Source organism: Pseudomonas sp. HPB0071, assembly GCF_000478505.2.
GTDB lineage: Bacteria > Pseudomonadota > Gammaproteobacteria > Pseudomonadales > Pseudomonadaceae > Chryseomonas > Chryseomonas luteola.
In genome coordinates, this window is sequence record NZ_KI517367.1 from 4,069,676 (window position 1) to 4,185,018 (window position 115,343).

General features: G+C 55.5%; 82 protein-coding genes and 2 pseudogenes (2 of these 84 running past the window's edge). 42 read left to right on the plus strand and 42 right to left on the minus strand.

Features of this window, described 5'->3' with window-relative positions; genetic code table 11:
• The 6 genes in view from HMPREF1487_RS18900 to HMPREF1487_RS18925 are tightly spaced (at most 53 nt apart) and all read right to left on the minus strand, a layout consistent with a single transcriptional unit that may run on beyond the window.
• Positions 1-579: the 5' portion of a hydroxymethylglutaryl-CoA lyase gene (locus HMPREF1487_RS18900; protein ID WP_037030240.1), read on the minus strand. It extends 315 nt beyond the left edge of the window; only the first 579 of its 894 coding nucleotides appear in the window; the start codon lies at positions 577-579; its stop codon lies beyond the left edge, outside the window.
• Positions 566-2,476 (minus strand): acetyl/propionyl/methylcrotonyl-CoA carboxylase subunit alpha, encoded by a 1,911-nt coding sequence (locus tag HMPREF1487_RS18905; RefSeq protein WP_010798309.1) that lies wholly within the window; start codon positions 2,474-2,476, stop codon positions 566-568. Before HMPREF1487_RS18905 ends, HMPREF1487_RS18900 begins: the two co-directional genes overlap by 14 nt.
• Positions 2,473-3,273: an enoyl-CoA hydratase-related protein gene (locus HMPREF1487_RS18910; protein ID WP_010798310.1), complete on the minus strand. Its 801-nt coding sequence runs from the start codon at positions 3,271-3,273 to the stop codon at positions 2,473-2,475. The genes HMPREF1487_RS18905 and HMPREF1487_RS18910 overlap by 4 nt, the downstream gene beginning before the upstream one ends.
• 11 nt (positions 3,274-3,284) lie before the next feature.
• Positions 3,285-4,892 (minus strand): carboxyl transferase domain-containing protein, encoded by a 1,608-nt coding sequence (locus HMPREF1487_RS18915; RefSeq protein ID WP_010798311.1) that lies wholly within the window; start codon positions 4,890-4,892, stop codon positions 3,285-3,287.
• A gap of 53 nt (positions 4,893-4,945) precedes the next feature.
• Complete coding sequence (locus HMPREF1487_RS18920) at positions 4,946-6,109, minus strand: isovaleryl-CoA dehydrogenase (protein WP_010798312.1); 1,164 nt, start codon at positions 6,107-6,109, stop codon at positions 4,946-4,948.
• Positions 6,110-6,153: 44 nt separating this feature from the next.
• Positions 6,154-6,540, minus strand: a complete 387-nt coding sequence (locus HMPREF1487_RS18925) for a MerR family transcriptional regulator (RefSeq protein ID WP_010798313.1) — start codon at positions 6,538-6,540, stop codon at positions 6,154-6,156.
• 243 nt (positions 6,541-6,783) lie between these two features.
• Between HMPREF1487_RS18925 and HMPREF1487_RS18930 the strand changes: the two genes are divergently transcribed.
• Entirely contained in the window at positions 6,784-8,466 is a 1,683-nt protein-coding gene (locus tag HMPREF1487_RS18930; protein ID WP_010798314.1) for an AMP-binding protein, read from the plus strand.
• Between the two features lie 46 nt (positions 8,467-8,512).
• Here HMPREF1487_RS18930 and HMPREF1487_RS18935 read toward each other — a convergent pair whose 3' ends face one another.
• Entirely contained in the window at positions 8,513-8,932 is a 420-nt protein-coding gene (locus HMPREF1487_RS18935) for a hypothetical protein (RefSeq protein WP_010798315.1), read from the minus strand.
• A gap of 136 nt (positions 8,933-9,068) precedes the next feature.
• Complete coding sequence (locus HMPREF1487_RS18940) at positions 9,069-12,644, minus strand: indolepyruvate ferredoxin oxidoreductase family protein (RefSeq protein ID WP_010798316.1); 3,576 nt, start codon at positions 12,642-12,644, stop codon at positions 9,069-9,071.
• A gap of 130 nt (positions 12,645-12,774) precedes the next feature.
• On the opposite strand from HMPREF1487_RS18940, the gene HMPREF1487_RS18945 reads away from it, so the two are divergent.
• The 5 genes from HMPREF1487_RS18945 (at position 12,775) to HMPREF1487_RS18965 (ending at position 17,270) form a co-directional block, all read left to right on the plus strand.
• On the plus strand, positions 12,775-13,686 hold the full coding sequence (locus HMPREF1487_RS18945) for a LysR family transcriptional regulator (RefSeq protein WP_010798317.1): 912 nt from the start codon (positions 12,775-12,777) through the stop codon (positions 13,684-13,686).
• Positions 13,687-13,768: 82 nt separating this feature from the next.
• A complete protein-coding gene (mgrA, locus tag HMPREF1487_RS18950; RefSeq protein WP_010798318.1) occupies positions 13,769-14,812 on the plus strand; it encodes an L-glyceraldehyde 3-phosphate reductase in 1,044 nt (347 codons plus the stop codon).
• 49 nt (positions 14,813-14,861) lie between these two features.
• Complete coding sequence (locus tag HMPREF1487_RS18955; protein WP_010798319.1) at positions 14,862-15,293, plus strand: thiol-disulfide oxidoreductase DCC family protein; 432 nt, start codon at positions 14,862-14,864, stop codon at positions 15,291-15,293.
• A 241-nt stretch (positions 15,294-15,534) separates the two neighbouring features.
• Positions 15,535-16,704, plus strand: coding sequence for a zinc-dependent alcohol dehydrogenase (locus HMPREF1487_RS18960; protein ID WP_010798320.1), 1,170 nt, complete (start codon positions 15,535-15,537; stop codon positions 16,702-16,704).
• A gap of 11 nt (positions 16,705-16,715) precedes the next feature.
• Positions 16,716-17,270 (plus strand): hypothetical protein, encoded by a 555-nt coding sequence (locus HMPREF1487_RS18965; protein ID WP_010798321.1) that lies wholly within the window; start codon positions 16,716-16,718, stop codon positions 17,268-17,270.
• A 47-nt stretch (positions 17,271-17,317) separates the two neighbouring features.
• Here HMPREF1487_RS18965 and HMPREF1487_RS18970 read toward each other — a convergent pair whose 3' ends face one another.
• Positions 17,318-19,498 (minus strand): putative bifunctional diguanylate cyclase/phosphodiesterase, encoded by a 2,181-nt coding sequence (locus tag HMPREF1487_RS18970; protein ID WP_010798322.1) that lies wholly within the window; start codon positions 19,496-19,498, stop codon positions 17,318-17,320.
• Between the two features lie 214 nt (positions 19,499-19,712).
• Between HMPREF1487_RS18970 and HMPREF1487_RS18975 the strand changes: the two genes are divergently transcribed.
• Together HMPREF1487_RS18975 and HMPREF1487_RS18980 are read left to right on the plus strand one after the other, a co-directional pair.
• Entirely contained in the window at positions 19,713-20,999 is a 1,287-nt protein-coding gene (locus HMPREF1487_RS18975) for a tyrosine-type recombinase/integrase (protein ID WP_010798323.1), read from the plus strand.
• Positions 21,000-21,355: 356 nt separating this feature from the next.
• Positions 21,356-21,964: a PH domain-containing protein gene (locus HMPREF1487_RS18980; RefSeq protein WP_010798324.1), complete on the plus strand. Its 609-nt coding sequence runs from the start codon at positions 21,356-21,358 to the stop codon at positions 21,962-21,964.
• Between the two features lie 73 nt (positions 21,965-22,037).
• Here HMPREF1487_RS18980 and thpR read toward each other — a convergent pair whose 3' ends face one another.
• The 7 genes from thpR to HMPREF1487_RS19015 form a co-directional block, all read right to left on the minus strand.
• Complete coding sequence (gene thpR, locus HMPREF1487_RS18985) at positions 22,038-22,553, minus strand: RNA 2',3'-cyclic phosphodiesterase (protein WP_010798325.1); 516 nt, start codon at positions 22,551-22,553, stop codon at positions 22,038-22,040.
• Between the two features lie 57 nt (positions 22,554-22,610).
• A complete protein-coding gene (locus HMPREF1487_RS18990) occupies positions 22,611-23,000 on the minus strand; it encodes a RidA family protein (protein WP_010798326.1) in 390 nt (129 codons plus the stop codon).
• Between the two features lie 9 nt (positions 23,001-23,009).
• Positions 23,010-24,470, minus strand: coding sequence for an N-acyl-D-amino-acid deacylase family protein (locus HMPREF1487_RS18995; RefSeq protein WP_010798327.1), 1,461 nt, complete (start codon positions 24,468-24,470; stop codon positions 23,010-23,012).
• A 2-nt stretch (positions 24,471-24,472) separates the two neighbouring features.
• On the minus strand, positions 24,473-25,333 hold the full coding sequence (locus tag HMPREF1487_RS19000; RefSeq protein ID WP_010798328.1) for a MurR/RpiR family transcriptional regulator: 861 nt from the start codon (positions 25,331-25,333) through the stop codon (positions 24,473-24,475).
• Positions 25,333-26,682 (minus strand): GntT/GntP/DsdX family permease, encoded by a 1,350-nt coding sequence (locus tag HMPREF1487_RS19005; protein ID WP_010798329.1) that lies wholly within the window; start codon positions 26,680-26,682, stop codon positions 25,333-25,335. The genes HMPREF1487_RS19000 and HMPREF1487_RS19005 overlap by 1 nt, the downstream gene beginning before the upstream one ends.
• 53 nt (positions 26,683-26,735) lie before the next feature.
• The gene (locus HMPREF1487_RS19010) at positions 26,736-27,887 is read right to left on the minus strand and encodes an amino acid deaminase (protein ID WP_208859637.1); all 1,152 of its coding nucleotides are present in this window, start codon (positions 27,885-27,887) and stop codon (positions 26,736-26,738) included.
• Positions 27,888-28,135: 248 nt separating this feature from the next.
• On the minus strand, positions 28,136-29,392 hold the full coding sequence (locus HMPREF1487_RS19015) for a lipase family protein (RefSeq protein ID WP_010798331.1): 1,257 nt from the start codon (positions 29,390-29,392) through the stop codon (positions 28,136-28,138).
• A gap of 224 nt (positions 29,393-29,616) precedes the next feature.
• Between HMPREF1487_RS19015 and HMPREF1487_RS27350 the strand changes: the two genes are divergently transcribed.
• The 15 genes from HMPREF1487_RS27350 (at position 29,617) to HMPREF1487_RS19085 (ending at position 45,003) form a co-directional block, all read left to right on the plus strand.
• On the plus strand, positions 29,617-29,781 hold the full coding sequence (locus HMPREF1487_RS27350; protein WP_010798332.1) for a hypothetical protein: 165 nt from the start codon (positions 29,617-29,619) through the stop codon (positions 29,779-29,781).
• A 166-nt stretch (positions 29,782-29,947) separates the two neighbouring features.
• The gene (gene tcyJ / locus HMPREF1487_RS19020) at positions 29,948-30,736 is read left to right on the plus strand and encodes a cystine ABC transporter substrate-binding protein (RefSeq protein ID WP_010798333.1); all 789 of its coding nucleotides are present in this window, start codon (positions 29,948-29,950) and stop codon (positions 30,734-30,736) included.
• Entirely contained in the window at positions 30,733-31,401 is a 669-nt protein-coding gene (tcyL, locus tag HMPREF1487_RS19025; RefSeq protein WP_010798334.1) for a cystine ABC transporter permease, read from the plus strand. Before tcyJ ends, tcyL begins: the two co-directional genes overlap by 4 nt.
• Before the next feature lie 3 nt (positions 31,402-31,404).
• Positions 31,405-32,157: an L-cystine ABC transporter ATP-binding protein TcyN gene (gene tcyN / locus HMPREF1487_RS19030; RefSeq protein ID WP_010798335.1), complete on the plus strand. Its 753-nt coding sequence runs from the start codon at positions 31,405-31,407 to the stop codon at positions 32,155-32,157.
• Between the two features lie 279 nt (positions 32,158-32,436).
• Entirely contained in the window at positions 32,437-33,636 is a 1,200-nt protein-coding gene (locus tag HMPREF1487_RS19035; protein WP_010798336.1) for an MFS transporter, read from the plus strand.
• A gap of 203 nt (positions 33,637-33,839) precedes the next feature.
• On the plus strand, positions 33,840-34,616 hold the full coding sequence (locus HMPREF1487_RS19040; protein WP_010798337.1) for a siderophore ferric iron reductase: 777 nt from the start codon (positions 33,840-33,842) through the stop codon (positions 34,614-34,616).
• On the plus strand, positions 34,597-35,367 hold the full coding sequence (locus HMPREF1487_RS19045) for an ABC transporter ATP-binding protein (RefSeq protein WP_010798338.1): 771 nt from the start codon (positions 34,597-34,599) through the stop codon (positions 35,365-35,367). The genes HMPREF1487_RS19040 and HMPREF1487_RS19045 overlap by 20 nt, the downstream gene beginning before the upstream one ends.
• Before the next feature lie 44 nt (positions 35,368-35,411).
• On the plus strand, positions 35,412-37,397 hold the full coding sequence (gene fhuB, locus HMPREF1487_RS19050; RefSeq protein ID WP_010798339.1) for a Fe(3+)-hydroxamate ABC transporter permease FhuB: 1,986 nt from the start codon (positions 35,412-35,414) through the stop codon (positions 37,395-37,397).
• Between the two features lie 59 nt (positions 37,398-37,456).
• On the plus strand, positions 37,457-38,293 hold the full coding sequence (locus tag HMPREF1487_RS19055; RefSeq protein ID WP_230382138.1) for an ABC transporter substrate-binding protein: 837 nt from the start codon (positions 37,457-37,459) through the stop codon (positions 38,291-38,293).
• Positions 38,294-38,462: 169 nt separating this feature from the next.
• A complete protein-coding gene (locus tag HMPREF1487_RS19060; protein WP_010798341.1) occupies positions 38,463-39,701 on the plus strand; it encodes an SfnB family sulfur acquisition oxidoreductase in 1,239 nt (412 codons plus the stop codon).
• A 3-nt stretch (positions 39,702-39,704) separates the two neighbouring features.
• Positions 39,705-40,907, plus strand: a complete 1,203-nt coding sequence (locus tag HMPREF1487_RS19065) for an SfnB family sulfur acquisition oxidoreductase (RefSeq protein WP_010798342.1) — start codon at positions 39,705-39,707, stop codon at positions 40,905-40,907.
• 7 nt (positions 40,908-40,914) lie between these two features.
• Complete coding sequence (locus tag HMPREF1487_RS19070) at positions 40,915-42,315, plus strand: LLM class flavin-dependent oxidoreductase (RefSeq protein ID WP_010798343.1); 1,401 nt, start codon at positions 40,915-40,917, stop codon at positions 42,313-42,315.
• Positions 42,316-42,377: 62 nt separating this feature from the next.
• A complete protein-coding gene (locus HMPREF1487_RS19075) occupies positions 42,378-43,202 on the plus strand; it encodes a MetQ/NlpA family ABC transporter substrate-binding protein (protein ID WP_010798344.1) in 825 nt (274 codons plus the stop codon).
• A gap of 3 nt (positions 43,203-43,205) precedes the next feature.
• Positions 43,206-44,366, plus strand: a complete 1,161-nt coding sequence (locus HMPREF1487_RS19080) for a methionine ABC transporter ATP-binding protein (RefSeq protein ID WP_010798345.1) — start codon at positions 43,206-43,208, stop codon at positions 44,364-44,366.
• Complete coding sequence (locus HMPREF1487_RS19085; protein ID WP_010798346.1) at positions 44,350-45,003, plus strand: methionine ABC transporter permease; 654 nt, start codon at positions 44,350-44,352, stop codon at positions 45,001-45,003. Before HMPREF1487_RS19080 ends, HMPREF1487_RS19085 begins: the two co-directional genes overlap by 17 nt.
• Before the next feature lie 56 nt (positions 45,004-45,059).
• Here HMPREF1487_RS19085 and HMPREF1487_RS26370 read toward each other — a convergent pair whose 3' ends face one another.
• From HMPREF1487_RS26370 to HMPREF1487_RS19150, 14 genes and pseudogenes are all read right to left on the minus strand, one after another.
• Positions 45,060-46,271 carry a methyl-accepting chemotaxis protein gene (locus HMPREF1487_RS26370; protein ID WP_010798347.1) on the minus strand — a complete coding sequence of 404 codons (1,212 nt, stop codon included), beginning with the start codon at positions 46,269-46,271 and terminating at the stop codon, positions 45,060-45,062.
• 9 nt (positions 46,272-46,280) lie between these two features.
• A complete protein-coding gene (locus tag HMPREF1487_RS19095) occupies positions 46,281-46,655 on the minus strand; it encodes a response regulator (protein WP_010798348.1) in 375 nt (124 codons plus the stop codon).
• 11 nt (positions 46,656-46,666) lie between these two features.
• A complete protein-coding gene (locus HMPREF1487_RS19100) occupies positions 46,667-46,903 on the minus strand; it encodes a hypothetical protein (protein ID WP_010798349.1) in 237 nt (78 codons plus the stop codon).
• Complete coding sequence (locus HMPREF1487_RS19105; RefSeq protein ID WP_010798350.1) at positions 46,900-49,317, minus strand: chemotaxis protein CheA; 2,418 nt, start codon at positions 49,315-49,317, stop codon at positions 46,900-46,902. Before HMPREF1487_RS19105 ends, HMPREF1487_RS19100 begins: the two co-directional genes overlap by 4 nt.
• Positions 49,314-49,685 (minus strand): response regulator, encoded by a 372-nt coding sequence (locus HMPREF1487_RS19110; RefSeq protein WP_010798351.1) that lies wholly within the window; start codon positions 49,683-49,685, stop codon positions 49,314-49,316. The genes HMPREF1487_RS19105 and HMPREF1487_RS19110 overlap by 4 nt, the downstream gene beginning before the upstream one ends.
• Positions 49,682-50,530 carry a CheR family methyltransferase gene (locus HMPREF1487_RS19115; protein WP_010798352.1) on the minus strand — a complete coding sequence of 283 codons (849 nt, stop codon included), beginning with the start codon at positions 50,528-50,530 and terminating at the stop codon, positions 49,682-49,684. The genes HMPREF1487_RS19110 and HMPREF1487_RS19115 overlap by 4 nt, the downstream gene beginning before the upstream one ends.
• The gene (locus HMPREF1487_RS19120; RefSeq protein WP_010798353.1) at positions 50,527-51,150 is read right to left on the minus strand and encodes a HEAT repeat domain-containing protein; all 624 of its coding nucleotides are present in this window, start codon (positions 51,148-51,150) and stop codon (positions 50,527-50,529) included. Before HMPREF1487_RS19120 ends, HMPREF1487_RS19115 begins: the two co-directional genes overlap by 4 nt.
• Complete coding sequence (cheB, locus tag HMPREF1487_RS19125; RefSeq protein ID WP_010798354.1) at positions 51,134-52,249, minus strand: chemotaxis-specific protein-glutamate methyltransferase CheB; 1,116 nt, start codon at positions 52,247-52,249, stop codon at positions 51,134-51,136. Before cheB ends, HMPREF1487_RS19120 begins: the two co-directional genes overlap by 17 nt.
• A gap of 18 nt (positions 52,250-52,267) precedes the next feature.
• On the minus strand, positions 52,268-53,812 hold the full coding sequence (locus HMPREF1487_RS19130; protein WP_010798355.1) for a chemotaxis protein CheW: 1,545 nt from the start codon (positions 53,810-53,812) through the stop codon (positions 52,268-52,270).
• 23 nt (positions 53,813-53,835) lie between these two features.
• The gene (locus HMPREF1487_RS28440; RefSeq protein ID WP_371106389.1) at positions 53,836-54,489 is read right to left on the minus strand and encodes a methyl-accepting chemotaxis protein; all 654 of its coding nucleotides are present in this window, start codon (positions 54,487-54,489) and stop codon (positions 53,836-53,838) included.
• Positions 54,490-54,936: 447 nt separating this feature from the next.
• Positions 54,937-55,875: pseudogene (locus HMPREF1487_RS28445) on the minus strand (methyl-accepting chemotaxis protein); the annotation flags it as partial.
• Positions 55,876-56,103: 228 nt separating this feature from the next.
• Positions 56,104-60,087 (minus strand): sensor domain-containing protein, encoded by a 3,984-nt coding sequence (locus tag HMPREF1487_RS26375; protein ID WP_010798357.1) that lies wholly within the window; start codon positions 60,085-60,087, stop codon positions 56,104-56,106.
• Positions 60,088-60,172: 85 nt separating this feature from the next.
• Positions 60,173-60,829, minus strand: a complete 657-nt coding sequence (locus HMPREF1487_RS19145; RefSeq protein ID WP_010798358.1) for a response regulator — start codon at positions 60,827-60,829, stop codon at positions 60,173-60,175.
• 16 nt (positions 60,830-60,845) lie between these two features.
• Positions 60,846-62,903 carry a sensor histidine kinase gene (locus HMPREF1487_RS19150; RefSeq protein ID WP_177325222.1) on the minus strand — a complete coding sequence of 686 codons (2,058 nt, stop codon included), beginning with the start codon at positions 62,901-62,903 and terminating at the stop codon, positions 60,846-60,848.
• 426 nt (positions 62,904-63,329) lie between these two features.
• Here HMPREF1487_RS19150 and HMPREF1487_RS27355 point away from each other — a divergent pair, with 426 nt between their 5' ends.
• From HMPREF1487_RS27355 to HMPREF1487_RS19205, 12 genes and pseudogenes are all read left to right on the plus strand, one after another.
• Positions 63,330-63,473, plus strand: a complete 144-nt coding sequence (locus HMPREF1487_RS27355) for a hypothetical protein (protein ID WP_010798360.1) — start codon at positions 63,330-63,332, stop codon at positions 63,471-63,473.
• A 64-nt stretch (positions 63,474-63,537) separates the two neighbouring features.
• Positions 63,538-64,659, plus strand: a complete 1,122-nt coding sequence (locus HMPREF1487_RS19155) for a mechanosensitive ion channel family protein (RefSeq protein ID WP_037030259.1) — start codon at positions 63,538-63,540, stop codon at positions 64,657-64,659.
• A gap of 347 nt (positions 64,660-65,006) precedes the next feature.
• Positions 65,007-66,581 carry a glycogen synthase GlgA gene (gene glgA, locus HMPREF1487_RS19160; RefSeq protein WP_010798363.1) on the plus strand — a complete coding sequence of 525 codons (1,575 nt, stop codon included), beginning with the start codon at positions 65,007-65,009 and terminating at the stop codon, positions 66,579-66,581.
• Positions 66,582-66,706: 125 nt separating this feature from the next.
• Positions 66,707-68,506: a malto-oligosyltrehalose trehalohydrolase gene (gene treZ / locus HMPREF1487_RS19165; protein ID WP_010798364.1), complete on the plus strand. Its 1,800-nt coding sequence runs from the start codon at positions 66,707-66,709 to the stop codon at positions 68,504-68,506.
• Positions 68,503-70,578 carry a 4-alpha-glucanotransferase gene (gene malQ / locus HMPREF1487_RS19170; protein ID WP_010798365.1) on the plus strand — a complete coding sequence of 692 codons (2,076 nt, stop codon included), beginning with the start codon at positions 68,503-68,505 and terminating at the stop codon, positions 70,576-70,578. Before treZ ends, malQ begins: the two co-directional genes overlap by 4 nt.
• On the plus strand, positions 70,575-73,379 hold the full coding sequence (treY, locus tag HMPREF1487_RS19175; protein WP_010798366.1) for a malto-oligosyltrehalose synthase: 2,805 nt from the start codon (positions 70,575-70,577) through the stop codon (positions 73,377-73,379). The genes malQ and treY overlap by 4 nt, the downstream gene beginning before the upstream one ends.
• Complete coding sequence (locus HMPREF1487_RS19180; protein WP_010798367.1) at positions 73,379-73,726, plus strand: DUF2934 domain-containing protein; 348 nt, start codon at positions 73,379-73,381, stop codon at positions 73,724-73,726. Before treY ends, HMPREF1487_RS19180 begins: the two co-directional genes overlap by 1 nt.
• 647 nt (positions 73,727-74,373) lie before the next feature.
• Positions 74,374-74,502: pseudogene (locus tag HMPREF1487_RS19185) on the plus strand (general stress protein); the annotation flags it as partial.
• 372 nt (positions 74,503-74,874) lie between these two features.
• On the plus strand, positions 74,875-77,073 hold the full coding sequence (gene glgX / locus HMPREF1487_RS19190) for a glycogen debranching protein GlgX (protein ID WP_010798370.1): 2,199 nt from the start codon (positions 74,875-74,877) through the stop codon (positions 77,071-77,073).
• A complete protein-coding gene (locus HMPREF1487_RS19195; RefSeq protein WP_010798371.1) occupies positions 77,070-77,831 on the plus strand; it encodes an endonuclease/exonuclease/phosphatase family protein in 762 nt (253 codons plus the stop codon). Before glgX ends, HMPREF1487_RS19195 begins: the two co-directional genes overlap by 4 nt.
• A complete protein-coding gene (clsB, locus tag HMPREF1487_RS19200; protein ID WP_010798372.1) occupies positions 77,828-79,072 on the plus strand; it encodes a cardiolipin synthase ClsB in 1,245 nt (414 codons plus the stop codon). Before HMPREF1487_RS19195 ends, clsB begins: the two co-directional genes overlap by 4 nt.
• A gap of 32 nt (positions 79,073-79,104) precedes the next feature.
• Complete coding sequence (locus HMPREF1487_RS19205) at positions 79,105-80,112, plus strand: lysylphosphatidylglycerol synthase transmembrane domain-containing protein (protein WP_019365608.1); 1,008 nt, start codon at positions 79,105-79,107, stop codon at positions 80,110-80,112.
• A gap of 15 nt (positions 80,113-80,127) precedes the next feature.
• On the opposite strand, the gene HMPREF1487_RS19210 is transcribed toward HMPREF1487_RS19205, so the two are convergent.
• From HMPREF1487_RS19210 to HMPREF1487_RS19230, 5 genes are all read right to left on the minus strand, one after another.
• Complete coding sequence (locus HMPREF1487_RS19210; protein ID WP_010798374.1) at positions 80,128-80,853, minus strand: polysaccharide lyase family 7 protein; 726 nt, start codon at positions 80,851-80,853, stop codon at positions 80,128-80,130.
• A gap of 199 nt (positions 80,854-81,052) precedes the next feature.
• A complete protein-coding gene (glgB, locus tag HMPREF1487_RS19215) occupies positions 81,053-83,284 on the minus strand; it encodes a 1,4-alpha-glucan branching protein GlgB (RefSeq protein ID WP_010798375.1) in 2,232 nt (743 codons plus the stop codon).
• Complete coding sequence (gene treS / locus HMPREF1487_RS19220) at positions 83,281-86,613, minus strand: maltose alpha-D-glucosyltransferase (RefSeq protein WP_010798376.1); 3,333 nt, start codon at positions 86,611-86,613, stop codon at positions 83,281-83,283. The genes glgB and treS overlap by 4 nt, the downstream gene beginning before the upstream one ends.
• Positions 86,614-86,631: 18 nt before the next feature.
• Positions 86,632-88,635, minus strand: a complete 2,004-nt coding sequence (locus tag HMPREF1487_RS19225) for an alpha-1,4-glucan--maltose-1-phosphate maltosyltransferase (protein ID WP_010798377.1) — start codon at positions 88,633-88,635, stop codon at positions 86,632-86,634.
• Positions 88,636-88,913: 278 nt separating this feature from the next.
• Positions 88,914-89,930: a zinc-dependent alcohol dehydrogenase family protein gene (locus HMPREF1487_RS19230; RefSeq protein ID WP_010798378.1), complete on the minus strand. Its 1,017-nt coding sequence runs from the start codon at positions 89,928-89,930 to the stop codon at positions 88,914-88,916.
• A 179-nt stretch (positions 89,931-90,109) separates the two neighbouring features.
• Between HMPREF1487_RS19230 and HMPREF1487_RS19235 the strand changes: the two genes are divergently transcribed.
• From HMPREF1487_RS19235 to HMPREF1487_RS19250, 4 genes are all read left to right on the plus strand, one after another.
• On the plus strand, positions 90,110-91,024 hold the full coding sequence (locus HMPREF1487_RS19235; RefSeq protein ID WP_010798379.1) for a LysR family transcriptional regulator: 915 nt from the start codon (positions 90,110-90,112) through the stop codon (positions 91,022-91,024).
• 169 nt (positions 91,025-91,193) lie between these two features.
• Positions 91,194-92,426 carry a multidrug efflux RND transporter periplasmic adaptor subunit MexE gene (mexE, locus tag HMPREF1487_RS19240; RefSeq protein ID WP_010798380.1) on the plus strand — a complete coding sequence of 411 codons (1,233 nt, stop codon included), beginning with the start codon at positions 91,194-91,196 and terminating at the stop codon, positions 92,424-92,426.
• A 94-nt stretch (positions 92,427-92,520) separates the two neighbouring features.
• The gene (locus tag HMPREF1487_RS19245) at positions 92,521-95,691 is read left to right on the plus strand and encodes an efflux RND transporter permease subunit (protein ID WP_010798381.1); all 3,171 of its coding nucleotides are present in this window, start codon (positions 92,521-92,523) and stop codon (positions 95,689-95,691) included.
• Positions 95,688-97,079: an efflux transporter outer membrane subunit gene (locus tag HMPREF1487_RS19250; RefSeq protein WP_010798382.1), complete on the plus strand. Its 1,392-nt coding sequence runs from the start codon at positions 95,688-95,690 to the stop codon at positions 97,077-97,079. Before HMPREF1487_RS19245 ends, HMPREF1487_RS19250 begins: the two co-directional genes overlap by 4 nt.
• Positions 97,080-97,153: 74 nt before the next feature.
• Here HMPREF1487_RS19250 and HMPREF1487_RS19255 read toward each other — a convergent pair whose 3' ends face one another.
• The 7 genes from HMPREF1487_RS19255 to HMPREF1487_RS19285 all read right to left on the minus strand — a co-directional run bounded on the left by HMPREF1487_RS19255 (position 97,154) and on the right by HMPREF1487_RS19285 (position 112,526).
• Complete coding sequence (locus HMPREF1487_RS19255) at positions 97,154-98,653, minus strand: efflux transporter outer membrane subunit (protein ID WP_010798383.1); 1,500 nt, start codon at positions 98,651-98,653, stop codon at positions 97,154-97,156.
• Positions 98,650-101,778, minus strand: a complete 3,129-nt coding sequence (locus HMPREF1487_RS19260; protein ID WP_010798384.1) for a multidrug efflux RND transporter permease subunit — start codon at positions 101,776-101,778, stop codon at positions 98,650-98,652. The genes HMPREF1487_RS19255 and HMPREF1487_RS19260 overlap by 4 nt, the downstream gene beginning before the upstream one ends.
• Positions 101,775-104,918, minus strand: a complete 3,144-nt coding sequence (locus tag HMPREF1487_RS19265) for an MdtB/MuxB family multidrug efflux RND transporter permease subunit (RefSeq protein WP_010798385.1) — start codon at positions 104,916-104,918, stop codon at positions 101,775-101,777. The genes HMPREF1487_RS19260 and HMPREF1487_RS19265 overlap by 4 nt, the downstream gene beginning before the upstream one ends.
• Positions 104,915-106,195, minus strand: coding sequence for an MdtA/MuxA family multidrug efflux RND transporter periplasmic adaptor subunit (locus HMPREF1487_RS19270; protein WP_010798386.1), 1,281 nt, complete (start codon positions 106,193-106,195; stop codon positions 104,915-104,917). The genes HMPREF1487_RS19265 and HMPREF1487_RS19270 overlap by 4 nt, the downstream gene beginning before the upstream one ends.
• Before the next feature lie 248 nt (positions 106,196-106,443).
• Entirely contained in the window at positions 106,444-106,944 is a 501-nt protein-coding gene (tpx, locus tag HMPREF1487_RS19275) for a thiol peroxidase (protein ID WP_010798387.1), read from the minus strand.
• Positions 106,945-107,109: 165 nt separating this feature from the next.
• The gene (locus HMPREF1487_RS19280; protein WP_010798388.1) at positions 107,110-110,793 is read right to left on the minus strand and encodes a translocation/assembly module TamB domain-containing protein; all 3,684 of its coding nucleotides are present in this window, start codon (positions 110,791-110,793) and stop codon (positions 107,110-107,112) included.
• Positions 110,793-112,526, minus strand: a complete 1,734-nt coding sequence (locus HMPREF1487_RS19285) for an autotransporter assembly complex protein TamA (RefSeq protein ID WP_037030269.1) — start codon at positions 112,524-112,526, stop codon at positions 110,793-110,795. Before HMPREF1487_RS19285 ends, HMPREF1487_RS19280 begins: the two co-directional genes overlap by 1 nt.
• Before the next feature lie 137 nt (positions 112,527-112,663).
• Here HMPREF1487_RS19285 and xthA point away from each other — a divergent pair, with 137 nt between their 5' ends.
• The 3 genes from xthA to HMPREF1487_RS19300 form a co-directional block, all read left to right on the plus strand.
• On the plus strand, positions 112,664-113,476 hold the full coding sequence (gene xthA, locus HMPREF1487_RS19290; RefSeq protein WP_037030271.1) for an exodeoxyribonuclease III: 813 nt from the start codon (positions 112,664-112,666) through the stop codon (positions 113,474-113,476).
• A 130-nt stretch (positions 113,477-113,606) separates the two neighbouring features.
• The gene (locus HMPREF1487_RS19295; RefSeq protein ID WP_010798391.1) at positions 113,607-114,983 is read left to right on the plus strand and encodes a phosphate ABC transporter substrate-binding/OmpA family protein; all 1,377 of its coding nucleotides are present in this window, start codon (positions 113,607-113,609) and stop codon (positions 114,981-114,983) included.
• 123 nt (positions 114,984-115,106) lie between these two features.
• Positions 115,107-115,343, plus strand: partial view of a TerC family protein gene (locus tag HMPREF1487_RS19300; RefSeq protein ID WP_010798392.1) — the 5' end (the start) only. It continues 798 nt past the right edge of the window; only the first 237 of its 1,035 coding nucleotides appear in the window; its start codon is at positions 115,107-115,109; its stop codon lies off the right edge, out of view.

Genomic DNA, 115,343 nt, shown 5'->3' on the forward strand with positions numbered 1-115,343 from the left:
ACCTATGAGCGTTCGTACAGCGCCCGGTGTACCAATCCCTATCGTGTCACCCAATGAAATTTCACGGCACCCCATATCAATCAGTTCACGTGCAACTGATAAGACTTGATCAGGCGTAATGTCGCCCTCATAAGGACACCCCAGTACGCAGGAAACATACCCACGGACGCTAATCCCATGCTGCCGTGCAGCCTCCATTACAGGTTTAAACCGCTGCAGGCTCTCATTGATAGAGCAGTTGATATTACGTTGAGAAAAGCTCTCGGATGCTGCTGCAAAGATGGCTATTTCTTTCACACCTACATTCAAGGCAGCTTCGAAACCCATCATGTTAGGCGTCAAAGCACTATAGGTAATACCAGCCCTTTTAGAGATCTTCAAAAATAGATCAGAACTCCCTGCCATCTGCGGCACCCACTTAGGAGAAACAAAACTACCCACTTCAATGTAATCAAGGCCAGTATCAGTCAGATCATTTACCAGCCGTACCTTGTCCTCCAGGCTAATCGGCTGTGTTTCATTCTGAAGGCCATCTCGTGGGCCTACCTCAACAAGACGAACACGCTCAGGCAGCATCATCAGCCTCCATTTCAACCAAGGTTGAACCCTCGCTGACCATGTCACCCTCATGGTAAAGGATGGCCTTGAGCATGCCTGGAGTCTGGGCCCGGATGGTATGTTCCATCTTCATGGCTTCCAGAACCACTAGAGGAGCGCCGGCTTCAACACGCTGACCTGGTTCTACCAGTATCCGCACAATGCTGCCATTCATAGGAGCGGTAAGCCCGCCTGAGTGAACCGTTTTATTGGTTGCGGCCTGTATGGGATCGAAGCGGGTAAGGGTGTGGGTTTCGCCTCGCCAATTCAGATAGAGGTTGTCGTCGCGGCGCTGCGCCTTGACCTTTCGATCTTTTCCATCCCAGACAACACGCTGTTTTTCTTCATTGCATATCAGCGTTACTGCCTGCCGATTCGGCAAGCCTGCTCGCCATCCGGGCAACGATGCCCAGGGAGCGCTGGGGTCATCAGCCATTGCTACCGGCGGCTCACTGCCTAGCCAGCCTTGAACAGCTGCTTGCCAGAAATCATTGTCATGCTCTGCAGGGGCTGGCAGTAATTCATTCCGATACCGATGAATGAAATCTGTATCCAGTTCAGCACGCGCGAAGGCGGGGTGAGCCAAAACGCGCTTGAGAAAGGCCAGGTTGGTTCGCAGCCCGCCTACCTGGGTATGCTCCAGCATGGCGAGCAGACGTTGTCTGGCTTCTTCGCGGTTCTCGCCCCAAGCGATGATCTTGGCCAGCATGGGATCGTAAAAGGGCGATACTGTATCACCCTCGGTTACACCGCTATCGATGCGGCGACCTGGACCACTGGCGGGTTCTTGATAGAGATGCAAGGTACCGGTAGCGGGCAGGAAATCATTGCCAGGATCTTCTGCATACACGCGTACCTCAATAGCATGCCCTTTAAGCGGGACCTGATCCTGAGTGATGGGCAGGGCTTCACCTCGGGCGATGCGAATCTGCCAAGCAACAAGATCCAGTCCGGTGATAGCCTCTGTCACAGGATGCTCTACCTGTAAGCGCGTGTTCATCTCCATAAAGAAGAATTCGCCACGGTCGTCCAACAGAAACTCGACGGTACCGGCACCGACATAGCCGATCGCCTGTGCAGCCCGTACGGCAGCCTCTCCCATGGCTTTACGCAATGCAGGAGAAAGTCCGGGGGCAGGGGCTTCTTCTATGACTTTCTGATGGCGACGCTGAATCGAACAGTCGCGTTCGTTCAGATACAAACAATGACCGTGCTGATCGGCAAAGACTTGTATTTCGACATGTCGAGGCTTGAGCACGTATTTTTCAACCAGCATGCGGGCGTCGCCAAAGGCAGATTGAGCTTCACGCTGCGCCGAGGCCAGGGCATCAGCCAGATCGGCCTCTCGCTCAACGATTTTCATGCCCTTGCCACCACCGCCGGCAGCCGCTTTCAGCAGAACGGGATAGCCGATCTGCTCGGCGGCCTGTCTGAATGTTTCTAGCGTCTGGTCCTCACCATGATAGCCGGGAACCAGGGGCACGCCGGCGGTTTCCATCAGGGCCTTGGCGGCAGACTTGCTACCCATCGCCTCAATTGCGGAGGCGGGAGGGCCAAGAAAGAGCAGGCCTGCTTTTTCAATAGCCTGGGCAAAGGCTGCATTTTCGGAAAGAAAGCCATACCCCGGATGGATGGCCTGGGCACCGCTGTGCTTGGCCGCTGCAATAATCTTGTTGATACACAGATAGCTTTCGCCCGGTTTACTACCACCCAGGTTAACAGCCAGGTCTGCTTCGCGAACATGGCGGGCTGTAATGTCGATCTCGCTGTGCACGGCGACCGTTCGGATGCCCAGCGATTGGGCGGTACGCATGATACGACAGGCAATCTCGCCGCGATTGGCGATCAGGAGAGTGTCGAGAGGCTTTAACATGCTCATACGGAGGACTCCTGCCAGCTAGGCATACGTTTTTCAAGGAAGGCGCCTAGTCCTTCCTGTGCTTCTGGGCTTACCCGCAGTGATGCAATGAAGTGCTGGGTATAACCTTTCAATGCATCATCCAGGTTTGCAGCCGTACCCACTTGGTGCAGCAAGCTCTTGCAGGCTTTAAGGGCTGCGGGGCTGTTGAGGAGCAGATTGTTTTTCCACTCATTGACGGCGGCTTCCAGCTGGTCAGCCGGGTAGGTTTCATCCAGTAGCCCCAAGGCTTGCGCACGACCACTGGAAAAGCGCTCGGCTGTTAAGGCATAGCGGCGCGTGGCTCGCTCGCCAATAGCCCGGACGACATAAGGGCTGATCACTGCCGGAGCCAGACCGATGCGGACTTCAGAAAGACAGAACACAGCATCCTGCGAACCGATGGCCATGTCACAACAGGCAATCAATCCAAGCGCTCCACCAAAGGCCGCTCCCTGCACGACCGCCAACGTAGGTTGGGGTAGGGCATGAAGTGTTTCCATTAAAAGACTCAGTCGTTGTGCATCGTCATGGTTTTCCTTGAGGCTCAAGGTGGCCGATGCCTGCATCCAGGCAAGGTCTGCTCCTGCGGAAAACTGCCGTCCCTGTCCACGCAGAATCAGAAACCGGATGGCCTCATTAGAACCAATTGCTTCCAACGCGTGAATGAGCTCGGCAATCACCTCGGCATTGAACGCATTGTTTTTTTCCGGGCGGTTCAGCCACAAGGTGGCAACGCCGCGGCTGTCGATGTCAAGTTGCAAGGTCTGGTAAGTCATCGCGGGATTCCTTACATGCGGAACACGCCAAAGCGGGTCGGCTCAATAGGTGCGTTTAAAGAAGCGGAGATAGCCAGAGCTAGTACTTCACGCGTCTGGGCAGGGTCGATCACGCCGTCATCCCATAAACGGGCACTGGAGTAGTAGGGGTGACCCTGACGGTCGTACTGCTCAAGGATCGGCTCTTTGATGGCCGCTTCCTCTTCCAGGCTGAGTGCTCCGCCTGTCCGCTCGGTCTGTTCCCGCTTGACCTGCACCAGTACACCGGCTGCCTGTTCACCGCCCATTACCGCGATACGGGCGTTAGGCCACATCCAGAGGAAGCGGGGGTCATAGGCTCGGCCGCACATGCCGTAATTGCCCGCGCCAAAGCTGCCGCCAATGATCACGGTAAACTTGGGGACTTGTGCGCAGGCGACAGCGGTCACAAGCTTGGCCCCATGCTTGGCAATGCCGCCTGCTTCATATTTCTGACCAACCATGAAGCCCGTGATGTTTTGAAGAAACACCAGCGGAATACCTCGCTGACAGGCCAACTCGATGAAGTGCGCACCTTTTTGCGCCGCCTCGGCAAACAGGATGCCGTTATTGGCCAGAATTGCTACGGGGTAGCCATGTAAATGCGCAAAACCGCAAACCAGAGTAGGCCCGAACAGCGCCTTGAACTCGTCGATTTCGCTACCATCAACCAGACGCGCAATCACTTCGCGAACGTCGTAGGGCTGTTTGGCATCTGCCGGGATAACGCCATAAAGCTCATCGGGTGAGTATTTAGGTGCTACAGGGGAGCGCATCTGCACCTGACCCTGTTTGCGCCAGTTCAAATGGCCAATACAGCGACGCGCCAGGGCAAGGGCATGCTCATCATTCTCGGCGTAGTAATCCGCCACGCCGGACACCTTGCAATGTACATCAGCGCCACCCAGTTCCTCAGCGGTCACCACCTCACCGGTAGCGGCTTTGACCAGGGGCGGACCGGCCAGAAAGATGGTGGCCTGGTTGCGAACCATGATGGTTTCGTCCGCCATGGCGGGCACATAGGCGCCACCGGCAGTACAAGAACCCATCACTACCGCAATCTGCGGAATGCCTTGGGCGCTCATGGTTGCCTGGTTGAAGAAAATTCGTCCAAAATGCTCGCGATCAGGAAAGACCTCATCCTGTCGGGGCAGGTTGGCACCGCCAGAATCCACAAGGTAGATGCACGGCAGTCGGTTCTCTTTGGCAATGGCCTGGGCACGCAGGTGCTTTTTGACGGTAAGGGGGTAATACGTCCCTCCCTTGACCGTCGCATCGTTGGCAATGATCATGCACTCCACACCCTCGACTCGGCCAATGCCGGCTACCACGCCAGCCGCCGGTACGCCCTCGCCATAAACCTCATGAGCGGCAAGTTGGGCAACCTCCAGGAAAGGCGAGTTGAGGTCGAGCAGGTGATCAATGCGGTCTCGTACCAGCAGTTTGCCGCGTGAGGTGTGACGCTCCTGCGCCTTGGGTCCGCCGCCTTGCTGGATGTGGGCAAGCAGCGCGTGCAGGTTCGCCACCTGTGCCTGCATGGCGTCTTGATTGCGGATAAAGTCAGGCGAGCGGGGGTCGAGCTGACTGGTTAGAACGGTCATGGCGGATCTCGCTTCAGCGTTGTTATTGGAATGTCCGCAGGATAAAAAGCGGGTTACATCGTTTCCTTGAACAACTCGCGCCCGATCAACATGCGCCGGATCTCGCTGGTCCCCGCACCGATTTCGTACAGCTTGGCATCGCGTAGAAGGCGGCCGGTTGGGAATTCGTTGATATAGCCATTGCCGCCCAGAATCTGGATGGCATCCAACGCCATCTGGGTTGCTCGCTCAGCCGTATAGAGAATGACGCCCGCGGCATCTTTGCGCGTGGTTTCTCCTCGATCACAGGCTTGGGTAACGGCATACAGGTACGCGCGGCTGGCATTGAGCTGGGTATACATGTCCGCCACCTTTCCTTGGATCAACTGGAACTCGCCAATGCTCTGGCCAAACTGTTTGCGGTCGTGAATGTAGGGGACAATGACATCCATGCAGGCCTGCATGATGCCGACAGGTCCGCCAGAGAGTACGACACGTTCGTAATCCAGCCCACTCATGAGTACCTTTACGCCGCCGTTCAGGGCGCCAAGGATGTTTTCTTCCGGCACCTCGACGCCATCGAAAAAGAGTTGGCAGGTATTGGAGCCTCGCATGCCCAGCTTGTCGAACTTGTTGCTGCGGCTGAAGCCTTTCCAGTCACGTTCAACGATGAATGCTGTGATGCCGTGTGGTCCTTTATCCAGGTCAGTCTTGGCATAGATCACATAGGTATTGGCATCTGGTCCATTGGTAATCCAGGTTTTAGTGCCGTTGAGGATGTAGCGGTCACCCTGTTTCTCTGCACGCAGTTTCATGGAAACCACGTCAGAACCGGCATTCGGCTCGCTCATGGCCAGGGCGCCGACATGCTCACCTGATACTAGCTTGGGCAGATATCTGGCTTTCTGCTCAGGCGTCCCATTACGGTGGATTTGATTGACGCACAGGTTCGAATGCGCACCATAGGAGAGGGCGATAGAGGCCGAGCCTCGGCTGATTTCTTCCATGGCCACTACATGAGCCAGATACCCCAATGTCGAGCCGCCGTACTCTTCATCCACTGTGATACCCAGGAGACCCATGTCGCCAAATTTGCGCCAAAGGTCATGGGGAAACGTGTTCTCACGGTCAACGGCTTCTGCGCGGGGTGCGATTTCCGCTCTGACAAAGCTTTGCACCTGCTCGCGCAGCATGTCGATGGTTTCGCCGAGGCCAAAGTTGAGCGAGGGGTATGTCATGGGGTCACCTGTGATTGTTTTTGTCTGGTGGAAGCAAAAGGGGATCAAGCCGTTGCGTTAGCCATCTCCAGCGCCGCACGACAGCGTTCTTCAGCCGTGTCTAGTTCGAGCTGCATCTGTTGAATATCCAGCAGCTGCTGTGCAAGCTGCTCGCGACGTTCCGCAATCTTGGTCAGCATGCTATTGAGCTGCTTCTGGTTACCTGAACTCGGGTCATACAATTCGATTAATTCCCGGCACTCCGCCAGTGAAAACCCGATTCGCTTACCCCGCAGAATCAACTTGAGCGTGACGCGATCCTTGGCCGAGTAGATGCGCTCCTGACCACGTCGCTCGGGCGTAAGCATGCCTTGCTCCTCATAGAAGCGAATGGTGCGGGTTGTAATGTCCAGCTCTCGGGCTAGATCGGAAATGCTGTAACTCGCCGTCATATGTAAACTCAACTGGATTACCTTTACGTTAACGTAAAGCTGGTCAGCGAAGCTGTCAACTCGCTTCGGTAACGTCTAGATGCAAATACCTCGCAAGCATGCCAGACACCTCTTCAGAAATTTGGCTGTGCTGGTTGGATACAACGACTTGCCATGCCTTTTACGTTAACGTAAAGATAACTAGGCTTTAGCGGTAGCCACATGAGTCAGCAGCTCCCACAACAATGACAAGAAGGGAAAGCCATGAACCAACCGAGCTATACCCAGGGCCGTCAAGACAAGCCCTTACTGGCCATGACGATTGGAGAGGCCTTTGATCTTACGGTAGCCCGTTACCCTGAGCGCGAAGCGCTAATTGTTCGTCACCAGAATGTACGGCTGACCTGGCAGGTGTTGGCCGAGGAGGTAGAGCGTTGCGCCAGGGCCTTGGTAGCATTGGGTGTAGAGCAGGGGGACCGACTGGGTATCTGGGCACCAAACTGCATGGAATGGTGCGTCACGCAGTTTGCCAGCGCTAGAATCGGGGCCATTCTGGTCAATATCAACCCGGCATATCGGGTAGGTGAGCTGGAGTATGTGCTGAAGCAATCCGGCTGCCGTTGGCTGGTGTGCGCGCATATCTTCAAGACGTGCGACTACCACGCCATGTTGAACGAGCTTCTCCCTGATATTGAAAGCCAGCCCCCAGGGCGGCTGCGCTGTGTAAACCTTCCGGGTCTGCACGGCATAATCACGCTGGGCGAAACGGCACCTGCCGGTTTCCTGCGTTGGAGTGATCTTTCCAATTTCGCCAAGCAAACGAGCACGGCTGATGTGCATGAGCGCAGCGCGCTACTTCAGTTCGATGACCCTATCAATATCCAGTACACCTCAGGCACCACAGGCTTTCCCAAGGGAGCCACTCTGAGTCATTACAACATTCTCAATAACGGCTACATGGTGGGAGAAAGCCTTGGGCTGACCGAGCGGGATCGTCTGGTCATTCCCGTACCGCTGTATCACTGCTTCGGTATGGTCATGGGTAATCTAGGTTGCCTGACCCACGGTTCCACCATGATCTATCCAGCGCCATCTTTTGAGCCGTTGGCAACATTGAGAGCTGTCTCGGAAGAGCAGGCCACCGTGCTCTATGGCGTTCCCACCATGTTTATCGCCGAACTTGATCATCCCGAACGTGTGCGTTGCGACTTGTCCTCCCTGCGCAGCGGCATCATGGCAGGATCGACATGCCCGATCGAAGTGATGCGCCGAGTCATAACCGAGATGCACATGAGCGAAGTGCAGATTGCCTATGGCATGACCGAGACCAGTCCGGTCTCTCTTCAGACTGGCCCGGACGATGAACTGGAGCGCCGCGTTACCACCGTGGGCCGCAGTCAGCCCCATTTGGAAAGCAAGATCATCGATGAGCAGGGCCGCATCGTTCCTCGTGGGCAGATAGGCGAGTTATGTACACGCGGCTACAGCGTGATGCTGGGCTATTGGGAAAACCCAAAGGCCACATCCGACGTGCTGGACGGTGCCCGCTGGATGCATACGGGCGACCTTGCCTGCATGGACGAGCAGGGCTATGTGCAGATCGTAGGCCGCAGCAAGGACATGATCATTCGGGGTGGTGAAAACGTCTATCCACGTGAAATCGAAGAGTTCCTATTCCGTCACCCGTCAGTGGCAGATGTTCAGGTGATTGGCATTCCTGACGACAAGTACGGTGAGGAGATCGTCGCCTGGGTCAAACTGCATGACGGGCACTACCCACAGGAGGAGGTGCTTCGCGAGTTCTGCAAGGCCCACATCGCACACTTCAAGGTGCCGAAACATGTTCGCTTCGTAGACGAGTTTCCCATGACCGTAACGGGCAAGATTCAGAAATTTCGCATGCGGGAAATCATGATCGAGGAGCTGACGCAGCGAAAGGCGTCGTAGTGCGTACCGCTCCCGCTGGTCATGATGTCAGCGGGAGCGGGGGGAATTATTTGTATTTGCTCTCAATCTTGCGCTTTTCCAGCGCGTACTGGGTCATGTCAATTTGACCCAGCTGAAGCTGGCTATCAAGCGTGTCCAGGTCCTTGTCACGCTCAGCATCAAGCTTAGCCTTGGTGGCCTGATAGTTGATGACCTTGGCTGCATCGTAACCGCCAACCGGGTCCCAGATGATGGAAAGAGGCCAGAGCAGAAGATTCACGACGCCAAAGCCGTATTCTCTGGTATAGAAAGAACCTCCTCCGGGAAGAAGGCCAAGGCCTGCTGCAAGACCAGGGCTCTTTTCTTGAACGACCAGACCGCGGGCTTCGTACCGGTCGAGTTCTGACTTCTGAAAACTGTTCAAGCCAGAGGCACATCCATTTAATAATACGGCCATTCCGATAGCCGCAACTGCTTTACGATACATCACTAATCCTTTCGGGCATCCTTGATTCGCACCATGCGAATTGTGATTAGGTTAACATTTTGCCGTGCCGTTGATAAAGCTACCTCCTGCATTGGGATACGAGCGGCTCATTCCTGCAACCGCTCGATTCAACACCTTACAGCTGGGTAGTACGAATGCGCTGCAGGGTCTCCTGTACCTCAGCGGCAGCGTCTACAAACGAGGCTTGTTGCCTCAAGCGGGCCAGCAGTTCGGCACGCTTGCGTTCGGTAGTAGCCAGATAACGCTCCTGCACCGGGCCGAACCCCCGAATGTCCAGCGGTAACTTGGCAAGCTCAACTGCAACGGAATAATTGTCAGGCGTCAGACGCTGCAGGATTTCATCCAGGTTGGCTTCGTATTCCCTGAGCGTCTTCAACTCTCGCTTGCGGTCTTCAGTGCGGGCAAAGGGGTCCAGCCAGGTATTGCGGATACCTTTCAGGCGCGCCAGCATGCTGAAGCCTTTCATCATCCAGGGTCCGAACTGCTGCTTCTTCGGACCCTCACCAGCCTTGGATTTATTGAAGATAGGCGGAGCCAAATGGAAGTTGAGCGTGTAGTCGCCTTCAAACATCGAAGCAATCTTGCGTTGGAAGTCGCCATCGGTGTACAGACGCGCCACCTCGTACTCATCCTTGATAGCCAGGACCTTGTAATAGGCACGGGCAACCGCCTCGCTCAATTCACCAGGCTGTCCCATCAGGACTGTGTCAGCTGCCTTGATCTTTTCAAGACGCGCAAGGTAGCGCTCAGCATAGGCGGTGTTCTGGTACGCCGTCAGATCATCCACACGCCGCAGAATCACTTCTTCAAGGGTTTTGGATAACTGGTGAGACGCGGTAACAACGGAGCCTTCCTTGACCTTCTGCTCAACCCGCGCCTGGTCAACGGCAGTTCGACGGCCCCAGATGAAGGCTTTTTTGTTCAGCTCGACGGCAGCGCCATTCATTTCGATCGCCTGGAATAGCGAGTCCTGGCTAACCGGCAGCCAACCTTTCTGATAGGCCACTCCCATCAAAAAGGTATTGGTTGCAATCGAATCCCCCATCAGCGCAGTGGCGATACGGCTGGCATTGAGGAAAAAGGCACGATCCGTTCCTACGGCTTCGGCGATCTGAGCGGCCATGTCCGTAGACTGGAATTGAGGATCAGGATGGGTGTGAACATCGCCACTGTTTGCCTGATGGGCAAAGGTGCGAACAAAGTGGCTGGTTACGCTTTCCTGGCTGTTGACGAGCGCATGGGTGACGCCCTGGCGAAGCTTATCAAGCGTCTCGGCATTGGCACTGACGATGAGATCGCCACCTAACAACAGGTTGGTTTCACCTTCGGCAATGTGGGGTGCAAAGAGCTGCTCCTGCCGCTCGGCGATACGGACATGGGTCCACACTGCGCCACCTTTCTGCGCCAACCCAGCCATGTCCAGCGTCAGCACTCCCTTGCTTTCAAGATAAGCCGCCATGCTCAGCAGGGCACCGATCGTGACGACTCCTGTACCGCCCACACCGGTTACCAGAATGCTGTAAGGCTCACTGACCGAGGCCAGTACAGGCTCAGGCAGATCCCAGCTATCGGAAGGGTCTTCCGCCAGCGCCTTGGCCTTGCGCAGCTTTCCGCCTTCCACCGTGACAAAGCTCGGGCAGAAACCTGAAAGACAGCTGAAATCCTTGTTGCAAGCGGATTGGTCGATCTCGCGCTTGCGTCCGAACTCAGTCTCGACCGAAGCCACGGACATGCAATTGGACTTGCTGCTGCAATCACCGCAGTTTTCACACACGGCCTCGTTGATCACAACGCGACGAGCGGGATCAGGATAGGCACCACGCTTGCGGCGACGCCGCTTCTCGGCGGCACAGGTTTGGTCGTAGATAATGACGGATGCGCCCGGGTGCTCTCGCAGTTCACGCTGCACAGCGTCCAGCTCGTCACGGTGTTTGACCGGTACATTCTCGGCAAGCCCTTTGACTGGCTTGTATTTGTCCGGGTCATCCGTGACGACCACGATGCGCTTGATACCTTCAGCACGTAGCTGTTGTGAAATCTGCGGCACGGTCAAGGTACCGTCTACCGGCTGACCACCTGTCATGGCCACGGCATCGTTGTAAAGAATCTTGTAGGTAATTGGTACCTTCGCGGCGACCGATGCGCGAATGGCTAGAAGCCCTGAGTGGAAATAGGTCCCATCGCCCAGGTTCGCAAACACATGCTTTGTCTGGGTAAACGGCGCCTGTCCTACCCAGGCAACACCTTCACCACCCATCTGGCTGAATGTCTGGGTATGCTCAGGGTAGATCCAGGTTGCCATGTAGTGACAACCGATCCCGGCCAGTGCGCGACTGCCTTCCGGGAGCTGAGTAGAAGTGTTGTGTGGACAGCCAGGGCAGTAATGGGGCATCCGCGCCATCTTGGTGACCAGTCCGCCTTTAGCCGCCAACTGAGCATCCAACACCGCCAGGCGCATCTGCAGCAGGCCATTGGATTGGCGTTGCAGGATGCGCTTGACCACTGCACGGGCAATCTGCGCCGGAGTCAGGTCACTGGTGGCCGGGAGCAGCCAGTCCGTATGGGGCAGGGACCATTCGCCCTTGTCGTCAAACTTGCCTACGATGCGTGGACGAACATCCTCGCGCCAGTTGTATAGCTCCTCCTTGAGTTGGTATTCGATCAACTGGCGTTTTTCTTCCACCACGATAATTTCTTCCAGCCCATCGGCAAAATGCCGGACGCCTTCGGCTTCCAGGGGCCAGACCATGCCCACCTTGTACACGCGCAAGCCGATCTGCCGGGCCATGTCTTCGTCGATACCCAGAATCTTCAGGGCTTGGCAGACTTCCAGATACGATTTGCCTGACGTGATGATACCGATGCGGGCATTGGGAGAATCATGGGTGATGCGGTCGAGCCTGTTGGCCCGCGCATAGGCGAGGGCGGCATAGAGCTTATGCTCCAGCAAGCGCTTCTCTTGCACCAGTGGCGGATCGGGCCAGCGGATGTTGAGACCATCCGCCGGGAGCTCATAGGTAGGCACCTTGGGCTGTACACGAAGCGGGTCGACATCGACCACCGCGCCACTTTCCACGGTTTCCGAAATGGCTTTCATGGCCACCCAACAGCCTGAATAGCGGGACATGGCCCAGCCATGCAAACCAAAATCGAGGTATTCCTGCACCCCGGAGGGAGACAATACCGGCATCATCACGGCCTTGAAGATGTGCTCGGTCTGATGAGGCAGGGTGGAAGAACGAGCGCCATGGTCGTCACCAGCGATAACCAGCACGCCGCCAAAGCGTGAAGAGCCTGCAGCGTTAGCGTGGCGAAAGACATCGCCACAGCGGTCAACGCCTGGGCCTTTGCCATACCACATGCCAAACACGCCGTCGTATTGCGCACCCTGGAAGAGGTTGACCTGCTGTGATCCCCAGACGGCCGTAGCGGCCAGGTCTTCGTTCAGGCCGGGCTGAAAGACAACGTGATGCTGTTTGAGATGGCTCTGAGCCTTCCATAAAGCCTGGTCCAGGCCGCCCAGTGGCGAGCCACGGTAGCCCGAGATGAACCCAGCAGTATTCAAACCTGCTGCAAGATCACGTTGCCGTTGCATCAAGGGTAGGCGAGCGAGCGCCTGGATACCGGTTAGCAGGATACGCCCGCTTTCCAACGTGTACTTTTCATCCAACGTCTTGTTGGCTGCACTCATTCGCTATTCCTCGATTTATTGTTTTTGTCATCAGGATCGGGGCGAGCGAAGCCCCATTTGCTTTTGAGTGTAGGAAGGGGTACAGGTAACGTAAAATTCTAAAAACCGCACTCAGGTATTCGAAAATCAGATGGCCAGCTCCAAAGATATTTCGATGCGTCAACTACGCTACTTTGTGGCGGCTGCCACCACGGGCCGTTTCTCCCAGGCGGCATTGGATGTCCATGTTTCCCAGTCCGCGATTACCTCAGCAGTGGCTCAACTGGAGGAAAATCTGGGGGTCAATCTGTTTGAGCGACAGCCCTACGGGGTTGCTCTGACAGCAGAAGGGCACCGGTTCCTGCAGCATGCCCGGCACATTCTCGATACGCTGAACGATGCACTCAAGGAACCCCTATTCTTGAGTCATACCCAGGAGGGAGTGGTGCGCGTAGGAGCCACCTACGCAGTGCTGGGGTATTTTCTGCCCAGCCTGCTGGCTCGCTTCAAGCGCAGCTATCCACAGGTGGATATTGATCTAGTGGACATGGATCGGCCCAGCATCGAGCAGGCTGTTCTGGAAGGGCGCCTGGATCTTGGCCTGATCATTGTGTCCAACAGCGAGGCCATTGACCGTTTCGAGCATTATGTTCTGATCCGATCACGCCGCCAGCTCTGGCTGGCCAGTCACCACCCGCTGATGACCAAACCCGACATTACCCTCAAGGATGTGGCCGAGCATGCTTACATCCTCGGGACGGTCGAAGAGGGCGAAGCCTCGACCCAGCGCTATTGGCACGCCCGCGGTCTGGAACCAAAGGTCGCGTTTCGAACGTCCTCCATGGAGTCTGTACGTGGCCTGGTTGCCCATGGATTTGGCGTGACTATCCTATCGGACATGGTGTTTCGTACCTGGTCGCTTGAAGGCAAGAAGATCGAGGTACGCCCGCTCAATGATGCCGTTCCGCCTATGGAGCTCGGGCTGATCTGGAAGCCGGATACCGAACTGCCGACAGCGGCAGAAGCCTTTCGACAATTTCTCATTCAAGCCTGCGGAATGTAGAAGCAGCTTTTGCTGAGTGGTCAAGTTGTCGTATAACCGTTGCAGACCTAAGCATAAGCACAACAGAAGAGAGGAGAGCGCCTTGAGCTATACGGCTGCCATCAATCGATACGAATCCATGCCTTACCGCCGGGTAGGCAAGAGTGGTCTGGTCCTGCCTGCACTGTCCCTGGGCTTGTGGCACAACTTCGGTGACACCACACCCATTGAAAACCAGCGGGCCCTGTTACGTACGGCATTCGACTTTGGCATCAACCATTTCGATCTGGCCAATAACTACGGTCCTCCCTACGGCAGCGCCGAAACCAACTTCGGCCGAATCCTGCGGGAAGACTTCAAGCTCTATCGGGACGAGCTGATCATTTCCAGCAAAGCCGGCTGGGATATGTGGCCAGGGCCTTATGGACAGGGCGGTGGCTCACGCAAATACGTCCTGGCAAGCCTTGATCAAAGCTTGAAGCGTATGGGGCTGGATTACGTCGACATCTTTTACTCCCACCGCTTCGATGCCGACACACCACTTGAGGAAACCGCCAGTGCATTGGCTACGGCCGTGCAGCAGGGCAAGGCCCTGTACATTGGCATATCATCCTATTCGGCTGGCAAGACACGCGAGATGGCAGCGCTGCTCAAGGAATGGAAGGTTCCTCTTCTCATCCATCAGCCTTCCTACAACCTGTTCAATCGCTGGATCGAAAAAGACCTGCTGGATGCAACTGATGAGGTCGGTGCAGGCGTCATCGCATTTACACCGTTGGCCCAAGGCTTGCTGACCGGCAAATACCTCAATGGCGTACCGGAGGATGCAAGGGTGAACCGTCCCGGTGGTGCCTCCTTGCGACCGGAGCACCTGTCCGATGACAACATCGCACGGGCGCGCGCACTGAATGAGATTGCCCAGCGTCGCGGTCAGAGTCTGGCTCAGCTTGCCCTGGCCTGGACGCTACGCGATCCGCGTGTCACCTCGGCGCTGATTGGGGCGAGTCGTCCGGAACAGTTGCAGGAAAATATCGGAGCCTTGAGCAATCTGTCCTTTAGCGCGGAGGAGCTGGCAGAAATCAATAAGTATGCAGTTGAAGGGGGAATCAATCTGTGGGAAAAACCCTCTACCGATAGCCCTATCTGATCGAGTGAAAGGGTATGGCCTCTTCAGGTCGTACCCTTTGGAGAAGTATATGCAACCCGCGTGGCCGCTCACCTTGTTTTACGATGGCGACTGTCCGCTGTGTGCCCGTGAGATTCGACATCTACGTCGACATGCTGACCCTGCACGTCTTTTATTTGCAGACGTAGCTGATCCAACCTTCGAGGCACCGGCACCTGGCATGTCATCACAGCAATTCAGGGATCTGTTGCACGCCCGATTTGCCGACGGGCAATGGGTCAAGGGGCTGGATGCAACCTATTGGAGTTGGCGAGCGGCAGGGCTTGGCCGTTGGGCAGCACCTCTTGCCTGGAAGCCGCTGCGGCCGTTGTTTGATTTGGGTTATCGCCTGTTTTTGCGCGCTCGCCCGCAACTGATCTGGATTCCTCATCCGGAAGGCTCCAGACGCTGTAAGGATGATCAATGCGCGCTTCCTGAGAAACCGAACGCTACCCGCGATTAGTAGCTCTAACGGTAACCCTATAAGGTTTCTTAAAAGGAAATGACCAGCAGGTCATCTTTATTCCTTACCGTTTGGTTTGAGGATCCGGGCAATCTTTGAACTTTTCCTATGCGTTCTGATGTCCCAATAGCATCACTGCCAAGGGAGTGGCCTTATTCATACAGCCCGCCCATGTTCCAGACAGGAGGGACCTTCACGCTGTTGGTGACGGGACTTTTCAACCAACGTTGGAAGAACGCGCATGAAAGCACTCTGTTGGCACGGGAAAAACGATATCCGCTACGACACCGTTCCGGACCCCAAGATCGAACACCCACGCGACGCTATTATCAAGACAACCAGTTGCGCCATTTGCGGCTCCGACCTTCACCTCTATGACCATTTCATTCCCGGCATGGAGTGCGGCGATGTTATGGGCCATGAGTTCATGGGAGAGGTGGTTGAGGTCGGCTCGGAAAACAAAGAGCTAAAGGTAGGCGATCGCATCGTCGTGCCATTCACCATTACCTGTGGCGAATGCGAGCAATGCAAACGCGGTAATTTTTCTGTCTGCGAGCGCTCGAACCGCCGTAAAGACCTGGGTGACAAAGTGTTTGGTCACTCCACAGCAGGCCTTTTTGGTTACTCGCACCTAACCGGCGGTTACGCAGGCGGGCAGGCCGAGTACGTACGTGTTCCGTTTGCAGATTCTACCCATGTAAAGGTTCCAAGCACGCTTACGGACGAACAGGTACTGTTCTTGGGTGATATTTTCCCCACGGGTTGGCAAGCTGCGGTGCAGTGCGACATTCAGCCTACTGATACCGTAGCGGTCTGGGGGGCGGGTCCGGTGGGTCAGTTTTGTGTGCGCAGCGCCATACTGCTGGGCGCCAAGCAGGTCGTGATGATCGATAACGTGCCTGAACGACTGCTCATGGCAGAAGCGGGCGGGGCGATAACCATCAACTTCGACAAGGAGAGCGTGGTTGAGCGTCTGAACGAGCTTACCCGCGGTAAGGGTCCTGAAAAATGCATTGATGCCGTAGGCCTTGAGTCCCATGCGACGCGGTCGCTGGATGCCGTTTATGATCGGGTCAAGCAGGCGACCATGATGGAGAGTGATCGTCCTCATGTATTACGCGAGATGATCTATGTCTGTCGCCCGGCGGGCATTTTATCTATCCCGGGCGTTTACGGCGGTCTGGTCGACAAGATTCCCATGGGGGCGCTCATGAATAAGGGGCTTACCATGCGCACCGGGCAAACGCACGTCAAACGTTGGACGGATGACCTGCTGCGCCGTATCGATGACGGACAGATCGACCCCTCATTCGTGATTACCCATACGGTAAGTCTCGACCAAGGCCCGGAAATGTATAAGACCTTCCGGGATAAACTCGACAACTGCATCAAGGTTGTTCTGAAACCTTGAGGGAGACGGCTATGACCATGCTTGAGAAATTTTCATCCCCCCAGCGATCACTAGGCGCTTCAGACAAGCTGGCCCGTGGCCTCGGCTTTTACAGCCTGGGTCTTGGTCTCCTGGAGTTGGCTGCTCCACGATTATTGACCCGCGCCCTGGGCATGGATGGGTCGGAGAATATTGTTCGTGCCTATGGGGTGCGTGAGATTGTTAGTGGTGTTGGCGCGCTGAGTGACAACCCTACACCTGCGCTCTGGAGCCGTGTAGCGGGTGATGCCCTGGATCTGGCTACACTGGCGACCGGTCTGAATGCCGATAATCCCAAGCGGGGAAACGTGAAAATCGCGATGGCTGTCGTGCTGGCTACCGCGTTGGTCGATGTCATGGCAACACGGGGCGTCACAGAGCGCCACCACCGTCCACGACACATGCCTATACGTGACTACAGCAATCGATCCGGCTTTCCAAAGTCAATAAGCGACATGCGTGGTGCCGCAAGTGACTTTGAAACACCGGCTGATATGCGAGCCGATATCGGTAACGGTTATGCACGTGCAGATACTGGCCGCGCGTAGTCAGAAACCAGCAAGACAAGGCCTGCTTGAAAGCAGGCCTTGTCATTTCAGGCGAGGTGAGACTGGGAAAATGCGTTGTTACCTATCTCATCAAGCAAGAACGCCTGAAGCTTTTCGAAGGGAAGAGGGCGACTGGGTAGAAACCCCTGGGCAAGGTCGCACTGGTTATCGATCAGAAAGGTAATCTGTTGCTGGGTTTCCACGCCTTCGGCAATGACTTTCAAATGCAATTTATGCCCCATGGCAATGATAGCTTCCGCCAGATCAAGGTCCCGCGCATTGTTGGGAATATCCTGAATGAACGAGCGGTCCACCTTGATAGCATCCAAGGGAAGCTGGCTCAGATACGCCAGTGATGAGTAACCTGTACCAAAGTCGTCAATGGACAACCGCACGCCAAGCTCACGCAACTGCCTTAGCTGCCCGATAACCTGGTCAATGTTGGCCATTAGCGCGTTTTCGGTTACTTCAAGTTCGAGAAACTGGGGCTCCAGGCGTGCCTGACTCAAGGCTCCCTGAACGTCGGATACGAGCGTTTCACGCTCCAGGCTGCGTACACAGCAGTTGACCGCGACTCCAATCTTGAAGCCTTGCCGATGCAGTTTCTTGATATCACGACAGGCTCGGCGAATCACCCAACGGTCAATATCAGCAATAAACCCGTTTGCTGTCGCAATGTCGATAAAGTTACCGGGCAGCAGCAGGCCTTGTTCGGGGTGCTGCCAGCGCACCAATGCCTCTACATGGCAAACCTTGCCGCTACTCAAGTCAAAGACGGGCTGGTAATACACGGTCAGATTATTACGACTCAATGCCTGTCGCAGTTCTTCCTCCATTTTTAGCTCAAGTGACGCTTTGCTCCTGAGCTGTTCCTGAAAGAAATACAGCATGTTGCGACCATTAGCCTTGGATTTATACAAGGCCAGATCGGCATGCTTCATGAGATCTTCACCGGTCGTTGCATCCTGTGGGAATAGGCTGGCCCCAATGGATGTGGTTATGACCATTTTTCGACCGGCCAGGATAATGGGCTCTTTCATCTTTTGCAGGATGCGGCGCCCCAACAGCTCGGCCTCATAATTCTCTTCAACGTTGGCAAGAATGCAGAATTCATCACCGCCCAGGCGTGCGATCAGGTCTCGCTCACGCAAGGCACTTTTCAGGCGCTGAGCCACAACACGCAACAGCTCATCACCGGCATCATGACCTAATGAATCATTGATCCGCTTAAAGTTATCCAGATCCAGAAACAGCAGTGCCATGGAAGTGCCTTGGGCCGCGTGTTCATCCAGCCGCATCTGGATTTCCTTGTTGAAGGAATAGCGATTGTGCAGACCTGTAAGGGCGTCGAAATGAGCGACGTTATGGAGTGAAGCCTGTGTGCTATCGAGCTCGTGGAGCAGGGCGTTGACCCGTTCAAGATCTCGACGCTGGCTTTCCAGCTTCTTTCCTGCCCATACCGCCACCAAGCTGCAGCTGATAATAATCAACGAAATAAAGGCCGTCGCTATACCTAGATAAGGTGAGTGATTGTCAACGTGCGCACCAGCGTCAAACGTCGAGCCGGCGGGGAGGGTAAAGGTAACGGCCGCCATACCACTGAAATGCATAGAGATAATACCTGCACCCAGCGCCAGACTCGCCGCCAGTTTCAACTTGAGCGGAGCAGGGTTGTTCGGCTGGCGTAGCTTCAAGATCAACATCATTGACCCGAGGCTGGCCAACATCGACACCACAATGGAAAGTGCAAATAACCAAGGGTCATAGTAGGCCGTTGCAGCAGATTGCATGGCGGCCATACCAATGTAATGCATGGCTGTAACCCCCAGGCCAATACTGATCGCCGCGCCGATATATTGCCTGACTGTAAGAGCAGGGCGACCAATCATGACCATGGCCAGCAAGGACGCCATGATAGCAATGACCAGCGAAAGGGCCGTGAGGCGATGGTCGTAATACACTGGAATCGGCATGACGAACGCCATCATGGCAAGGAAGTGCATCGACCAGATACCGCCGCCCAAACAAAAGGCACCGATCCAGCGCCACAGCATACGCGTTCGGCGATCATCCGCTACCGCAACATCAGCAAGGCTCAGCGCGGTATAACCGGCAGCAGTTGCAATCAGATAGGAAAAGGCAACCAATAGAAAAGTGTGGCTATGCTCGACAGGCGAAAGGCCGGATTGCTGAAGATCTGTGAGAAAATGAATACCTAACCAGTCCACGGCGAGCCACCTTTAAAGCTGAACGGCATTTGCCTATAAAAGTGAGATCAATCTCACACAGCTTAGTTCTTTAACGGTTCGTTGGAAGCGGCACGAGACGGCTTTCGTAAGTGCTTGTGTCTTCTATAAAATCCTATAAACAAGCCAAATTTCCGATTACGTCCATAATCGGAAATTGATATACTAAGAAACCTGCCTTTTCACTGTTATTTCGATGCTTTTCTCGTCTAAACCCCAGCCTTTATTTGACACTTATGCCAGTTTTCTTGGGCTTAACGCTACCTCTTACGAGGCAGAGCATACGTCTATCCTGAATTACCTGAAACGGTTTGAGCCCGGTATTCCGGCTAAAGACGATTATTTTCATGTGCGTGAATTTTTGCGCTCTTATGCCGGCTGGGAAACGACATTCAAAGCCTATCGCACCCAAGTTGAACGTCTCCTTCTGTGGAGCTGGATCAAGGAAGGGAGGTCTATCCTTTCGCTCCGCCGCCAGGATGCCGAGGCGTTCCTGGCATTCAGTCAGGAGCCTGACGAGGACTGGGTGGGCACCTCTGTTCGTCGCCGCTTCATTCTGAAAGATGGCAGCATGGAGCCCAATCCGTTATGGCGCCCCTTTGGGATTCAGGGTGATAAAGCCTCACGCAAGCTTGCTGTCGAAACAGGAGACGACGATGACACTACCCCAGAACGCTATGAAATGGCTCAGGGTACGCTCAAGCAAGTCTTTGCAATCTGCAGCTCATTCTATGATTACCTCAATGATCAGGACGTATTGGTGGGTAATCCCTTTCGAGCGATCAAGCAGAAGAGCCGCTTCTTTCAAAAGAAAGCCAAGGCTGTCAGCGGCAAGGTCCTTGACCGCCTTCAATGGGAGTTCGTTATTGAAACAGCGGAATGCATGGCTGCAGAGGAGCCTGAAAAGCACGAGCGTACACTCTTTATCATAGCGACCCTGTTTTCACTCTACCTGCGAATCTCCGAACTTTCCGGGCGGCCCGGCTGGTCTCCCACCATGGATGCCTTTCAGAAAGACCCTGACGGTTCCTGGTGGTACGTTGCAATTGGCAAGGGCAACAAGGAGCGTCGCATCTCGGTCAGTGATGACATGCTGGTCTATCTCAAGCGCTACCGGGCCTTCCGCAATCTGACGCCGCTGCCATACGCCGGAGATCCTGCGCCGCTACTGACTAAACACAACGGGCAAGGCGGTCTGACCGATCGGCAGATTCGCAACCTGGTACAGGAATGCTTTGACACGGCGTTGGTACGAATGAAACAGGAAGGTCGCAGCGAGGATGAAGTATCCAATCTGCGCGCAGCCAGCGCCCATTGGTTACGCCACACCAGCGCAACTTACGATGCACCCAGCAGACCACTCAAACACCTGCAGGAAGATCTTGGCCACGCCAAGGCGAGTACAACGCAAGACATTTACTACAACGCCATCAACCAGGAGCGAGCGGCGTCTGGTAAACAGCGACGTTTAAAGGATCAATAAAGAAGTGAGCTATAAAGAGCTCATTTGGAGTTTCGCAGCGTTCAAGGCGCTGCCCCATGGCTCCATATCCAGAACACATAACTTCGCATAATGTATATTATGTTAAATTATATATTAGCAAGCACTGACGCCTCTATCCCCTTCATGGGTTTTGGGTCCTAAACCTTCATCTGGCTCCGGTTAAGCCAAGACAGATTTCCTTGCCTCGTTAATGAACCTTCCTACGCCTTGTCTTTTTTTCACTGCCTGATACAACTGCCCAACTGAAATTCACTTTGCGTGTTCAGTGAAAACCTTTTCTGCGTGCGTGCAGCCTCGATGTTGCGCCTTATCCTGTCACTCAAGGAAAGCCTGGTATGTTCAAACGATTTGCAGCAGATGCTTTGGGACTAAGCGACATCGGATCGATTATCAAACCAGCAGACTTCGACAAGGTCGATGCGGACGACTATCTCTTTCACGAGGACGGTGAAAAGATTTTCTTTCTGATCAAATCGAAAAAGGATGAATACTGCTTTACCAATCTGGCGTTGATTCATGTGGACGGCGAATCTGCGGTATCGTCCAAGCGCACTATCAAACGCTACGATTACCTCAGCGAGCGTATTCAGAGCGTCATGATTGAAACGGCCGGCACAGTGGATCTAGATGTCGAGCTGAAATTCGTCATAGGCGGCAAACCCTTCAGCATCGATATCAAAAAGACCTTTCTTGAACAGGTCAAAGACATCTACAAGTCTCTGATCGGGATCAGCAAGATTCAGCACCTGGAAGAACTCAAGCGTGCCAATGCACTAAAAGTACTGGATGTGACGGCCTCCATGTACAAGATTGCTAACCCAGCATCGCCTGAACACATAACCCAGCAATACACAGGTACCTTGGACACGCTGAATACATTGATGCTGGAGACTTATATGACCCATGACTACAGCGCTGTATTCAGCAAGTATGTCCAGGCTTAAATATTCGCCAAGCAGCAATAGATAAAGTTTACATAAAAAGTAAAATGCGTAATGGGCGGCAGCTGTCACCGCCCTATTCTCCCGGACTGCCTTCAGCTACTGTCCATTCTTTTAAAGCTCTGTATTGCACGCTTCCCTGGCCGCTTTCCGATACAAACAAGGCAAAGCGCTCTACTGGCCATGCCAATGACGGTAGTCCATTTGGCCGATAGCGGCTTTTACGTGCAGCCGTCAGGTGTGGGACAAAGGGTCTGCGATCCAGCGGAACGCCCAAACTTTTCAGTCCCAGGTTTAGATCGTCAACCAGCGACACCAGCGGCACTGGCGTCTGGGATGCAATCATGCTGATAAGCCCCTGATGCCAACGCTCGACGCGATCAAGCACGACCGTACATGGCTCAAAGCGTATGTGATCGCCTAGAGCCATAAGTGCGTCTATCTGTTCCTCTGGAATTTCACCCAGAAAAGCCAGTGTCATGTGAAGATTTTCAGGAGGAACCAGGCGCCCATCTATGCCCTGCTCCTTTCGCCAGGCGACTACACGTGTAACCACAGAGGCTGGGCACGGCAACGCAAAAAACATACGCATGATGATGGAGTCCCTATAGTCAGAGCGTTCAAACACTCTGACGCGGGAGCAGAAGCCTTATTCCGGTTTTTTGTAGGCGACGCAATCCACTTCGACTTTGCAGTCAATCACCATGCTCGATACCACACAGGCGCGTGCAGGCGGATGCTCGCCAAAATATTCCTTGAAGATCCTGTTGAAAGACATGAAGTCACGAGGATCATCCAGCCATACACCGCAACGCACCACATGTTCCGGGCCGTAGCCGGCTTCCTTGAGAATGGCCATGACGTTATCCAGGCATTGGCGCGTTTGAGTGACGATGCCGCCTTCGACTACTTCTCCGTTGACCATAGGGGTCTGGCCCGAGACGTAGAGCCATCCATCAGCCTCAACAGCGCGCGCAAACGGCAGGTGCTGCCCGCCTGTCCCGCTACCACCCTCAACACCGTAACGTTTGATTGACATGTCATCCTCCTAATTAAAGTGTGTGCGCAGGTCGCCTTGCCGGGAAAGGAAGCGACCGTTTCTATGGGGAGTCAGTTGTTTATCTGAATACGACAGGATTCCATTTACCCAGACCGCATCAATCCCTTCTGCGACAACCTTGGGCGTTTTGAAATCGGCAGCGGCATGTACAGTTTTGGGATCGAACAAGACCAGATCCGCCCAATAGCCTTCCTTGATTAATCCGCGCTTGTAGAGCCCAAAACGGGCCGCTGAAAGCCCGGTCATCTTGTGTACCGCGGTATGCAGGGGAAACAGGGCCACGTCGCGACTGTAATGTCCCAGCACTCGCGGAAAGGCGCCCCACAAGCGAGGGTGCGGGAATGGGTCTTCGGGTAAGCCGTCCGACCCGATCATTGATAGCGGATGAGCCAGAATGCGCCTCACATCGTTTTCATCCATCCCGTAATACACTGCCCCGGCCGGTTGCAGGCGTTTGGCAGCATCCAGTAGCGATACGCCCCACTCCTCTGCAATGTCGTTCAGGTCGCGGCCGCTCACGTCAGGATAGGGTGTAGACCAGGTAATGGTGATGCGAAAATCAGCTGTTACCTGCTTGAGATCCAGCGTTGAGGAACTGGCCGAATAAGGATAGCAATCACACCCAACTGGATGATCCCGTGCAGCCTGCTCCAATGCCGCCAGAAGCTGTGGACTACGTCCCCAATTGCCTGCACCGGCACATTTGAGGTGCGAGACGATAACGGGCGCCTTCGCATGACGACCGATACGAAACGCTTCGTCCAAGGCCTCTAGTACAGGCTCGAATTCGCTACGCAAATGTGTAGTGTATACCGCTCCGTAGGCGTCCAGCTCTGAGGCCAGCTCCATTACTTCGTCGGTACTTGCGTCATAGGCCGAGGCATAAGCGAGCCCTGTGGAAAGCCCCAGCGCACCTTGCTCCAGACTCTCACGCAACTGAGCCCGCATGGCAGCAATTTCGCCAGGCGTTGCCGTACGATAAAGGTCCTCCATATGGTTGCTGCGCAGCGCTGTATGCCCAACGAGGGCAGCAACGTTTACCCCCGGATGCGCCTGTTCGACGGCTGACTTGTAATCGGCGAACGTCGGATAGGCAAAGGCCGCTGCTGGCCCCAACAGGTTCATGGGATCTGGCGGCTCGCCTTTCAAGCTGACGGGAGAAGCGCTGATGCCACAATTACCTACGATAACAGTCGTTACACCCTGGCTTAGCTTGGGCAGCATCTCCGGCTGACGAATCACCACGGTATCGTCATGGGTATGAACATCAATGAAGCCCGGTGCAAGCACCCTCCCCGCGGCGTCAACCTCATGGGTTGCCGTTGCCCCACTTATACATCCTATCTGTTCTATTCGGCCGTTCTGTATAGCGATATCCGCCTGATAACCCGGCGAGTTGCTGCCATCGATCACCTGTGCATTGCGGATAAGAGCATCGTAGGTTGGCATTGTCAGTCTCCCAGCGGCAATCGCTCATCGCCGCCACGGTAGTCGTCCATGGCGAGCTTGATGCGCCGCAAGCGTTCCTGATTCGCTTCAGGTGCGCTCAATGCCAGCTCAGTAGCCAGAATATCCACGGCAAGCATCATTCCGTAGCGGGCGGCGGTAGGTTTATAAATAAAGTCTGTTTCAGCCAGAAACAGCGGCAGTACGACATCAGCCAGTTGGGCAACCAGCGATGTTTCGGGTGCGATGGCCAGAATGCGAGCGCCGTACCCCTTGGCCAGCTGCAACGACTCGACAAGTTCGGGGGTTATGCCCGTCATCGAGCAGGCAATCACTACCTGATCCTGGCCCAACGTGGCAGCCGTCAGGCGCATCAGAACCGGATCGTGATAAGCCGCGATGGGGTATCCCAGCCGAACCAGCCGGTACTGCAGTTCATCCGAAAAGATCGTAGAGCAACCGCCCATACCAAAGGCGTAAACCATGCGCGCCTCGTGAACAAGTGCAACCGCCCGTGCAAAGGTTTGCTCATCGAAACGGGCCAGATGCTGGCGAAGCGTTGCTTCGATGTCACTGACGATATTGCCAAAGAATGCAGAATGCTCCGGTGCGTGTGTTCGGCCCAGAAACCGCGCTCCAACACCGCTGGCCTGAGCTAGCTGCAAGCGCAGGTCTCGTAGGTCCTTGCACCCTGCGCTGCGGGCAAAGCGGGACAAGGTCGCACTACTCACCTCAGCCCGTGTCGCCAGCTCGTCCAGGCTGGCGCTGGCGGCGAACGGTACATCCTCCAGGATCAGGCGAGCGATACGTTGTTCGCCTGCACTCATATGCTCAAGACGTGCGCGGATTTGATACAGGATATCCATTACAGTACAGCCGCCAACGCTAATGTCAGAAGAAAGGCGATGATGGAAATCAAGGTTTCCAATACGGTCCACGTCTTGAACGTCTGGGTTACCGTCATGTTGAAATACTCCTTGATCAACCAGAACCCGCCGTCATTTACATGGGAAAAGATGACCGACCCTGCCCCGGTAGCCAGAACCAGCAGTTCAGGGTGTGGATAGCCTAACCCTAACGCAACAGGCGCGACGATGCCTGAAGCCGTGGTCATGGCGACCGTGGCCGAGCCGGTGGCAATGCGCATCAGCGCAGCAAAAAGCCACCCCATCATCAGGGGTGACAGGTTGAATTCCCGGGCCAGTCCAACGATTTCGGTGGTCACACCGGCATCGATAAGGATTCGGTTTAGCCCTCCACCAGCGCCTACCAGTAATGTGATCGTTGCCGTTGGAGCCAAGCATTCATTGGTAAATTTCAGGATCGCATCGCGGTTGAAGCCTTGAGCCAGCCCTAACGTCCAAAAACTCACCAATGTGGCAACCAGCAGTGCAATCACGGAGTTGCCGATAAATTGCAGAAACTGATTGAAGACGCTGCCCGGCGTTGATATCAGGTTGGCCCAGCCACCCATCAACATCAGCACAACGGGCAGGATAATCGTACCGATCGTGACGCCAAAACCAGGCAGCTGTTTACGAGGCTCACGCTCGGTAAACTGCTCGGCCAATGGGTTTTCGGCAGGTAACTGAATCTTTGGAACGATGAACCTGGCGTAGACCGGTCCGGCAAGAATAGCCGTCGGAATACCTACAAGAACCGCATAGAAGAGCGTCTGCCCTACCGAGGCATGATAGGACTGCACGGCCAGCATGGCAGCAGGATGCGGCGGAACGAGCGCATGCACAACCGACAACCCCGCGACCATGGGCAGGCCTACCATCAGGATAGAGACACCTACACGGCGGGCCACGGTAAAGGCGATAGGAACCAGCAGCACGAAGCCCACTTCAAAAAACAGGGGCAGCCCCACGAGAAAGGCAATGCAGACCATCGCCCAATGGGCATTGCGCTCGCCGAATCTGGCTATCAGGGTACGAGCGACCTGCTCTGCGCCGCCTGACTCGGCCATCATCTTGCCGAGCATGGTGCCCAATGCCACGACCAAGGCGATATGACCAAGCGTCTTGCCGACACCGGCCTCATAAGAGGCAACAATCGTATTGGCTGGCATACCGGCGACCAGAGCCAGTCCTACCGATACCAGGGTAATCACGATAAAGGGATTCAGCCGATACCGCGCAATCAAGACAATCAACGCAATGATGGCTACTACGGCATAGATCAGAAGCCAGAACCCGGTAGAAGGCGTCATCGAGCATTCCTCGTGCCTGAATCCGTCCATGGCTGGACGGCATAACGTCATTGTTAGAAGTAGGTGGCAACAGCTCCGGTGACGCGGTATTGCTCATCTACCAGGAGGAGCTGCTTCCATTTATCGAACGTGAGACATGGATGAGAAATATCGAAACACAGCATGTCCCCTACCTGCAGATCCGCCACAGGTGGTACGTCCATAAAGGCATGCTGATCCATCATGGCGCTGATCTTCCAGGCTGCAGGCGCCTCCATTGGAGAGGCGGAATGACCGGGCCGAAAATGCAGCGAGGGAACAGGGAAACCGGCATCGAACGCCGCATCACGCTTGCCCAGTGCAATGATGGCGCGGCCCGGCTCGGGTCGTGATTGCACATAGGCCCAAAGTTGCAAGGCTGGCAGAAGGCTGCGCTGCATTTCCTGTGCAACAGGGTTATTGGCTTGAATACGTGCCTCGGCCGCTTTGTAGATACCTACGTCATGGGTGAGATAGCAGCCGGGGCGTAACACAATATCCAAGGGCAGCCCCGTCTGAGGAAGCGCAAACTCCTCGGCAACCAGATCGAACCAGGCAGACCCAGCGCCTGACAGGATAATGCGAGGCTCGGCAAACCCGCTTTCATCAGCTATGGCACGCGTCCTTGCTACGGTTTGCTTAAGAAAATCACGGATTTCGGCCTCCTCTTTCAGGACCCCCTCGTAGACCTCAATCCCTACCAGGGCCAGTGCCTGCGGCCAGCGTGAAATGGCGTCTCGCACTGCCCTTTCCTGCTCCTCATTACGCACGCCAGTACGACCGCCTGATACGCCATATTCGAGTAAAACCCGAAGGCGTTGACCTCTCTCACTGAAATAACGTCCTAGGCTTTCGACGTTTTGAGAGGAATCAACCACACAACAAAAGCTGAAACCGGGATCGGCCTCTTGCAGATCGGCAATCAGGGCCATATTGGCTTTGCCAACCAGCTGATTGGCCATTAGCACACGCCGTATCCCGTGGGTAAACGCTACGCGAACCTGTGGTGCAGTGGCGAGCGTAATACCCCAAGCCCCCGCCTCCATTTGCCGCTTGAACAATGCCGGGCTCATGGTGGTTTTACCATGCGGCGCAAGCTGTACGCCGTATCGCTCCATGAACTGCTTCATCCACTGCAGGTTATGCTCGATACGCTGCTCCCGCAGTACCGCAACAGGCAGACTCACGTCCTCCTTCAAGATATCCCACCCCGAGGCGGCAACTTCTTGGGTAGAGACAGTACCCGCTAACGAACCGAGACCCTTTCCGAGTCCATTGACTTGTTCAGATGCAGCATGGTGAGGCTTCACAGCGATTCCCCTGCCTGGTTTTTGAAAGCAACATACACCGAAGCGAGGTTTTATCAATTGATCATGAAAACTAATTTCATAAGCAGAAGACCTGATGCCGTTATTGGATAAAAACAGGTCGTAATTTAGGGAGAGGTTGTGCTTTTGGCAGGGCATGTAGAGACAATGGGCTCGTCTGTCATGACTTTGTGAGCAAAGCTCAATGCATCCTTTTGAGAGACCAGCCAAGCCCCTGAGTGGCTTTCGCCCTTATATACATGAGCCTCAACTGTCGTACCGGCATTGCAGGCCTCCTGAACCAGTAGCTGCTGCCCCTCCGGACGAACATCCCGGTCCGCATCGCCGGTTCCGACAAACAAGGGCTGGTCCAGCTTCAAGGTATTGAAGCGATATTGAGGCAAAAGAATCTTGGCCATCGTCTTCACCGCCTCGGGTTGAACCGTATTAGCCTGAGTGAGGCCCGCCTGCATGACCTCTCGTGCCAAGGTGCCCACACACAAGCGGGCGGCCTTTTCGAATAACGGCATGGCTTTTGGCGTAAACAGCGTCGAAGCATCGGTTACTGGCTGCCTCTGATGGGCAACCAGCGCTACGTAAAACATATAGGCAATGCCGGGATCCACCTGGTTAGGATCTACCCCCGAGACGGTCATCGTTCTTTCCGTCAGATACGGTATACCTGTGACTATCGTGCCCTTGATATCCAGCTCCGGCGCATACTCCTTGGCAAATCCGGCCGTCGCAAAGGCCGCTCCGCCCCCTTGGGACTGTCCTGCCACGATCACCTTGTTGGCGATGGGATATCGTCCATCCGTAACGGCGCGGATACTATCGAGCACACCGTAGGCCTCGGAGCGCTTGGTCAGGTAGGGATGCAAACCGGGCGTGCCAAGCCCCTCATAATCCGTCGCGACAATGGCGTAACCCTGCTTAAGCCAGCGATTCAAGTAATCTTTGTAAACGGTTGGTGCTTCATTCCAGGACGGCGCGCAGACATCGGCTACGCCTACTGTTCCATGAGCCCACGCCAGCAACGGCCACCCTCCCTCAGGCGGTTGCCCTTTGGGAACGAACAACTGACCAGAGACCGTAATGGGCGAGCTGTCCAGACCGCTCACTGACGTGTAAAGAATACGAAACTGCCCTTCTGCATCCTCCAACCGATTTTGTGGGGGAAGTGGCTCACTGCGCAGCAACTCACCTGCAGCGGTTGGAATAGGTTTATCCCACCGATAGAACGTTGAAACGCCACCGTCCCCCGAATCCCAGGATTCCTGAGCCTTGGCTGACTCTATTCCCATTATTAACAACTGGGCACTGACCAGCAGAGTTGCTCTGAGCAGTCCTCTACGTTCATGAACAGGTCTTGCTCTGAATGACATCGTACTGTCTCTCCGCAGAGTTTATGGGACGGCTTTTATGCAAGACAGCGACGACGGCTCATGGTTTGATCAACGCCCTTTTGACCTGCTGCGCCGTACCAGAAATAGGAGTGCGAAGACTCGCACAGTTAAAAAACCGAAGACCGTCTATCCTGTTTTTGCTTGTCGTACCGCTTCGCTTGGAATACTGTATATCCAAACAGGAAAAGGACTGAGGTTGCATTATGTCGCTTGATCAAGCGGAAATGACAGTTAAGCAAGACCTGGAATGTGCTCTGGCATCGCTGGACATGCAGCGTGACGATTTTCTCGAACTGGCGCGCGGCATCAGACAGAAAATCTCGGAAGAGACTGAGGAAGCCGTTGAGCTGGAAGCCAATCTTGGCTGATTGCTCTTGAGTTAAACGGTACTTCTCCCGCTGCGGCTGCACCTGATCAGCCGCACGCTAATCTCCTGATTAAAGCTTTTTGCTATATCTATAGCGCCGGAAGCTATTTTATTAGCCCACTTGTGTAATCTTATAGTTCTAGATCCTTACATTATGGAATAAGAACATGAGAACCGCTCTGCGTCGTTATTTCACGTTTGCAAGCCTGGCTCTGGCACTCGGTATCTCCGTTAATGCCCATGCAGAAGACCTGTTAAAGGAAGTCAAGCAGCGCGGTACGCTGGTGATTGGGCTTGAGGGTACTTACCCTCCTTTCAGTTACCAGGATGAAAACGGCAAGCTGACCGGTTTTGAAGTCGAGTTTGCCCAGGCGCTGGCCAAGGAAATGGGCGTACAGCCAAAAATCCAGCCGGGCAAATGGGATGGTTTATTGGCCGCGTTGGATTCCAGGCGTCTGGATGTGGTGATCAATCAGGTCACCATTAGCGAAGAGCGCAAGAAAAAATATGATTTTTCGACGCCCTATACGGTCTCCGGTGTCCAGGCAATGACTCGCAAGAACGAGCAGGACACCATCAAGAAGCCGGAAGACTTGGCCAATAAGAAGGTGGGTGTTGGTCTTGGTACCAATTATGAGCAATGGCTCAAGGAAAACGTACCACAGGCTGATGTTCGCACTTATGAAGACGACCCAACCAAGTTTCAGGACCTGCGTGTAGGTCGGATCGATGCCGTTCTGGTAGACCGACTGGCCGCCTTTGAAATGGCTGCCAAAACCGGTAACCAGTTTGTACCAGCAGGCGAACCGTTCAATCGTCAGGAGTCGGGCGTGGCCGAGCGCAAGGGAAATCCCGAATTCCATGCCGCCATCGACCAGGCCATTGCCAAGATGAAAGCTGATGGCACGCTGGCCAAGCTCTCACAGAAGTGGTTCAAGGCTGACGTCACTCAATGAGCGAATCCAGCCTTCAACTGATACTGGATTCGCTTCCGTTTCTACTCAAAGGTGCCGTCTGGACTGTACTACTCAGTCTGGGCGGCATGTTTTTCGGGCTGGTGCTGGGGTTCTTTCTGGCGCTGATGCGGCTTAGCCAAAACATGGTAGTGCGCGCAGTAGCGCGGGTATACGTGTCTTTCTTTCGAGGCACCCCACTGCTTGTGCAGCTGTTCATGATCTATTACGGCTTGCCTGAGCTGGGCATTCAGCTAGATCCTCTGCCCGCTGCGCTCGTGGGTTTTTCGCTGAATATGGCCGCTTACATCTGTGAAATTCTGAGGGCAGCCATTGCCTCGATTGACCGAGGACAATGGGAGGCGGCTGCCAGCATTGGCATGACACGGGCACAGACACTGCGTAGGACCATCCTTCCTCAGGCAGCCCGTACGGCGCTCCCACCTTTAGGTAACAGCTTCATTTCGCTGGTAAAGGATACCTCTCTTGCGGCTACCATTCAGGTCCCTGAGATGTTTCGCCAAGCGCAGCTCATTACGGCGCGTACCTTTGAAATCTTCAGCATGTATCTAACGGCAGCATTGATCTATTGGGTTCTGGCCAGCACCCTGGCGGCGTTACAGAACACGCTGGAAAATCGGGTAAACCGGCATGATCAGGAGCGTTGAGTCATGATTGAAGTACGTAACCTGACCAAGTCATTCAATGGCCAGCCGGTGCTCAACGGGATCAATCTGGATGTAGCTGCGGGCGAAGTCGTTGCCATTATTGGCCCCAGTGGCTCCGGCAAGACCACCCTGCTTCGTTGTCTGAACCTTTTGGAGACGCCCGATAAGGGCCATATCCGTATTGCAGATATTTCCATTGATGCAAGGCGGCCTTTGAATACGCAGCAGAATCAGATCCGGGCGCTCCGCCAACGCGCCGGCTTCGTGTTTCAGAACTTCAACCTGTTTCCTCATCGTACGGCTCTGGAAAACGTGATCGAAGGGCCGATTGTGGTCAAACGGGAGGCCAGGGAATCCGCGGAAGCCCGGGGCCGGGCATTACTGGCGAAAGTAGGCCTGGCGGGCAAGGAAGATGCGTATCCCAGGCGGCTATCCGGCGGACAGCAGCAGCGCGTTGCCATTGCCCGTGCGCTGGCGATGCAGCCCGAGGTTATTCTCTTCGATGAGCCCACGTCAGCCCTTGATCCCGAGCTGGTCGGTGAGGTGCTGACGGTCATTCGTAATCTGGCCAATGAGCAGCGGACCATGGTGATCGTGACGCATGAGATGAGCTTTGCCCGTGACGTGGCGCATCGCGTGCTGTTTGTCGATCAGGGCGTTATCGTTGAACAAGGAGAAGCTAAGGCGCTGTTTGCCAATCCCCAGGAAGAACGGACGCAACGGTTCTTGAGCAAGTTCAGAAGCCATGAAGGTTAGATACTAACCTCCATGGCCTGTTGGCCACTGCTTGTCGGGCCACCTCGGTTAACAGCTGGAGCAGCCTATTAACCGAGGTGGCCCGAGATCACTTGGCGCTGTTCCGAGCCAATCAGTGCTTTTAAACGATAAACATATTTAATTCATGACTATATCGCTTTCGATGCTTGTAACGGCTTGTAATCGAGAATGCAAAGAATACGCATAATCAAACAGTCGCTTTCTTGTTGATCCGCATGCATGATTTGCGGCCTTTTCAGCTGGCTGAGCCCGTTCGCTATGAATTTACGTTTTTGCCTCATTGCCATGACGGCCCTGGCAGTTATTGGCGATAACATGCTCATTCCCTTTTATCCGCAATACTTTGCTAGCCGTTTTGACGATCCTCGTCCCGAGCAGGTCGGTGCCTACCTGGCTGCTATTTGCGTTGTTGTCATGTTTGCCTTTCCTCTCTGGGCCAAACTGGCCAAGCGGGTGCACCCTATTCGGATCCTGATCTGGACACAGTTGGCTGCGGGGCTGCTCAGCGTATGCTGCTATACCATCGACTCCCTGCCCTTGTTCTGGGTTGTCTCACTAGGCATGGTGGTCTTCAAGGGCAGCTATCTCTTGATGTATCCCTATGTGATGAGTCTGGAAGCCAAGGAAAGCCACACGCGAACCATTGGCACATTGTCGGTTGTAGTGCATTTCGGAGCCATCTTTGGCGCAGCTGTGGGCGGGCTGGTTCTCCAGGCGCTGGAAATGGGCGAAGTCTTCCTGATCATGGCGCTGGGCGACTTCATTCAGATGGCAATCTGTATGCGTCTGATGCGAGACAAGCCTCCCGCTTCGGGAGAAGCTCCAGCCTCCAGCGAAACCCCGGAACAGTCTGCAACCGAAGTGCCTATCGCCAAACCAGGTAGCCACCTGATCATTTACAAGCTCTGTCTGATCATGTTGCTGTTCTACTTCAGTGCCTATGTCATTCGACCGTTCTTCTCGGTTTACTGGCAAGAGGTTTCCGCTCTGGAAAATGAGCTCGTCACCGGCTTCGTCTATTCGCTGCCAGGCGCTGTGGCGCTGGTCGCACTCTGGTGGAGCAAGCGAGCCAGCCAACACGGCCATGCCTGGGAAGGTATCCTGTCCGCCCTGCTGCTTGGCGTCTGCGGTATTTTCATTCAGGGCGTTGAAAACGAAGTGGCCATCCTAGGAGGTCGTTTGCTGTTCGGCTGGGCCTTGTATCAGGTCACGGTGCGCCTGGATGCGCTCATGTTCGAGATGAGCAAGCCCGAGGCGTATGCTGTGGACTTTAGCAAGGTCAATTTTTTCCAGAGTCTGGGTGTCATGTGTTCATCCTATGGCGCTGGGCTTCTCGTCAGTCATTTCACGCTTTCTACGCCGTTCTGGGTAGGTGCAGCCGGCCTGCTGCTCACGGCAGTTCTCTTTCCGATACTGGTTAAAGCGCCCAACAAGGCTGCAACAGCGGTCAAAGCGTAAATGCTTGAGGCGGTGGCAACCCTCTGCCACCGCTCACCCTGTTCCGCTCATCGCAATCTAGCGAAACGTGACACATGGATTGCTAATGATAATTTGATGCATTTGTATTTAAGTGTTTAAATCGGCATTTCCGAGCATGTCCTCCCGAACGGCCGAACCAGACGTTCGGGGGATGACATCCAACCTCGTTCTGGGTCCGACGTATGACGATTCAGGTAAAGACCGATCTTACCCGCCTGCTGGATCTTTCCGCCCTTTCCTATTTAGGGCTCAAGGGAACGATAGGCCCTGCAGGCCCGGATGACCTCACCTGCGGCAGTGCCGAAAATCATGTGCGCGTTGCAGCGCTTTATGACCATTGGCAGCAGGCCCATCCGGAGGCCGGCCCCCATTACTGGTCAGCGCGCAGCTGGACGCTCATGGTCTGGCAGCCGATCTACCTGACGATTCTGGGTGTCCACCTCGGTCGATGTGTTCCTTCTCTCGATCAGTTTGCCCAGCGCGTGCACCACGGATTCGTGGCAGGGTTTTACCTGCATGATCATTGTCCCTATATCGCCGACCAGGACACGTTGATTCGTGTCGCCGCCAAGCAATTACAGAACCTTTGCGAACGGCAGCTGGAAGAGGCAGGAACGGTTTTCAAGCTCAACCCGAAAATGGCCCGCCGTCTGGCGGCAGACTGCGTGCTGGCAGCCCTTCTCTATGTGCAGAACAACCTGCGCGAAACGCTATGCAACAACCGTATGCGTGTGCTGGAAGGTATGTGGCTCGAAGCGCTGGGCCTGAAGGACAACAGCGAGCTGATCTGCATTGCGCTTGACGACGGACAAGAGCGGCTGGCGCTTGGACGCAAGGTCTGCTGCCAACACTTCCGCCGCGCAGATGGCGAATTATGCAGCACCTGCCCCAAGCTCAAGCAGGAAGAGCGCATTGTCCGTTTACGACAGGAGTTAACCCTTGAAGCTGCAACTCACTGATATCCGCGTCAACCGCGGCGGACGACTCATTCTGAGTCTGGACCAGCTGCGGCTTGCCGGAAATGAGCTGACAGTCATTCTAGGGCATAACGGTTCCGGCAAGTCGACATTGATGAACCTGCTGGCGCGTCAGACCGTGCCCGACAGTGGCAGGATCGAGCTGGACGACCAGCCCATCGCACGGTTGAGCCAGCGGGAATTTGCGCGGCAGATTGCCTTTCTGCCTCAGCGGTTGCCGGAAGTCGCCGGGCTTACAGTACGTGAACTGGTGCGCCTGGGCCGTTTTCCCTGGCGCGGTCTGTTAGGCCGCTGGCAGCGTGAAGATCAGACGATCATCGAGCGAGCCATGCAACAAACAGATGTGGCGCATTATGCCGATCACCTGACCGACACCCTTTCCGGCGGCGAACGGCAACGGGCCTGGATTGCGATGCTGCTAGCCCAAGAATCGCCACTGATTCTGCTGGATGAACCCACATCGGCCCTGGATCTCTCCCATCAGTATGAGCTGATGGGCCTTTTACATGAGCTGAACCAGAAGACCGGACGCGGAATTGTCGTCATTCTGCACGACATCAATCTGGCTACACGTTATGCCGACCGTATCGTTGCCCTCAAGCAGGGTCGACTGTTCTTTGACGGGACGCCACAGGCCTTGTTGTCCAGTCGTTTGCTATCCGAGCTGTACGAGATCGATATTCAACTCATTGAGCAGCCTGCGGCGCAGCGCAAGATTGCGGTTGTTGCCTGAAGATGCACGTTACCCGCACCGGGACGGGCGTCCCATCCAGACCCATGTTATCTACTGCACCAGGTCTTCTGCGTTATCCGCTCACGCTACTGTCATTGCTTCTGGTACTGCTCGTACACCTACAGATTGCTTCACCGCTGTCGTTAGGTCAGCAGTGGCATGCCTTGTTCGATGCCTCCAGCCAAGACTTCACGCTGCTGCAATTTCGTGACTCTGCGCTTCCACGGGTTGTTATGGGTCTTCTGGTTGGGGCCGCGTTGGGCTTATCAGGCAGTCTTCTCCAACAATTGACGCAAAATCGTCTGGTTTCACCCATGACTATCGGGTCGGCCTCAGGGGCATGGTTGGGACTGGTTTGTGCCACGCTGATTGCACCAACCCTGGCTGCCGATCATGGTGAATGGGCCGCGCTACTGGGCGCAATGGCTGCAGTAGGGATTGTCCTGTTGATTGCAGGGCGATCTGGTATTGCTGGTCTTCCAATCGTTTTGGCCGGTATGGCCATGAATCTTCTTCTAGGAGCGCTGGCCTCGGGGCTCGTATTGCTCAACGATCAGTACGCCCGGAATCTTTTCCTCTGGGGGGCTGGCGATCTGGCGCAAATGGACTGGCAATGGGTCATCTGGCTGCTGCCCAAGCTGGCGGTCGGTCTGCTTGTCCTGGCCTTTGCCCAGCGACCGTTGACCCTGCTGCGCCTGGGCAGTGAAGGCGCACAAGCACGCGGCATGAGTTTATGGCCGATTATGTTGATGCTGTTTCTCGCCTCACTGTGGCTCACATCTGTTTCCATTACCGCGGTCGGCCTGATTGGATTCATTGGTCTGCTCACACCTAATCTTGCGCGATTGTTCGGCGCTCGTACCGCCTTTGATGAACTGCTATACAGCACGCTGCTGGGAGCTGTTCTACTGCTGACAACCGATGCACTGGCTGTGCTCGCCAGTCAATGGACGATCAACCTGATTCCCAGCGGAGCCGCGGCCGCATTGATAGGTGCACCGGCACTCTTATGGCTTTCGCGCCGCAAAATGTCGGCAGAAGATCAGCGTGGACTGACGCTCCCAGGCAATAGCGACAGAAGAATCACCACATCAGGCTGGGTACTCATTCTGGGCATTGCCCTGGCGATTGCATTACTGACCCTATGCCTGGCGCCGGGCGCCCAAGGCTGGCAGTTGAACTGGCCCTCCTCCCTCGTCTGGTCCTTTCGCTGGCCGCGGACGCTAACGGCCGCCTCGGCAGGATTCGGACTGGCGATTGCAGGCGTCATTCTTCAACGTCTGCTGCGCAACCCCTTGGCGAGTCCGGACATTCTTGGCCTTTCCGCCGGGGCAACGCTTGCCCTTCTCATAAGTGCGTTTGTCATGGGTGGGACTATCCAGACCGCAGGCGGGCCATTGGCGGCTTTTGCCGGGAGCATGCTGGTCTTGGCTGTGCTGCTTCTGTTTGGTCGCCAGCACCAATATGCACCGGGCATGCTGGCATTGGTAGGTATTTCCCTGATGGCATTGCTGGACGCCATCCTTCAATTTGCCCTGGCCAAGGGGACAGCAGACTCCTTCGCCATCATGGGCTGGTTGGCGGGTTCGACCTACCGGGTTTCGGCCAGCCAGTCTGTCGGACTTTGTGTAGGCGTTCTGCTTATCGGAGGGTTCAGTCTACTGTTCCATCGAGGCCTGTCGCTGATTTCGATAGGTGACGGCGTGGCCCTTGGTCGCGGCCTGAATCTGACGCGCCTACGTATCGTGCTACTGGTTCTGGTTTCGCTGATGTGTGCGCTCGTGACCAGCGTAATGGGGCCGGTCGCCTTTCTGGGCCTGCTGGCACCGCATATTGCAGCCATCCTGGGTGCCAGGAAAGTCCTGCCTCAACTCTTGCTCGCCGCCACGCTGGGTAGCGTCTTGATGCTTGTTGCCGATTGGATAGGCCGTGTCATGATCTATCCGCTTCAGATGCCGGTAGGCATCGTGGCGTCCGTTCTGTGTGGAGTCTATTTCATTATTCTGTTAGCCAGACAGCGAGGCGCGTAGGGTTGCTCAAGCATAAAATCAGTCCCAGCCTGCTCCGTTGGGTCCTAACCGGACTCTTGATGATCGGCTCTGCACTCGCTCACGCAGCCAAAACACCGCAGCGGGTAGTTGCGCTCACCTGGGAAGCGGCTGAACACTTGGTCGAAATGGGGATCACGCCCTTGGCGGTAGCGGACGCCGATGACTACAAGGTGTGGGTCGTGCGCCCTGCTTTGCCGTCATCGGTTCTCAATACCGGAAGCCGTGTCGAGCCCAATCTTGAGCTCTTGGCCGAACTCAAGCCCGACCTGATCATCTCCAGCCCGGCTCTTGAAGATCTACGTGGCAAGCTTGAGCGGATCGCCCCGGTAGAGTCATTCGACAGCTATCGACAGGATCACAACAATTACGAAACCGCACGGCAAAATTATCTGACACTGGCCAGGCAGTTTAATCGCCTCGATCAGGCACAGCAGCGCTTGGCGGAAATGGATCGCCATATTGCTGAACTACGGCAGCGGCTGCTTGAGCACTTCAATGGCGAACCTCCGAAAGTCACAATGATTCGCTTTTCTACGCCGGCGGTGGTTTATGTGTATGGCGACAATTCCATGCCTCAATATGCCATGAACCTACTGCATCTTCAGCCTGCCTACCCTTTACCCGCTACCGCCTGGGGTATTACACAGAAACCTATTAGTGACTTGGGAAAGATACGTGAAGGCGCTGTGCTCCATATCGAGCCGTTCTCCCAAGAGGACAAACTCTTTCCTACCCGCCTCTGGCAGGCGATGCCCTTCGTGCAAGCACGACGATTCGCTACGGTCCGCTCAACCTGGACCTATGGTGGTGTTTTCTCGGTGGAATATCTGGCTGAGTCGCTTGTAGACGCGCTCCTGACCTTACAGCCTGAGTAACGAGCTTTCTGCCCTTAAGCTCGCTCTAAGCTTATAGCTAGAAAGTATTTATAACTCTTTTTAAATTCCTTTAACGTCTATTTACCGGATCACCGGACCTGCACTGACTTTTCATCTGTCGGTCCGGCTCCGCTGTGGATCTGGCCGGCATTGCTCATTGCGAGGCCGTATGCTCAAGCCAGATACCCTTCTTGATAACGATCAGGATGTAGCTCCACCCGTCTACCCTGCCCGTATTCTCACTACCGACGCCGAAGCCATTGCTGCTGCTCATGAGCTAGCCCGTTTCGCTGCGCAAGAAGCATCGCTGCGTGACCAGGAGCGCAAACTTCCCTGGGCCGAAATCGAGCGTTTTACTACCAGCGGTCTGGGCAGCGTATTCGTTCCCAGAGCCTTTGGAGGCCCTCAGGTTTCCTTTGTAACGATCGCTGAAATCTTCAAGATCATTGCCAAGGCTGATCCAGCACTGGCTCAAATTCCCCAGAATCATTTCAGCATTCTCAATGTCATTCGAAGCGTAGCGTCCGCCGAGCAACAGCAGCGCCTATTCGAAAGCGTGTTGGCTGGATGGAGAATAGGCAATGCAGGCCCCGAGCGCGGCAGCAAACATACATTGGACCTGAAAGCGCGCCTGACACCCGAAGGTGATCACTTCCGCTTGAACGGCGAAAAGTTTTATTCGACAGGTGCCCTGTTTGCCCATTGGGTAACCGTCAAGGCATTGGATGACACCGGACGACAAGTCATGGCGTTCGTCCGGCGCGGAACACCGGGGCTTCGAATCATTGATGACTGGTCCGGCTTTGGACAGCGAACCACAGCAAGCGGAACAGTCATTCTCAATAATGTTCGTCTCCCCGCAGAAGACATTATTCCGAGCGGATTGCTAAGCACTAAGCCTTCCTTACAAGGTGCCTATGCGCAGCTGATCCATGCAGCCATTGATGCAGGCATAGCCCTGTCTGCTTTGGCTGACTTGAGGTGGTTTGTTGTTGGTAAAACTAGACCCTGGCCTGAGGCTGGTATTACTGAGGCACGAAATGAACCTTACCTGATTGCAGAGGTTGGACGACTGGAAGTTGAACTGCATGCAGCTGAAGCGCTATTGCGAAAGGCAGCCGGGGTACTTGATTCCTTTAAGGACCAGCCTGTTGATGAGTCACAGGCTGCTCAGGCCTCGATTGCGGTAGCCGAGGCTAAGGTGCTGACGTCCGAAATTGCCTTGGCAGCCAGTGAAAAACTCTTCGAGCTGGCTGGTAGCCGAGCCACGCTGGCTGAGTTCAACCTTGACCGGCATTGGCGCAACGCTCGGACGCACACCCTTCATGACCCCGTGCGCTGGAAGGTACATGCCATTGGCAACTATCACCTGAACGGTATATCCCCTGCCCGCCATGCCTGGATCTGAACCATGAATGCACCTGTATTGCACGGTATTGCCGACCGGATCGAAAGTGATGAACAAGCATTAAGGATTGCCACCGAGCTGGCCACCCTTTTCAAGCAAGACGCCGCTCAGCGGGATCAACATCGGACGCTGCCGTGGAGTGAATTGGAGCAGTTCTCCCAGTCCGGACTCTGGGCTATTACAGTACCTAAAGCGCTGGGAGGCGCTGAAGTCTCCAGCGTAACGCTTGCCAAGGTCATCTCTATTATTGCTGCGGCGGATGGCTCCCTAGGCCAGATACCGCAAAATCACTACTACGCGTTGGAAGTATTGCGTGTAAATGGCAGTGCCGAACAGCAGCACAAGCTCTATACCGAAGTGTTGGCCGGCGCCCGTTATGGCAATGCACTGGCCGAGATTGGTACTAAGACGATACTGGACCGCACTACCCGGCTCACCCCTGACAGGGACGGTTTCAAGGTCAACGGGCGCAAGTTCTATGCAACCGGTGCACTGTATGCTCAGCGCATCCCCACCTCGGTTGTGGATGACGAAGGCAAGCAGCGGCTGGCCTTTATCCCGCGCACCCGTGAGGGCGTAACCGTTATTGATGATTGGTCTGGCTTTGGGCAGCGGACCACGGGCAGCGGCTCGGTCGTGCTAGATAATGTCGCGGTAACGGCTGATGAGGTCGTACCTTTTCAAACAGCATTTGAGCGCCCTACTACGGTAGGCCCTTTCGCCCAGCTATTACACGCAGCGATCGATACAGGTATTGCGCGAGGTGCTTATGAGCACGCTCTTCTTTTTGTCCGTGAACAGGCGCGTCCCTGGCCCGATTCCGGTGTTGAACATGCTTACGAAGACCCCCTGACGATCAGTGATATCGGCCGGCTGGCCGTACGTGTTGCCGCCGCGGAAGCCCTGCTTGAGCGCGCTGGAGAGGCACTCGATAAGGCGCAGCAAGATCCGACCGCAGACACCGTAGCTGCCGCCTCCATTGCAATCGCTGAGGTGCGTGCGTTGAGTACAGAGGCCTCTCTACTGGCAGGCAACAAACTCATTGAATTGGGTGGTGCCAGGGCCAGTCTGGCAGAGCATGGCCTTGATCGTTACTGGCGCAATGCACGTGTACATACCCTGCATGATCCCGTGCGCTGGAAATATCACGCCATTGGCGACTACTACCTGAACGATACCCTGCCGCCCCGACGCAGCTACCTCTGAGGTTGTCATGGCAAAGAAACAGATTCGGCTAAACGCCTTCAACATGAATTGTGTCGGGCACATCAACCATGGGCTCTGGACGCATCCGCGGGATACGTCCACCCAGTACAAGACGCTGAGCTATTGGACTGAGCTGGCTAAGCTGCTGGAGCACGGTCTATTCGACGGTTTATTCCTTGCTGACATCGTAGGGGTCTACGACGTATACGGTGGCGGCATAGACCTCACGGCAAGGGAGTCCATCCAGCTTCCGGTTAACGACCCTCTCCTTCTTGTCTCTGCCATGGCATCCCATACCACGCACCTTGGGTTTGGTGTGACTGCAAATCTCACCTATGAACATCCCTACCTGCTGGCACGACGGTTCTCAACGCTGGATCACCTGACGGGCGGCCGCATCGGCTGGAACATTGTGACGGGCTATTTGGATAGCGCAGCCAAGGCGATGGGACTTACCGCTCAGCATGAGCATGATCGTCGCTACGATCAGGCAGATGAATATCTAAGCGTGCTTTACCAGCTGTGGGAAGGCAGCTGGGAAGATGATGCTGTCATCGCTGACCGCCTGGGCCGTGTCTACGCACGACCGGATAAGGTGCACAAGGTTAGACACCACGGAGCGTTCTACGACGTTGAAGGTTATCACCTGAGCGAACCCTCTCCACAGCGCACACCTCTGCTTTACCAGGCGGGTTCTTCCGAACGCGGCGTTAATTTCGCCGGACAACATGCGGAATGCGTTTTCATTGGTGGCCAGAATATTCAGGCGGTCCGGCATCAGGTTGACCGAACACGTGCCAGCGCAGTAGCCGCCGGGCGTACGCCGGACGCCATCAAAGTCTTTATGGGGATGAGCGTGATCGTTGCGCCGACTGAAGCTGAGGCCCGGGAAAAGCATGCGGACTATCTACGCTACGCCAATCCAGAAGCAGGCCTTGCTCACTTTTCCAGCTCGACGGGTATCGACTTCGCAGGCTATGGGCTTGATGAGCCTATCCGTTATCAAAAGACCAATGCCATCGAGTCGGTCGTCAAGGCGTTTACCGCCAAGGACAGTGATTGGACCAAGCGCAGGCTCCTTGAGCAGCACGCTCTGGGTAGCCGATACCCACTCATTGTTGGTTCGCCAAGCCAAGTGGCGGATGCACTGGAGCAATGGATCGACGAAACCGGGCTGGATGGATTCAACCTGACACGCATCGTCACACCGGAAAGCTATACGGACTTTATCGACTTGGTAGTTCCTGAGCTGCAAGCACGGGGTCGCTACAAGACAGCCTACGAGCCAGGCACCCTGCGCGGAAAACTGTTCGCCCAAGGCGCTCGGTTACCGCTAGACCATGCTGGTACACATTGGCGAAACCTGACACATCAGGCCAGCCAAACGGCTAGACGAACTGCAATTTGATCTCAACGACTACTGGAACGCTTCCAGCCTCGCCTCCCATGACCTTGAACAGGATGACCGATATGCTGCACCGATTGAACCCAGGCCGTGGCTGGATAAAGACCTTCGCCCTTGCAGCACTGCTAGGCGCTGCAAGCATGAGCCACGCAGCCGATTCTAATGAACCACTGAAACTCGGTACGACAGCAGCCTTTGCACCTCCACTGGAAGCGGCTGTAGCTGAAGCTGAAAAGCAGGGGTTGAAGGTGGAACTGGTCGAGTTTACCGACTGGATTGCCCCCAATGTCAGCTTGGCTAACGGGGACATTGATGTGAACTACTTCCAGCACATTCCGTTTCTGGAAAATGCACGAGAGGAAGGTGGTTATGACCTGATTCCCTATGCCCCCGGCATCATCAACAACGTAGGCCTCTATTCGAAAGAGTACAAACGCTTTGAAGACTTGCCGGACAGCGCCCGCGTGGCAATTGCCAATGACCCTGTCAATGGAGGACGTGGCTTACAACTACTGGAAAAAGCGGGCCTGATCACCTTGAAGCCCGGCGTGGGATACAAGGCGACTCAAGCCGACATCCTGACCAACCCCAAGCATATACAGATCATTGAGCTGGAAGCCGTTCAACTGGTACGCGCCTATGATGACGTGGATCTGGTGCAGGGCTATCCGGCCTACATCCGCCTGGCCAATACCTTCGACCCCTACTCGGCTCTGCTTTTTGACGGGCTTGATCACCCTGAATATGTCATCCAGTTCGTCATTCGGCCTGACCGACAGAACGACGAACGTCTACGCAAGTTCGTCGATATCTACCAGCACTCTCCGGCTGTGCGTGCAGCCCTAGATAAGGCACATGGAACCCTTTACCAGACTGGCTGGAGGAGCTGATTCATGACGGGATCGATTACATCTATTCGGCAGGCTCGAAGCACTCATGAAGCAGAGGCGGACCAACCCTCTCATGCACTACCCTACCCCCTTACCTCTACCGCACTGGAACGCGCCGAGACCCATATCCGCTTTCAGGATATGGGTAAAACCTATAACGGTGAGCAAGGACCAGTGCGTGCGCTGCATGGTATAGATCTGGCTGTGCGCAGGGGTGAGATATTCGGCATCATCGGGCGCAGTGGTGCGGGCAAGTCTTCCCTGTTACGGACAATCAACCGACTCGAGCAGCCAAGCGAAGGACAGGTTCTGATCGACGGCGAAGATATCGGTCGCTACGGCACAAGCGAGTTGGTTGCCTTGCGCCGGCGCATCGGCATGATCTTTCAGCACTTCAATCTGCTTTCCGCCAAAACCGTGCGGCAGAATGTGGAATTACCCCTTAAAGTGGCTGGCGTACCGCGGCAGGAGCGGCAGCAGAAGGTTGCCTCACTCCTCAAGCTGGTAGGTCTGGAAAACAAGCATGATGCCTATCCTGCGCAACTGTCCGGCGGCCAGAAGCAACGCGTCGGCATTGCCCGAGCGCTTGTTCATGATCCCGATATCCTGCTATGCGACGAAGCGACTTCAGCACTGGACCCTGAAACGACACAGGCCATTCTGTCGCTGCTACGCGATATCAATCGGTCGCTGGGGCTGACCATTGTGTTGATCACCCATGAAATGGAGGTGATTCGCGAGATCTGTGATCGTGTCGTCGTGCTTGAGTGTGGTGAAGTCGTCGAACAAGGCCCCGTATGGAGAGTCTTTGGTGATCCCCACCATGACGTGACCCGCATCTTGCTCTCTCCGTTGCAGCAAACGCTATCAGATGATCTTAAAGCGCGTCTGCAGACACAGCCATTACGCCAAAACGATGCCCTCCTGCTTGAACTGCGCTTGAGTGGCTCAAGCAGCCGTGAGCCCGACCTGGGATCACTCTTCAACGCGTTGGGTGGACAGCTCACGCTTATCAGATCGAGCATCCAACGACTTCAAGGGCGCACGGTAGGCCATCTGCTGGTCTCGATCAGGCGTTCTCCCCACGCTCAGGAAGAGCTGATCAAGCGGGCTCGGCATATTTTCGACGATGTGGAGGTATTGGGTTATGTCGCTGCTGATTGATCGCCTGTGGCAAGGACTACTGGATACCCTGCTAATGGTAGGCGTCTCCTCCCTGATCGCACTGATTGCCGGTATTCCGTTGGCCGTGTTTCTGGTTACCAGTGGTAAAGGCGGGATGTTCGAGGCTGTTCGTTTGAACAGGCTGATTGGAAGTATCGTCAACCTCTTCCGCTCCATTCCTTTTCTGATTCTGATGGTGGCTCTTATTCCGTTCACCCGCCTGATTGTAGGCACTACTTACGGTGTGTGGGCCGCCGTCGTACCGTTGGCTATTGCAGCAACGCCGTTCTTTGCCCGTATCGCTGAAGTGAGCCTGCGTGAGGTAGACCATGGCCTGATCGAGGCCGCCCAGGCCATGGGATGCCGACGCCGACATATCGTCTGGCATGTTCTGCTACCTGAGGCCCTGCCGGGTATCGTGGGCGGATTCACCATTACGCTTGTTACGATGATCAATTCCTCTGCCATGGCGGGTGCCATTGGTGCGGGCGGCCTGGGAGATCTTGCTTATCGCTATGGTTATCAGCGGTTCGATGTGTCAGTTATGTTCATTGTCATTATAGGGCTGGTATTACTTGTCACATTAATTCAATTTGGCGGGGATCGCTTGGCGAAGGCGTTAAACCATCGAGCATGAGCCGATAAAAAAGGCCAGTCGGAAGCCCGCTGGCCTTTTTTGCATTCGTATGAAGTTTAAAACAGTTCGATCTTGAGTCCTTCGGACTGCACTTCGTGTCCCCGACCTATCTCTTCAAGATGGCCCTTGTGCTGTGAGTGCGTCACATAGCTGTTCAGGTGCTTTTGCATCCGAGCATCGAGATCAGGTAGCTCCCCCGGCTGACAGGTTTCAGGTGAGGCAAGCCCGACACCATAGGCCTCCATAACATCGCTCAAGGTGTCCAGCATATGACTGCTCTGCTCCAGGCGCTGACGTAGCGGGTCCTGGAACTGCAAACAGGACAGTACGCCTTGCAGATCATTGTTCACTTCGGAGCTCAGCCCTTTGACACCACTGACGACTGACGTCATGCATTCCGCTGCTTCCTGTAGATACCTCACCATGGAACGCAACTCATTACCTACATGTTCCAGTCCGCTTCTGGCCAGGAAATCCTCCTGCCGGTTTTGTGCGGCTGTCGACTCCTCCTCAAAGCGTGAGGCCAGATTCTGAATAGTCGTGGAAATCGAGTGCGCCGCCTCTGCAGTGCGCGCGGAGAGATTACGTACTTCAGTGGCGACTACGGCAAACCCACGACCGGAGTCCCCTGCCCGTGCAGCCTCGATAGCTGCGTTAAGCGCCAGCAGGTTGGTCTGTTTGGCAATATCACTGATGAGGGCAATCAACGGCCCGGTGGCGTTGACTTCCTCATACAGGCGCCGCATACGCTCGATATCACTACTGAGGCTTTCCTTGCGCTCTTTTTCAAAGGCAGACAGTGTCGCCAGTGTCTTTTCATTGCGCTGCTGATGCTCATCCGCCTCACGGGAAAGCGTCTGGGCACAACCACATCCTTCACTTACCGTCTCGGACAGCTTCTGACCGGTAAGATGAATATTATTGAGACGTTCGATTGCGCACAGTACATTGCGCTCGGTCTCATCACTCACCTCTTTTAGGTTACGCTGCACGATACGGCTCAGGCCAGGCACAGCATTGGCCGTGGCGACTGTTTTATCGAACAGGACTGCGTATGTGCTCCCCTCCTCTATTCGCTCAGGAACATGGGCAGAATTTTGGGACAACCTCCACGTCATCAATAACAGCGGAATGGAGAAAAACACGGCGACGCCCATGCAGGCCACGGTTGACTGTTGCGCCAGCCAAGCCGACCAGACCGGCGAGCTGAGGCCCAGCGCCACTATGGCCAGCAACAATCCGGCTTTGAGGTAGGCTTGGTTGTTCATTTTGGCTCCTTAGGCGCCCGGCAGGACTTGCTTGATGACCTTGAGCAGGTCCGCTGCCCCGACAGGCTTCACTAGCCAGCCGGTGGCACCATTCTTTTTGGCTTCGTCACGCTTGCTTTGCTGGCTCTCGGTAGTGAGCGCCAGAATAGGAACAAAGCGCATTCCAGGTAGCGCGCGGGCCTTGCCGATCAGCTCAAGACCTCCCATGTTGGGCATGTTGATATCGGTGATGATCAGATCCGGCTTATAGCCACCTTGCAGCTTGCTCATCGCCTGCACGCCATCATTGGCCGCCTCGACTTTAAAGCCGGACATTTCCAAGCTGCTGCGCAGACTCATCAGCATGGTCGCGGAGTCGTCGACGATCATGATGTTCTTGCTCATTTCACTCTCTCCTACGCATTCAGTGCGGCTTCAAGCCACACCTTTATATCGGTATTTTTTGGCCAAACTGAAACGTTTGGTTTCAATGCCATAAGGACTTGCAGATCAGCGGTATGCAGGTGTTCGAGGTCACCCAGATTGACCTTTGCGGCCGGGTTTTTCACCAGCCATTCCAGCAAGGTTTCGGCCTCTTCCACCGTGACCTGATCAGCCAATACGGCTACGCTTTTCTTGAAGGTAATGCTCATTCGAATAGCTCCGTGGGGTTGAGGATCATCAGGATGGAGCCATCCCCCATCACGGCCGTACCGGAGTAACCAGATAGCTCACCCAGAATGCCCACCATGGGCTTTAGGATGATGTCGATCGAGCCGTGGAAATCATCAATGATCAGGCCGACCAGCTCGCCTCGGCTGCGTAGCACCATCAAGGCGTACTCATCATCCTCGTTAAGCACCTGCTCCTCGGAGACCGCCAGCATCTGGTTCAAACTCTTGAGCGGAATCGTGCGGCCGCGCAGTTGCGCGGTGGGCTGATGCTTGATGGTATGGATCGAATCCTTAGGTAAGCGCACGGTTTCCATGACTTGGTCCATGGGAATGCCAAAGCGCTGACCGCCTGACTCAATCACCATGACCTGCGTTACTGCCATGCTCAGCGGCAGTGTCAGGCTCAGCTGCGTACCCTTGCCGACCTGACTGGTCAGGCGCAGTTGGCCGCCCACTTTTTCGATACCCGAGCGCACCACATCCATACCAACGCCACGACCGGACAGATCGGAAATCTGCTCTGCAGTCGAAAAGCCCGGCAGGAAGACCAGATTGACCAGCTCCTGATCACTCATCGCATCCAGGGCGGTCTGCTCGACCAGACCTTTACCAGCCACCTTGGCCTTGATCTTTTGTGGATCGATACCGCGACCATCGTCTTCAATAACAATAACCACATGGTCCGCGTTCTGGCTGGCGCGAATACGCAGCGTGCCGGTTTCCGGCTTGCCAGCGTTTGTACGCTCCTCCGGAAGCTCCAGCCCGTGATCCATGGAGTTACGGACGATATGCACAAGCGGATCGGCCAAGGCCTCGATCATGGATTTGTCCGCTTCGGTGTCTTCCCCTTCCAGGATGAGGTTGACCTTCTTGCCCAGCTTGCGCGCGATATCACGCACCAAACGTGGGAAGCGCTGCAGCACGAAAGAAACCGGCATCATGCGTACTTGCATGATGGCGTCCTGCAGGTCTTCGGCGATACGGTTGACTACGGCATATTGAGCCTTGATCTCTCGCGCCAGCTCGCGCTGACCATATTGGTCTTCAGCACGCTCGGCCAGATAGGGTAATCCGTTCTTGGCAACTACGATCTCGCCAATCAGGTTCATTAGGCGGTCGATCTTTTCCTGCTCGATCTTGAGGACCTTAGACGTAACATGATTGCCAGCCTCCTCCTGACGCCGACCGGCAGATGCGTCGGAAGGCGCGCGTGCAGCTTCTACCACCGGTACAACAGGTGCTGCGGGATCAAGCTGTGCCGACAGCCATGCGCTCATGGCCTCGTGAGTACGACCCTCTTCTTCTTTGGACGCCTCGGATATGGAGTCAGCACCCGCCTGCCAGTGTGCCTGGAACCAGGCCATGATCGGTGTGGCGCTGCGCTGCTGATCGGCATCCATCACGCTACGCTGCAAGGTCTCATTGAGTGCAGGATAAGCCATGAGAACATTGGTTAATGTCCGGACGATGGCGGCATGCTGACCGCTACGCCAAGGCTGAGAGAGGCAGGCAGCCAAGGCTATCTGCTGAGTGCCTACTACGTCCCGTACCAGTGGATCGATTGCTTCGTTACCATGGCTTAAGCTCTGTTGAGCCTCTTCGGCCGGAGCAGGTGCAGCAAACAGTGCCGCTGTTACGGCCTCCCAGCTGACCTGATCACTGACATACCGGAAGTGCTCAGCCAGATCCTCTTCCCGTATCGCTAACAGGAATTCGATACGCAGATTGCAGTGATAGGCGTCCAGCTGTGACGCTACCGCCCAGGGCTCTACAGCGGTCACACGACGCCAGAAAATGTCCGGCAGCTGACGCACCAGGTGCAAAGGATCGGTGCCCTGGAAAAAACAATCGGCGGCAGGACGATACTCAACACGGTAAACGCATTGTTCGTCCTTCAAACGATCGGCTATGTGCTGACGTACTTCATCATTCAGTTCAGTAGCCCAGGCGGGCGACTCGCTTTCAGACGTACCGTTTTTTGCGTCAGCAGCAACCACGGCCGTCTCGCTGCTGGTAAGCCACGCGCGCAGCCCATCGACCAGTTCACGAGGCGGAACCTGAAAGCCGTCACCCGGCTGACCGTTTTGTTCGATCTCATCCAGGAACTCGCTGACATAGTCAGCCGTGTTCAAAAGCTGATCAGCCAGTTGTTGATTGAAGTCCAGCTCACCGTTACGGACTGCATCCATCACGTCTTCAGCGGCATGCAATACACTGGTCAGCGCCGGAAAATCAAACAGGCCTGAGTTACCTTTAAGCGTATGCACCAGGCGGAACAGTTCGCCCAGTGGGGCGGTATCGCCAGGCTCTCGTTCCATGGCAAGCAAGGTACTGCCAATGGATTCCAGGGCTTCACGGCTCTCCTGGATGAATTGTTGCAGCAATGCGTTCACTGAGCACCTTCTCCGGTCAAAACATTCACCAGCCTCAGCAACGCTTCAGGCTTGATCGGTTTGGTTAAGTAATAATTAGCACCGGATTCCCAAGCCTGCTGACGATCATGATCACCCGACTCGGTTGTAATCATTACCGCAGGGGCCTGTTCAATAGGCCGGGAGCGCAGTTCACGCAGGAAGCTGAAGCCGTCCTGCATGGGCATATTCACGTCTACCAGATACAGGTCGTAGGGCGTCTCGAGGCTTTTTTCCAGCGCCTCAATGCCGTTGATGGCCTCGTCAACGTGATAACCGGCTTTCTCCAGTATTTGTCGGTTGAACAGCCGTACGGTGGCCGCGTCGTCGACGATCAGAATGCGTTTCATCGAGCCTCCAACGGCTTCTGGTAAACAATTGCTTCAGGGAATTTGCGCACCTGGAACAGAGACGAAATACGACTCATGGACTCCGAGTGACCCAGGCAGATCATCCCGCCTGGATTGAGCGCATCAAAAAACGTATCGGCCGCCTGGCGACGAGACAGATCATCGAAATAGATCAGCAGATTACGACAGAAAATAATGTCGAAGCCCTTATAAGCCTTCACATCGGCAGCGCTCATCAGGTTTACCCGGCTGAACTCGACGCTTTGACGAATATCGTCGATTAGCTGGTAATCCCCGCTTTTCTGCTGTTTGAAATACTTTTCCAAAAGCGTGGCCGGCAGGTTGTGTACCGAACGCGGGCTATAGAGACCTCTTCTGGCGCGCTCCAAAATGTTGGTGTCGATATCCGAGGCGATCAGCTCAACATCCCACTCCTCAATACCCTTCCAGTATTCGAGCAGGTACATGGCGATGGAGTAAGGCTCCTCACCTGAAGACGACGGCATCGACCAGATACGAATGGGCCCTGAGTCACGCTTACGTCGGGTGACCTCTTCCAGCATGTTCGTCACGAGACACTTGAGCTGATACTCCTCGCGGAAAAAGTAGGTCTCATTGACGGTCATCGCATTGACCAGAGACTGCAGCTCATCACCCGATGCCTGAAAACGCAGGTTCACAAAATAGTTGCGAAAAGTACCCGCGTCCGTGGCCTCGATGCGCTCGATCAAGCGCTTGTCCACGAAATAGCGCTTCGAGTCATCGAAGTGGATACCGGTCTTGCGGTAGAAGAATTCGCGAAACTTCACGAAGTCTTCCTTGGTAATCGCGGGTGTCTGGCTCACAGGGCTGATTCTCCACGCAGGCGCTGGATAGCCAGATCAACGGCGAAACGCAGGTAAGCCTCATCGGGGAAGCGCTCAAGACAAGCCTCAAGCGCCGGCACCGCACGCTCGCTCCCGATTTCGCACAGCAGATCCACGGCGCAGGCACAGACATTGAGATGCGGGTCATGCTCCAGCAGATCGATCAGCCACAGCTCGACATCCGGATGCTTGAGTGATTCCAGAATTCCGATAGCCAGGATGCGGACGTCGGCGTCGTAGTCCTGCAGCGCGTTCTGAATCAACCCAGGATGCTGAACACCTGCCGTCTTCAGAGCTTCGATGGCATCGTTACGTAGCGCCGCATCCTCACTGCGCAGGCAGTCAAGCAGAGCGGTGACTGAGCTGACATCGGCGATAGCAGCCAGACTGGTGATAATGGCCTCACGCACAGACGGTTCGGCTTCTTCTTCCAGACGATCGATCAGAGCGCTACTGGCATTTGGAAACCTTGCTATTGCACGTGCGGCCAAGCGACGAGCCGCGGTATCGGGGCTGTCGAGTGTATCAAGCAGCTGCTCGAACCCGCTTGGCTGGTCATCGCCGGCCTGATCGGCCAGGGTATTACGAACGAGTGGCATGGCGGGATACTCGAGAAGACGTAGTGGTTTTACCGCTGCCCCAACGGATAAGGGTGGCGGCCATTTCAGTGCAGGCCATGATTTCCGTGGCACCGCCACGACGGATCAGCTCTGCCGGCATACCAAACACAACAGATGATTCCTTGGACTCAGCCAGGGTGCGCCCTCCACGGCGCTTGAGTTCGGTCATCTCATCAGCACCGTCGTACCCCATGCCCGTCAGCATTACACCGATCAGTTGACTTGGCTGGAAATGCTCCATGGCGGTTTCCACCATCAGGCTGACGGAGGGATGCCAGAGGTACTTGTTGTTTTCCGGCTTGGGCAAGGCATAAGGACGGCCTGCACGACGACCGATACAAACGTCACTGGCTCCCATCCCAACGTAAACCGTACCGGCTTCGAGCGGCATGGGTCTGCTGACCTCTACTACCGTGAGCGCGCAGACATTGTTCATGCGCTCGGCGAAAGCACGGGTAAAGTTGGCCGGCATGTGCTGGGAAACCACGATCGGCCAGGGATAGCTCGCCGGAAGCTTCGACAGAATTTCTTCCAGCGTACGAGGCCCACCGGTAGATGAGCCGATCAGTACAAGCCCTTCACCCAAGCCACCTGCCAGCTCTACGGCTTTTTCCACCGGCTCGCGCTCGATTTGGGAGCGAGTCGGCGCGGTTGATCCGGCGCGTGGTTTTCCTGCCTTCTTGAGCTGAGCACCAGCAGCGGCACGCACCTTGGCAACCAGGCTGTCACGCACCTGATCAATATTCAGAGAAATCGTACCGCCCGGTTTGGGAAAGAAATCCACCGCGCCGAGCGCTAACGCCTCAAGCGAGGCAATAGCACCCTGCTCGGTCAACGATGAAAACATCACGACCGAACGGGGCTTTTCTGCCATGAGCATGGACAAAGCCGTCAGCCCGTCCATCTCAGGCATATTGATATCCAGGGTGATGACGTCCGGATCGAACTGGCGAGCCAGCTCAATCGCTTCGAGGCCATTGCGGGCCATTTCGAGCTCGAAGTCACCTTCGGCCTCAAACACCTTTTGCAGATGGCGGCGCATTAATGCGGAGTCATCGACGATAAGCAGACGAATCATGACGGCAGCACCCTTCCCTTACGCGACGCTCGACAGGGCGCTAAGCTCCTGCTCGCCCAGAAGCTGACGCGGCTCGACAAGCTGGATCATGCGCTTCTGCTTGGGCAGGTTTGCCACGCGACCAAACAGGCGCTGCTGTTCACTCGACAGTGCCGGTGCAGGCTCGATAAGGTTGCGTGAGATTTTCAGCACTTCAGCGACCGAATCCACGATAAAGCCGGTGCGCAGATCATTGATGACAAACACCATGATGCGCTGGCGATCATTGTTCTCGATGCTCGGTAATCCGAAGCGGCGGCGCTGATCGATTACCGGCAGCACAACGCCACGCAGGTTCATGACACCCTCGACAAAGGAAGGCGCCTTGGGTACATGCGTCAGGTTTTCCGGGACACGAACGATCTCCTGGACGCTGTCGATGGGTACGCCAAACTCTTCGTTACCCAAACGGAACACCACCAGTTGCTCTTCGTCGTCGTTATCAATCTGATCGAGCAGCTCTTCGTCCACGCTCGGCTCCTTATCATTCGTATTCAAAACACGTTGCACCGACTGGTGCTGGAACAAGCGCTCTGCTGACACGACGGAAACCAGTCGCTTGCCATTTTGCAGGCGGCATAAACCGGTCAGCTCAGCCATGTTCTGGTCTCGCGCCAGCATTGGCGGCATGGGCTCAACCTGAGAGCCGGGCACTCGCAAAACTTCATTAACACTATCGAGAATGATCCCAACCGATACCCCGGCGAGACTTACCACCAGGATGCGGCTGCGCTCGTCAGTCTCCTGACTGGGCAAATGGAACATCTCGCGTAGCGATACCAGAGGCAGCAGGCGCTGACGCAGCGTCATGACACCGCGTACATGGGACGCCGTCTTGGGTACAGAGACGATATGCTCGGGAACCTGGACGATTTCCTGAACATCCTCGATCGCGATACCGTATTCCTGACTGTCTACGGTAAAGCTGACCAACTGAAGCTCATCACTGTCCTCATCCTCATCGGCGGTGTCAGGCAGAACGGACATGCTGCTGGCCATGACGGTACGCTGGAGCAGACTGTTCTCGCTGAAGCTGTCTCGGATCAGGGCCTGGAAATCCAGGATCATGACCAGTTCGTGGCCGCCAACCTGCTTGAGCAGCCCTGTCAGGAGCCGGGTGTTGATCGTGGACTGGACATGGCTGACCGGCTCGATCTGATCGTCTTCCACCATAATGACACTGGCAACACGGTCAACCACGAAACCCAGCGGCTGGCCCAAATTGAGCACAATGGCGCGGGTCGAATCATCGGCATCGCGGGCTTCCATGTTGAACAAGGTCCGCAGGCAGATAATCGGCAACACGTTACCGCGCAGGTTGGCCAGACCGTTCAGGGCTGGCGGTGTTAGTGGTACACGGATCACCTCTGGTACACGGATGATTTCCTGCACAGGCAACATCTCGACCGCGAACACCTCCTCACCGACGGTGAACGTTACGAACTGATGCCCTTGAGCCAGCTCGTCGTCATCTCCTCCCTCGCCGCGTACGACGAGGGCTTCATTTGCAGTTGTTTGAGTCATCTCGATCCCCTCACTTCAGGGATTTAGGCGCTTTGCAGCTCATCAGCCAGGGAGGCAATTTCTTCAATGGCGGCGGACAGCTCCTCAGCACCCTGCGACTGCTGCTTGGCAGCAGCGGCGGCTTCCTGAGCCGCGTGCTCGGCTTCCTGGGCGGCGGCAGAGATCTGGTCGATACCGGATTTCACCTGGGTGATGCTGGCGCTGATCTCTTCGGCAGATTTCAGAATGTCGGAAGAACCCACTTCTACACTGGCGATGTCACCGGCCATGCTGTCCAGGTTGCGGGTAATCACCGTTGCCTTCTGAGCTTCTGCCAGGGCAGCGCTGATGATTTCTTCCAGGTCGCGACCCACTACCCCGATCTGGTCCTGAACGGCTTTCACCAGATCCTTGATGCGGTCAGCGTTCTCAGCGGAGTCATGGGCCAGGTTACGGATATCGGTCGCCACGACGACGAAGCCTTTACCGAACTCACCGGCTCGGGCCGCTTCGATAGAGCCGTTCACGGCCAGCATGTTGGTCTGGATGGAAACCGTGGTAATCGCGTCAACAATCTTGTCGATCCGGCGGGAGATCAGTTCCAGATCCTTGATCTGGCTCAGGCTGGCGCGAGTCGCTTCGATGGACGACGTCACACCATTGACCATGGCGTCGATGTTGCCCTTGTTGGCCCCCATCAGCGTCTTGATGGCATTCGCCTTCTCCAGGCTGGCCGTTGCACGGCCTTGCGCCAATTCCAGACCTTTTTCGATCTGAGTGACCGCTGCAGCGGACTCTTCGGTAGCAGCAGCCTGCGTTTGTGCGCCTTGGCGGATCTGGTCGATTACCAGAGAAATCTGGCTGGACGCACGATTGATCTCCTGAACAGCCGAAGACAGCTCTTCAGCCGCTGAGGCAACCTCTTCGGCGCTTTTGCTGACATCAGTTGAGCTCTTCAGCTCTTCAGCCAGCTCTGAAAGACTTTGAGCGGCCTGCTCGCACTCAGCCAGGGCCTGGGCCTGCTCGTCTACCGTCTTGGCGGATTCCTCGGCCGCGGCGGACTGCTGCTCGGCAGCGGAGGCAATGGAATCTGCACCGCGCAAGGCCTGTTGGGCAGCAGCGCTGCTTTGAACAGCGCCCGCGGCGATGTCCTGCGCACCTTTTACAATTTCTATGCAATCCAGACGAATCTGTTCAAGCTGCTGGGTGATGGTGCCACCCTTCTCTACTTCGGTCTGGATGGTTTCAGCGGAGCGGTTAATGCCCTGGGCAATGTTTTCCACGTCATGCTGGATCTTGCCGACCATGTCGGAAATCTGCTTGGCACTCTTCTCAGAGGTTTCTGCCAGGGTGCGGACTTCGTCAGCCACTACGGCAAAGCCTTTACCATGCTTGCCTGCACGGGCGGCTTCAATGGCAGCGTTCAATGCCAGAAGATTGGTTTGGTCAGCGATACGGCCAACAGCCTTGACGATCTCGCCAATGTTAGCGGCCTGCTGCTTAAGCTCAGCGACGCGGTCAACCGAGCCGGACTGACGCTCTGCCGCAACACGAACGTTGGCAATGAGCGCTACTACGTCAGTATTGACCGCCGCAGCCAGGCGCTGCATGGCCTCGGATTTTTCCTGGGCAACCGCAGCGCTTTGCTGCTGAAGCTCAATGGAGCGGCCTACGATCTCGAAAGCTTTCAGGGACTGCTGAGCAGCGCCGGAAGCTTCCTCTGCACCACTGGCGATCTGATCGGCGGCACGCTTGAGCTCTTCTGCAGCAGAAGCGGCTTCATTCACGCCTGTAGACAGCTGATTGGTTGCAGCAGCAATGCGCTCGGCTGCCTGCTGCTGCTTGGCCAGTGTACGGGCACGCTTGCGCTGTGCCTCAGCGTCACGGGCAACGGTACGGGATACGACTTTTTCAGCCGCGGCGGAAGGCGTGGTGGGTTTCTTGACCAGGGCCATGAAGGTTTCCTCAACTACGAGCAATGGTTTCATTGATAAATGGATGCATACGCAGCTGGGTGGCTCCTGCTCACTCCAAAGCGTGCGGCCTGTCTGATGTAGGCCGAAACACTTCGGCTCGCCTGACATCCACGGCAGGCATATTTAAGCGTCGTTGATCAAGAGAAACTATCGGGGAGAACCTGAGGTAAAACGCCTGCTTTTCCTAAGAAAAAACCTGAAACATCTAAGCCACCGAGCGGCTAAAGTTTCAGGATGGATGGCAGAATCGAAGGCCTGCCACGCCGTAAGCTCAAAAAAAAGCCGCTCTACAGCGGAGCGGCTTTTTGACACTGCAAGCTGAAAGAACTAAGTCATTTACCTAATGGCAATATGCTTTTCCTCAAAAATAACGGCGTCAACCGGCGGACTGATCAAGAACCCCTGCATCTGGTCACAATGCAATTCCTCTAATAACCGTTGTTGCTCCAGCGACTCGACACCTTCGGCCACAACCGTCATCGACAAGGCGTGAGCCATCTCAATGACGCTTTTCACAATGGCACGATCAGAAGCATTGCTGGCCATCTCGTTAAGAAAGCATCGATCAATCTTGAGTGTGTCCGGCACAAAGGAACGCAAACTTCCCAAGGTCGAATAACCCGTACCGAAGTCGTCCACTGCTATCCGGACGCCCAACGTTTTTAGATCATTGATGATGGCGCTCGACTCGCTGCCTGCCTCAGGCATGATGGACTCGGTAAGCTCCAGTTCCAGGCAGCCCGGCTCAATACCATGTCGCTCCAAACTGGCTCGCACTTGCTCGCATAGGTCGGGTTGCAGCTGGCGAAGCGACAGGTTCACCGCTACTACAAAATGGCCTAGCCCTCTTGATTGCCACTCAGCCAGTTGCGCCAGAGCCTGGTCGATACACCAGAGCCCAACGGGCACGATCAGGCCGGTTTCCTCAAGCAATGAAATGAACCGTAGCGGACTAAGGAGACCATGAGCTGGATGTTCCCAGCGAATCAGGGCCTCGGCGCCACATACCTGTTGATTAGCCATATCCACTTTGGGCTGGTAATACAGAACGAACTCGTTTTGATCGATCGCACGACTAAGTTCAGCTTCAAGCTTAAGCGTATCGAAGCTGTGCTTGAGCAATCCTTGGTTGAAGAATTGATACCCATTGCGCCCAGATTTCTGTACGGCGTACACGGCAGCATTGGCGTTCTTGATCAATTGCTCAGCCGTTTCACCGTCCAATGGATACTGAGCTACACCAATGCAGCCTGTTAGCCGGATCGATTCTGTCGCCAATAAGAAATGCTCATCAAGCGACTGAAGCAAGGCCTTGATAACATCATGCACATGCGCCATTTCCTCCTCTCGGCTCAACAGTACCGCAAACTCATCGCTGGCTAGATTAGCAAGGTAGCCCTTTGCACCTAATACGGTCTGGAAACGCTCGGAAACCTGATTGACCAATTCATCCCGTATACGCTGACCCAGGCATTGCTGGACCCATTTGATACGATCAAGCCCAATGAAGAGTACCGAGAACTCGCGATTACCCTTTCCAGCCTGAACACATTGCTCTTCCAGGCGTTTATGGAACATGACTCGGTTGGGTAACCCACTTAAACTATCGAAATGCGCAGCCGCATAAAGTTGTTCCTGGTAGGTGCGCGCCTCGGTGATGTCTTCGGCGATACCCACAATACGAGCAACCTCTCCTTGGGCGTTCGGAAATGGAAAAGCCTTATTACGGACCCACAAAAGTTTACCGTTGGCATCGACTGAGCGGTACTCGACCTCAGCAGACCGGTGATGCCAGATCACCTCTTGATGAAAGCGCTCAACCAAGGGTTGATCATCCTGATGGACAAGGCTGATCCATTGTGTCGCATTCTCGTATAACAACTCAGGAGAATGTCCCCATATTTTTTGGAAGGCTGGGCTTACATAGCTGACTTTTTCCTTGGAAATGTCATATACCCAGAAGACATGAGGAAGATATTCAACCATTTCCCTGAAACGAGCTTCACTTTCTTGAAGCTGAGCTAAAAGGTCTCGCTGAAAATCGATATCCATCAGCGATCCTGCGAAGCGCACCAGTACATCCCCTTCCCGCTCGGCCTTGCCACGGATCCTGAACCAATGCCAGCCCATAGCCGTTTGCAGACGCAGCTCGATATCAAATGGCGCGTCATGCACCAGATGGCATTCAAGCATAGATACCAACGCCTCGGTCTCATCGGGATGAGTCTGTTCAATCAACCACTGTGGAAACGGTTGATGCTCATCAGGGATGCTTCCTATCAATTCAATAAACCGCTCGGACAGGTAAAGCGCTTTACGCTGCGGGATCCACTCCCACAACCCATCGCTCGAGCCTTCGTAAATCAACTTGAGCCGTTGGGCCTGAGTATTTAGTGTTCGCTGAAGACGAGCCGTTTCGGTGACATCCTCATGCACAATGAGTAATTGCTTCTGCTCAGTGTCCATTAGCAGGGCAAACATCTTGAAGACGCGAACCTCATCCCCCAAGTCCATCTTAAACTCCAGGCTGAAAGGATCACCTTCTCCATCTAGCAGAGACTGGAGTTTAGCCAAAATAGTCTGCGCCACGGCCCCACCCCGGCCTGCCATACCTGCACAGAATTTCAGGTAATTCGTTCCAGCATCCGGCCAGTCCCACTGGGCGGGATGGGTATCAATAAACTGGGTCCACGCTTGATTGACGGTAATTACAGTACCGGCTTCGTCCAATACACATACCAACTGAGGTAGTGCATCAAGAATACTGCGTGTAAAGGCTTCTGCTTGAATCAGGCGCTGCTCACGATGCTTCTGCAAGGACACATCCTGCATGCAACCGACCAAAAGGCCTTGGGGATGAGCTTTAGGGCGAAGCACCACGCCTGCAAATTGAAAGTTTCTCCATGCTCCCGACCGCCCGACGTGCCGGAGACGTAAAGAGACACTCAAGGAAGCTTTTCCCTCGGTCAAATCCAGCAGCGCTGAAACCAGCCCCAGACGATCATCAGGATGCAAATGCTTCATCAGCTCATCCTGATGCGAACCACCTGCCTCCATGGAAATATTCAGGAGCTGTATCGCCTGCTCGGATAACATAAGTTCACGCGAGGCCAGATCGAATTGCCAATCGGCGAAACGACCAATTTCCTGAGCCAAGCGCAGGCGAGTTTCTGTTGTCTGGCTCTGTTGGACGCTGGCGACATCCGAGGTGATGTTGCTAAAGAACACCGTGATACCGTTAGGCCGTGGATAGGCGCTGACACGATGCCATTGCTGAAAAGGCCGAAAATAAAATTCGAAATGACGAGGGAAACCGGAATACATCACATCCCGATAAGCCGAACCGAGTTCCCGATCTTCATCCTCTGGGTAAAGATCCCAGATGTAAGCGCCCAATAGCTCTTTTCGTGTGCGCCTGAGCAGGACCTCAGCCATCTCATTGACTTGAATGAAACGCCACTCCTGATCGAGCCGATACATTCCTTCATCAAGGTTATTTAGAAGAGCATCAAATTCATCGTGGGTGTCTTTAAGCTTGGTAGCGTTACGCTGAGCTTCGGTAATGTCCCAAGAGAACGCCAATATCGTCTCGATGTGCCCTTGCTGCCCACGGACAGGCAGGACCAGTACATCCCACCATTTGGCTGTGCCATTGAGCGTGTCACATTGGCCAACAAAACGCCCCGGCACGCCCAAACAGGCCTGATCAAATTCCTGACGCGCCTTTGGAGCCCATTCGTCTTTCCAGAAGCTCAACCAATCCGCGCCGTGGACCTGCTCGGAATTGCAAACGTCCATGAGCAATCGACCCTGGTCATTCATGCTTAAAAGACGACCGCTCAAGTCAATCTCTTTAAGGCATACGTCAGGCGACTGGGTAAGGACCGAACTGAACTGCGCCAACAAGTGGTTGTGTATGTGCTGCTGTTTGATTCTCGTCTTCAGCCGAGCCACTTTTCCCGAAAGATAGCTGACCGAAATAACCAACCCGCAAACGATCAGGAGATGAATATCGATATCGTAGGGGTGGGGATCAATGACATACCAGACCAGACACCCTACAAGGGTAACCAGCCCGCAAACGCTGAACGCTTGCCAAGCCAGACGGTTTACCGTGGCCATTGTCAGCGCGCCCCCCCAGATCAGTAACGCAACCTCTAGCCGGCCAAGGCCCAGGCAAAGGAGACTGACCATGGAAACGCCCAAGCAGAACGCCCACGAGTAGGACACTGGAAATGAAGCAGAAGGTGCGTCTGAAGCATCATGACGTGAGAGATAATGCTCCAGGAAACGATCAGCCTGGGACGAAAATGAAGACATAGGGCACTCTTTCAATAGCCAGTGACCTAGTGTGCGAAACTTGCGCCACCTTGACTATCAGGGAATTCCCTAAGCCAATAAGCTGTTAATCCTCAGGGCTTATCAAGCCTTTACGTACAGCGTATAAAACCAGCGAGGGCACATCATGCAGATTAAGGCGATCCATGATTTGCGAGCGATGGGTATCTACGGTTTTTACACTGAGTCCAAGGCCCTGAGCGATATCACGTGTCGAGCAACCACGTGCAATCAAACGCAAGATTTCTGTTTGCCTGGGCGTCAATACCGAACCGCCGCTACTACTCTCGCGTGGCCGGCCTTCAACGATAGCGGACTGAATAACGGTCTGGGCAATACCGGGACTTAAATACGACTCGTTGCGTGCCAGGGCTTGCAAAGCAAGGTCTAGCTCCTGTGCAGCCGCATCCTTGAGCAGATAGCCCCGCGCACCTAGGCGTAATGCAGCCAGAACATAGTCAGGTGTAGCATGCATGGAAAGCATAAGAATCTGAACATCTGGATACTGTTCACGCCATTGGCGTAGCGCATCGAGACCACTAAGGTGCTTCATGCTGATATCCAATAATAAGATGTCCGGTTTATGCTCCCGCAGAATACTTTCTACATCGGAGCCATCCCCTCCTTCCGCCACAACCTCATAGCCAGGCTGGTCTTCGACCAAAGACCGCAGCCCAGCCCTGATCAAGGCATGATCATCAACGAGCGCTACACGGGTTACCAAGCTCATTCTCCTTTCATCAATTAGTCGCAACAGGCAGAACCGCTGTGATACGTGTGCCTACGCCCGATATGCTTGAGATCCTGACCTTCCCGTTTAAAGAAGCCACCCGCTCATGCATGCTGGTAAGCCCCAGACTTCTGGCTCCCTGAGACGCATTGCTGACATCAAATCCGCAACCATCATCCAATATCTCTAACCTTAGCCCCTCGACGTCATAACTTAAGGTGATCCTTACAGAAGCCGCCTGCGCATGCTTGGCTACATTGTTCACGGCCTCTTGAATGATTCTGAACGCAACAACCGCCATGTCGGCTGACAGGTTATCCAACGTCCCTTCAACATTCAGCTCCCATTGAGTAGACGTAGCTCCTAGAAATTGGGACAGATGCCACCGCACGGCAGCTTCAAGTCCTAATGTTTCAAGTTGTAGCGGATGAAGGGACAACGAGAGGCTTTTCACCTTGGCCAAGGCATCATTTACGCTTTGGCCAAGGTCGGTAGCTAATGTTTTGACTTCAGATTCATGGTCGAGTTTGCGAACAAGTCGTTGCAGGTGCAGCTTGATGCCTGTGAGCTGCTGCCCAATATCATCATGCAGATCACGGGCCAGCTGTCGGCGCTCAAACTCCTGCACCTCGATCAGCCGCTGGGACAGACGTTGCAAGCTCTTGTTGGCTACCTCCAGGTCCCGGCGCATCTGAGAGGCTTGACTGATATCCCGAACAAGCAACTGCACGTCACGGTGTCCATGCTCTTCAAGAATGATTTCAGCCAATTCAGCCTCGAATTCTGAGCCGTCCAGCCGTAATAATGTGATATGCCTGAATGTCTGCTCTTGCGTCAGACCTTTATGCAAGGCATCAAGGCGGTCCATCTCGCGCTCCCGATGATCCGGATGGAAACACAGCCCGATATCCAGCGCCCGTAACCGTGCACCTGAATGTTCGGCGAACATATGGCAGGCGGCGTTATTAGCGTATGTAACACGCCCCTGATGGATGATCAGTACACCTTCAGGAAGGGTGTCAACCATATGTTCATAACGCTTTTGCTGCCTCGCCAACGCCTGCTCGGCCACCTTGATCTCGGATACGTCGATAAACGTCCCGAACAGCGTTCGGGCGACTCCCTGTTCATCTCCTATTAGCTGAGTACGCTCAAACACGTAGCGAAGCTCTCCATTATTTGGAGTAACCCGATACTCATGAGTGGTCTGCCCCACCGAAGCCGCCTCATGATATATCTTGGCCATGCGCGCTCGATCATCCCGGTGAATAAGAGAAAGAAAGCGCTCGAAGGTAAGTTCTTCCTGTCTGGGGTCCAGGTTGAGGATTGAATAAATCTCAGGCGACCAGCGAATCGACTGGTCTTTTAGATCCCGCTCCCAATAACCCATCATGCCAATATGCTGGGCCAGCTCAAGCTGCCTCAAGCTATTGGCCAGCTTTTTCTCAAGCTCGAAATGGGCGCTAACGTTTTGTGCCATCAGAAGCCCGTAAGGCTCATGTTTGAAAATATGCTCATGGCAAAGCACATCTACATCCATGGAATTGCCGGATTGATTGACATGCTTGCGAATACCAGAAAGATGCTGACTGTTAATACCGTTTTTATGGGTGCGATTTTTAAATTCATCCCTATCACTGGATGCGTACAAGTCAGTGATCTTCAGCTGGGCAAATTGAGCACTGGTGTAACCATAAGTCCTGTGAGCCGCCTCGTTTGCCTTAATGATAACGAGACTGTGCTTGTCATAGAGCCACATGGGTGCTGGATGAATTTCGAATAACGCTCGGTAATCGCCTTCCGATTGGCTGATCAGTCGCTGGGTCTGAATCGCAATTTGAGCCAGCCGCTTGATAAACCACCATCCCGTGATGGCCGTGAACAAGGTAAATAGCAGCCCGCGAAGTGTATAGCTCCATTCAGGAAGCTTTAATGTCTCAATGACAAAGGACGTACCTACGACCCAAAGGACACCCACTACGGTATATACCAGAACCAGTCGCCACGGGGCTGCCAGCAGGACATTTCGAGAGGACGATACGTGGGTGTCAATATCGGATGAACGCATAAACATCAAAGGACGGATTACCTATTCAAGTGACTCGCCTCAACACGAGGTGCTTATCTAACTAGTAGCACTGAATGGCCGTTTGGCTAAGTAAATCGACGCTGCATATCCCTTGAAACTGTCATCAGCCCAGCCTTTCCATAAGGATGTCGGCCTTTCCTTGATAAGCTTTACGTTTATAGCTGAAACGATTCATTACGTTCTTCTCAATAATTACGTATGACGTGTTCAAACGAGCTGGGATTGTTGGCATCTACTCCTCAAATAGGCTGGTATTACTACTCGCCTGATGACCGTTCAGCTGCTAAAGCCGCTCTAGCTGGGAGGCTGGGGAACCAGAGCCCGAGAAGCCCAGTCGGAATTGACAAGCGCTGAATCATCAGCGCGACCAGGTCCAAGTTCCTTGCAGCATTGAGGTGAGATGCCATGATGATCATCGATATCACCCGCAGCTATGCGCGCAATGTGTCTGCTGTGGCACGTATTCAAACTATTCAAGCCGCTAACGACGCTGATGCCGGTAGTGTTGATAACACCCCCCTTCCGCCTGAAAGCCCTACTTCGCTTTAAACCCACCGACTGAATCAGCCGATAAAGCCGCGCTTCGCGGCTTTTTGATTCCTAAGGACTCTGGATGATGTCCATCGACTGGTCGACATTTCTCTCCTCTCCGTGGCTGGCTACTCTGGTAGCGGCATGTGTTTCGATGGCGATCGCCAGTATTGCCGTACTGGTTATTTCTACTGTACTTAAACGAATCGCGCGGCCTTTTTTGCTGGCCCAAACACTGATCCGCTACTCCGAGCGCCCTGCCCGGTTTCTGATCCCGCTGATAGCCTTGCAAGGCGTATTGGGCTCAGCGCCTGACACCCTGCCCCTGATCGGTGGCTTAAGGCACCTGACGGCCCTGATCACAATCGCTGCCTTTACTTGGCTGGGTTTACGGTGCGTAAAAGCCATTGGCGCGACCATTTCCATCCGTCACCCGGTCAATATTGAAGATAACCTTCGTGCCAGACGTATCCAGACCCAGACGCGCGTCATGGTGCGCAGCCTAGGTTTTGTCGTCTTTCTGGTAGGCCTGTCGTCCATGCTGATGACGTTTCCCGAGGTCAGGCAAATCGGTGCCAGTCTGCTCGCTTCCGCTGGTGTGGCCGGTATCGTGGCGGGTATCGCCGCACGCCCTGTACTAGGCAATCTCATTGCCGGTCTGCAGATTGCCGTGACCCAACCCATTCGAATTGATGATGTCGTGATTGTCGAGGGGGAATGGGGCCGGGTTGAAGAGATTACCGGAACCTATGTCGTGGTACGGATCTGGGATGATCGTCGCTTGGTAGTACCCCTGCAGTACTTTATCGAGAAGCCTTTTCAGAACTGGACCCGCACCAATTCCAGCCTCATGGGATCAGTCTTCATGTGGGTGGACTATTCTCTCCCGATGGAGCCGATACGCGCTGAATTGGAGCGCGTGTGCAATGAAGTGCCCCATTTGTGGGATGGCCGTGTGTGCGTCTTGCAAGTTACGGATGCTTCGGACAGAGCTATACAGCTACGCGTCCTCGTTACCTCTCCAGACTCATCTAAGAACTGGGATCTACGCTGCCATGTACGTGAGCGTCTGATTGCCTTCGTAAATCGGGAATTTCCAGAGTGTTTGCCTCAGCTGCGGGCGGAAGTGGGCACACAAATCAAACGGCCCCACTCAGGATCCGACGAAATGCACAACACGCCAGCTAGACAGCCTGAAATCTGAATTTAAGGCGATTACGCAGAGTACTGTCGCGTAATTGTAACGATCTTCGCTAAAGCTACAGGGGCGTGCTTTATTTCCAGCCCACCAGAAGCGGCACGGTTCTAGCACGTTCGTCAAATGTGCATACCCAACCAGGAAACTTAGGCGAGCTGGCGCAGGTCATCTTTTATGCAGACTGGACTATCGGGCGCAACCTTGCAACGCCCCTTTGTCCAGTCCCTTACAGGGGGACGTCGCCAGGGGGCTGTAAGCAGCATGGCTGTGGACGTTTTTGATCGGTATGTCGGCTTCGACGAGAAGCGTTCATTGGGCAAACCTCAGTCATTACTGCTTTTTGGGAGCGCAATATGGCAAATGCCGTTGTGGGGAAATTTGAAACGCTTGTAGCTGCGAACTCAGCAGAAGTGCGCAATGCCAATCGCTTCCCTACTCAAACCGACGAGCGCCAGCTCAAGCTGAGCTCAGTCGTTGAAACACGTAAGCGTATTTTGTTCGTAACACCCGAGATTACCGATTTCGTAAAAGCTGGTGGCCTGGGAGAAGTCTCCGCTGCCCTGCCACGCGCGTTGTCTTCCAAGCATGACGTCCGGGTTCTTATTCCCGGCTATCGTCCTGTCATGGATGCCATCCGCGACGAAATGCAGATTGTCGGACGTATTCCGGCACTGGCTGCCATGCCTGCCTGCGACATCGCCCGTGTCGATCAGGAAGACGGTCTCGTGATTTATGTGTTGGTCTGCCCCGAACTCTATGAGCTTCCGGGCACACCTTATGCCGATACCCATGGTGCCGACTGGGTCGACAACCATATCCGCTTTGGTCGCCTGGCTTCGGCGGCAGCGGATCTGGCAGCAGGCACGGCGTCCATTCGCTGGTGCCCTGATCTCCTGCACTTGAATGACTGGCAGACAGGCCTGGCCGCAGGTTATGTGCAATGGCGCGGACTGAAAACACCATCAGTGATGACCATTCACAACCTGGCCTATCAAGGCGTATTCCCCCGTTACTGCATGGCAGACCTCGGTATCCCGGCCGAAGCATTTTCCATTGACGGTCTTGAGTATTACGGCAAGATCTCCTTTCTCAAGGCAGGCTTGAGCTACGCCAGTCACATTACGACGGTAAGCCAGACTTATGCCAAGGAAATCACCACACCCGAGTTTGGTTGTGGGCTGGAAGGTCTGCTTCAGGTCAAGGCCAAGCAGGGCAAGCTGTCCGGAATCCTCAACGGAATCGACGAGGGCTGGGATCCTTGCAATGACCCGCACCTGTGCCAAAGCTTTTCTCCCTATGACTGGGCAGGCAAGCGGGCCAATGCAGACCGTATCCGTGAGGATTTCGGTCTTGAAGTTTCTGAAGGTCCCCTGTTCGCGGTCGTTTCCCGTCTGGTGCACCAAAAAGGTATCGATCTGACCATTGAAGCAGTTGACCATATCGTCTCTCGCGGTGGCCAATTGGTGATCATTGGTTGCGGAGAGCCTGCGGTCGAGCGCGCAGTGAATGAGCTGTCCAAGCGCTACAAGGGTCGTGTTGGCGTACACGTAGGTTTCTGCGAGACCGAAGCTCGCCGCATGTTTGCAGGCAGCGACTTCCTGCTGATGCCCTCTCGCTTCGAGCCTTGTGGCTTGAGCCAGATGTATGCGCAGCGCTTTGCCTCTCTACCAATTGCTCGCCGCACAGGTGGCTTGGCGGACAGTATTGAAGATGGTGTTACCGGTTTCCTGTTCGACAAGCACACTCTGGAAAGCTACACGAAGTCCATTGATCGTGCGTTCGAAGTGTTCGAGCGTAAGGATCTGCTTCAAGCCATGCGTCGACGCGCCATGAGCGGCCCGTTCTACTGGTCTCAGAGCGCTCAACCGTACGATGAGCTCTATCAATCGCTGCTTTCTAAAGTTCGTCAGGAACAAGCTGCGATCTGATTCAACTTTAGCGCCATCTTTCTGGTCATAGAAAGAACACTCCCGCCTTCATGGCGGGAGCGCGCACCACAAACCGAACCTGCACCCACGTGCCTTACCCTGCCCTCCACTGGGAGACAGAACGCATGAAGGACTTGTCACGCCCGTCCAAAAATAACCGCTACGCCTGGCAATGCACGGCTGGCGCCACTCTTCTCTCCGACAATCGTACCCAATTCTGTTTCTGGGCCCCCAGCGCCACGGCTGTCGACGTAGTTCTCGATGGCGGCATGATTGTTCCCATGCAAGCCCTCGATGGGGGTTGGTTCAGCGCTGAAGCCGCCTGTGGTGTCGGCACACGCTACCGCTATCGTATCGGTGACCTTCTGGTTCCCGATCCTGCGTCCCGGGCCCAGGCGGGTGACGTACATGAAGCCAGCATTGTCATTGATCCGCATACCTATGAATGGCGTCATACCCAATGGAGCGGCCGCCCCTGGCACGAGAGTGTTATCTACGAGGTCCACGTCGGTACGCTGGGTGGATTCAAAGGCGTTGCAGATATTCTGCCCAAGCTGGCTGCACTCGGAGTCACGGCCATCGAGCTGATGCCGCTGAGCGAATTCCCTGGCGGTCGCAACTGGGGTTATGACGGTGTGCTGCCCTACGCCGTGGAATCCTCCTACGGCACGCCTGAAGATCTCAAGGCCATGATCGATACGGCCCATGAGCATGGTCTTATGGTGTTCCTTGATGTGGTCTACAACCACTTCGGCCCGGACGGCAACTACCTGCACGCCTATGCCGAAAAATTCTTCCGTGAAGACATCCACACGCCCTGGGGTGCAGCCATCGACTTCCGTCAACAGGCCGTACGCAGCTATTTCAAGGACAATGCCCTGATGTGGCTGATGGAATACCGCTTCGACGGCCTGCGCTTCGATGCGGTCCATGCCATTGGTGACAAGGGTTTCCTCATGGAAATGGCAGACGAGATTCGCTCAACGGTCGAGCCGGGTCGCCATGTGCATCTCGTTCTGGAAAACGAGGACAACACCGCCTCCCTCTTGGGCGGCGTACATTACGATGGGCAGTGGGCGGATGACTGGCACAATGTGATTCATCCCATGATTACCGGTGAGAACGAAGGGTACTACCAGGACTTTACCCAAGACGCCACTGCTAAGCTGGTTCGTTGCCTGAGCGAGGGCTTTATCTACCAGGGCGAAGACACTCGCCACGGCAAGGGGCGCGGGGAGCCGAGCAGCCATCTGCAACCAACGGCCTTTGTCATCTTCCTGCAGAACCACGACCAGATTGGCAACCGTGCCCTTGGTGAGCGCCTGACACTTCTCGCCCCAGAGAATGCTCTAAAAGCCGCTACGACTCTCTTGCTGCTCAGCCCCATGATTCCACTGCTCTTCATTGGTGAGGAATGGGGTAGCCGGCAGCCCTTCCTATTCTTTACCAGTCATAACGAAGAGTTAGCCAAGCTGGTAAGAGATGGTCGTCGCAACGAGTTCAAGGATTTCGAATTCTTCACCCATGAGGAAAACCGAGAAAAGATCCCGGACCCTAATGCGGTTACCACCTTTGAAGATTCGAAGCCCAATTTTGGAGAAGCGGACCAGCCAGATCATGCCTTGTGGGTCGGACTCTACAAAAAGCTTCTCGAGATTCGCCATCAGGAGATCATTCCGCGTCTGCCTGGTGCTCGTCCAGCAGAGGCTAAAGCGTTAGGCGAAAAGGCGGTCACCGCCTGCTGGACGCTGGGTGATGGTGCCCGCCTCACGTTGGAAGTCAACCTGAGCGAGCAAGCCGTTTCTGTCGATACCAAACAACCGGGTCGACTGCTCTTCGCCAGCACGGATAGCGGTCTCTCCACGCGCGAACAAGGCCAACTGGCTGGGCATACCGCCCTCGCCTGGCTGGAGGATGCTCAATGAACGATTCTGACCAACTGCACGCACTGGCAGAAAAAGCTGGCATCTCCATTCACTGGGATGCCTATGACGGCACGCCTCAACAGGTATCGGATGAGGCCTTGTGTAGTCTGCTCGCCGCACTTGGCTTGCCCGCAGATTCGGAGGCGGACATCAAGGCCAGCCTGGCCAAACTGGATGAGCTGGAAGACAGCGAAAACCTTCCTCCCCTCATTACCGGAGACTGCAACAAGCCTGTCGGCCGGACAGGTCAGTTCAAGGCTGGACAGACCTATGCGATTACCCTTGAATCGGGTAGCAGCGTGACCGGCAAGGTGGACGGGAACGGCCAACTCACGCCCATCGACACCATGGGCTATCACACCCTGAAAATAGGCGAACAGCAGGTCACCCTGGCGATTGCACCCGAGCGCTGTTACAGCATTGCCGATGCCCTGGGTAAACCCGAACCGCGAACTTGGGGCTTGGCCGTGCAGGTGTATAGCCTGCGTCGTCCGGGGGATGGTGGCCTGGGTGATCTGAAAGCGCTCGAAGAGTTTGTCCGCTCGGCGGCAGAGCTGGGCGCCGATGCGGTTGCTATCAGCCCGCTGCATGCCATGTTCAGTGCTGACGGCAATCGTTACAGCCCCTATTCGCCCTCCAGCCGGATGTTTCTCAATATCCTGAATGCTTCTCCTGCCGCGATTCTGGGTGAGGAAGCGCTCAAACACGCCTTGGATAAGACCGGCCTAGCGCAGGAGTGGTCCCGCCTGGAGGGACTGGAGATGGTCGACTGGCCTGCCGTGGCCAAGACTCGCCTTCGTGTATTTAGAGCGCTATTCATGGACTTCCGTGTGAAAAGCGGTGAGTTGCAGGACGATTTCAAGGCCTTCCGCCAACAGGGTGGCGAAGCGCTGGAAAACCACTGCCGGTTCGAAGCGCTACATGCATCCTTTGCCCATGGTACCGCGGCGCCCAGCTGGCAGCACTGGCCAAAGGAATATCAGGACCCTCAAAATCCTGCTGTCGCCACGTTTGCTGAAACTCATGCACAAGACGTGGAGTTCTATGCGTTCACGCAGTGGCTGGCCGCCCGCGGCCTGGAAAGCGCACAAAAGGCTGCTCAAGCGTCAGGTATGAAAATCGGCCTTGTTGCTGATATTGCCGTAGGCGCCGATGGCGGCGGCAGTCAGGCCTGGAGCCGGCAGGAAGAGCTGCTGTCGTCTGTCAACGTTGGAGCACCACCCGACCTGCTCAACCAGCGCGGCCAGGGCTGGGGCATTTCTGCATTCTCGCCGTCTGGTTTGCAGCGCCACGGCTTTCGGGCGTTCCTTGAAATGCTCAAGGCAAATTTTGCCCATGCAGGCGGTGTACGTATCGACCATGTGATGGGTCTGCAACGACTGTGGCTGGTGCCCGAGGGCGCCTCACCGGCCGATGGCGCCTATCTGTCTTATCCCATTCAAGACATGCTTCGTCTGGTGGCAATCGAGTCCTGGCGTAACGAATGTATTGTCATGGGTGAAGACTTGGGCACCGTACCGGAAGGGTTTCGTGAGCGTCTGATGGAAAAGTCCATCATGGGCATGCAAGTGCTGATGTTTGAGCGCGACGAGGACCAGAACTTCAAAGAGATCGAAGATTGGAACAATACCTCCATCGCCATGACCACGACGCACGATCTTCCTACCATGACTGGCTGGTGGATTGCGCGTGATGTCGAATGGCAGGCCCGGCTGGAACAGTTGGCGGAAGACACCACCGAAGAAAAAGAAAAGCAGAATCGTGCAGAGGATCGCCAGCGCCTGGCCAAGACATTGGGCCTGAAAGACACCAGCCCTGATAGCGCCAAAGCGGCTGTGGATGCCTGCATAAGCCATATCGGTAAAACACCGGCACCGCTGGTTATCCTGCCGGTTGAAGATGCCTTGGGCCTGGAAGAACAAGCCAACCTGCCCGGCACTATCGATAGCCACCCCAATTGGCGCCGTCGCTGGCCGGATCAGGCCAGCACCCTACTCAATAACGAAACCCCCAAGCGTCGCCTGCAGTTACTGGCGGCAGCCCGTCAAGAAGCGGAGAGCCACTCATCATGAGCCCAGTGCGCGCGACTGTTCGCCTGCAGTTTCACAAGGACTTTACCTTGGACGATGCCATTCCCCTGGTCGATTATTTTGCCGACCTGGGCATCAGTCATATCTATGCCTCCCCCATCACCACGGCCAGAGCCGGCTCGGTTCACGGCTATGACGTTGTGGACCCCACCCGCGTCAATCCTGAATTGGGCGGTGAAGAGGCCTTGCGCCGTTTGGTTGCCCGTCTGCGCGAGCGTGGCATGGGACTGATCGTCGACTTTGTACCCAACCACATGAGCGTGGGCGGATCGGAGAATGCGTGGTGGCTGGATGTGCTCAAATGGGGACGCCATAGCCCATACGCCAAATTCTACGACATCAATTGGTACAGCCCCGACCCTGAATTGCATGGTCAGCTACTGCTGCCTTTCTTGGGTGGCGCTTATGGTGACATTCTGCAGGCCGGTGAGTTGAAGCTGGTATTTGATGAGAAAGACGGTTTCCGGGTCGAGTACTACGCGCACCATTTCCCTATTTCACCGCCTACCTACGCCGATATCCTACGCGCAAGCGATGCCTCCGAGTTGCGCCTGTTTGCCGATGCGTTCGAGGCCCGCGAGGGTGACCGTGAAGGCGCCAACGAGGCCGTTACCCAGTTGGCAGAAAGTGCTCGTCAAAACCCTGCAGTCAAGGCAGCGCTGGACCAATGCCTGGCAGCTTTCGATGCAAGCGACGCGGCCAATCACGAGCGTCTGCATGCGCTGCTGGAGCGTCAACATTACCGTCTGGCAAGCTGGCGTACCGCTTCCGACGATATCAACTGGCGCCGCTTCTTCGATATCACCGAATTGGGTGGCCTGCGCATGGAGCGCCCCGAGGTCTTCGACGCGCTGCATGCCATGATTTTCCGACTGATCGGCGAAGGCTTGATCGACGGTCTGCGCCTGGACCATATCGACGGTCTGGCCAATCCCCGTGGCTATTGCCGCAAGCTGCGTAGACAGATCGATACGATCTGCCAGAGCCGTTCCAACGGCACGCCTGAAGGCGGCTTCCCCATTTATGTGGAGAAGATCCTTGCCGAGGGCGAGCACCTGCGTGGCGACTGGGGCATTGACGGCACCACCGGCTATGAGTTCATGAACGAAGTGTCGGGGGTTATGCATGATCCGGCCGGCGAAAAACCTCTGAACGAATTCTGGGCTGAAAAGACCGGACGCCCAGCCGACTTCATGGAAGAAGTTCGTGAGGCGCGCCGCCTCGTGGTGACTACTGCACTGGCCAGTGAATTCGAATCCACTGCGCATACCTTGCATGTTGTGGCTCAGCAGGACTGGCGTACCCGTGACATCAGCCTGGGTTCCATTAGGCGCGTCTTGCTTGAGCTGATTACCTACTTCCCGGTTTACCGCACTTACGCCAGCGCAGCCGGCTTTACTGGTGAGGATGAAAAGTTCTTCCAGAAAGCCGTAGACGGTGCGCGCCCCAATCTTTCGGAAGCCGAGCTACCAGTACTGGAGCTGCTGCATGAATGGTTGGGTGGCAAGGCTCCCTGCCGTCAGCCGGTGGGTAGCGTGGCACGTCGCGAGCAGCGTCGCGCTATTACCAAGTTCCAGCAGCTGACCTCACCCGTTGCAGCCAAGGCCGTGGAAGACACCTCCTGTTACCGCTCAGGCGCCCTGCTCTCGCGCAACGATGTGGGATTCGACCCACAGAACTTCAGCCAGAGCACAGAAGAGTTCCATGCAAGCAGCAAACTGCGGTCCGAGCAGTTCCCACGCAACATGCTGACTACCGCGACCCATGACCACAAACGCGGCGAAGACACACGCGCACGCCTCGCGGTCATCTCCGAAATGGCTGATCTCTATACCCAGGCTGCAACCCGCTGGTTGGAGATGGGTTCACCGCTGCGGGGAACCTTTGCTGACAAGCCTGCCCCTACCCCGGGTGATGAGCTGATGCTCTACCAAACCCTGCTGGCCAGCTGGCCGCTTGATCTGGCAGCCGATGACAAGCAGGGGCTTCAGGCGTATCTGGATCGTCTCCTGCCCTGGCAGGAAAAAGCCTTACGTGAAGAGAAGCTTGAGTCAGACTGGTGGACGCCTAATACCGAATACGAAGCAGCGTGCCGTAATTTCCTGGAACAATTGATCACCGGTGAAAAAGGCGGGGCACTTCGTAAGGAAATTGTCGAGATGGTAGCCCGTATCGCTCCTGCAGGTGCGCTGAACGGCATGACCCAGGCGGTGCTTAGAATGACCGCACCCGGTGTACCGGACCTCTATCAGGGATGTGACTTCTGGGATCTGAGTCTGGTCGAGCCTGACAACCGCCGTCCGGTGGACTATCCGCCTCGCATCGCTGCGCTGAAAGAGGCCAAGGCCCCGGCAGAGCTGCTTTCTAGCTGGAAGGATGGCCGCGTCAAGCAGAGTGTGATTGCAAGAACCCTGGCGGCCCGTACCTCTCATGCGGATGTGTTTCTCAAGGGCCAGTACATACCGCTGGAAGTCTCGGGAGCACAGGCGAGCCACGTACTGGCATTCGCCCGTGAGTATCAGGGCAAGGCCGCTATCGTTATTGTACCGCTGCGCGTTTGGCGCTTCATTGGGGAGAATCCCAGTCCCTCTTTTGAGGCATCAGCATGGCAGGACACTTCTGTAAAAGTGCCAAAACAGTTCGTCGATCAAATTTTTACGGAAACTTTCAGCCATTCATCTGTCCATGTGAAACAGAGTGAACTTTCATTAAGCGAGCTTCTTGCGAGCTTTCCTCTTGGTTTATTGATTACACAAGACCTGTCACAAGGAGAGACATTATAATGAGTCAACGCACCGAACGCATTCAGCAGCTCGCCTACCAGATTTGGGAGTCCGAAGGTCGTCCTGCTCATCAAGAGCATCGCCATTGGGAAATGGCTACCAAGCTCTATGAAGCCGAGCAGCAGCAAGGTGTAGCGCCTGAAGCTGCAGCAGCGCCTGTAGCCAAGCCCAAGAAGCCTCGTGCAACCAAGCCCAAGGCTGCCTCGCTGGCCGAAAAAGCGGTCGAAAAGGTCAAGGAAGCCGTTAAGCCCAAGACTGAAAAGCCTCCGGTCGAAAAAACCACAGCTGCCGCTGCAGCGCCCAAGAAGCCCCGTGCTCCGCGTGCCAAGACCGTACCTAAAGAGTAAGTCCTGCCTTAATGTCTCTGCCCCTTCTGCTACTAGCAGAAGGGGTAAACACTTTTTCTCTTTGATATGTGGCTCTGCTTATATATCAAAAGGCCATATACCTTTTATCCGGATACTATCAACAGCCGATAAAAGGCTGGAACTAGCCTTACCTCTGCGTATCAATTCCAGCACTCGATTCAAGGTGTTCGGGTGTAATTTTAATCCTATGAGAATTGATGCCATGGCACACCGTCCTGAAGTTCCTCAACCTGACCCGATCGTAAGTGACAATCCTGCCAAAATGCCTAGTTGCATTGAGTTTGAACCACGCGATCTAGACGGCTGGTTAACTTCCGAGCCTAATTGCTGCCAACTAAATGCCAATCCACACACGGCGGATTTTAATTAATCAGTTAAGACTCAAATGAATGGATCTTACCATGCGCCATCTATTTGCAGGTAATGTTCTCAACCTACCATTCAAGCAAGCGATGAGCATCCAAAAAAGGCCTGGACCGCTCGTCAGCCGTGGGCTCTAGCGGGTGAACCGTAGCCTCATGAGGCTATCCCATACAGTGAAGGGTTAGCAGTTAATAGCGGTAATAACTGCTATTTCCAGAAACCAACGTGAGGGTAAATTCATGACTGCCAAGAACAACAATCCTGGTAATTTTGCCAATGATCGTGAAAGAGCGGCCGAGGCCGGACGTAAAGGTGGCCGTAATAGCGGAGGCAACTTTGCCAATGACCGTGAGCGTGCAGCTGAAGCCGGCCGCAAGGGCGGTTCCAAATAAAAGGTGTTGATCTTCCGACTCGTTACTAAGTTGTACGGATCACCATTAAAAAGGCGGAAAAGAATGAATATTCTTTTCCGCCTTTTTAATTCAATCTGAAATTTATAACTCTACAAATCTTATACACGAAATCTTATAAAAATAACTATTTATTTATTGAAACTTGCGCTGCTTCGCTCTAACCGGCATGACACACGTCCTTTCGGAACTGCCAGCATTCGGGAGCCTCTATACCTATGACGTACAAGAAGGTCCGGAAACATCACATTACCGGATGGTTGAAAGTGCCTCGCTCCAGATAGAGCCGGTACCGTTACCTCAATACAGGCAGCACCTGGTTGAGCTCTAAGACATAGACCTGAGTCGATTACTATGAGCGCTAACAAGCCTAGCGATAGTTCTGAGAAGACCCAAAACGCTTTCGTCAACCGCACGACATCCCGCATTCGCGAAGGACTGCCCTATCCCCTGGGAGCCACCTGGGACGGCTCCGGCGTCAACTTTGCCCTGTTTTCGGCTCATGCTACCAAGGTTGAGCTTTGCCTGTTTGACCAGGATACTCTTGAAGAGATCGAGCGCATCGAGCTGCCCGAGTACACCAATGAGATCTGGCACGGCTACTTGCCTGACGCACGTCCGGGGACGTTGTACGGTTATCGCGTACACGGCCCCTATGAACCAGAGGCAGGCCATCGCTTCAACCACAACAAGCTACTGATCGATCCTTATGCCAAGCAGATCGTAGGCGAGCTTGAGTGGAACGATGCGTTGTTTGGTTACACCATTGGCCATCCTGACGGTGATCTCTCGTTCGATGAACGCGACAGTGCACCTTATATGCCTCGCTGCCGCGTGATCGATCCGGCCTTTACCTGGGGCACTACAGAGAAGCCCAAGGTACCGTGGGACCGTACTGTCTTTTACGAGACCCATGTCCGTGGTTTCACTATGCAGCATCCTTCAGTGCCGGAAAACACCCGCGGCACATTCTCCGCGTTCCACGAAAGCGATGTTGTAGATTACATCCGTTCGCTAGGTGTGACGTCCGTCGAGCTGATGCCCATCCACTACTTCCTGGATGACAACCATCTGCTTGAGAAAGGGCTGCGTAATTTCTGGGGTTATAACACCCTGGCCTTTTTTGCCCCTCATGCCCGCTACATGGCCAGCCAATCCATCGGCGAGTTCAAGATCATGGTCGCGCGGATGCACAAGGCCGGCCTTGAAGTCATTCTCGACGTGGTCTACAACCATACCGCCGAAGGCAATGAGATGGGCCCGACCCTCTCGCTCAAGGGGATCGATAACGCCAGTTACTATCGTCTGATGCCGGATAATCCCCGGTATTACATCAACGATACCGGTACGGGTAACACACTCAACATGAGTCACCCTTGCGTATTGCAGATGGTGACTGACTCCTTGCGCTATTGGGCAACCGAGATGCGTGTGGATGGCTTCCGCTTTGACCTTGCTACCATTCTGGGCCGCGAACCCCATGGTTTCGACGAAGGCGGCGGTTTCCTCGATGCCTGCCGTCAGGATCCGGTACTCAATCAGCTCAAGCTTGTTGCCGAACCTTGGGACTGCGGTCCAGGCGGCTATCAGGTGGGTAATTTCCCACCCGGCTGGATGGAGTGGAACGATAAATTCCGCGATACGGCACGGTCCTTCTGGAAAGGCGATGACGACAAACTTGGCGACTTTGCCAAGATTGTTCTCGGCTCGGGTGATCAATTCAACCAGCGTGGCCGCAAGCCGGCGTCGTCAGTCAACTTTGTCACTGCTCACGACGGCTTTACCCTCAACGATGTAGTGTCCTACAACGACAAGCACAACGAAGCAAATGGCGAGGGCAATAACGACGGCCATTCAAATAACCTGTCCTGGAACTGTGGCGTAGAAGGTGAAACGGACGATCCGGAAATCATCGACCTGCGCTACCGCCAGATGCGTAACTTCCTGGCAACCCTGTTCTTCTCCCAAGGCACACCGATGCTGTTGGCGGGTGATGAGTTCGCGCGGACGCAAGGCGGCAATAACAACGCCTATTGCCAGGACAGCGAAATCGGCTGGATAAACTGGGATATCAAGGAGCGCAGTGCTGAGCTTCAGGACTTCACGCGCCGACTCATCGAGCTTCGCATGAAGTATCCGTTACTACGCCGTAGCCGCTTCTTTACTGGCGTATACAACGAAGCGCTGGATATCAAGGACGTCACCTGGTTAATGCCCAGCGGTGAAGAAATGGGCATGGAACAGTGGCAGGACGGCAGCAATCGCTGCATGGGCATCCTGCTTGACGGTCGTGCGCAACCTACGGGGATTCGCCGTGCCGGCTCTGATACGTCGCTTCTGATGATCGTAAATGCTCATTACGACATGGTGGACTTCACACTGCCCCAAGTGCCTCAAGGTGAGCACTGGGTTTTGCAGGTTGATACTAATCAACCTGATTTGTTGGAAACCGGCGACACCTTTGCGTTTGGCGATGTCTATCAAGTAACAGGACGGTCATTTCTGTTGTTCGAATTGACCAAGCAAACCAAACGGAGGAAGCGTCAAGCATGACGAACGCAACAAAGGGTTTCTCGTTCAAGATCCTCACTATCAACACGCATAAGGGCTTTACGTCCTTCAACCGCAAGTTCATCTTGCCGGAGCTGCGTGACGCAGTGCGCACGACATCGGCTGATCTCGTGTTTCTGCAAGAAGTGTTGGGTACACACGAGAAGCACCCGTTGCGCTTCGAGAACTGGCCAGCGGCGCCGCAGTATGAGTTTCTGGCTGATTCCATGTGGACCGATTTCGCCTACGGGCGAAATGCGGTTTACCCGGATGGCCACCATGGCAACGCCGTACTGTCCAAGTTTCCGATCGTGACGTACCAGAACCTTGATGTGTCCATTACCGGCCCGGAAAAGCGCGGCTTGCTGCATTGTGTGCTGCGCGTTCCGGATCATGACTTTGATATCCACGCGATCTGTTGTCATTTGGGGCTCAGAGAGAACCACCGTCTGCAACAGCTGAAACTGATGTGCAAGCTCATTGAAAATCTGCCGGAAGATGCACCATTGGTCGTTGCAGGTGACTTCAACGATTGGCGCCAACGCGCCAGCGATGTGCTCAAGGCGGGCGCAGGGCTTGAGGAAGCATTTCTAAACGCCAACGGGCAACACGCCAAGACATTCCCAGCGCGTATGCCTATGTTGCGATTGGACCGGATCTACACACGCAACCTCACGGTGCGTACCCCTGAAGTCTTATCCAACCGCCCTTGGTCTCACCTGTCCGATCATGCCCCGCTGGCTGTGGAGTTGTGTGTATGAACCCGCAATGGCGAGACGGCAATCGAATTGAGCTCCTGGAGAATGGTGAAGAATACTTTCCCCGGGTATTTGAAGCCATCTCCCAGGCCAAGCGGGAAATCCTGCTGGAAACCTTCATTCTGTTTGAAGACAAGGTAGGCAATGAGCTACACCGTGTATTGATAGAAGCAGCCCGGCGTGGCGTACGCGTTGAGGTCACGGTGGATGGCTACGGTTCGGCGGAATTGACCAAGGACTTCCTTGATAAACTCGTGCTTGCCGGTGTTCGCTTCCGCTTTTACGATCCGCGCCCTCTCTTCATGGGGCGTAGGACCAACCTCTTCCGCCGTCTTCATCGCAAGATCGTTGTCATTGATGCTGAGATCGCTTTTGTTGGCGGTATCAATTTTTCTGCTGATCATCTGGGTGATTTTGGTCCTACGGCCAAGCAGGACTACGCAGTAGAAGTCGAAGGTCCTATCGTAGCCGATATTCATCGCTTTAGCCTTGAGGCACTGGGCAACAGCGAAGAGCCTCGTCGCTGGTGGGGTCGACGACGCAATGAGCCTGCTCGCAACGACTTCCCCGGTGATGCACAGGCGCTGTTCGTTTATCGAGACAACGAAGAGCATCGTACGGATATCGAGCAGCACTATATCGAGATGATGCGAAGCGCCAAGCGTGAAATCATCATTGCTAATGCCTATTTCTTTCCCGGTTACCGCCTGTTGCGTGAACTACGAGACGCGGCCCGGCGTGGCGTGAAGGTCAGACTGATCGTCCAGGGCGAACCGGATATGCCGATCGTGAAGGTCGGTGCACGGATGCTTTACAACTACCTTGTACCTGAGGGCGTCGAAGTCTACGAATATTGCCGCCGCCCTCTGCATGGCAAGGTGGCGCTGATGGACGATTACTGGGCTACGGTGGGCTCCAGCAACCTGGACCCTTTAAGTCTTTCTCTTAACCTCGAATCCAATCTCATCTTCCATGACCGAGCCTTTAATCAGGTCTTGCGTGGTCGGCTCGAACAACTCATGGTGCAGCATTGTCAGCATGTGGACATGACCAAGGTGCCGCGCAAGACCATCTGGCACTTGGCCAAAACCATGCTGGTGTTTCACTTCCTTCGGCACTTCCCTGCCTGGGTAGGCTGGTTACCGGCACACACCCCTAAAATAGCGTTGGTCGAACCGCCCGCTCAATCGCATCTTGAACGATCCGATATAGCAGATCCGGAACGTGCGAGGACTCATACATGACCGCCACTCTAAGGCACTCTCAGGATGCCTCCGTGAAGTCGAAACCTTCTCCCAAAGGTAAAGTGTGGCCGATCGCCAAGAGGCTTCTGACCTACGCTTTTTTCATTGCCGTTACTGTTCTGCTCGTGATGTATGCCCGGCAGGTGAACTGGGTGCAGGTCTGGCATTCCATTCGCCAGTATGGCTGGACCGCTATCCTCATGGCCGTGGGCCTGGTTGTGGTCAGTTATATCATGTATGGCTTTTATGACCTGATTGGGCGAGCCTACTGCAGGCACAAGCTGGGCAAACGGCAGGTGATGATCGTGTCGTTTATCTGTTATGCCTTTACTCTTACGCTCAGTACATGGGTAGGCGGCATTGGCTTGCGGTACAGACTCTATTCTCGCCTGGGTCTGGAAAGCGGCACCATTACCCGTATCTTCAGCCTAAGCCTGGCGACTAACTGGCTGGGCTACATCCTACTGGCAGGGATTATCTTTACAGCAGGGCTGGTGAAGATTCCGCCGCACTGGTACATCGGCAATATGACGCTACGGATGATAGGCATTGGCCTCGTCACCTTTATTGCTGTCTATCTGCTGTTTTGCCAGTTTTCCAAACGTCGCTCATGGACCATTAAAGGGCAGGACCTTAATCTGCCTTCCCTGCGCATGGCCTGTATTCAACTGGTCGTCTCCTCCATCAACTGGATGGCAATGGGTGCCATTATCTATGTGCTGCTCGGACAGAAGATGGATTATGTGTTTGTGCTGGGCGTCCTGCTCATCAGTAGTTTTGCTGGTGTCATCACGCATATTCCAGCCGGAATCGGAGTGCTGGAAGCAGTTTTCGTGGCCTTCATGGGGCATGAACTGGATCATTCCTACATTATTGCGGCGTTACTTGCCTACCGAGCCATTTATTTCATCGCTCCGCTGCTGATTGCCATCGTTGTGTATTTCTTCATGGAAAGTCGCGCCAAGAAAATCCGGGCACGAAACGAGGCCAAGATGGAAAAACAGGACGAACAGGCGCAGGCCAAAGGTCCGGCAGCCTGACCGGCTGCCGAATCCTTATCGGTTGTTGGGTTGATGCATGGTGACCAATCGGTTGAAGGTCACCTTACCCCCTTCGGTAGAAGGTCCCTCCTTGTCCTCCACATAAGCGCCCGCCTTAAAGTAAAGGTGGTAACTTGCCCAGCGCTGATCCAACTGTACAGACAGCTCCCCGTTTCCGCGCCCATGTGTAAAAAGCCTTACGCTCAGCACACCGGTCCGACTCAAGCGCAACTCATAACTGAACGGACCGTCCAATGGAATATTGCGTAGCAGAATTTGTGGCGGAATCTTGAGGGTGTCCGGCTTGGTACGAATCAAGGCCTCAACCTGTCCAGTGACAGGCGTTTTCCCCTCCATGGTAGGGTCCAGACGATAACGCAGGCTGATCAATGCTGAGTCCGGTGTACCCTGACTATCTCCCACCGTACGGATCTGTCCGATAATCATCTTGCCACTGGAAGGCACTTGATTAACGCGCAGGTCAGCCTGCATCAGGCTGACGGAGTCTTCGTATTTCCAATTGTATTCACTGCCATCCGGGCGCGTTTCCCGAAGCTCAGTACTGGGATAGTTGAGTTCCGGCGTATAACGTCCTGTTACGGGAGCCCAGAGGGTCACGCTACCATCGGGAGTACGATAAAAGTAATCACTGCGGTAGTTGCGATTGAGTACGTTGGTCTCAATAACGACAGGACTGGATGGCTCGGGAATTGTCAGATTCCACTCTGCCAGATCTACCATGTGAGTCCTCCCTGATTACCTATAAAGACCCTGATCCGGTGCTACTGCATTAGTAGAACCCATAGCGTGTCAATAAAACATGAATGATGCAAACAGCAGCCTGGCAACCTCGGCGGCAATAACAGATCAGCTTCATTTACCTGCGGGAAAACGCAAGAAAAACGGCGCGTTAAGCGCCGTTTTCTTTTTTGTCTTCCGATCAATGCTCGGGTCGAGTGCCAGGTCTCAGGATAACGACACCCAATGGCGGCAACTTCAGATCCAAAGAGGCTGGCTGGCCATGGCTAGAGGTTTCATCTGCCGTAACGGCACCACCATTGCCAACACCACTACCGCCGTAAATATCGCTGTCGCTATTGAAGAGTTCTAACCACTGTCCCCCTTCAGGCACGCCTATACGGTAGTCATAACGCGGTACCGGTGTGAAGTTTCCAACAACCAGCAGGGGCCGCTTCTGTGAGTCGAAACGCAACCAGGCAAATACGCTGTTGGCAGAATCATCACCTACCAGCCACTGGAAGCCTTCCGGTTCGCAGTCATGCTCGTGCAGCATGGGCTCTGCCCGGTATAACCGGTTCAGATCCGCTACCAGCTTTTGTACACCCTGGTGGTTCTGATGCTGCAGCAGGAACCAGTCCAGTTCGCGGTCGTGGCTCCATTCACGCCATTGACCGATCTCGGACCCCATGAACAGCAGCTTCTTGCCCGGATGCGTCCACATGAAGGACAGGTACGCACGCAGGTTGGCAAACTTCTGCCAATTGTCACCGGGCATCTTGTTCAGCAAAGACCCTTTGCCATGCACGACTTCATCATGGGAAATAGGAAGAACAAAACGCTCGGAATAGGCGTATACCATACCGAAGGTCATGTTGTGATGGTCGTAACGGCGGTAGATCGGATCACGCTCGATGTAATGAAGCGTGTCATGCATCCAGCCCATGTTCCACTTGTAGGAGAACCCAAGACCGCCCTCGGAGGTAGGCTTGCTGACACCAGGCCATGCGGTTGACTCCTCTGCAATCATCAACGCACCGGGCGCTTCTTCATGCACCACATCGTTCAAATGGCGGAGAAAATCGATTGTCTCGAGGTTCTCGCGGCCGCCATATTTATTGGGAATCCACTCGCCCTGCTTGCGGGAATAATCGCGGTACAGCATGGATGCGACCGCATCCACACGCAGGCCGTCTATATGGAAATGCTTGAGCCAATGCAGCGCAGACGACAGCATGAATCCGTGTACTTCATTGCGCCCAAGGTTATAGATGTAAGTGTTCCAATCCTGATGGAAACCTTCGAAAGGATGCTCGTACTCATAGAGTGCTGTACCGTCGAAACGCGCCAGTCCATGGGGATCCGTCGGGAAATGCGCGGGCACCCAGTCGAGAATCACACCGACGTGCGCCTGATGGCAGGCATCTACGAAGGCTGCGAAATCAGCCGGCGTGCCATGACGAGAGGTTGGAGCGAACTGCGACAGTGGCTGATAGCCCCATGATCCACTGAACGGATGCTCCATCACAGGCAATAGCTCGATATGGGTAAAGCCCATCTCCTGAATATAGGGAATCAGCTGTTCAGCCAGCTCCCGCCAATTCAAGATGCGACCATCGTCGCCACCGTCACGACGCCATGAGGTAGAGTGCAGCTCGTACACCGAGAACGGCGCATGAACAGACTGGCGCTCCTTGCGCTGCGCCATCCAATCATCATCATGCCACTCGAACGGAGCCGGATCAGCCACTACCGAGGCGGTGCACGGCGGTAGCTCCGTTGCCAAGGCGACTGGGTCAGCTTTTAGGGGCAATAACCCATGCTGACCAAGGATTTCGTACTTGTATGAATCACCCGGCTTGACGCGGGGGATAAACAATTCCCACACCCCTGCACCGTGCCGTAGGCGCATTGGGTGACGGCGACCGTCCCAGGTATTGAAGTTACCCACTACTGAAACCCGACGTGCATTGGGTGCCCACACAGCAAAGCGTACACCCTGAACACCATCGATGGTCATCGCTTGAGCACCCAGGCATTGGCCCAGCTGACGATGCTTACCCTCATTGATCAGGTAGATATCGACATCGCCCAACAGTGTACCAAAGCTGTAAGGGTCTTCTGTCTCCTGTACGCCACTGGGCCAGCGGATCCTGAAGAAATACGTTGCCTGATAGTCCAGGCGGGCATAAAACAGCCCGGGAATCTGCCCGGCTTCCATATGGGCCAAGTGGCGACCGCTCTCACGCTCGACCAGCTCGACACCCAGCGCATTGGGTAAAAAGGCACGAACCAGAAACCCGGTACCATCCGGGTGAGGCCCCAAGATGGCAAACGGGTTGCCATGTTCTCCGCGAGCCAGCGCGTCCGCCTCTGGAGCAGATAGCTGGGCGTAGTCTGGTTGGTGGTTCTGGGGTGCTACGGCTTGAGTCATCCTTTTGCTCCCGAAATGAGCGAATCCACAATGGCGGCTACGCCGCGCAGCGGAATGTTGATCCAGTTAGGCCGATTGGCCGCTTCATAACCAATTTCATAAACGGCTTTCTCTAGCGTATAGAGATCCAGCGCTGCCTGCTCACCACGCTCGCTCCATTCATGGGCGATACCGGCAGCAGCCTCACGATAAGCCTTGAGGAAGGCCGCGTAAGCCGTTGTGCGATAGGTCTCTGCTGCCTGTCGCCGTTGACGCATTGCCTCTTCCGACGTATCGGCACCACTGTTACTGCTCATGGTGATCATGGCCGCCGCATAGTCAAAGGATCGCAGCAGACCTGCCACGTCCTTGTGCGGACCATACTTGGCACGACGCTCATCCAGCGAACGGGCAGGCTCACCTTCAAAGTCGATCAGGTAGGCATCGTCCTGAGACACCAGGACTTGCCCAAGGTGCAAATCTCCGTGAACACGGATGCGCAAGCCACCGGCTACGTCTTCGGCAAGGGCTTCGATACGCTCGCCAAGTTCCTTGCGCTGAGACACCAACTTGTCGAGGTGCTGGGTGCTGGCGCTATCCAGGGAGGCGCGTTTGTTCTCAAGCGTATCCAGCGCAGCGTCAACCTGCTCTCGTACACGGTGAGCAAACGTACGCGCGGAGTCTGCATCGATCTTCTCGGGTGCAAACGCAGCGTCATCGGTGTCCTGGGCAAGCAAGGTATGCATTTCACCCAGGCGCTGTCCCAGAATGGCGGCAAAGTTTTCCAGATCGGACATGGCAGTGAACTCGTTCTCCACCTCTGACAGACCTGCCTCCAACATGTCACGGGTTACCTGGTCCAGCTTGTCCAGCGTCCACTTCCAGGCATCCCCCTGGTTATGGATCTGAGGCTGCACCAACATGAGCACATTGGGTGTGCCCTCTTCGTTGTAGCGTGTCACCTCACCCAGTAAGGGCGCCATGTTGGCAAAGCCTTTGTCCGTCAGGAACCGACCCATTTCGACTTCAGGGTGAATACCTGTAGCTACCTTCCGGATCAGCTTGAGCATGTACTTGTCGCCTACAATGAGCGAACTGTTGGACTGCTCTACACCCATGTGCCGAATTTCAGTTTCATCGGTTGTAGTGAAGTTCTCGACATCCATGTACGGCTGGAAGCGGATCTCACCTGCAGGCGATTTCAGTACGGCCTGATCCTTGAAGGCCTTGAACACCCCATGCACAAAGCTGGTCAGCGTAAAGGCATCGGTAACCAGACCTACGTTGCGAACATGGCGAATGCGGGACATCGCCAACTGGGTAGCCAACGGACTGCAATGCTGGTCACTCTCGGCCAGGAAGCCCAACGGCAAGGCATAATGCTCCTGCCCCTTGGCATTTTTCACACAGACTTCCATGAACAGCACGGGGAATTTCGGCGTTGGAATTTCCACAGCGTACATGAGGGTGACCTGCTGGATCGCCTCGTCCTTGCTGCCGAACCAGCGGCGCTTGGGCAGGTACAGCGGCAGGATTTCCTGTTCAAGAGCCTTGCGCGGCGTACCGCTGAGCAACTCTTGCAGATTCTTTTTGATGACGAGCGTTTGGAAGTCAGGCATGGTTTCTGGAGGCTCGGAGTGCCACGCAGGCATCTGTTCATTGCCTGCGAGGTAGAACCAATAAAATCCGTACGGCTGAAGTGTCAGCATGTAAGGCAGTTGGCCAATGGGCGGAAAGGCACTGCCTCCCAGCATTTCCACGGGCACCTTGCCTGCCATGGATGACAAATCCAGTTCGACGGCCTGGGCAGCACGCGACACGTTGGCAACACAGAGAATGGTCTCGTGCTCGCCTTCGGGCGTGGTGTAGTCACGCAAATACGCCAGAATACGGCGGTTGGTTGGCCGGAGCATCTTCATGGTGCCGCGACCAAAGGCTTTCTGTTGCTTGCGCACGGCCAGCATGCGGCGCGTCCAGTTCAGCAGCGAATGAGGATCGCGCGCCTGTGACTCTACGTTGATCGACTGATAGCCATATAGCGGGTCCATTACCACCGGTAGCACGAGGCTGGCCGGGTCGGCGCGGGAGAAGCCACCATTGCGGTCGACCGACCATTGCATCGGCGTACGTACGCCGTCTCGGTCGCCTAGGTGGATATTGTCGCCCATGCCGATTTCATCGCCGTAGTACATCGTAGGCGTACCTGGCATGGAGAGAAGCAGGCTATTGAGCAGTTCGATCCGCCGACGATCCCGCTCGAGCAGCGGTGCCAGGCGACGGCGAATCCCCAGATTGATGCGCGCACGCCGGTCTGAGGCGTAAAAATTCCACAGATAATCCCGTTCCCGGTCAGTCACCATTTCAAGCGTCAGTTCGTCATGGTTGCGCAAAAAGATCGACCATTGACAGTTCGCTGGAATTTCAGGGGTCTGACGCAGGATATCGCTGATAGGAAAGCGGTCTTCCTGGGCGATAGCCATATACATGCGAGGCATCAGCGGAAAGTGGAACGCCATGTGGCACTCGTCACCTTCGCCAAAGTACTGCTGCGTATCTTCCGGCCACTGATTGGCTTCCGCCAGTAACATCCGGTCCGGGTAATTCGCATCGATCTCGGCACGAATCTGTTTGAGTACCGCATGGGTTTCGGGCAGGTTTTCGTTATTGGTGCCGTCACGCTCCACCAGATAGGGAATGGCATCCAGACGCAGGCCATCGACGCCCATGTCCAGCCAGTAGCGCATGATCGAGATCACCGCTTTCATGACCTGAGGGTTATCGAAGTTCAAGTCAGGCTGGTGCGAGTAGAATCGGTGCCAGTAATACTGCTCAGCGACGGGATCCCACGTCCAATTGGACTTTTCGGTATCCAAAAAGATGATCCGCGTACCGTCGTACTTCTTGTCATCATCTGACCAGACATAGAAGTTGCGCGCCGAAGACCCTTTCTTCGCCTTGCGTGCACGCTGAAACCAAGGGTGATCGCTAGAGGTATGGTTGATTACCAGCTCAGTGATGACCCGCAATCCCCTTTTGTGCGCCTCGGCAATAAAGCGCCTAGCATCCGCCATGGTGCCGTAATCCGGATGCACTCCACGGTATTCGGAGATATCGTACCCGTCATCGCGGCGCGGCGACGGGTAGAACGGCAGTATCCAAATGGTGTTAACGCCCAGGCCAGCAATGTAGTCGAGCTTATCGATCAGGCCAGGGAAGTCACCGATTCCGTCGTTGTTGGAATCGTAAAACGACTTCACGTGAACCTGATAGATGACCGCATCCTTGTACCACAACGGGTCATTGATAAAGGCCGCCGGTTTGCGCGAGCGCGTTTTTTTTGGTTTCGCCATTTATAGTCTTCCTTTGGCCTAGATGGCCGGGCGGATACGCCATATGCCAAATGGCATGGAAGGATCGAGACGCGTCCATTGTGTTTTCCCGTGCCATGTCCAGCGGTGGCCGGTCATGAGGTCTTCGCCATGCATGGATGCATTATCGTCGAGTCCGAATTCCCACAAGGGGAGTTCAAAGTGGCCTTCCTGGGCGTTATGGGGATCAAGATTGATTGCCACGAGTACGAAATTGCTGAGATCGGGCGTGTACTTGCCGAACAGGATGATGTTGTCATTGAACACGTTGTAGAACTTGATCCCCAGATGTGTCTGGAGAGCCGGGTTCTGCTTGCGGATCCGGTTGAGCTGTGCAACTTCCGCCATGATGTTGCCCGGCGCATACCAGTTGCGGGGGCGCAACTCATACTTCTCGGAATCCAGATACTCTTCCTTGCCGGGCGTTAGCGGCGTGCCTTCACACAACTCAAAACCTGAATACATGCCCCACAGGCCCGACCCCATGGTGGCCAGCGCTGCGCGAATCAAAAACCCTGGACGCCCGCTGGTCTGTAGGAAAACCGGATTGATGTCCGGCGTGTTGACGAAGAAGTTGGGGCGATAGCATTCACGCCAGGGCGAACTATTGAGCTGTGTGAAATATTCCGTCAGCTCAGCCTTTGTATTGCGCCAGGTAAAATAGGTATAGCTCTGCGAATATCCGACTTTGCCCAAACGTGCCATCATCGCTGGCTTAGTAAAGGCCTCGGCCAGGAACATGACTTCTGGGTCACGGCCACGGATATCCGCAATCAGCCACTCCCAGAACGGCAATGGCTTGGTATGGGGGTTATCGACCCGGAAAATCTTGACGCCCTGCTCCACCCAATGCCAGACCACATCACGCAGCGCGAGCCAGAGGTCCGGGACGGAATCCTTGGCATAAAAATCGACGTTGACGATGTCTTGGTACTTTTTGGGCGGGTTTTCCGCGTAGCGCATGGAGCCATCAGGACGCCAGGAGAACCAGCCCGGATGCTCCTTGAGCCAGGGATGATCAGGTGAGCACTGGATGGCAAAGTCGAGTGCGATTTCAAGACCATGGTCAGCCGCTGCGGCAACCAGCTCACGGAAATCTTCAAGCGTTCCGAGTTGCGGATGTACGGCGTCGTGACCGCCATCGGGACTACCAATGGCATAAGGGCTGCCAGGCTGGTCAGGGCCGGCACCCAGCGTATTGTTCTTGCCCTTGCGGTGGGCAAGCCCGATCGGATGGATCGGTGGGAAGTACAGGACATCGAAGCCCATGTCACGTACACGAGGCAGCTCACCGATTACATCGCGAAAGGTGCCATGACGCTGTGGGTCATTAGTAATCGAGCGGGGAAAGAGCTCATACCAGCTGGCGAATTGTGCCTTGAGGCGCTCAATGTCCAACGGGTACTCGACGCTGTGCGTCAGATGCGGATAGGCATCGGCGTCGCGCATGTTGCGCTCAGTTTCCGAGCTAAGCAACAAAGCCACCTTGTCACCTTCGGTAGCGCACTGATCAAACCGTGCCAGCAAGGATTCCAGACCGGGCCGCACCTCGTCATCCGCACGAGTCAGGGCCTGCTCCAGATGGATGCGTCCTTCCTGTAACTCAAGTCCGATCGGCACACCAGCGCCATATTTCTTTTCAAGCTCGTAGCGGTAACTGCCGTACACATCCCACCACGCTTGAACGACAAATTCATGTCGAGCCACCTGTACCGGCGTGAACTCGCACAGCCAGAGGTCATTGGTTTGAAGCTCCAGCGGTACTCGCTGCCAGTCTTCAGCACCCTCCACGCGCCACAGTACGCAGGCGGCCAGCTTGTCGTGCCCGTCTGCGAAAATGGTGGCCTTTACGGTAATGGGCTGGCCGGCGATGCCCTTGGCAGCGAATTGTCCGTTATCCACTGTCGGGCTGACCGACTCGATGGCAATTCTCGGTGTTTGCGACGCCGTTTCCGGGTCATAAGGTAGATACGCGAGTGAACCGGGGAGATCGGTATTCGACATCGAGCCTGACTCCTTAAAGTGCTGTTGGCTGGCTCATACCCAGCTTCCGGCGATCGGAACATCCTTCGATGCCTTGTGGCGGGTGCGGCGGAGGGTCATAACCTCTACCGCGCTGAGCCCAATAGGTATGAAATACTGAGCCGACGCCTAAGGGAAAAGTTCAGGCTATTGATGGAGATAAGTTGCAAGCAGCCGAACGGTTGACTCGGCTGCAGCACAGGCGGGGGGAAGAAATCAGGCGTGTCGGGCAACGCATTGCAGGCGCACTGCCCGTCTACTTACTCAACGGTCAAGACGACCCGCCCCTTGAGGCATTCGTTTTCTACAAGCCGATGGGCTTCCACGAACTGGTCAAACGGCAGCGTATGCGCAACGATGGGCTTGAGCAGACCATCCCGGGTCATCTGATTGATTACGGTCAGCGCCCGTTGTACCGCCTCGGCATGGGGCTCCAGGCCAAGCTCTGGATGACCTGTAAAATCCAGGACGCTATGCCGGAAAATCTGCAGGTGTTTCTTGAACGCAGCGCAGGCCGGAAAGGACGCCTCGTTACCACCACCCATGCCGTAAATGATCAGCTTGCCCCGTGTCGCGGCAATATCACCCAGGCGGGACAGCTGCGGACCACATAGCGCATCCAGTACAACCTCAACGCCGCGACTCTCGGTAAAACGCTCTACTTCCAGCACCAGGTCCTGCTCATCGGTCGATACGACCTTCACAGCACCCAGCCCTTTGAGCAGTGCACGGTTTTCCGACTCGCTGGTAGCCGCGATCACCTGTGCACCCAAGGCGGTCGCTAGCTGAACCACCGCCGGGCCTACGCAGTTGCTGGCTTCGGTAACCAGTACCTGCTGTCCGGCCTTGAGCTGAGCTAGGTCTACCAGGGCAAAATAGGCCAGCAGCAGACCGGCATAATGAACTGCCGCTTCAGCCGGCGTCAGCGTATCAGGGTATTCGGTCAATGCCTGCTGGGGCATCAGCACCATGTCACCACTGGCCGGATACTGGTTGATCGAGTGGGCAGGAAAGCTGGCCACTCGCATGCCTGGTTGGAAATGGCGGACGCCCTCGCCCACGGACACAACCTCACCCGCCAGCTCAGAACCAAACCCAGCCGGCAATGTGGCAGGCTCATCGGCTAGGTTCTGCCGCCAGAGCACGTCGCCCCAACATACGCCCAGCGCCTGTACACGCACCAGTACTTCCCCTGCACCAGGCTCAGGAGTGGGTTGGTTTTCGCAGCACAGGACATCAGCACTGCCGAACTGGTGAAAGCGAATCACACGGGACATCGCAAACCTCTTTGGTGGATTCCGTATGGCTACGGACTGTATCCAAGCTGGCGCCTCAACGCTACCCGCCCGTATCGATAGTTGTCATGAATGCCAGTGATGCAAGGCTTGACGCCGCCCTCGACTCACTACAGTCTCATGCGCTCGAACAAATGCATGGCCACGGTTAAGGGCATACCATGAATCGCAACGATCTTCGCCGAGTAGACCTCAACCTGTTGATTGTGTTCGAGACATTGATGCGGGAGCGGAGCGTAACCCGCGCTGCTGAAAAGCTCTTCCTGGGCCAGCCTGCCATCAGCGCCGCCCTTGCCCGTCTGCGCAGCCTGTTTGACGATCCATTGCTGGTCCGCACCGGCCGCACGATGGAACCTACGCCCCGTGCCATGGAGATCTTCGGCCTGCTTTCACCGGCCCTGGACTCAATCTCCTCGGCCATGAGCCGCGCACAGAATTTCGAACCGGCAAGCGCCGATCGCGTATTCAGAATAGGACTGTCGGACGACGTCGAGTTCGCCCTGCTGCCGCCCCTGCTCAGGCGCCTTCGCGCAGAGGCACCCGGAGTAGCCTTGGTCATACGCCGAACCAACTACCTGAACATTTCCAGCCAACTGGCCTCCGGCGAGATCACAGTAGGCGTTGCCTACACCTCGGAACTGCCCGCCAATGCCAAACGCAAGACCTTGCGGCGCTCGCGCTCAAAAGTGCTTCGGGCCGATTCCATTCCCGGCACGCTGACCTTGGACGACTTTTGTGCTCGCCCTCATGCGCTGGTATCGCCTGCCGGCGACCTGAGTGGGTTTATCGATGATGCGCTGTCGACGCTGGGCAAGCAGAGGCGCGTCGTGCTGGCAGTCCCCCAGTTCAACGGCCTGGGAACACTACTGACCAATACGGATCTGCTCGCCACCGTCCCGGACTACACCGCCCAGGTACTGGCTTCCAACGGCGGCTTGCGCATCGAAGATCCACCTCTGGAGGTGCAATCCTTTGAACTCTCCATGGCCTGGAGCGGTGTGCACGATAACGACCCTGCCGAACGCTGGTTACGCTCTCGTATACAAATGTTTGTGGGAGATCCAGACAGTTTATAATAATGGGCTGGTATTACATAACTAAAGATAGTCTGCTATCGATATATTTGAAGGCTTTTATCATTTTGATCGATAGTTAAATTCAGAGTGTTCGATTCGATCGTGCCAGACCCTTGAGCCAGACTCCGCCGTACTTAAATTTTCCTCACTTTGTCCGGCGGAAACGAACATGGAACAGTCTTCCACTCTCTGGCGATCTTCTCTGGCATTAGCCAGCGTTCTATTGCTCAGTGCCTGCGACAACAAGCCTGATGCGTCGGCCACAGCACCAGCAAAGCCCAAGGTCAGCGCCGCTCAGGTCATTCAACAACCGATCACGGAATGGGATGAGGTTACCGGCCGCCTCGAAGCGCCCGAGTCTGTCATCATTCGTCCGCGCGTTTCGGGCTATATCGATCGGGTTGTCTTTCAGGAAGGCACCTTAGTTAAGAAAGGCGACCTGCTTTTCCAGATCGACCCCCGCCCCTTCCAGGCCGAAGTGAAGCGTCTGGAAGCGCAGCTGCAACAGGCCAAGGCTCATCTGGATCGGGCTCAGAATGAAGCACAACGTGGCGAGCGCTTGCGCTCAAGCAATGCGATCTCTGCCGAAGTAGCGGATGCCCGCACCAGCGAAGCATTGGAAGCCAAGGCGACGCTTGCCGCTACGCAAGCCGAACTGGACGCAGCCCGTCTGAACCTGAGCTTTACTCAAGTTACCGCCCCCATTACAGGTCGCGTTGGCCGGGCCGAGGTGACCGCGGGTAACCTGGTAAATGCTGGGGAAAGCCAACTCACCACGCTGGTAGCCACCGACAAGGTGTATGCCTATTTCGATGCTGATGAACGTGTTTTCCTCAAGTATTCCAACTTGAAACGCCAAGGTGTGCGGGGCGAAACCAGTCCGGTCTTTATGGGACTTTCCAGCGAAACCGGCCACCCTCACCTAGGCAAGATGAACTTTCTTGATAACCAGGTTGATCCCCGTACAGGCACCATTCGTGGACGGGCCGTATTCGAAAACACTGATGGCCAGTTTACTCCTGGGCTCTATGCAAGGCTGAAGCTGGTTGGCAGCGGTACCTATAACGCGATGCTCATCAAGGATGAGGCTGTAGGTACTGATCTGGGCAAAAAATACGTGCTGGTAGTCAAAGACGACGGCACCGTGGATTACCGCTCGGTTGAACTGGGTCCGAAAATCGAAGGGCTGCGGATTGTCCGTACAGGTCTGGCCAGCAATGACAAGGTCATCATCAATGGCCTGCAACGCATCCGTCCGGGCTCCCAGGCAGACGCTCAGATCGTACCCATGGCTGACGAGGCCACCCTGGCTGCACTCAAGCATCAGCGCGAGCTGGTAGCGAAAAGCCTGCCTCTGCCGGACAAGCCGATTCAGCTTACTGCCAACGATACGCGTCGTTAACACCGTCTAACCCTGCCGCCAAGCCCATGCGCCTCGCTCTTCTACCAGGAGAGCGACGGTGCCCTGTTGCTCGCGTTTACAAAGGAATGGTCCGATGAACTTCTCACAGTTCTTCATCAAGCGTCCCATTTTCGCGGCCGTTCTCTCGCTGATTATCCTGATCGGCGGAGCCGTCTCGCTCTTTCAACTTCCTATCAGTGAATACCCGGAAGTCGTGCCGCCCACAGTAGTGGTTCGCGCCACCTTCCCGGGTGCCAACCCCAAGGTTATCGGCGAGACCGTGGCAGCCCCGCTGGAGCAAGCCATGAACGGCGTCGAGCACATGCTCTATATGTCGTCCCAGGCCACTGCCGACGGCAAGATGACCCTGACCATTACGTTTGCCTTGGGCACAGATCTGGATACGGCGCAGGTACAGGTGCAGAACCGTGTCACCCGTACCCTGCCCAAGCTGCCTGAAGAAGTGCAGCGTCTGGGTGTAACCGCTGACAAGGCCTCACCGGATCTGGCCATGGTGGTGCACCTTACCTCGCCCGATGAGCGCTACGACATGCTGTACCTGTCCAACTATGCGCTGATCAACATCAAGGACGAGCTGTCCCGCCTGGACGGTGTGGGTGATGTCCAGCTGTTCGGCATGGGCGAGTATTCCCTGCGTGTGTGGCTTGACCCGAACAAGGTGGCCTCTCGTGGCCTGACGGCAACAGATGTCGTCAACGCCATTCGTGAGCAGAACCGCCAGGTTGCGGCAGGTTCTCTGGGCGCCCCGCCCGCGCCCAACGCGAACAGCTTCCAACTGGCCATCAACACCCAAGGCCGCCTGGTCAATGAGGAAGAGTTCGAAAACATCATTGTTCGAGCCGGCGCAAATGGTGAAATCACCCGCGTGAGGGACATTGCGCGCGTTGAATTGGGCTCGAACCAGTACGCCTTGCGTTCACTGTTGAACAACAAACCAGCCGTCGCCATACCGATCTTCCAGCGTCCAGGCTCCAACGCAATCGACCTGTCCAATCAGGTACGGGCAAGAATGGCTGACCTGAAGAAGAGCTTCCCTCAGGGTATGGACTACTCCATCGTTTATGACCCTACGATCTTCGTCCGTGGCTCCATCGAAGCGGTTGTGCATACCCTTTTTGAAGCCATCGTGCTGGTTGTGCTGGTTGTGGTGCTGTTCCTGCAAACCTGGCGAGCCTCCATCATCCCGCTGGCAGCCGTTCCGGTTTCGTTGATCGGCACGTTCGCCTTGATGCACTTGTTCGGGTTTTCACTGAACGCACTATCCCTTTTCGGGCTGGTATTAGCTATTGGGATTGTGGTGGACGATGCCATCGTGGTCGTGGAAAACGTCGAACGGAACATTGGGCTGGGCCTCTCTCCGGTTGCCGCAACCCAGCGAGCGATGCGGGAAGTAACTGGTCCTATCATCGCTACCGCGCTAGTGCTGTGCGCTGTGTTTGTACCCACCGCCTTTATTTCCGGATTGACGGGACAGTTCTATCGACAGTTCGCCCTGACCATTGCTATTTCAACGGTCATCTCAGCCTTCAACTCGCTTACGCTCTCCCCTGCACTGGCAGCCGTCCTGCTCAAGGGACACGATGCTCCCAAGGACCGTTTTTCGCGCTTGCTGGATCGCCTGTTGGGCAGCTGGCTGTTCGCGCCATTCAACCGTATGTTCGAACGCGCCAGTCATGGCTATGTAGGCGTGGTTGCACGTGTGCTTCGCCGCGGCTCGATTGCGCTAGTGGTCTATGCCGGTCTGATGGCGCTGACGGTGTTTGGGCTGACGAACACGCCTACAGGTTTTGTGCCGCAGCAGGACAAGCAGTATCTGGTCGCCTTTGCGCAGCTGCCTGACGCTTCTACGCTGGATCGTACCGAAGACGTCATCAAGCGGATGTCCGATATCGCGCTCAAGTATCCGGGCGTGGAAAGCACCGTGGCGTTCCCGGGACTCTCCATTAATGGGTTTACCAACAGCCCCAACAGCGGCATTGTTTTCGTGACACTCAAGCCCTTCGAAGAACGTAAGGACCCGAGTCTGTCAGCCAACGCGATTGCAGGTGCACTCAACGGCAAGTTCAGTTCTATTCAGGATTCGATCATCGCGATCTTCCCGCCTCCGCCAGTTCAGGGGCTGGGTAGCATTGGCGGCTTCCGCGTGCAGATCGAGGACCGGGGCAATCTGGGCTATAACGAGCTGTTCGCCCAAACGCAGAACATCATTGCGAAAAGCCAGAGCGTGCCGGAACTGGCAGGCCTGTTCTCCAGTTACCAGGTCAACGTTCCGCAAATCGATGCCGATATTGATCGTGAGAAAGCCAAAACTCATGGCGTTGCGATCAGCGATATCTTCGATACGCTACAGGTCTACCTGGGCTCGCTGTATGCCAACGACTTCAACCGCTTTGGCCGTACCTTCCAGGTCAACGTACAAGCCGATCAGCAGTTCCGCCTTGAAGCCGACCAGATCGGCCAGCTGAAGGTACGTAACAACTTGGGCGAGATGGTGCCGCTGTCTACCTTCGTGAAGGTAAGCGATAGCGCAGGTCCCGACCGCGTGATGCACTACAACGGGTTTATCACGGCCGAAATCAACGGCGCCCCGGCACCCGGTTACAGCTCGGGCCAGGCACAGGCCGCGCTGGAAAAACTCATGAAGGAAGAGTTGCCCAATGGCATGACCTACGAGTGGACCGAGCTGACCTACCAGCAAATCCTGTCGGGCAACACGGCCTTCCTAGTCTTCCCGCTGTGCGTGCTGCTGGCCTTCCTGGTGCTTGCTGCCCAGTACGAAAGCTGGAGCCTGCCGCTTGCCGTTATTCTCATCGTACCAATGACGCTTCTGTGCGCTATCACAGGGGTCATTCTGTCCGGGAGTGATAACAACATCTTTACCCAGATCGGCCTGATCGTCTTGGTTGGCCTGGCCTGCAAAAACGCAATTCTGATCGTGGAGTTCGCCAAGGATAAACAGGAAGAAGGCATGGACCGTGTGGCCGCCGTACTGGAAGCATGCCGGTTGCGTCTACGCCCGATCCTGATGACCAGCTTTGCCTTCATCATGGGCGTGGTGCCGCTGGTGACGTCTACCGGTGCAGGTGCCGAGATGCGTCATGCCATGGGCGTTGCGGTGTTCTCCGGCATGCTGGGTGTGACCTTCTTTGGCCTGCTACTGACTCCATTGTTCTATGTGCTGATCCGTGCGTTCGTAGAGCGTCGTGCTGAGCGCCGTATCGCCGCACAGGAGGTGCTGTCATGAAAATCTTCGTTCCAAGTCTATTGGCCCTTGCCTTGAGTGCCTGTGCGGTCGGTCCGACTTATCAGGCGCCGCAAACCGAACCGGCTCATCTGCAGACCGCGGCGGGCAGCCAATATGATCACTCCCGTTTCGAGGCACAGTGGTGGCAACAATTCGAGGACCCCACCCTTAATCAGCTGGTGGCGCGCTCGATTTCTGGCAACCGGGAGCTTCGCGTGGCCTATGCCCGACTGCGCTCGGCTCGTGCCCTGCGTGATGACACGGCCAATGACCGCTTTCCTGTTGTGACCAGTCGCGCTAGTAGCGAGATCGGCAAGGCGCAGCAGCCGGGCTTCACCGATAAGCGTACAAACAATGAGCGTTATGATCTTGGATTAGACATGGCCTGGGAGATTGATCTCTTCGGCCGGATCCAGCATCAACTGGAAGCCAGCGATGCTCAGGCAGACGCCGCGCAGGCAGAACTCAATCAACTGCAGGTCAGCCTGATTGCAGAACTGGTAGACGCCTATGGCACGCTCCGCGGTGCCCAGCTGCGCGAGCATATTGCGCAGGAAAACCTGAAGAATCAGCGAGCCTCCCGGCAATTGACCCAAACCCTGGATGAAGCAGGCGTAGGCAGCCAGCTGGATGTCTTGCGGGCTGATGCACGCCTTGCGGCTACCGAGGCGACTCTGCCGCAACTCCAGGCAGAAGCGGCGCGGGCAAAGAATCGGATAGCGACCCTGATAGGCGAACGGCCTGATGCGATGAGCATTGACCTTTCACCCAAGCCATTGCCTGCAATTGCCAAGGCGCTTCCCATTGGTGACCCGGCCGAGCTGTTGCGCCGCCGCCCGGATATCCAGGCAGCCGAACGTCAGCTGGCAGCCGCAACCGCGAATGTCGGTGTAGCTACTGCAGATCTTTTCCCGCGAGTTAGCCTGAGCGGCTTTCTAGGGTTCACCGCGGGGCGGGGTTCCGAGATCGGCTCTTCGGCCGCCCGCGCATGGGGCCTGGGTCCTACCTTAAGCTGGCCAGCCTTTGACTTAGGTAGCGTTCGCGCACGCCTGCGTGGGGCCAAGGCAGATGCCGAAGGCGCCCTGGCCAACTATGAACAGCAAGTGCTGCTTGCCCTTGAAGAAAGTGCCAATGCCTTTAGCGACTATGGTAAACGCCAGGAGCGCCTGGTTGCACTGATTCGCCAGTCCGAAGCCAGCCGCGCAGCAGCCGAGCAGGCAGCGATCCGCTACCGCGAAGGCGGGTCGGACTTCCTGGTATTGCTGGATGCAGAGCGCGAGCGACTGGCGGCGGAAGACGCCCAGGCCCAAGCGGAAGTCGAACTCTACCAAGGCATTGTAGCGATCTATAAATCACTAGGCGGCGGTTGGGAGATCCCCAACGCCTGATCCTTCGGTTAGGGGCGACGATGTCGCCCTGGCCCGCGGCTTTCCCTGCTCCTTGGGCCGCGGGCTTTTTCTTGTTACGGCTCACTCCTGGCGAGCGGATCCTGCTGAAGCTCAACGGCATTCCAGCCACCACCCATTGCAGCAATCAACTGAACGCTGGTAACCAGACGACTACCCAACAGCGTCAGGTTGGTGCGTTCGTTGTTTAATGCCGTGGTTTGCAGCGTTACTACGTCCAGATAATCGATCAGACCTGCACGGTACTGATTTTCTGCCAGACGCAGCGACTCCCGCGCCGAATCCAGTGCCTCCTGCCTTACACCGGATTCCTGATTAAGAACGTCCAGCTCAACCAGGTAATCTTCGACCTCCTTGAAACCGTTGAGTACCGCCTGACGATATTGGGCAACAGTCTGATCATAAGATGCTTCGGCCTGCTCGACCTGTGCACGGCGTGCGCCGAAGTCAAACAATGTCAGATCGAACGCTGGCCCGATGGACCAATAACGGTTAGGGGTGCTGACCAGATTACCCCACTGGCTGTTTCGATAACCGCCCGAGGCTGTCAGGGAAAGCGTCGGGTAATATGCCGCCTTGGCAACACCGATCTGGGCATTGGCAGCCATTACCTGCCGCTCAGCCTGAGCAATATCCGGACGACGCTGCAACAGCTCGGACGGCACGCTGGCAGGGATGCCGGGCACGGTCGGTACTGTCTCTACTGCCGCCAGACTGAACTCAGATGGCGGGACACCAATCAACACAGCAATCGCATTTTCCAGCTGCGCACGCTGGTACTTGAGGTCAATGGCATCCGCCTGGGTACTTTTGAGCTGGGTCGTAGCCTGGGCAACGTCCGAACGCGTAGTCATACCGGCGCGATACTGGTTTTCGGTGACCCGTAGTGACCGCTCATAGGCCTGCACCGTAGCATCCAGGAGCCGTTGCTGGGCATCCAGAACCCTCAATTGCAAATAGTTCTGTGCCAGCTCCGATTGCAGACTCAACTTGGTAGAGGCCAACTCGGCCACGCTGGCTTGCGCCGATCCTGTTTGGGATTCCACGCTGCGGCGAATGCTTCCCCACAGGTCAAGCTCCCAGCTGACACCAAGACTGGTGGTGTAGCTGTTGGAAGTAGTGGCGCTGCTGGTGCCTTGTGGCAATGTGATGGTCGTTCCTGTTGACGTCTGATACTGATAACTCGAACTGCTTCCACCGCCCTGCCCCGAGCGTGTTGCACCAGCGCTTCCGGTTACCGCGGGAAGGAAGGAGGCGCGTGCTTGGCGTACCAGAGCGCGTGCCTGGCGATACTGGGCTTCATACTGGGTCAGTGTCTGGTTGGAGTTCTCCAGGCGCTGCATCAGACCATCAAGGGTGCTGTCTCCATACACCTCCCACCATTGCCCCCGCTTGATGGCATCGCTGGGCTTGGCCATCTGCCAACCTTCAGCATGCTTAAATGCGATGGGCGTAGTGACCTGGGGTCGCTGGTAATCTGGTCCCACTGTGCAGCCACCCACGGCTAAGGCAAGGGCAAGTCCCAAGTAATGGGGACGAGCTGAAAACGACATCATGATGATTTCTCCATGGGCGCATGCGTGCGCGAGCCTGCTCGGCGTCCCGCCCAACGGCGGTTAAACCAGTGTCGCAGACGGTCCAGATACAGGTAGATAACGGGAGTGGTATATAACGTCAGCAACTGACTGCCAATCAAGCCACCAATGATAGTGATCCCCAGCGGCCGACGCAGCGGCGCATCACCGCCCATGCCCAGAAGCAAGGGCAAGGCGCCAAGCACTGCAGCCAGCGTGGTCATCATGATTGGTCGGAAACGTCTGACGCAGCCATCCAAAATCGCCTCGCGAGGCGCCAGCCCCAGACGCCGCTCGGCATCCAGCGCAGAGTCCACAATCATGATGGCATTCTTCTTGACGATCCCGATGAGGAGGATTACGCCAATAAGTGCGATCAAGGTGAACGGCGTATTGAAGAGCTGCAGCGCCAGCAAAGCTCCAACGCCCGCCGAAGGCAGCGTCGACAGAATCGTCAGTGGATGAATATAGCTTTCATACAACATACCCAGCACGATATACACCGCAACCAGGGCAGCCACAATAATCAGGGGCATAGCGCTCTGGGACTGCTGCGCCATGCTGGCATTTCCCGCAAACGCCGTCTGTAATCCAATCGGCAGCTTCAACGGTTTGATCGCGTCACGGATCGCATCCCTGGCCTGACTGATACTTACATCAGGCGCGAGATCGAAGGAAAACGTCGACGCGGCAAACTGACCATCATGGGCAACCCGCAGCGGAGCGTTACTGAACCGATAACGAGTGAAGCTGGAAAGCGGGACACGATTACCCTCGCTGGTGACCACATACACCTGGCTCAGGACGTCCACACTCTGCCTGTACTGATCACCCACACCCAGCACAACGTGGTACTGGTTGCGGTCTTCATACATGGTCGAGATTTGCCGCTGCGAGAACGAGTTGTTCAAGACGGCATTGATCATCTGAATGTCGACGCCGTACCGGCTGGCCGTGTCGCGATCGATGTCCAGCGACAACTCAACCCCTTTGTCTTGTGAATCACTGTTCACGGAAATGATCTGCGAGACCTTTCGAAGAGCAGCCTCGATCCGTGGATTCCAGGTACGCAAAAGCTCCAGGTCGTCACTTTTGACCGTGAATTGATAAGCACCATTTCCTTCCCGCCCTCCGGCGCGAAAGTCTTGTGACGCCACCAGGAAGAGGTTGGCACCAGGCACCTGAGCTGCCGCGGCTTTGCGCAGCCGCATGGCGACGGTCTCGACTGGATCGCGCTGGGAGATATCCTTGAGCGTAATGAAAAACGACCCGCTATTGGTGGATGAGCCGCCAGGCCCTCGACCTCCGGTAAAGCCCAGCACATTGTCGACCGCCGGATCGGCCATGAGCACTTTCCGATAAGCCTCCATCTTGCTCTGCATCCCACTGAAGGAGATTCCCTGATCCGCCACGGCATAGCCACGCAGGCGGCCGGTATCCTGATCCGGCAGAAAACCCTTGGGTACTACGGCATACAGGTAAAAGTTGAGCGCAATCGTGGCGATCAGAATCAACAGCATGAGAAACGAGTGATCCAACGCCCAGGCAAGGCTTGCCCGATAATACCGGGACATTGCCGCAACCAAACGACTGGTCTTTTGCTCTACAGGCGTTTCCTTGCGGGGCCGGTGCGCCCTGAGAAGCCTGGCGCACAGCATCGGCGTGAGCGTCAGCGATACGACCATCGACACCAGAACGGCAACCGATAGCGTCACCGCAAACTCGCGGAACAAGCGACCGATAATGCCCGTCAGCAACAGAATCGGCAGAAAGACCGCTACCAGCGACAGGCTCATGGAAAGAACCGTGAACCCTACCTCGCGCGCGCCCAACAACGCGGCCTGATAGGGCTTCTCGCCCTCTTCGATCCGGCGGGCAATATACTCCACCACCACAATGGCATCGTCGACCACAAACCCAGTACAGACGATCAACGCCATGAGTGACAGGTTATTGAGCGAAAACCCGCACAGATACATCACCGCAAAGGTGCCCACCAGAGAAATTGGTACGGCAATGCTGGGGATTAACGTCGCACGTATGTCCCGCAGGAACAGGTACACCACCAGAATGACCAGGGCGATGGAAATGATCAGCGTAAACTCGGCCTCATGCAGCGAATCGCGAATGCCGGGGCTACGGTCATCCATGATGCTCAGCGTGACGTCCTTACCCAATGTCTCCTGTAGCGCTGGCAACTGCTCCCGGATACCGTCGATGGTTTCGATGATATTGGCGCCGGCCTGCCGTGAAATCAGAATGAGCACCGCCGGAGAATTATTGGAGAAACCAAGGTTGCGGGTGTCTTCGACTGAATCGGTAATGGTGGCTACATCGTCCAGTCGCGCCACTTGCCCATTACGGGTACGAATGATGAGCGGTTGATAGTCACTCGCCTTGTTCAGCCGGGAATTGGCGTCAATTTGCCAATGCAGATCGCCGTACTCAAATGCGCCTTTGGGCGAATTGGAATTGGCCGCATTGATTGCGGTACGAACATCGTCTAGAGACAGGCCGTAATGGTTGAGCGCATCCGGGTTCAGATCAATCCGCACGGCAGGCGACGAACTGCCGCCTACGCTGACCTGACCGACACCTTTGGCCGAGGCCAATTTAAGGGCGACCGTATTGGATGCCAGATCATAAAGCTTGCCCTTGTCCAGCTTATCCGACGTGAGCGCCAATACCATGATGGGCATATCGGCCGGATTGATCTTGCGGTAGGTCGGATTGCTGGGCATTCCCGTGGGCAACGAAGGCACCGCCGCATTGATGGCAGCCTGAACCTCACGCGCGGCACCGTCGATGTTCTTATCCAGATCGAACTGGATGATGATGGTGGTACTGCCCTGAGAGCTGGTGGACGTCATTTCAGTAATGCCCGAAATACGTCCCAATGAGCGTTCCAGAGGTGTAGCCACTGAAGAGGCCATGGTCTCGGGACTGGCTCCTGCCAGAGTGCCGCTGACCACAATGGTAGGAAAATCCACCTGTGGTAGCGGTGCAACTGGCAGCAAACCGAAAGACAGCCAACCGGATAACACGATAGCCAGCGTCAACAGCAAAGTCGCAACCGGTCGCCGAATGAACAGTGCCGAAAAATTCATCGGATTTCCCCGGAGAAATCCAGGTTATGCCGATAGCGCCAGCGGTTGAATCGTGTGGCTAACCGGCCAAACGCCAGGTAAATGACCGGAGTGGTAAACAAGGTCAGCAGCTGGCTAACCAGAAGACCGCCTACCATCGCAATACCCAGCGGCTGGCGCAGCTCGGCGCCTGCACCACTGGCCAACATCAATGGCAAGGCGCCCAGCAAGGCAGCCATGGTAGTCATCAGGATCGGCCGGAAGCGCAGCAGACAGGCTTGGTAGATAGCCTCCTCCGGTGTTTTACCCTCTTCCCGCTCGGCTTCAAGGGCAAAGTCAATCATCATGATGGCGTTTTTCTTGACGATACCGATCAGGAGAATGATGCCGATGATGGCCACCATGCCGATGTCCTGCCCGGCAATCCAGAGCGCTAGCAACGCTCCTACCCCGGCCGAAGGCAGCGTCGATAGAATCGTGACGGGATGGATAAAGCTCTCATAAAGAATTCCCAGCACAATGTACATGGTGACCACTGCGGCCAGAATCAGCAGTAGCGTACTCGACAGGGAAGACTCGAACGCCAGCGCTGCACCCTGGAAATGGGTATCAACAGTTGCCGGCATTTTGAGATCCTGCTCCGCCTGACGAATCGCTTCCACAGCCTCACCCAGCGATACACCCTTGGCCAAGTTGAAGGAAACTGTCGCGGCAGGTAACTGCCCGGCATGGTTGATCGCCAGAAGGGTATTGCGCTCCTCTACATGGGCAATGGCCGATAGCGGCACCTGCCCACTGGTTGTAGTAGTCGTGCCGTTGGTAGTGGTCGTCGTGGAGCTTGGCACGTAGATCTGCGTCAGCGCCTGCGGTCCCAGCTGGAACTGCGGCCCCACTTCCAGTACGACCCGGTACTGGTTGGACTGAGTAAAGATGGTTGAAACCAGGCGCTGACCAAACGCGTTGTACAGTGCGCTGTCAACATCGCTCAGGCTCACGCCCAGCCGAGACGCGTTATCCCGATCAACGCTGATATAGGCCTGCAGGCCGCGCGGTTGCAAGTCACTGGCGACTTCCGTCAGCTGCGGTAGCGTCTGCAAATGCTCGACCAGCTTTGGAACCCAAGTCTTGAGCGTTTCCAGGCTCGAGTCGACCAGACGGAACTGGTATTGCGTACGACTAACCTGATCTTCCACCGTTAGATCCTGTACCGGCTGCAGATAAAGCTTCATGTCAGGCAGATCGGCCATCTGGTCCTGAAGGCGTGTAATGATCTCCGAGGCAGATACATCTCGGACATCATGAGGCTTTAAGTTGATCAACATGCGCCCGGTATTGAGGGTCGGATTATCACCATCAACTCCGATAAACGATGACAGACTGTCGACCGCAGGGTCCTGCATGATGATCGAAGCCAGCGCCTGTTGCCGCTTGGCCATACCTTCAAAGGACATGCTTTGCGGGCCTTCGGAAATTCCCTGAATCAGGCCTGTGTCCTGAAGCGGGAAAAACCCCTTCGGCATGAAGAGATAAAGCACCGCGGTCAGCGCCAGCGTACCGATGGCAACTATCAGTGTCAGCGGTTGATGCCGAAGAACCCAGCGCAAACCTGTAGCGTATCGTTGGATCATTCCGTCGATAACGGCTCCGGCCTTGCGCGAGAATGCGCTCTGCTTGTCTTCCGGCACATGGCGCAACAGTTTCGCACTGAGCATCGGTGTGAGGGTCAACGAAACCACGCAGGAAATCAGAATGGAAACAGCCAGCGTAATGGCAAACTCACGGAACAGCCGCCCGGCAATGTCACTCATGAACAGAAGCGGGATCAGTACAGCAATCAGCGAGAAGGTCAGCGAGATGATCGTGAAACCTACCTGCTTTGAGCCTTTGAGTGCAGCCTCAAGTGGCGATTCTCCTTCCTCCAGATAGCGGGCAATGTTTTCGACCATGACGATGGCATCGTCAATGACGAAGCCGGTAGCGATCGTCAGCGCCATCAACGACAGGTTGTTGATGGAAAAGCCAGCCAGGTACATGACTCCAAACGTACCGACCAACGACAACGGCACAGCGACGCTGGGAATCAGCGTCGCCGAGACGTTGCGCAGGAACAGGAAAGTCACCATGACCACCAGTCCTATGGCCAGCACCAGTTCGAACTGAACATCACGGACCGATGCCCGGATAGTGGTTGTGCGATCCGTCAGCACCATCACATCCAGGTTTTCCGGCAAGGTCTCCTGTAGGGTTGGTAGTAGCCGCTTGATCTGATCCACAACCTGAATGACATTGGCGCCGGGCTGCCGCTGAACGTTCAGAATGACTGCAGGAGTGTCGTTGGCCCAGGCAGCCAGCTTGTTGTTCTCAGCCCCATCGATCGCCAACGCAACGTCTTTCAGCCGTACAGGCGCACCGTTCTGATAGGCAATGACGAGGTTTTTGTACTCATCGGCTGATTGCAGCTGATCATTAGCATCCAGTGTCGATGAGCGTGTCGGTCCGTCAAAGCTTCCCTTCGGCCCGTTCTGGTTGTTGTTAGCGATAGCGGTCCGCAGATTTTCCAGACTCAAACCATAGGCCGCCAATGCAGTAGGATTGGCCTGAATCCGAACAGCAGGACGCTGCCCGCCGGACAGGCTAACCATACCGACGCCACTGACCTGAGCAATCTTTTGCGCCAAGCGGGTTTCCACCAAGTCCTGAATCTTGGGCAAGGGCAGGCTGCTGCTGGTGACTGCCAACGTCAGAATCGGGGTGTCGGCCGGATTGACTTTGCTAAAGATCGGCGGCTGCGGCAGGTCGTTGGGCAGCAGGTTATTGGCAGAGTTGATCGCCGCCTGTACTTCCTGCTCCGCCACATCCAGATTACTGTCCAGACTGAACCGCAGCGTTATGACAGAGGCGCCTCCAGAGCTGGTGGAAGACATCTCCTCCAGCCCAGGAATCTCCCCTAACTCTGACTCCAACGGCGCGGTCACGCCTGAGTTCATGATTTCAGGGCTGGCTCCCGGATAAAGGGTCTTGACCTGAATGGTGGGATAATCAACTTCTGGCAGCGAGGCTACAGGCAACAACCGGTAAGCAATAATACCGGCCAGCAGAACAGCGACCATCAATAAGGTGGTCGCTACCGGCCGAAGGATAAAAAGACGAGACGGGTTCATTCACCGGCTCCGCCGCCTAACGTGGCCTCATTGGCGTCCGGATCTGACTTGGGCGCAGTTTCCGTAATAGGCTGAGTAACCTTGACTGTCTGGCCGTCACGCAGGCGGTCGAGTCCTTCTGTCACAACAGTTTCACCGGCATCCAGGCCTGAACGGACCTCTACCTGCTCGCCCTGTATCTCGCCCAGGCTGACTTTGCGCGTTGCAACCTTATTGCCTTCGCCAACGACGAAAACGTAAGGCCCTTCGTCGTTACGTTGAATGGCCGAGATCGGAATGACAATGACATCGCTCAGCTCCAGCGCATGCAAGCGGACATTAACGAACTGATTGGGAAACAGCGACTCATCCTGATTATCGAAGCGAGCCTTGAACTTGACCGTGCCCGTGCTGGTATCGATCTGGTTGTCCACCGTTACCAGCGTACCCGTTGCCAGAACCCTGTTTCGCCCGCGGTCCCATGCCTCTACGGCCAGCGGCTTTCCGGTCGCCATCTGGCGACGCACCGTGCTGAGCTGATCCTCAGGCAGGCTGAATGTCAGGGCAATAGGCTTGGTTTGGGTAATGGTTACGATCGGCGTAGTGTCACCGCTAGCCACCAGATTACCCACGTCCACCTGACGCAGACCCAACCGGCCGCTAATGGGAGCCCGTACTTCGGTAAAGGTCAGGTTCAGTCTGGCATCGGCCACCTGCGCTTCGCTGTTCTTGATGGTTCCTTGATACTGAGCAACCAGCGCCTGCTGTGTATCCAGTGTCTGCTTGGCTACTGAGTCTTCCTTGAAGAGCTGGCGATAACGCTCCAGATCGATCTGTGCATTCTTCAGCTGAGCCTGATTCTCCTGCAAGGTCCCCTGGGCTTGTGCCAGCGCCGCCTGATAAGGCCGCTGATCGACGACAGCCAGTACGTCCCCGGCCTTCACCTCCTGCCCTTCAGTAAACAGTACCTTGGCCAACTGACCGTCGACACGGGCATGAACTTCAACCGTGTTGTAGGCCGTTACCGTGCCCAATGCATTGAGGTAAACCGAAAGCGTCGTTTTTTCGGCCTTTCCAGTGCTCACAATCATGTCTGTTGGAGCCATGGAACCACGGCGTCCGGCTCCAGCCGGCCCTTTCTGCTCAGTTTGAGCAGCGTTACGACCGGTAGGCCCTGCCTGTTCAGGCGATTTACCTAGAAAATGCCATGCAGCTACAGCGCCAACCGCCACTACCACAACAGCAATCAACAAAGGAAATTTGGAGCGAGAAGGTTTGGAATTGAGGGAATCGCTCATGAACGCCACAGCAATAAGTTTCGGAAAGATAACGGTAAGCCGCAGCCTTCATCAGGCCAAGCGGATTTACGCGTTGTTTACATACAGGATTGAATGGTGCGGAGCAGCAAGCAATACACTGCCGCCAGAATGTCATAAGAGTATGACGGAACGTTGGATTCTGCCTTGCCTTGTTACATCTTGAAGCGCATCGACTTCATGCATCTGCACCCGGGCCTTGATCAAGGCCCGAGTGGTTTTCTTCTACCTTATTTCAGCGCTGCAATAGCCGCTTCGTAGTTGGGCTCCTGTCCAATTTCAGGCACCAGTTCGCTATAAAGCACCTTATTATTTTCATCCAGAATTACTACCGCACGTGCGGCAAGACCCGCCAAGGGGCCGGACGCGATGGCAACACCGTAGTCTTTCAGAAACTCACGACCACGCAGCGTGGATAGGTTGATTACATTTTCGATGCCTTCTGCACCGCAGAAACGCTTCTGGGCAAACGGCAAGTCAGCTGACACGCACAGGATCACGGTGTTTTCCAGCTTGGCGGCTTCGGTATTGAACTTGCGAACCGACATGGCACAGGTCGGAGTATCCACACTTGGGAAAATGTTCAGGACCTTGCGCTTGCCGGCAAAGCTTTCCAGCGTGGTATCGGCCAGATCGCCATTGACCAGGCTGAATGCCGGTGCGGACTGACCCGCCTGAGGCAGAGTACCTTCAATCTGAACCGGATTACCGCGAAGAGTGACTTCTGTCATGACCTGTTTCCTACAATTGAATGGAACATCAAGTAAACACGCTTCGCCTCAGGCTTTAAAGTCTGAAGACCTGTTTATTGCAAATCATCCCTACCGTGCACTAACGGGTCACTACCCAAGCGTTACCCTGTTGCCCGACCAATACGATCGGACAACCCTGGCGGGTTAGAAGTCTCGCTTGTAGAAGAAATCCAATGAGCTGGCAATACCACTGGCTGCTTCAAGATACAGCTGCTTGGTAAGCTGATAACGCAAGGCGACCGTATTGGCCGGCTCGAAGACGCCTACACCGTATCGAAGCGCCAAGCGGTCGGTAATATTGCCTGACGCAACGACACTGGTCTTGTCGCCTGTCCCTTCGGTATCCAGCTGAAAGTTCTGTACGCCCAAACGCTGCGCCAGCTCACCCGCCGTGGATGACCCTCCGGCAAGGCCCAGCGCAAGTGCGGCCTGCCCCAACATGTTGTTCTCGCCTTCGTCGTTGTTGGTCAGCGGGCGCCCTAGAACAATATAGGCCAAGGCTTGCTCCTGGCCCATAGTAGGGTCCGAAAACACCTCGACGCGAGGCTGATCGGCCAGACCTGACAAACGTAACCCTGCGGTTACGTCATCCACGACACGTACCGCTTCCACATCCAGGAACGGTTGAGCGATCGGACCCTGGAAGAATATACGCGCCCGCCGAATAGTCAGTCGCTGACCGTAAGCACGGTAGCGACCATCCATTAAACGAACTTCACCGCGCGTATCCAGGTTGTCACCAATATGCACGTTCCCTTCAAGGTTGGCAGTCAGACCGAACCCTGAAAACGTGAGCTTGTCCTGGCCCACCAGTACATTTACATCCATGGACAGCTGGGTCTCCTGCTTGGGCGCAGGCGCTTCCTGTCCAACGATTACCGCATCATTGGAAACCTTGACGGTAGACGGTGGCAACTCCCGAACCGTAATGGCACCGCTCGGCACGCGAACCGTACCCTTGAGCGCCAGACTACCGTTCTGCATGACAATATTCAGGTCAGGCGCCACGATAAGGTTAGCATAGGGCTCAACCACAACAGGAAGACGATCGCCACGTACGGCGACATTCATGTCCAATCCATCCGCCCAGGATATCGCTCCACTCACATTACCCTGGCCGCGCTCGCCGCTGCGCCATCCACCGCTCACGTTCGCCTGGTTTCCGGCAATCAGAGCAGTCAGCCGAAGATCCTGAAGACGGGTTGGAACGATACCGCCCCCGACCTGACCATTGCTCAAATCGATCCGACCATTGATCGAAGGTTGAAGCAGCGTACCGCTTACCTGACCACTACCGTCGATTCTTCCGTCCAGTTGCTCAATACCTGAAACAAAACCTTTGGCAATGGCTACATTCAACCCGCGCAGATCGAAGCGCCCTGAGACAGGCTTGTCATCAGGGCGTGGATCAATCTGTGCATTCAGGGTGAGGTTGCCAAGCTGCGGGCCGCTAAAATCCAGAGAGGCGCGCACATCATCGGGGCGCAACGTACTATTCAGCTTGAGCGTGTCATAGGCAAAGTCTGCCCACTGGCCGTCGGCGTTACGTGCCCTCAGCGTCCCTGTGCCTGCGTCGACTGTAACCGTGCCGTCTGGCCCGCTCTCAGGAAGATCAAGACGGATATCAGCATTAAGCGCACCTTGCCAGCCAAAATCCTCGGGCAGGAAAGGTGCCAGTCCGGCAAGGTTAAAGTTGCGCAGATGGTAGCGTAGCCGTGGTTCCGGCATCAGGCGCTGGTCTTCCCCACAGAGCGAGGCTTTACCTGATAGCCAGCAGTGCTGGCCAAGCGTCAGTTGCCCGTTTGCCAGACGCTCAAGGCTTGCAGGGTTTTGCAGGCGCCAGTCCTGGGGACCACTCTGGACAGCACCTCGAGTAAGCCGCCCTCGCCAGTTCATCGCATCATCGAGCGTACCCTCCAGGGCAAGCGCCAGATTTGCCAGCGGCCCTTTTACATCAAGCGTGACTGCCTGCTGATGACGGTTACCCTGTCCATCGAGCACCACACGTCCAATGTCGCTAGTGCCTGCACGTACACCGGAGGTTAATAGCTGGATTCGTCCCTGTTGACGCGCATCAAGCGTACCTTTAAGGCTCAAAGCCGCCAGCCGGTTGGTTTGATAGGCAACCTCTCGCCCATTCAACACCAGCTCCCCTTGCGGCGCCTGCTGAGTTCCGCGCAAATCCACTTTTCCATTAATGGCGCCAGCCAGACCTGGCCATAACTGGCCGAGACGAGGCAAGTCGATATCCAGGTGCCCTTTCCATTGCTCGGCCAGCTGACCGCTTCCCTGAATGCGATTACTGCCCAGACGGACAGTCAGGTTATCAAGATCCCATTGCTTATCCTGACCACGCGCCTGCGCTGCCAGCTGAGCAGGTTGACCTCTCAGTTGTCCCTGCAGTCCCAGATCAGCCGTCACACGCAGCTGCTCACCCTTGATTTCCCCTTCACTGCGTAGCGGTCCGCCCAGATTGCCAGGCAGCTGGGCGACCCAGAATGCAGGATTAAACTGGCTGAGGTTCAGGTTCGCCTTCCAACCAATGCCATCAGCAAACCGGACATTCACCTGCCCCTCGGCACGTCCTTGCCCGGCATGTAGATCCAGCGATGGCAAATTGATCTGTGTGAGATCACCCGTAAACGGCGTTACCAGTGTGAAATCACCGGCAGGCCCCGTTAGTGCAGCGTCCACATTTCCGATATAGCGCTCATCGGCGTACTGAACTTCACCTTTCAATCGACGCAGCGCTACGGGCGGCTCCTCAATCTCCGGGTACAGCCGACGCCATGGGAACTCATTCCAGTTGATAGTGGCATTCGCATTGAGTCCTTCCGACCAGCCTGCTTTGCCGCTCAAGACGACTTTACGCTGCTGCCCCGCATCGAGCGTCAGTCCTTTAAGGTCTGCACCTTCTGCCGTAACGGTGCCATCAAGCTTCAGGGCGACCTCACCTCCTTCACCCGGCAATACAGACGTGCCTACCAACTTATATCCATCTTTAAGAGTGCCGTTTGCAGTCAGGTCGAGCGCATTGAACGTCAGGGTCTTTGGCAGATCCTGTGTTGGCTTGAAACCGTTGGCCGTCAGATGCAGCGAAGCTGGCACACCCTCTGCCAAAGGCTGCACGTCACCTGTCAACCGGCCCGGCAGGTAACCGCTGCTGTCGGCCTTAAGAGTCAAGCTTCCCTGCAGATCACCTTCCACATGTAAGGTCAGTGGCCACTCCTGCTGGTCAGGCGCAGGCAGACGGGCATTGGCGTCCGCCGTCAAAGGCCATTTCCCGGAAGGCTGCAACGTCCCGGTAAGGCTGAGCATCATGTCGTCGCGGTGCGCATCCAGCTGCTCAATGACCAGGCTGCCACCCTCAGAATGAGCGCGTAGCGTGGCGTTTGCGAACTGCTCATTGCCATCGAGCGTAAACCGTCCTATGCGTACATCACCCAGCTGAACGTCTACCGGTAGCTTGAGGTCGGGTAATGTAACCGGCCCCTCATCGGGCGTCTGCTCCTCGGTAGGCGCCAGATCGAGATTGACCTCGCTGGCTACGAGCGTATCGATGCACAGTGTTCGCTTGAACAGGCAACCAGGCGACCAAGCGAACTCAGGAGACACCAGCCTAACCTGCGTACCGGCCTGAGCCCAGGTCAGCGTGTCGGCCTTCCAGTGCCCTCCCAGTCGACCCATATAGCCTTCCACTGCAAGCCCGGGAATCCGGCCCAACACCCAACGGCTCCCAGACTCGGTTCCCAATAAAATGGTCACGCCCAATACAAGAACAACGACAACCGTCAGCAGCGTGGCGCCAACAATCTTGAGCGCACGCATCATAATTCCGGCCCCATCGAGAAATGCAAACGAAAGCTACCTTCTTCATCAAGGCCATGAGCCAGATCGACACGTATGGGCCCCACTGGCGAAACCCAACGGATACCAAGGCCGATACTGGTCTTGATATCCGGATTATCGAGCGCATTGAACGCTCCCCCCTGGTCGACAAAGGTCGCCAGTCGCCATTTATCCTTGAGCGGATACTGGTACTCAACGCTGCCGGTGACCATGTATCGTCCACCGATTCTGTCTCCGTCGGAGTTCGTGGGCGATAGCGTCTGGTAGTCATAGCCCCTGACGCTCTGATCACCACCGGCAAAGAAGCGCAGCGATGGCGGAATCTGCTTGTACCCATTGGTGGCGTTGCCGCCGACCTGAACCCGCCCTAGCAGCCGGTGCCCACCGGCAAAAGTAGTCAGGCCACGCGCCAGCGCCGTCACATGCACCATGTTGGCGTCGGACACGATGCCCTCTTTGGCAGCCGAGACACCAAACTGCAGTCGGTAACCATGGCTGGGATCGATCCGATTATCGCTGCGCAGGTAGGAATAATCGACACCCGGCATGAGCAGTGTCGATAGACCGGAATCGTCTCCCAGACGGTATTCCTCTCGCTGGAGTTTCAGGGAGAGCACCCGTGTCCAGCCGCTGGGCAATTTGCGATGCCATTCGGGCCCGACGGTGAGCAGGCGACTCAGCGAATCGTCATCGGCGATTTCTTCATACTGATATCCCCCCGCCAAACGGAATTTATCGTTGATGGGGTCGCGCCCGGGAATGTCATACCAGGCGCCGATGTTCTGGCGTGGCGCAGAAAGCTCCATCTCCGCACCCAGGCTATGCCCCTGTGCATTGAGCCAATGTCGATCCCAGGTTGCGCGAACACGCGGGCCGACGTCGGTAGAGTAGCCAAGCCCCAACCCCAGCGTGCGTGGCTTGCGAGTAGTCAGATTCACCATGACGGGAATCGTCTGGTCTTTGGCATCTGCCGGAATAGCGTTGACGCGCACGCTGTCGAAATAACCGCTTCGGAGCAGCGTCTGCTGAAGCTCAGCAAGGGTTTCCGAATCATAGGGCTCGTCTGGCTTGAACGGCACCATGCGATTGAGCAGGTCTTGATCGAATGGAAAATCCCCTTCGTATTCCACGTTACCCAACCGGTAGCGAGGCCCGCTTTCGTAAACCAGTGCAACGTCTGCGTAGCCAGCCTGCGGATCGATGATCAATTTCTGCTGGGTGAAATGCCCACTGAAGAAGCCATAACGTGCAGCCTGATTCTGAATCAGCGTCTTGGCATCTTCATAGAAGCCATGATTGAGCTGAGCACCAGACTTCAGATTGGCACCATCGGGCGACTTGAATGACTTGAGTTGCCGCGCCGGACCTTCCACGCGGATATCTACCTGGCGCAGTCGAACGGGCTCTCCAGTCTGGATATCCAGGACCAGCCGAGGCGTCTGCCCCGGCTCGACCCGGCTATCAATCTGCGCATGGTAGTAGCCCAGTGCCTGGGCAGCCTGCTCCGCCTGGCCTTCAGCCGTACGCCGCAGCCGTTGCAAGGCAACCACATCCCGATCGGCAAGGCTGCCGATATACGCAGCAATGTTATCCCGCAGCGCACGATTATCAGGCGTGACGTGCACGGTGAGTTCGGCCGCTTGGGCCATGGCGACGCCGCTCATTAAAAGCAGGCCGGCAATACTGAGTCGGAGTCGTAAATGAAAAGTCATGACGCGATGCTACCGGGCGAGTGGTCGTGAGACAAACGCAGCGTCGTGGCGTTCATCGGCTATACCAGCGAAGCAGGCTCGTCATGAAGCCGTTCTATACGCTAGGATGGCCATTTTACCGAGAGTCTTCTTCGCCCATGAAGATTGTTTGCTTTAATATCAATGGCTTGCGAGCACGTCCTCATCAGCTGGCTGCCTTGATCGAACGTCACGCACCCGATGTTATCGGGCTTCAGGAAACCAAGGTCTCGGATGACCAGTTCCCGCTGGCTGATATCGAGGCGTTGGGCTATCACGTTCACTATCACGGGCAGAAAGGTCACTATGGCGTAGCACTGCTTTCGCGCCAGGCACCGCTGGAGATCCACAAGGGCTTCCCCAACGACGGCGAAGAGTCCCAAAAACGTTTCATCTATGGCGTTTATGCCGACCATAACAACCAGCCGGTCGTCATTATGAACGGCTATTTTCCGCAGGGCGAAAGCCGGGACCATCCCGTCAAGTTCCCTGCCAAGACCAAGTTCTATGCAGACCTGCAGCAGCTTCTCGAACAGCGCTACTCCACCAACACACCGCTGCTGCTAATGGGCGATTTCAATATCTCACCTGAAGACTGCGATATCGGCATTGGTGCCGATAATGCCAAGCGCTGGTTACGTACCGGCAAGTGCAGCTTTCTACCCGAGGAGCGCGAGTGGCTGGCCAAGCTCAAGAACTGGGGGCTGGTTGATAGCTTCCGCCACCTCAACCCTATTGTTGCGGATCGTTTCAGCTGGTTTGATTACCGTAGCAAAGGATTTGAAGCGGAGCCCAAGCGGGGTCTTCGCATCGATCTGATCCTGGCCTCGCAAGGTGCTCAGCCTCGCCTCAAAGACGCCGGTATTGACTATGACATCCGTGCCATGGAAAAGCCCTCAGACCATGCCCCTATCTGGGTTGAGCTGACCTGACGCGATACAGTGGTCTGCTCAAGCAGGCCACCTCACAACGCAATAGTGGCAAAAAGCTGCCGTTGTAATGTTTTCGTCATTTTTCCCTTTTATGCTGCCCGCGTCTCATTTCCAGGGTAGCTGTAGGAATATGAATTCCGCCCGTCAGGATTCCAACCTTTGGAGCCGTCTTCTTGCCGGCGCGCTTCTCGGCATCGTTTGCACCGTCTCATCATGGTCGACCGCGGCGCAGCCATTACCGCTTCGCACAGATGGCAAACCGGTATTGAGTATCCATGGCTCCAACACCATCGGCGCTCAGCTTTCCCCGCTCATGGTCGAAGGCTTTCTCAAAACACATGGGTTCAAGACCATAAACAGCCGGACTGGCAGTCATGAAAACGAACATATCATTATTGGCAGACGCGCCAACGGTGATCAGGTTCGCATCGATATGGCGGCGCATGGATCGAGTACCGGCTTTGCCGATCTTATTCATGGCGATACCGATATCGCTGCTGCCTCACGTCCTATCAAGGACAGCGTGGCACTCGAGCTCAAGCGCTTGGGTAATGCACGAGATGCCGGATCCGAGCATGTCATTGGTATTGATGGCATCGCTATCATCCTGAACGCGGCGAACCCATTGACCACGCTTTCAACCGATGAGTTGGCCCGACTCTTTTCAGGCGATGTGAAGAATTGGAAAGACATTGGGGGTTCACTAGGTCCTGTTCACTTGTATGCGAGAGATGACCAATCAGGCACCTTTGATACCTTCAAAGAACTGGTCATGTCCTCTCATGGCAAAAGCCTTTCGCCTACAGCTACGCGTTTCGAATCCAATGACGAGCTATCCGACGCTATCAGCCAGGATCCATATGGAATCGGCTTTGTCGGACTGGCTGCTGTAGGCAAGGCAAAAACCGTATCGATCTCTGACGGATCGGCGCTAGCCCTCCCCCCAACGGTTACCACCGTTGCTACAGAGGACTATCCCCTCTCACGTCGTCTGTTCCTCTATAACAAACCCGACGAGAAAAATCCGTGGGTAAATGCCTTCATCCGCTACGCTCAAAGTTCGGAGGGGCAAAGATGGGTCAGCAAGAGCGGATTCGTGGCTCAAGAAGTGCTAGCGGTCCAGCCCGCCGTGCCGGCAGATGCGCCAGCGTTTTATCGTCAGCTTGCCGACCATGCGCAGCGCCTTTCGGTCAATTTTCGCTTCGCTGAGGGTAGCGCCACGCTGGACAACAAGGCCAACCTCGATATCGAACGTCTGATGACCTACCTCAGAGAAAATGACAAGCTCGACAAGAAGGTAGCACTGATTGGCTTTAGCGATACAAAGGAAGACTTGAAGCGAGCCGAGCTGCTCTCCAAGCTACGCGCCATGGCCGTACGGCGGGAGCTGAACAAGGGTGGCGTGATGTTCCATGACATCGTAGGGCTGGGCGATGCCTTGCCTGTAGCAGCCAATAGTGATGAAGGCCGGATGAAGAACCGGCGCGTAGAAGTGTGGGTCTATTGAGATGACGAAGCCAACCGCTTTGTTAGATTCAACCCTACCTCTATGGAGGTGTGACGCCGGGCCCCTCTGACGATCACCCGATCGCCATGTCGGAGTCACCTAACGACATCGACAGGATCGATCATGCCCGACGCATTTGATTTTCTGACTACGCCCTTCATGGGCGCCGCCGCTTGGCTGTGGCTGAGCTTTCTTATCATCGTACTCTTGCTTCTGATCTTCGATCTGGGTGTCCTGCAGCGCAATCATCACGAAATAGGCATCAAGGAGAGCCTGTTGATGTCGGCAGGCTACATCTCGTTCGGGATCGCCTTTGGTGGATGGATCTGGTACGAATTTGGTGCCACTCGCGCCCTTGAA

Coding starts and splice junctions, on each gene's coding strand:
- tcyN (WP_010798335.1), top strand. CDS start 31,405: ATGATTGAAGTACGTAACCTGACCAAGTCATTCAATGGCCAGCCGGTG.
- glgA (WP_010798363.1), top strand. CDS start 65,007: ATGGCAAATGCCGTTGTGGGGAAATTTGAAACGCTTGTAGCTGCGAAC.
- HMPREF1487_RS19095 (WP_010798348.1), bottom strand. CDS start 46,655: ATGAGCAAGAACATCATGATCGTCGACGACTCCGCGACCATGCTGATG.
- HMPREF1487_RS18955 (WP_010798319.1), top strand. CDS start 14,862: ATGCAACCCGCGTGGCCGCTCACCTTGTTTTACGATGGCGACTGTCCG.
- HMPREF1487_RS19255 (WP_010798383.1), bottom strand. CDS start 98,653: ATGATGTCGTTTTCAGCTCGTCCCCATTACTTGGGACTTGCCCTTGCC.
- HMPREF1487_RS19250 (WP_010798382.1), top strand. CDS start 95,688: ATGAAAATCTTCGTTCCAAGTCTATTGGCCCTTGCCTTGAGTGCCTGT.
- HMPREF1487_RS26375 (WP_010798357.1), bottom strand. CDS start 60,087: ATGTCTTCATTTTCGTCCCAGGCTGATCGTTTCCTGGAGCATTATCTC.
- HMPREF1487_RS19285 (WP_037030269.1), bottom strand. CDS start 112,526: ATGACTTTTCATTTACGACTCCGACTCAGTATTGCCGGCCTGCTTTTA.
- HMPREF1487_RS19130 (WP_010798355.1), bottom strand. CDS start 53,812: ATGACTCAAACAACTGCAAATGAAGCCCTCGTCGTACGCGGCGAGGGA.
- HMPREF1487_RS19235 (WP_010798379.1), top strand. CDS start 90,110: ATGAATCGCAACGATCTTCGCCGAGTAGACCTCAACCTGTTGATTGTG.
- HMPREF1487_RS19270 (WP_010798386.1), bottom strand. CDS start 106,195: ATGAGCGATTCCCTCAATTCCAAACCTTCTCGCTCCAAATTTCCTTTG.
- HMPREF1487_RS19000 (WP_010798328.1), bottom strand. CDS start 25,333: ATGGATATCCTGTATCAAATCCGCGCACGTCTTGAGCATATGAGTGCA.
- HMPREF1487_RS19070 (WP_010798343.1), top strand. CDS start 40,915: ATGGCAAAGAAACAGATTCGGCTAAACGCCTTCAACATGAATTGTGTC.
- HMPREF1487_RS19225 (WP_010798377.1), bottom strand. CDS start 88,635: ATGTCGAATACCGATCTCCCCGGTTCACTCGCGTATCTACCTTATGAC.
- malQ (WP_010798365.1), top strand. CDS start 68,503: ATGAACGATTCTGACCAACTGCACGCACTGGCAGAAAAAGCTGGCATC.
- HMPREF1487_RS18945 (WP_010798317.1), top strand. CDS start 12,775: ATGGCCAGCTCCAAAGATATTTCGATGCGTCAACTACGCTACTTTGTG.
- HMPREF1487_RS28440 (WP_371106389.1), bottom strand. CDS start 54,489: ATGGGGGCCAACAAGGGCAACATCGACGCCATGGTCAATGGTGTGACG.
- HMPREF1487_RS18920 (WP_010798312.1), bottom strand. CDS start 6,109: ATGACATACCCCTCGCTCAACTTTGGCCTCGGCGAAACCATCGACATG.
- xthA (WP_037030271.1), top strand. CDS start 112,664: ATGAAGATTGTTTGCTTTAATATCAATGGCTTGCGAGCACGTCCTCAT.
- HMPREF1487_RS19060 (WP_010798341.1), top strand. CDS start 38,463: ATGCTCAAGCCAGATACCCTTCTTGATAACGATCAGGATGTAGCTCCA.
- HMPREF1487_RS19230 (WP_010798378.1), bottom strand. CDS start 89,930: ATGTCCCGTGTGATTCGCTTTCACCAGTTCGGCAGTGCTGATGTCCTG.
- HMPREF1487_RS19150 (WP_177325222.1), bottom strand. CDS start 62,903: ATGCGTTCATCCGATATTGACACCCACGTATCGTCCTCTCGAAATGTC.
- HMPREF1487_RS19085 (WP_010798346.1), top strand. CDS start 44,350: ATGTCGCTGCTGATTGATCGCCTGTGGCAAGGACTACTGGATACCCTG.
- HMPREF1487_RS19040 (WP_010798337.1), top strand. CDS start 33,840: ATGACGATTCAGGTAAAGACCGATCTTACCCGCCTGCTGGATCTTTCC.
- HMPREF1487_RS18960 (WP_010798320.1), top strand. CDS start 15,535: ATGAAAGCACTCTGTTGGCACGGGAAAAACGATATCCGCTACGACACC.
- cheB (WP_010798354.1), bottom strand. CDS start 52,249: ATGATTCGTCTGCTTATCGTCGATGACTCCGCATTAATGCGCCGCCAT.
- mexE (WP_010798380.1), top strand. CDS start 91,194: ATGGAACAGTCTTCCACTCTCTGGCGATCTTCTCTGGCATTAGCCAGC.
- tcyL (WP_010798334.1), top strand. CDS start 30,733: ATGAGCGAATCCAGCCTTCAACTGATACTGGATTCGCTTCCGTTTCTA.
- HMPREF1487_RS19035 (WP_010798336.1), top strand. CDS start 32,437: ATGAATTTACGTTTTTGCCTCATTGCCATGACGGCCCTGGCAGTTATT.
- treZ (WP_010798364.1), top strand. CDS start 66,707: ATGAAGGACTTGTCACGCCCGTCCAAAAATAACCGCTACGCCTGGCAA.
- HMPREF1487_RS19110 (WP_010798351.1), bottom strand. CDS start 49,685: ATGAAACGCATTCTGATCGTCGACGACGCGGCCACCGTACGGCTGTTC.
- HMPREF1487_RS18930 (WP_010798314.1), top strand. CDS start 6,784: ATGAACCAACCGAGCTATACCCAGGGCCGTCAAGACAAGCCCTTACTG.
- HMPREF1487_RS18905 (WP_010798309.1), bottom strand. CDS start 2,476: ATGAGCATGTTAAAGCCTCTCGACACTCTCCTGATCGCCAATCGCGGC.
- glgX (WP_010798370.1), top strand. CDS start 74,875: ATGAGCGCTAACAAGCCTAGCGATAGTTCTGAGAAGACCCAAAACGCT.
- HMPREF1487_RS18975 (WP_010798323.1), top strand. CDS start 19,713: ATGCTTTTCTCGTCTAAACCCCAGCCTTTATTTGACACTTATGCCAGT.
- HMPREF1487_RS19155 (WP_037030259.1), top strand. CDS start 63,538: ATGATGTCCATCGACTGGTCGACATTTCTCTCCTCTCCGTGGCTGGCT.
- tpx (WP_010798387.1), bottom strand. CDS start 106,944: ATGACAGAAGTCACTCTTCGCGGTAATCCGGTTCAGATTGAAGGTACT.
- HMPREF1487_RS26370 (WP_010798347.1), bottom strand. CDS start 46,271: ATGAACAACCAAGCCTACCTCAAAGCCGGATTGTTGCTGGCCATAGTG.
- thpR (WP_010798325.1), bottom strand. CDS start 22,553: ATGCGTATGTTTTTTGCGTTGCCGTGCCCAGCCTCTGTGGTTACACGT.
- HMPREF1487_RS18995 (WP_010798327.1), bottom strand. CDS start 24,470: ATGCCAACCTACGATGCTCTTATCCGCAATGCACAGGTGATCGATGGC.
- fhuB (WP_010798339.1), top strand. CDS start 35,412: ATGTTATCTACTGCACCAGGTCTTCTGCGTTATCCGCTCACGCTACTG.
- HMPREF1487_RS18910 (WP_010798310.1), bottom strand. CDS start 3,273: ATGACTTACCAGACCTTGCAACTTGACATCGACAGCCGCGGCGTTGCC.
- HMPREF1487_RS18925 (WP_010798313.1), bottom strand. CDS start 6,540: ATGACGGCGAGTTACAGCATTTCCGATCTAGCCCGAGAGCTGGACATT.
- HMPREF1487_RS19080 (WP_010798345.1), top strand. CDS start 43,206: ATGACGGGATCGATTACATCTATTCGGCAGGCTCGAAGCACTCATGAA.
- HMPREF1487_RS19065 (WP_010798342.1), top strand. CDS start 39,705: ATGAATGCACCTGTATTGCACGGTATTGCCGACCGGATCGAAAGTGAT.
- HMPREF1487_RS18965 (WP_010798321.1), top strand. CDS start 16,716: ATGACCATGCTTGAGAAATTTTCATCCCCCCAGCGATCACTAGGCGCT.
- HMPREF1487_RS19075 (WP_010798344.1), top strand. CDS start 42,378: ATGCTGCACCGATTGAACCCAGGCCGTGGCTGGATAAAGACCTTCGCC.
- HMPREF1487_RS27350 (WP_010798332.1), top strand. CDS start 29,617: ATGTCGCTTGATCAAGCGGAAATGACAGTTAAGCAAGACCTGGAATGT.
- HMPREF1487_RS19265 (WP_010798385.1), bottom strand. CDS start 104,918: ATGAACCCGTCTCGTCTTTTTATCCTTCGGCCGGTAGCGACCACCTTA.
- HMPREF1487_RS18980 (WP_010798324.1), top strand. CDS start 21,356: ATGTTCAAACGATTTGCAGCAGATGCTTTGGGACTAAGCGACATCGGA.
- HMPREF1487_RS19210 (WP_010798374.1), bottom strand. CDS start 80,853: ATGGTAGATCTGGCAGAGTGGAATCTGACAATTCCCGAGCCATCCAGT.
- HMPREF1487_RS27355 (WP_010798360.1), top strand. CDS start 63,330: ATGATGATCATCGATATCACCCGCAGCTATGCGCGCAATGTGTCTGCT.
- HMPREF1487_RS19180 (WP_010798367.1), top strand. CDS start 73,379: ATGAGTCAACGCACCGAACGCATTCAGCAGCTCGCCTACCAGATTTGG.
- HMPREF1487_RS19055 (WP_230382138.1), top strand. CDS start 37,457: ATGATCGGCTCTGCACTCGCTCACGCAGCCAAAACACCGCAGCGGGTA.
- HMPREF1487_RS19015 (WP_010798331.1), bottom strand. CDS start 29,392: ATGTCATTCAGAGCAAGACCTGTTCATGAACGTAGAGGACTGCTCAGA.
- treY (WP_010798366.1), top strand. CDS start 70,575: ATGAGCCCAGTGCGCGCGACTGTTCGCCTGCAGTTTCACAAGGACTTT.
- HMPREF1487_RS19280 (WP_010798388.1), bottom strand. CDS start 110,793: ATGCGTGCGCTCAAGATTGTTGGCGCCACGCTGCTGACGGTTGTCGTT.
- HMPREF1487_RS18935 (WP_010798315.1), bottom strand. CDS start 8,932: ATGTATCGTAAAGCAGTTGCGGCTATCGGAATGGCCGTATTATTAAAT.
- HMPREF1487_RS19100 (WP_010798349.1), bottom strand. CDS start 46,903: ATGAGCATTACCTTCAAGAAAAGCGTAGCCGTATTGGCTGATCAGGTC.
- tcyJ (WP_010798333.1), top strand. CDS start 29,948: ATGAGAACCGCTCTGCGTCGTTATTTCACGTTTGCAAGCCTGGCTCTG.
- HMPREF1487_RS19120 (WP_010798353.1), bottom strand. CDS start 51,150: ATGCCACTCGTTCGTAATACCCTGGCCGATCAGGCCGGCGATGACCAG.
- glgB (WP_010798375.1), bottom strand. CDS start 83,284: ATGACTCAAGCCGTAGCACCCCAGAACCACCAACCAGACTACGCCCAG.
- HMPREF1487_RS19245 (WP_010798381.1), top strand. CDS start 92,521: ATGAACTTCTCACAGTTCTTCATCAAGCGTCCCATTTTCGCGGCCGTT.
- HMPREF1487_RS19005 (WP_010798329.1), bottom strand. CDS start 26,682: ATGACGCCTTCTACCGGGTTCTGGCTTCTGATCTATGCCGTAGTAGCC.
- HMPREF1487_RS18915 (WP_010798311.1), bottom strand. CDS start 4,892: ATGACCGTTCTAACCAGTCAGCTCGACCCCCGCTCGCCTGACTTTATC.
- HMPREF1487_RS19295 (WP_010798391.1), top strand. CDS start 113,607: ATGAATTCCGCCCGTCAGGATTCCAACCTTTGGAGCCGTCTTCTTGCC.
- HMPREF1487_RS18990 (WP_010798326.1), bottom strand. CDS start 23,000: ATGTCAATCAAACGTTACGGTGTTGAGGGTGGTAGCGGGACAGGCGGG.
- clsB (WP_010798372.1), top strand. CDS start 77,828: ATGAACCCGCAATGGCGAGACGGCAATCGAATTGAGCTCCTGGAGAAT.
- HMPREF1487_RS18940 (WP_010798316.1), bottom strand. CDS start 12,644: ATGAGTGCAGCCAACAAGACGTTGGATGAAAAGTACACGTTGGAAAGC.
- HMPREF1487_RS19260 (WP_010798384.1), bottom strand. CDS start 101,778: ATGAATTTTTCGGCACTGTTCATTCGGCGACCGGTTGCGACTTTGCTG.
- treS (WP_010798376.1), bottom strand. CDS start 86,613: ATGGCGAAACCAAAAAAAACGCGCTCGCGCAAACCGGCGGCCTTTATC.
- HMPREF1487_RS19195 (WP_010798371.1), top strand. CDS start 77,070: ATGACGAACGCAACAAAGGGTTTCTCGTTCAAGATCCTCACTATCAAC.